Below are 109,375 nucleotides of genomic sequence, written 5' to 3'. Positions count from 1 at the left end.
CGGTCAAGGCGCTCGACCAGAACGGGGTCGGCGTGTTGCTCGGCATCCCGGAGCCGTGGGAGTTCGAAGTCGATGGCGGCTCGCTACACAACGAGATCGTCTTGCACAACAAATGTCTCATCGGCACGGTCAACTCACACGTCTCGCACTTCGAGGACGCCGTCGAGACCTTACAGGAACTTCCGGCGTGGCTGCTCGATGATTTAGTCACGACGGTTACCGACCCGGAACACGTCGAGGCTGCCTTCGAGGATGGGGACGATCAAATAAAAGCAGTCGTCGAGTTCGATTCGCTGTAAGTCCTCGGGTACAACCGCGCCCGAGCTTTTTCGCCGCAGTATGGCCTGGATATACCCCATCCAGAAGAGGATACATCGGGAATATGTAAGATAATAGATGTAAGATGGTGAGGTATTTACTCGCATACGATTAATTTGTTCCACCATTCAGACCCGAAAATTCGGGAGATATAGATGATTTATCGGGATTGATTCGAATGTCAAATGCTGACTTTCGCTATACAGAAGTATTAAGTGCGAATCTTCAATAAGGAATTATGAGGTATTGGTGCAACCATGACTGACGACAATTCAAATAAACGGTTGACGCGGCGTAACGCTCTTCGGATTGCTGGTGCAGCAGGTGCGGCCTCGCTGGCTGGCTGCGGTGGGAGTGACGGCGGCGACGGCAGCAGCGGCGACGGCAGCAGTGGCGACGGCGGTGACAGTACCAGTGGTGACGGCAGCAGCGGTGACAGCAGTACTGACAGCGGGACACAGTACAGCACACTTGAGGTCGCCCACTGGTGGGGTGAAGGCGACGGACTGGAAGCGATTCAGTCCGTCATGGACGCCTTCAAGGAGCAACACCCGGACGTTCCGTTCGACGAGAACCTCATCGCCGGCGGTGCCGGTGACAACCTGCAGGCGAACATCCGGACACGAGTGCAAAACGGCAACCACCCGAGTACGTGGCAGGCTTGGCCCGGAAACAATCTGATGCCTTTCACCGATGCGAACCTGCTGAAGGACATCGGCGACTCCGTGTGGTCGGAGAACAGCATGGAGGACGCGTACCTTCAGGGTGTCAAAGACGCGGCTCAGCCCGCCGGAAACTACGTGACGGTTCCGCTCAACATCCACCGGATCAACAACCTCTTCTACAACGTTGAGGTCGTCGAGGACGCCGGGGTCGACCCGACATCCCTCGAAACGCCGTCTGACCTCGTCGACGCAATGGCGACGGTCGACGAGGCTGGCTACACCGGAATGGCACACCAGACCGGGTCACCGTGGTCCAGCTTCCAGATGTTCGCGACGGTCCTCCTCGGCGAAACGGACGCCGAGACCTACAGCGCCATCTTCCAGAACGGCGAAGTCGACGCCAACAGCGACGCGCTGGAGTCGGCAGTCGAGACCACGCAGTCCTATCTCGACTACATCCCGAGCGACGCCGGGTCGATTTCCTGGACCGAGGCCAACAACCAGGTCATCAACGGCGAAGCGGCGTTCCTCCACCAGGGTGACTGGGCGGCCGGAACGTACATCACGAACGACCTCACGTACGGCGAGGAGTGGGACCATGTGACATTCCCGGGTACCGACGGCAACTACGCACTCAACATGGACTCGTTCCCGTATCCGGTCAACAACCCGTCCCCGGAAGCGACCACGCTGTGGTGCCAGTTCGTCGGGACGTCAGAGGCACAGGAGATCTTCAACCCGAAGAAGGGGTCGATTCCGCCGCGGACTGACGTGGACACCGACCCGTTCAACGACTTCTCCAAAGACCAGATAGAGGACTTCCAGAACAGCGATGCCCAGCCGCCGTCTGTGGCACACGGCCTGGCCGCACCGCCGGCAGTCAAGTCCTCGCTTGAATCCGCTATCTCGTCGCTGAACTCCGGTGCTGCGCCCGCGGACGTCGTCTCACAGATCTCCAACGCCTACTAATAGCGCATCGCAGCGCGCAGTTTTTTCGCTGTAGCAACTCGAACAATCGGGGTCCGCAGGTGGCCGCTGTGACGGAACAGTGAACAGTAGCGGATAGGCGCGCGACTGGGCCTGAAATTGTCTGCTGAGGAGAGTGCCGAAGTTCTTAGTACTCGACTCGCAAACGCCACACTATGTCTAGTGACGACTTGGAAGCATCGCTCGAACAGGTAATTGCGCGGTTCAATCTCGGCGAATACGAGATTTCAGCCTACCTGGCCGTGTTGCAACACGGCGAGCTGACAGCGTCGGAGATATCGGAGAACACGGACATTCCACAGCCGCGGGTGTACGATACGGTTCGAAGCCTCAGCGATGTTGGGCTGGTCGAACTCAAGGAGTCCCGACCGATGAAGGTCCTGGCTATCGATCCGCGGGAAGCGTTCGAGGGCATACAGGACTCGCTTGATGACCTCGTTGACGACCTGTCCTCGCGCTACACGGCGCCCGCCCGAGAGCCCGAAGCTGTTTCGCTCGTCAAATCCCGGCCGACGATACTCCGGTACCTCGAAGACATAATCGAAACGGCCGAGTACGAACTGACGCTGTCGCTGACCCCGGCCCTGTTAGAGCGGTTCGAAGACAGACTGGCAAGCCGGAGGCAGTCCGGCATCGCTATCGAGATCCTCATTTCACCGGGCGTCGACGCTCCCGACCCGGCGCGGTTCGATTACGAATCCATCGCGACCACGGTGAAGGCTCGTCGCGGTATCACGACACCGGTCGTCGCTGTCGCCGATGGAAACTACTCGATGTATGCCACCCGCGAGAGCGTCCGCGGTGACACGGACCGGTACGGCGTCATCTTCAATCGGTCGGAACTCGGATTTCTGGTGTCCGGGTTTCTTAACACGGTGCTGTGGACGACTGCCGAAACGATTGCCAGTGACGGCGAAGCGCTGCCGTTCCCGCGCCGCTACGGGACGATACGGCGCTGTATCTCTGATTTGATGACACTAGATGGGGAGTTCTACGCGACTATCGAGGGCCGGGACGTAGAGACGGGCGACCACCGGGTCATCGAGGGCAAAGTGGATCAGGCGTCGTTCAGTTCGAACCGCGAGGTCGCGACGCTGGTCGTTGAAACGGCCGATGGGCCGGTCGAGGTCGGTGGACAGGTCGCTGCGTTCGAGGATATCGAAGCGTACGAGATCCGAATCGGGACGGACGAACCGCCAGAGAACTGATCCTGTCCTGTCGGCTGTCGCTGTTTCTCACGATGGCTGCCCGAGTATAGACAGTCGATACGGGAACAATGGACAGCAGTCCATACTAAACGGACGCGGCTGGACGAGTCGACCGCTGAGACAATGAGCACCGTGGGTGGGCAACCCACGGCGATTGCATGACCCTTCGGGCTGGCGAAGTATGTCAGAGGCACGACATCGCCGGGCCCGAACGTGGCAATTCCACGAGACCAGCGTGCTCCATTGCGTTCAGCGGGGACGTGGTCTTGCGTGGACAGCAACAGTGTCTGCGTCGTGAGCGGTAAAAAAGATGGACACATTGGCTGCAATAATATCCAGTGCCCGGGAGAATAGTGTCCCATCTGAAGAACATTCCATTACAAATGGAAACTGATATGTACGAAAAATATGAGCTATAGTATATGGGGACAGTATGGGCGTAGAATCGCTTATTCAGTACGTCCGAACGTCGTCCGTCCGGACGGACATCATCGGTTCGCTGTGTCCCAGAGCCAAGGCCACCAACGAACTGCTGTCAGCAGTCACTGCCAGCGAGTCAGCGATCTACGATGCGCTTTCGAACCTCGAAGGCCGCGGTCTGGTCACCTCGATGGATGACGGGTGGCAACTGACCGGCACTGGCCGTCTGGTCGCCGATACGATCCACCGCCAGCACCGTCTTGAGGAACTTTTCGCTGTGGCTCCCCAGTACTGGGAGTCCCACGATACGTCAGTGCTGCCACAGCCGTTCCGGTGTCGCCTGCCTGAACTTGACGAATACACGGTCGTCCGCGGCACACAGACTGATATCAACCGTCCCGTCCGCGAAGTCGTCACCCGCGTTGAGAGTGTCTCTAGTTGCGATGTTGTCTCGCCGGTCTACCACCCTGAGTACGAGGCTGCGATGCCAGACAACGCCGATTCGAGGCTTGTGGTGAGCTGTGCTGTCATCGACGAAATCCTCGGCAAGGAGTCCGTCTCACTGGATACGAATCGGTACGAGGAGACGACCGTTCGTGTCACGCCGGTCCCGTACGCACTCGCCGTCGCCGACGACTGGATGATTCTGACGCTTCCAGAACTCGACGGAGCCTGGCCGTCAGCGAAGATAGTCTCGGAAGCGGATAGCGCGATTTTATGGGCAAGAGACCTCTTTGCGCATCTCTGGGAGGATGCAACCCCGATAGAGACGTATCTCGCCGACCGCTGATTTTGGCAAACCTAAACATTCAAGAACCGTGGGTTCTGACGGATGAGCAATGGCTATTCAGGGTTCGCGGACCGAAGGACTGGGCGGCTACACGTTCGACGACCTCGCGGTCGTCATGGGGACGTACAACGAAGAAGAAGCGATCGGCACCGTTCTTGATGATATCGCGACAGTGACCGACGGGCGCGCGGAAGTCATCTGTGTTGACGGGTCCAGCGACCGGACACCGGAGATCGCCCGCGACCACGGTGCGACAGTCCTCGAACAGGAACCACAGGGGTACGGCGTGGCGGTCCGTGAAGCCGTGTTGACACCGGATCGGCCGGTCGTCGTCACGACGGACTGTGACGACACGTATCCGATGGAACGCCTGCCCGACTTCCTCGCGGAGATAAACGACGGGGCCGACGTCGTTAGCGGCGACCGGCTGTACTACGGGGCCGAACAGATGCCTGCGATGAACAAGCTGGGGAACGAGCTGTTTGCCCTGCTCGCAAGCGTGCTCATGGGCAAGCGCGTCCACGACACGACCACCGGAATGCGCGCCTACCGCCGTGAGGTCCTCCAGAAAATCGTCTGGACCGAAAACACCGGACTCTCGGCCGAACTCCTCATGCGGCCGCTGATGCGCGGGTACGACGTGCGTGAGCGTCCTATCGAGTACGACGAGCGGAAAGGCGAGACGAAACTCGACCCGTTCTCCGGCGGGGCCGCCATCGCAAAGTCTATCGTTCGGGTCGCGCTCGAAGAACGGTTCCGCTAACGGACCGAGCAATCGCCGCCGGGACCCGGCTTACCGGTCGTTCGGTGGCTGCTGATAGCTACTCGTTCCGCCGGGGTAGCCCTGCGGATTCTCGATACCGACAAGCTCGCCGCCCGTCGGCGAACTGTACAGCGCAAACAGGAGGTCGTTGACGAGGTAGTATCGCACGCGGTGTCGCGGGTCGCCATGTGGGTCCGGGTCGGAAGCGTTGACACCCATTCCTCGCAGCGTTTCTTCCTGCGTCTCTGTGTCTAACGCAGTGAAGACGGTGTCCTCCCACTCTCTGGTGTAGGCGTCCAGATCTGCAACAGCGGTCGCCATGTCCGCCGCCCGCTCGGGGTCTGCCTCGACCCGTCCGGCGACGTAGCTGTCGACGAACTCCTGTACGCCTGCCACCTCGCTCGGATAGACAATAGCGGCGACGGCGCGGTACGTCTCGCGCTCGTGCTCGCCGAACTCCGATTCGGACGCATCAGCGTCGTCCTCGGCTGACTCGACAGTATCGTCGTCTTCGGACTCGTTCCAGGCGAGCGCCGCCGCGCCACCGGTGACGGTGACACCCGCCGCGCCGAGCGCTTTCAGTGCGTCACGTCTGGTGAGTTCGTAGTCAGTCATCGATTAGTTTCACGTATTTTCCGCCGTCGTGGTTGCGTTCATGCCGATTCCATCGCGGTGCGCGCCCGGGACGTAAGCTGCTTCGCCGTCACAGCGGCGCTGATCCTTACAGACTTCGAGCCGCGGCGTCAGCGTCCGGACGCCGCCGTCCGTCTGTGCAACTGGGAGTTCCGCCCGGTATTCGAACCCTGCGCCAGTGCCGTAGTCGACGAACATGATGAGCGTGACCGACCCGTCTTCCGGCGTCGGCACGCCGACCTGCTCGTCGATGCCGTCGCCGGTGAGCCGTGTCCGATTCTGGTCGGTCGAGAGCTGCAAATCGAGCTTGTCAACTCCAATAACCGTCGCATAGTCGTTCTCACCCTCGCTTGTGAGCCGCATCGAAACCAGCGCGGCCTGCTCCGGAACTGCCGCCGATACATCTGTCCGAACCGTCTCGCCCTCCGCCACAGACACCGGCTGGAGTCGCGGTTCGACGGGCAGCCCCAGATACGGGACCCACTCGCCGCGGAACACGTAGCGGTAGTAGGTTCGGTCCGGGTAGGCGTCGATAACTTCGAACTGTCTGTGTTGCATCGCGTAGACTGTGTCGCCGTTGAAGCCCGGGTCGTTGCGGACTGACTGGAACGGATGATTGAGCCAGTCACCGTACGGCGTTGGGAGTAAGACGAGACTGTTGTCGAGGTCCCGCTCCTCGAACGGCTCGTAGGCCTGTTCGAACTGCTGGGTCACTTCGTAGTTGTCCGAAACCGGCTCGGCCGCCGTTGTGACGGCCGCGCCGCCGCCCAGCGCCGCGCCACACAGCGCCACCGCGAGCAGGACCGGGCGGACCCGGTCCGCGCTGACCCGCTCTGTGACCAGCCGCCGCGTCCACTGGGCAACGGTCACGACGCCGACAGCACCGAACGCAGTTAGCGGAACAAGCATATCGACGTGGTAGAACGGCCCCAGGAAGGCGACCAGACCGTCGGTCGGGTCCGAGAGGTCCCCGAGCATGTTCACGGTGCCCCAGAAGTAGCCATTGCCGAGCGGAACCGTCAGGAGGACGCCGGCCAGCGCAGCCTGTCGACCGTCTATCCCGCGGCGCACGACAGCCCCGAGGCCGATAGCTGCTGCCACCGTCCCAAGCGGCCCGGCGACAACCCACTGGGTGACGAGTTTCCAGAGGAGTTCGGTGTTCGCATCCAGCGACATCGCCGGCGTGAACTCCCGAGAGTAGCCCAGAATCTCACGGTAGCCAAAGCCCGGCCCGTCCTGCGGGGCGAACACCTCGTAGGGGAACAGCATGGCGGAGCCGGTGACGACGTGGTTGTATGCAAGCGTCGCGGCGACACCGGTGAGCCCGCCGACAGCGGTCAGCGATAGGCGCGTGAACCGCGCTGGGTCCCGCGTCCGGAGCGCCCACAGCGCGTGGATAATGAACGGCGTCGCAAACAGCACGGCGGTGTATGGTCGCGCAAAGAAAGCGAGGCCAATCGAGAGGCCGGCACAGGCCGCTGTCTTTCGGCTTCCGGTCCGGTCGGCGTGGAGGTACGCCGCGGCGAAGCCGAGGTTCCAGAGCGTCGTCGGCACGTACGAGAGGAACACCGAGGCGTCGATCAGAAAGAGCGGCGACCCGAGCATGAGGACACTCGCCACCACGCCGGTTCGAGCGTCGAAAGCCTCGCGGACGGTGTGATACGTCATCGCCAGCGCGCCGGTCGAAATCAGGCCGAGCGCAACGCGGTACCCGCCTAACAGTTTCCCGACGGCGAACATCGCCGCCGGAACCGGCGCGTACTTCGGATACAGCCGCTCGCCGTCGGCCACGAAGAACCACGGTCGGAACGACTCCTCGACCGGCGGGTAAATGAACAGTTGTCCCTCCAGCAACATCGCGGCCTGCTGGAGGTAGACGCCCTCGTCGTGGTTGGTTGTGTGATGTGGAAAAACGACGTGAGCGAGCGCGAAGACGACGACCCCGCCGAGCAGTGCCACCAGCCCCGCCTGTACCCCCGGCTGGCGCAGTCGCTTCATTCCGTTGGATACCAGGCCAGGTCGTGGTCGGCGACCAAGTCAACCTCGACGGGCTGGCCCGGTTCGAACGTCTCGACGTGGTTGTGCATGCAGTGGACGACATCGCCGCTGTGGAGTTCGACCCGGTAGACGAACGAGGGGCCGTTGTACTGGCGGTGAACGACGTAGCCGTCGGCTTTGGACTCGTTTGTCGGCATCGCCTGCAGGTCGTCGGGCCGGACGAGCACGTCAACCATCGCCCCGTTGTACGCCTCGACCGGCCCGTTCAGTAACTCGACATTGAACGAGCCCAGCCCCGTCTCGATGCGGTCGTTGGTCACCCGGGCGGAGAGGAAACTCGCCTGCCCGAGGAAGCTCGCAACGAAGCGGCTTTCGGGGTTTTCAAACACTTCAGCGGGGTCGCCGATCTGGGCGATGGTCCCGTCGTTCATTATGGCGACGCGGTCGCTTATCGACAGTGCCTCCTCCTGGTCGTGGGTCACGGAGATGGCGGTGACGCCGGCTCTCTTGAGGATTTTGCGAACCTCCTCGCGCATCTCGACACGCAGGCGCACGTCCAGATTCGAGAACGGCTCGTCGAGCAGGAGGACGTCTGGCTCCGGAGCCAGCGAACGGGCGAGCGCGACACGTTGTTGCTGGCCGCCGGAAAGCTGGCTCGGCATCTTGTCGTGATGGGCCGAGAGGTCGACTAGCTCGAGCAGTTCGTCGACCCGTTCCGCGACGGCGTCTTCTTCCATCTCGGTCAGGCCGAAAGCGATGTTCTCGGCGACGGTGAGATGCGGGAACAGGGCGTAGTCCTGAAAGACGATGCCCACGTTTCGCTCCTCTGGCTTGCGGAACGAGGAGCCGTCGGCGATGACTTCGTCGGCGATCGATATCTGTCCGTCAGAGGGGCGTTCCAGTCCGGCAATCATCCGGAGCGTCGTCGTCTTCCCGCAGCCGGACGGTCCCAGCAGTGTCAGTAGTTCGCCGTCTTTCACGTCGAGCGAGAGGTTCTCGACGGCGACTTCGTGACCGTAGTCTTTGGAGACATCGTCCAGTTCCAGCACGGTCCGGTTCGGGTTTGCCACCGCTGCGTCCACGTCGTCGAAGTCCGATGTTTGCTGTGTGCGTGTTTGTCGAGACATTAGCTTGTGTCCTCCCGTCGAAGAATGACCAGCATGGAGAGTCCGGAAAGGCCAACGAGCACGAGGGCCGGAACCGCCGCCTGTCCGTAGTAGCCGGCACCCTGGACGAGCCAGATGTACGTGACGAAGGTTTCGAAGCCCGTCGGGCGTAACATCAGCGTTGCCGGCAATTCCTTCATGGTCGTCAGGAACACCAGCGCGGCCCCGGCGGCGATACCCGGGGCAACGAGGGGCAAGACGACCTTCCGAAACGCCGAAAGCGGGTGATAGCCAAGCGACCGCGCCGCCTCGATGTAACCTGGGTCGACCTGAAGAATCGAGGATTCGGTCGTCCCGACGGCCTGCGGGAGGAACCGAATCACGTAGGCAAACACCAGCAGGATGACGCTCTGGTACAGGAAGGGGACGTACCGGAGGCCAAGGTACACCAGTGCCAGCCCGAGGACGACACCGGGGACGGCGTAGCCGACATACGTAGCTCGCTCGGGAAGCGACGAGACACCCGACGTGCCGCGCGCGGAGAGATACGCTATCGGGAGCGCCGCCACGACACAAATAGCGGCTGCAGCGGCCGCGAGACCGACCGAGTTCCAGGCGTAGGCCGCCTCGAACGCAAAGCCACCGGCACTGTAGCCCGTGCCGGAGCGCAGGAGCCACTGCAGCAGGATGCCGATGGGCAACACCAGACACAGTGTCGCGATGGCACCGCAAAACAGCAGTGCCGGGACCTTCCAGTAGCCGAGCCTGATGAGCCCGGGCCGGCGCGAGCCGCTGCTGACGTAGGCACCGTCCCGCCCGGCGCTGAGGCGGGACTCGACGGCAAGGATACCGAGCGCCATCACGAGCAACAGCATCGAGAGCACGGAGGCATAGTCAAGCCGGCGAGCGCCGAACTCGTTGTAGATCATCCGGGTGAACACGTCGTACTGCATAATCGCCGGTGTCCCGAAGTCGGAAAGGGCATACAGCGCCACCAGCAGCGCGCCAGCGGCGATACCGGGTGCGATCTGTGGCAGCGTGACGCGGCGGAACGCCTCCCAGCGCGTGTGGTTCAGTGTCCGGGCGGCCTCGACGACGGTCCCGTCGAACGACAGGAGCGACGCGCGCGTGGTCAAGAACACGTACGGGTATGTAAACAGCGTCAGCACCAGTATCGCGCCGTGCAGGCCGTAGATAGTCGGAATTTGCTCAATTCCGAGCGGCGAGAGCAGGTCCGCGAGGACGCCACGGGGGCCAAACGCCGAAACGAACGCGAAGGCCCCGATATAACTCGGGACGACCAGCGGCAGTGCGGACGTAATCGTCCAGAATCGCTTGAACGGCAGGTCCGTCTGGGCGGTGAGAATCGCCAGCGGAACGCCGATAAGAATCGATGCGACAGTGACGCCAGTCACCAGCGCCAGCGTGTTCAGCGTCACCGAGACGGTCGTATCGCTCGTCAACAGTTCGACCGCACGCGCGAACTCGATTTCGCCCGCCCGGAGAAACACCCACACTAGCGGCGCCAGTAACAGCAGCGAGATCGCGAGTGAGACCACTGCGAGCAGCGTGTGCGGCGACGAGTCTCGTTCCGATGTCGTCGCCTGCTCCCGAAGCCGCTCGTACCGGTCTTTTGTGCCCATATTAGAGGACGCCAGCGTCCCGCAATAAGTCAACGGTTCCGGCCACGTCGGCCAGTTCGGTCAGGTTGATCTCTGGCGGGTTCAGTTCGTCGATGCGTGGGAGGTCGCCGACCGGTGCGACACCCGGAATCATCGGATACGCGAACGTCCGGGTGGCGAAGAACTCCTGTGCCTCCGCCGAGAGGACGTGCCGGACGAAGTTCGACGCCAGGTCCGCGTTGTCGGTTCCATTGATAATTTCGAGGCCCGAAACGTTGACGAGTGCGCCAGCGTCGCCTTCGGTGAACGCGAGGCCGATCGGCGAGTTTTCGCGGGCCGACTGGACCCGAAGCGTGTAGTAGTGGTTAGCGAAGCCGGCGGCCAGTTCCCCGTCAGCACAGGAATTGGAGACGCGGAACTCGTCGTCATAGGTGGTGATGCCGTGGTCCTGCATCGCCTGAAGCCACGACATCGTCTCGTCGTCGCCGCGAATGAGTCGCATTGCGGTGACGAACGACTGGAACGCGCCGTAGCTCGGTGCCCAGCCCATGCTGTTTTCGAGGGCAGCCGCCTCGGGGAACTCCTGAACCGTCGACGGGATATCGGATTCGGATATCTGGTTCGTGTTGTACGGGATCGCCCGAGCGCGACCAGCGATGCCCACCCAGCGCCCCTCGCTGTCCTGGTACGCGTCGGGGACCGTCGAAAGCGCCTCGTCGGGGAGGCTCGCGGTCGCGTCGGCGTTTGCAACAGCTCCGAGCGAGCCGGCGTCGATGGACATGAACACGTCAGCAGGACTTGCGCCGGCCTCGTTTTCCTCGATGATGGTGTTTGCGAGGTCGCTGGAGGCTTCGAGCCGGTGGTTCGCCGTGAAGTCCGGATAGCGCTGTTCGAGCAGATTGATGAGGTCGAGATAGAGTCCACCCTCCCCGCCACCTAGATATAGCGTCAGTTCGCCGCTGAGGTCTGGCAGGTCTTCGATCGAGGTGCCACCGGGAGCCTCCCGCTGTGCGACCAGTGGGCCGGAGCCACGGAAGTCCGACAGGGAAATTTGCTGCCCAGTTGTGGTTCCGGCCTCGCCGTCACTTCCGCCGTCGCCACCGTCACCCCCACTGAGGATGCCGGAACAACCGGCAAGCGCTGTCGCAGCAGTTGCGCTGCCGAGAGCAAGGAAGCGGCGTCGAGACTGCGTCGCGTTACGTCCAGTCATATCGTTAGAATCACTCATTGTTTGATTTAGGGTTGCCTAAACAACTTAGGCCTTTCTAGTCGTCGGCGGTTGCGGGGACCTGTTCCGTCGCGGCGGCGTCCAGCTCGTCGAGACATTCCAGCCAGTCGAGCATGAATTCGCCGCAGTAGTTAAGGAAGGCACCGTTTTCCCAGTCGCTGAAATCGCCGTCGGCCATCGCTGTGGCGATCGCGTCGAACACTTCGGCGTAGGAGTCGGCGTCTGCACCGGCTTCGTCGACGATCTCCCAGACGTGCTCGTTGAGTTCGAGCCCGTGAACCTCGTTGGTCAGGTCCGAAAAGGTCGACCGGGGCGCTTTGTTGTGCTCACACAGCGGGTCGCCGTTGTAGATCTGTTTGCCCAGCACGTCACAGGCCCGCTTGAGGAACACGCCCGACCAGATGTCGTCGAAGCGGCCGACATCCCATTCGTTGTCGTCCATCGGGAGCTGGTAGAACGCCGGGATGACTTCGCGGCGGAATGCGAGGTTCATCGAGCAGACGGTGAGGTACTGGCCCTCCGCGGCGACGAAGTCATCGCCGAAGTCCGCCCCGCTGGTACGGGTCTGCGCCTGCCCCTGCAGGTCGCCGTCCATCAGGATGCGAACCGCGTCAAGGTCGGGCACGTTCGTCCAGAGGCCCTGCGAGGCGACTACGTCGTTGACCTGCGTTGCTTCTGTTGCAACCGTCTCATCCATCGCGGCGTAAGGGTAGCCACGCGGGTAGAGGCCGTGCTCGTCCTCGTTCTGGTAGAGAACGTTGACCCACTGTTCATCGGAGCTGACCGTCTCGATTTCGCCCTCGAAGGCCAGATTCGACATGTGGGTGCCGAAGAAGTCCGCGTCCTCGTGTGGTAGCGTGTCGTCGTCGATGAATACGCCGTACTCGTAGTCGTTGGCCCACATATAGAGGAGACCAAACGATGTCTGGGCGTGGCTCGCTTCGGGGATAAGGTGTGAATACTCGCTTGTGCCGTGGTTCTCAAACCACGCCTCGCGGGCGGTCCCGTCGTAGACGGCCCCGTCGACGCCCTCCTCGTCGAGCATCTGTTCCATCGCGTCGGTGTCACAGAAGTCCTCGGTGATGAGCACGACAAACAACCGGTCAAGGTCGAATCCGTGTTCCCGGGCGTTCTCGAAGTACGAACGCATACATTCATGATTTCGAATCGTCGGCACCATCACGCAGATGTCGGCTGTCATGTGCTGCCTCCACGTCTTTAGGCCATCCTAAAAAATATGGCGTTCTCACTTTGTTTCCCTCGTGAGTCTGTTTTCCAGCTATCACTTCTCCTGTAACTGGTATATCATTATATTCCAAATCTGGCGTTTAATGTTGTATTAGGAGAACTATTATCTGGCTGTGCTTTGCCAGATTAGGTGATGAGCGTACGAAGCAACAGGGCTCCCATCAATCACAAATGAACCTGGACAATCAAACCTGTGTCGTCACTGGGTCCTCACGCGGTATCGGTCGCGGAATCGCCAAAGACCTCGGTGCTCACGGGGCCAACGTCGTCGTTAACTACCGGTCCTCGGAGGCGGAAGCCCGTGCCGTCGTTGAGGATATCCGCGAACGCGGTGGCACCGCTATCGCGGCGCAGGCCGACGTGGCGAAACTCGATGAGGTCCGGGCGATGCGTGAGAAGGTGGCCGACGAGTTCGGTCCCGCGGACGTGCTCGTCAACAATGCCGGCATCACCATCGACAAAAAGTTCGAGAACATGACCCGCGACGACTGGGAGACGGTGATCGATGTCAACCTCGGCGGCGTGTTCAACGGGACGAAGGCTTTCTATGATGATATTCGTGACGCCGACCACGGCCGACTCATAAGTATCTCTAGCGTCGTCGGCCAGCAGGGCAACATCGGGCAGGCCAACTATGCGACGACGAAATCCGGGTTGTTCGGATTTACACGGACGCTTGCGCTCGAACTGGCACACACGGGCTCGACCGCGAACTGCGTCGCGCCGGGCTTTGTCAAGACCGATATGCTAAAGGAGGTGCCCGAACGCGTGCAGGAGAAGATTCTGCGGGAGATTCCGCTCGACCGGTTCGCACGCGTCGAAGACATCGCCGGCATCGTGAGGTTCGTCGCCAGCGAGGAATCGAGCTACATGACAGGACAGGTACTTGGTGTTAACGGCGGGATGGAGTGGTAGGATGAGTCAACAGGAAGAACCAGACGACGAGACTGGGGCGCCTGACGACGCGGTCGAAGAGTTGCGACAGAAACGGGCCGAAGCCGAACTCGGGGGCGGTGAAGCCCGTATCGAATCCCAGCACGAGAAGGGCAAGATGACCGCCCGCGAGCGTATCGACTTCCTCGTCGACGACGGCACGTTCAACGAGGTCGATCCGTTCGTCGAGCACCGGTCGACGAACTTCGGCATGGAGGAGAAGCGCTTCGCCGGCGACGCAGTTGTCACGGGCTACGGCGAGGTCGACGGCCGGAAGGTGTTCCTGTTCGCCCACGACTTCACCGTACTCGGTGGCTCGGTCGGCGAAGTCGTCGCCGACAAGATCTGCAAGGTGATGGACCGCGCGATCGAAAACGGCGTCCCGGTCATCGGCCTCAACGACTCCGGCGGCGCACGCATTCAGGAAGGCGTTGACTCGCTGGTCGGCTTTGCCAAGATATTCGAACGCAACACCAAAGCCAGCGGGCTCATCCCCCAGATATCCGCGATTATGGGGCCATGTGCGGGCGGGGCCACCTACAGTCCAGCGCTGACTGACTTCACCTTCATGGTGCAAGACACCAGCCACATGTTCATTACCGGGCCGGACGTCATCGAGACGGTGACCGGCGAACAGGTGTCGAAAGAGGAACTCGGCGGCGCGGGTTCGCACTCTACCAAATCCGGTGTTGCCCACTTCTCGTACCCGTCGGAGGAGGAGGCGCTCGAAAATATCCGGCGGCTCCTGTCGTATCTCCCGGCGAACAACATGGAGGACCCGCCGCGAGTCAAGCCCTGGGACGACCCCGACCGGGAAATTCCCGGCGTGACCGATATTGTCCCGTCAGCACCGCGCAAGCCCTACGACATGACGAAGGTCATCGACGCTATCGTGGACGAGGACTCCTTCTTCGAGGTTCACGGCAACTGGGCGCGCAACGTCGTCGTGGGCTTCTCGCGGATGGACGGCCAGTCGGTCGGCGTCGTCGCCAATCAGCCACGCGTGAGCGCGGGGACACTCGACATCGACGCGGCGGAGAAAGCGGCCCGGTTCGTCCGCTTCTGTGACTCGTTTAATATCCCCATCCTCACGCTCGTCGACGTGCCCGGATTCATGCCCGGCACGGACCAGGAGCACAACGGCATCATCCGGCGGGGCGCGAAGCTCATTTACGCCTACGCCGAGGCGACGGTCCCGCTGCTGTCGGTCGTCGTACGGAAGGCCTACGGCGGTGCGTACATCGTCATGTCCTCGAAGTTCCTGGGCAGCGACGTGAACTACGCCTGGCCCGGTTCGGAGATGGCAGTGCTCGGTCCGCGGGGAGCCGTCAACATTCTCTACCGGAACGAAATCGCGGACGCCGACGACCCGGATGCCAAGCGTCAGGAACTGATGGACGAGTTCCGCGACGAGTTTGCCAATCCGTACGGGCCGGCGAAACGGGGCTACCTTGACGACGTTATCGAACCGAAAGAGACGCGCAAGCGCCTCATTCAGGACCTCGACCTCCTGCAGCGCAAGCGCGAGGACACGCCGCCGAAAGACCACGGCAACATCCCACTGTAACATGGCGACTCACGATACACCACAGCCGGACACGGAGGCGGCGCTGCCCACTGCCAGCGCGGACCCGGACGACCTGTCGCTGTCGATACCGGCGGACGCATCACAGGCAGAAGCAGCGGCTATCACCGCTGCGATCAGCGCTCACCTGACCGACCGCCAGCGGGCTGCTGTGGCCACAGCACAGCGGCAGACGGTCGAATACGTGGACGAGTGGAGGCTCGCCGGACGGCTGGCGAGCGTGGGCAAACGCCGCCCTCCCAGCAACGTCAAGCGAGGCGATGAGTGGAAGGCAGCGGCGCGAGCGCGGTACTAAGAGTCGGTAAACTCCTGCAGTACTTCCAGATCGCGAGTGGTCCGCATGAACTCCGACAGCGACCGCTCGGCCCCACAGTCGTCACAGGCAAACTGTGTCTCCGGGGCCGGGAGGTCGGACACTTGCTCTTCCCAGGCGACTGAACACGCCGGACATTGGAGTTGAAGCCAAGCCTCCTGCATATTTCGTGTGTGGTTAGCACACACGGATATACTTTGTGTGGATTCTCACTGTCGAGGGCTGTGGTGCTATTTTGCGATTCGGGGCGCTTTTGGCCTGCCTAAATATGAGAAGATTTAAATTGATTAGGCAAGCCTAAAAAGACATGAACCGACGAGAGTATATCGTTGCGGCCGGTGTTGGGCTGGCAGGTACCGTCGCTGGCTGTTCGGGTCAGTCCGAGGCCGGGAGCGGTAGTGACGGTGGGGCCGATGAGTCGACGGCGTCCGGGACGACGGCTGCGGAGTCAACTCCGACGGCGACCACCGAAGCGACGGATTCGAGCTACGCAGTCTCGATGGAGCCGGTCGGCGAGGTCACCTTCGAGTCAGTCCCGGAGGTCTGGGTCGCGAACAACGGGAGCTGGGCAGATATGGGGATTGCGCTTGGCCTTGATGCCCCGGAGGGGGTCTGGCTGCCGTCGCGGTATCACACTCAGTACTACGACGAAATCCCGGGCGTCAGCGTCGACGGGAACTCGATTCAGAAGCTGTGGGGCGACAGCGGTGTCGGCAAGGAGCAGTTCTACGAAATAGATGCCGACATCCACGTCATGGACCCGAACTTCCTGCAGAGCCGCGGGTCCTGGGAGCAGTCTGACATCGACGAAATCGAGTCCCAGATAGCCCCCTTCTTCGGGAACAGTATCTTCTCGACGGGGTACGAGTGGCACGATTACACCTACTACACGCTGTACGAGGCATTCGAGAAACTCTCCCAAGCGTTCCAGCGGACCGACCGGTTCGAGGCGTTCCAGTCCCTCCACGAAGAGTTCCGGACGAGTCTGGACGACATTGTCCCGGACTCGGAGTCCGACCGGCCGGAGGTAGCTATCGTATGGGCCGGCAGCGACGAGCCCACCAGCTTCTCACCGTACCTCATCGAAGACGGGACCAGCTTCAAACAGTGGCGAGACCTCGGGGTACGCGATGCCTTCGCGAAGACCGATGTCAGGGACTTCCACGCAGACCGCAGCAAGGTCGACTTCGAGACCCTGCTCGACATCGATCCGGAGTACCTGCTCCTGCGGGGGCAGGAGAATAAGACACGCTCGGAGTTCGAAGACACGGTCGTCAGTTTCCTCGAAGCGGACCAGACTGGGAGCGAACTGACGGCGGTACAGAACGGGAATGTGTACCGCGGTGGGCCGCTGTACCAGGGACCGATAACGAATCTGGTCCTCACAGAACGGGCCGCGTCGCAGGTGTATGAGGTTGACCGGGAGCTGTTCGACCGCCAGCGCGTCGCCGATATCGTCGCCGGAGACCTGTAAGGACCCATGGCCGGAGCAACCCGACTCACTACCGAGGCTGCGGGGGGGCTGGGAGGATGGAGAGACACGGCTCCGGTCGGGCGGCTCTGTGGCTGTGTCGCCATGGCTGGCATTGAGCACGCAGTAAGCGGAGCCGTCGACGCGTATCGGCGCGCGACTAAACACACCGTCACCGATGTACCGGGTTTCGGACCGACGCCGAGACAGACACTGTAGCAATGGTTGGACGCACACTCGCAGACATCCGTGACAGGCTCTCGGAGCTTAGTGTGGCTATCGGGCCGTATCGCGTTGTCAGCGCCAAAACGGGCACGCCGCCGTTCCCGGTGTCGGGTATGCAGTTCCCGGACCGCGAGACGGCTGCCGAAGCGGCCAGCGTAGCGACTGCCTACCGAAGTGCCCTGCGTCGATACGACCCACGTGTCACCGTTCACGGCCTCATCGTCTGTGAAGCGCCGTGGGGGACCGATGCCGTCAGGACCGCCCCGTCGTCGCTTCCGGAGTACTGTCACACGGTCGCCGGGTCGCTGTTCGAAGTGCTGTCGGGTCGCCATCGCTCCGTCGAGCAGGCAGTTATCGACAGCTATCTCGAAGCGGCCGAGGAAACCGAGAACCGCGAGCGACTCTGTCTGGCGATGCTCGAAAGCATGGCCACGGCGCTCGCAGAACACCTCGACCCGGAAGTACAGGCGGACACCCTCCGAGAAGCCGCCGGGCAATTGCCGCGAAAGCCAAGCGGACCCGAGCCGGTTCGGGACGCCATCGCCGACCTCGAAACAGCGGGGTTAGTTGACGAGGCAGCAATCGAATCCGCAGCCGTCGGCCCTGGCCGCTGTGCCAGATATATCACATTACAGAACTATCGCCCGACGCTGTCGGACCTCCGCTGCCCAGTGTTGCCGATTGCCGTCGAACTACTGCGCCGGACGAGTATCACGCCACAAATGGCACAAGCGGAGCGAACTGCGGATGGCTGGCGACTGCTCGTCTCACTGGCCGGTGACCAACCCGCCGAGGGGCTATCTGTCGTCACGACGACTGCTTGAACATTCCACTCGTTCTATAGGTCAGACCGTAATACATACACGAGACCCCTGTGACGGCACAGGTATGGGAGTCGCAGTAATCGGCGCGTCAATGACGAAATTCGGGCAACGCGACGTCTGGATCCGTGAGTTGCTCTCGCAGGCGGGCGAGGAGTGTCTCACGGACGCCGGCGTCGCGCCCGACGACGTAGAGCACCTGTACGTCTCGAACATGGCCAGCGGTGAGTTCGAAGGCCAGACGGGAATTATGAATCTGCTGGCCCACGACCTGGGGGTGCTTCCGGCCTACAGCGAACGGGTTGACCAGACCTCTTCCTCGGGTGGGGCCGGCATCTACGAGGCCTGGCAGTCAGTCGCCAGCGGGGCCAGTGAGATGACGCTGCTGGTCGGCGGCGAAAAGATGACCCACAAGACGACGGGCCAGGCGACAGACATCATCGCCTCGATCACCCACCCCGACGAGTACAAACACGGCGTGACGCTCCCGTCCTTTGCCGGGATGACCGCCCGGCACTATCTGGAGCGCTTCGACGCCCCCCGGGAGTCACTCGCCCGGGTCGCGGTCAAGAACCACAGAAACGGCGTGGACAACCCCAAGGCGCAGTTCCAGAAGGAAATCACGATGGAGAAAGCGCTTGAGTCGCCCATCATCGCAGACCCATTGCGGCTGTATGACTTCTGTCCGATTACGGACGGCAGCGCCGCGCTCATGTTCACGACGGAGGAGCGGGCCAAGGAGATAACCGACGAGTACGCGCTGGTTTCCGGTATCGGCGGGGCAACCGACACCCACGTCGTCCACGAGCGCGACGACCCGACAATCATGGGCGGGGTCGTCGAGTCGAGCAAACAGGCCTACGAGATGGCCGGCCTCGGCCCCAACGACCTCGACGTGGCTGAACTGCATGACATGTTCACCATTCTGGAGTTCCTCCAGTTGGAGGGTATCGGTGTCGCCGACCAGGGAACGGCCTGGGAGATGGCGATGGACGGTGCGACGGCCAAGGACGGCGAGTTGCCGATCAACACCTCCGGCGGGCTCAAATCGAAGGGGCATCCGCTGGGGGCAAGCGGCGTCGCGCAAGGCGTCGAAATCTACGAACAACTGGTCGGCGAGGCCGGGCCGCGACAGGTCGAGGCCGACACCGCACTGGCGTGTAACGTCGGCGGGTTCGGAAACTGTGTCATCACCACCATCATGGAGGCCGCAGAATGACGCTGGAAGCAGGTATGTGTTCGAACGGTCACGTCTCGTACCCCACGCATCCGCTGTGTCCTGAGTGTGGCGAGCCACAGGAAGAGAGCTTCGACCTCTCGGACCGGACCGGCGAAGTCGTCACCTGGACCCACTCGACAGCGACGCCGCCGGGTGTCCGCGAGCCCAACACACTCGCTATCGTGGAGTTCGATGTAACGGACATCGACGACGCGAGCGACGAGTTTGTTCGCGCACTCGGGCAGGTGACCACCGATGAGGTCGAAACCGGTGACACGGTCGAACCCGTCTACATCGAGGAACTCCGCGACCCCGACGCGGGTATTAAAGTGCCCGAGAGTCAGGACTGGGACGGCTACCGCTGGGACCCAGTCTGATCAGCTCTCCTCGCTCTGCCTGGTGATGCGGCCCTCCGTCGTCGGCGAAATCGTCCCCTGTTCTTCGATGGTGTTGATAATGAGGTCCGAGAGGAGCGCCCCCTCGTTCGAGGAGACGAGGACGGTCGCATCACTGAGCATATCGTAGCCGTCGCCGCCGCCGGAGACGAAATCGTTCGTCGCAAGCGTGTACGTCGCGTCCGGGTCGATTGGGTCGCCACCGGCAGTCGCGTCGACGATTCGGTCGCCGCTCTCCGCGGTGGGGTCGTACGTGTACGTGATACCGCTCACCTGCGGGAACCGGCCAGCCCCCGCCTCGACGCGGCTCACCCCGTTTTCCAGCGCCGCAAGCAGCGTCTCGCCGGTGACTTCCAGCTCGGCTACGTTGTTCGGGAACGGCAGGATGTCGACGACGACACGCCGCGTGATCGCTACCGGATCATCCTCACTTGCGTCTTCGAAATAGAGCCTGTCTGTCCGAATCCCGCCGCCGTTCATTAGCGCTGTGTCCGCTTCGACGTCAGTGCGGATGGTGTCGGCGACGAAGTTCCCCATGTTCGACTCGCGCGCTCGGACGACAGACTGCCGGGTGTCAAGCGGCTGGGTGGTCTCGCCGATGACCACGTCCAGTTGCCGTTCCAGTTGCGTCTCGTAGTGGTCCTGAACGAGACTGACAAACGGGTCCGTTCCGGCCGAAGATTCGCCGACGTTGTGGAGGACGAACTCGTGGTCTGTGACGCCGGATCCGTCGATACCGAGCGCCAACTCCCCGAGGTACTCGTACTCGTCGCCGACGAACGAGAGGACGGTGTCGTTGATGACTTCCGGTTCTTCGAGTAGCGACGCGGCATGGTCCCCGATGATAGCGTCGACGCCATCGACCTCCTCGGCGACAGTTCGAGCGGTTTCACTCGCGAGATGGGAGAGCACGATAACTGCGTCAGCGCCGTCGGCCCGCATCCGTTCTGTTACGTTCTGCAGCGCCGATGCCGGCGCAAGTACGTCGGTGTTCTCTCCGATAGAGGTGACTTCGGGGGCCTCCGGCGTAATGAGGCCAGTAACTCCGAGTGTCACGTCCCCAACATCCGTGAGGACGTACTGCTGGGCGCCTTGCTCGGCGGCGAAAACCGACCCATCTTCGCGGATATTCGCGCTGACCCTGGTGAAGAGACTGTCAGACACGCGCTCGCGGAGGACCTCTGGCCCCATGTCGAAATCGTGGTTGCCGAACGTATCGAAGTCCAGCCCGCCGGCGTTGAACGTCGAGACGACGTGGCGTCCGTCGAACACTGCCGACAGGACTGACGATGCAAGGTCGTCACCGTTGCCGACCCTGAGTGTGGTGTCGGCGTCTTCGGTGATTTCGTTCATCAGCCCGAAGTAGCGGGCGACGCTCAATTCCCCTGCAGAGGCGTTGGCAAACCGTCCGTGGACGTGGGTGTCATGCAGGAACGTGACAGTGGTTCCGTCCGTCTGGAGCGCGCCGCTGGCGGTCGTCGAGCCGATTGCGAGGCTGCCGAGGACAGACGCACCCGTCCCGAGTACATCACGACGTGTCACCTGTTCTGTCATATAAATGTGTAGTACTACGAACAGAACTTTATAATTCGTGTCGCGGCAATGGTGGTAGCCGGCCAGAACAGCAACGGAACGGACGAGAGCTACACGGTCGAGACAGTCGTCGAACCGGTGTCCGGGAGGGTTCCCGTCTCACCGAGTTCCGCGATACATTCCTCGACTGATTCCGTCCGGCCCGCGTCGGCAAAGGGGGCCACCTGCACGAGAGTGTCGTCCTCGTAGACCGCGAGACAGACGGCCGGCATGACGAGCTCTCGGCGTTTCTCGCCTGTCGTCGAACTGTAACAGAGCCGGGTGTCGAAAAACGGCGCGAGACAGACACCGGACTCGCGGGCCCAGTCCGCGAACTCGTTGTACAGGTCCCGTTCGATCCCGTTACCGGGGCCCTGCAGCGGAACGCGTTTCTCCCATTCCACCGTTTCGATGTCGTCGAGGACGCCGCGGCACACCAGCTCTTGTAGCTCACATTTGATAGCGGTACAACGTTTCTGTGATGGCGCAGGGAGGTCAGACCGGACGAACAGGGTCGCCCGACGACCGCCCGGAGCGGTAGAGCTGGACATCGGTACTCATACCTGTAACTGTGCAATAATAAATCATTATGTTTGTAGAAGTATATTTTCACACCACACTAGAACTCGTTACTCCTCGCCGTTTCCGTCTCCGTTTTCGGTACCAGTGTCGTCCCTGTCTGGGCCCTCGATATCGTCCTTTATCGACCGCAGCTCGGCATCTACGTCCACAGGAACGTCAGTAACTTCATCAGGGTCGACCGCCTCACTCACTTCAGATTCAGCGGCTAACCTTTCCCGGATCTGACCGCGTAATTGTTGGGCATCCTGAATGAGTTCGCGGGCTTCCTCATCTTCCGGCGTCCCCTCCACAGCCTGCTGAAGGTCTGTCAACGCACCGTCGAGGCGGGAGAGCGTGGCCCGGCTCAGGTCACTCGCACGCTGTCGCACCTCACCCGAGGCGGAGCCCGTCGATGTCGGCCGCCCCTCGGCCATCCGGAGGGCTCGCCGGAGTAGCTTCAGTGCCTCGATGTTGCTCTTCAACACGAGGATGACCGCGGGGATAGTTACATCGCTGGTGAACCGGAGGAGTTCGCCCGGTGTCGGCGGCCGCGGAAGACCACTGTCGGTCGTGGGCTCGACCTCCGTCTCCAGGTCCTGTAGCGTCGTAACGAGATCCGTAATCAGGGCGGTAAGGTCGTCGTCCGAGCTCATACCTCTCTCTTGTCGCCTCAGGTACTAAAGGCCGCGCTGTGTCGGCGATCGGTTCCGGGCCATTTCTGCCCTCGATGCAGGGGCTGGCGTCCGCAGATGATTAGGCCAACCAAAATCCTTTTAGCTTTAGGGGTACCTAACTCTGATAATGCCATCACAGACGGACGATGTCGAGACCTCCGAGGACCGCCCGGACGTTGCAGCACTGGACAGCGGTGCTGACAGAACCGTGTTTACTGAAGACGGGAACCGAGACGGCTGGATTTCGACTGACGTAACCGTTGACCTCAGACGGTAGTTCGTCCGCCCCCGCATTGCGTTTCTCTTTCCTCCGAGTCTGCACTGTTTTCTGCTGGAACGGTTCACACCACGCTATACACCTGAGCTAGGTAGTGACTAGCCGGCGAAAGAAACTGAGAGAGAAAGCCTTGTGCCGAGTTAGTCCAGCACGAGCGTGTCGTCTTCGAGGTAGTGCTCGATGTGGTGGGCGTCTTCCTCGGTCTGGACGATGATTTCTCGGAGGATCTGGGCCGTGGCGTGGTCACCGAGGTTCTCCGCGAGGTCGATGTGGTCACGGAGCGACTCGATGATGTCGCCGTACATCTCGAGGTCGTTTTCGAGCGACGTTCGGATGTCGTACACGTCCTGTCCTTCCGGCTCTACCGACGCGTGCTCCTCCTGTGCCTTGCCGCTGGAGATGGGCGTGCCACCGAGGGCCTGTGCTCGCTCTGCGAGCTCGTCGGCTGCCTCTTCGGCGTGTCCGGCAGCGTCGCCGAGGAACAGGTGGAGGTCACGGAACTCGGCACCCTCGACGTTCCAGTGGTGCTTCTTGACCTGATGATACAGCGTGTATGTGTCCGCCAGGTCCTGATTCAGCGCGTTGATTACCTGCTCGGACTTCTCCTTGTCGAGGCGGAGTTCGTTCTCTTCGACTTCCCCGAACTCGCGTCGGACGTGCTCTTGTGTTGCCATAGTCATCTTATCGTACAGGTGGAAGCCACTTAAAGATTGTTTTGTGAAAATATGTTTTCGGGAACCCAAAAATTATATTCTCAGATGGAAGGGCTGGTTACCTGAACTGAAATATTATCCGCTGATCACAACTGTCGCTTTAGCCCGGGCGCTGCACTTGAGATAACCGGGAATATATCTACTATGACGACGGCCGGGAAACAACGAGCGCAACGGCGTTTTCGTCGATAGTGCTGCTGTCAACCGCTGTTTCGCGGAGGACTTGCTCCTGATGGACTGCGACGACCGCGGCAAGCAGGTAGTCATCGAGTCCGAGATGCGCGCCGTACTCCTCCCAGACGGTCTCCCTGACAGCCATAAAGAACGTCTCGGGCGTGCGGTGTAGCACCGCATCGTCGAATCGCTTTCGCCACTCGTAAACGAGGTCCTCGACGCCCGGATTCTCACGCATCGTTCGCTGGTGGTCGGCGAGCGCGTCCCGCAACCGCTCTTCGTCGACGCTGTTCGTCCCCGCAACGCCACGGACCACGTCGTCGTCAAACGGTGCTGGGAGTGTTGGGTCATTCATTGGACGCCGCTACAGGGGTGGTGAACAAAAGTACCGTCACACCGAAATCGCGGTAATGAATCGTCTAGATTCCCGCTCGCCGGGAGTTCCCCACACATATATTCGGGCCCACCGTAACCATCGAGTAGAGGCATGGGACGATTATCGACGTTGTTTGCGCCGGAACGTGTCGCAGTGGTCGGGGCGACCGATTCGGAGGGATCCGTCGGTCACGCGGTCACCACGAACCTGCTCGATTCGTTTACAGGGGAGGTCGTGGCCGTGAACCCGAACAAAGAGACAGTACTTGGATTGCCGTGTTACGACAACCTCGCCGGCCTGGACGACCCCGGGTCGGTCGACGTTGCCGTCGTCGTCGTGCCGCCGACGGTGGCGGTCGAGGTCATCGAGAACGCCGGGGAAGCGGGTATCGAAAACGTCGTCGTCATCACCGCTGGCTTCGGTGAGACTGGCAGTGATGGGGCCGAACGTGAAAAGCGGCTCCGGGAGGCGGCCAGTGAATACGACCTGAATCTGGTCGGCCCGAACAGCCTCGGCGTGATGTCGACCCCCGTCGGGCTCAACGCCACTTTCGGCAATGAGATGGCCAGCGACGGCGACATCTCCTTTATGAGCCAGTCGGGCGCGTTCATCACCGCCGTGCTGGACTGGGCCGCCGAGCGCGATGTCGGCTTCAAGGACATCGTCTCGCTCGGGAACAAAGCAGTACTCGACGAGAGTGATTTCGTCGCTGAGTGGGGTGACGACCCTGATACTGATGTCATTCTGGGCTATCTTGAGGACATCAATGATGGGTCCTCGTTCGTACAGACGGCTCGTGAGGTGACACAGGAGACGCCGATTGTGCTTGTCAAGTCCGGCCGCACGGACGCGGGTGCGAGCGCGGCCGCCTCCCACACCGGTGCGATGGCCGGGTCGGAGCGGGCCTATGAGGCAGGCCTCGATAAGGCCGGAACGCTCCGCGTTGAATCTGTGCAGGAACTGTTCGACTACGCGCAGATTCTCGCCGGCCAACCGCTCCCGGATGGAGACGAAATCGCCATCGTCACAAACGCCGGCGGTCCCGGCGTGATGACGACCGACGCCGTCGGCGACTCGGACCTGCAACTCGCGCAGTTCGGTGACAAGACGTTCTCCCGACTCCGCGAAGAGATGCCTGATGAGGCCAACATCTACAATCCGGTCGACATTATCGGCGATGCTCCCGCCGAGCGCTTCGAGACAGCCCTCGAAACAGTCCTTGCGGACGACAACGTTTCGATGGCCGTCGTCGTCGCCTGTCCGACCGCAGTGCTTTCCTTCGAGGAACTCTCGGAACGCATCGTCGAACAGCAAGAGCAGTTCGGGAAACCGGTCGCGGCGACGCTGATGGGCGGGAAGTCGGTTGACGCTGGTGCGAACGTCCTGAGCGAAGCGGGCGTGCCGAACTACTTCGACCCGGCCCGCGCGGTCGGCAGTCTGGGCGCGCTCAAGCGCTACCGAGAAATCAAAGCGACGGAGTACGAGGAACCGACGACGTTCGACGTGGACCGCGAGCGGGCCCGCGAGATACTCGAATCCGGCGCCCGGCGCGGGTCGAACCGGCTCGGCGTGGAAGCGATGGAACTGCTTGACGCGTACGGGATTCCGACACCACAGGGTGATGTCGTCTCCTCGCCCGTCGAAGCGGAGGCTGTCGCCGAGGAAATCGGCGACGACGTGGTGATGAAAATCGTCAGTCCGGACATCCTGCATAAGTCCGACATCGGCGGCGTCGAGGTCGCTGTCCCCGTCGAGGAAGTTCGCGACACCTACGAGGACCTCGTCGTCAGGGCGCGTAACTATCAGGAAGACGCGACGATTCTCGGCGTTCAGGTACAGGAGATGGTCGACCTCGACAACGGCGTCGAGACGATTCTCGGGATGAACCGCGACCCGCAGTTCGGACCGTTGCTGTTGTTCGGTCTCGGCGGAATTTTCGTCGAGGTGCTTGAAGACAACACTGTCAGTGTCGCTCCTGTCAGCGAGACCGAGGCGAAAGGGATGCTCGATGACATCGACTCTGCGCCGCTGTTACGCGGTGCTCGGGGCCGCGACCCCGTCGACGAGGCCACGCTCGTCGAGACAATCCAGCGGCTCTCGCAACTCGTCACTGACTTCCCCGCAATCGTGGAACTGGACATCAATCCCCTCGTCGCGACGCCCGACGGGGTGCAGGCGGTCGACCTGCGACTCACCCTCGACCAGGAGAAACTATGACCGACACGAACACGCTACTCGTCACATCACTGGAGGAAGGTATCGGCAAGACGGCAATCACGCTCGCGCTAGCGACACGAGCCCACGACGCGGGCTACGATGTCGGCTACATGAAGCCCAAGGGGACGCGTCTGCGGAGTGCGGTCGGCAAGACACGGGACGAGGACCCGATGCTCGCCCGCGAGCTACTCGATCTGGAGACCGACCTCCACGACATGGAGCCCATCGTCTACTCGCCGACGTTCATTCAGGAAGCCATCCGCGGGCGTGAGGACCCGGATGACCTCCGTGAGCGACTGCAAGAGGGCATCGAGACGTGTTCGGACGGAACCGATATGCTCCTCGTCGAGGGGAGCAGTGACCTGGCGACTGGCAGTATCGTCGACCTCACAGACATCGATATCGCGGAGTTGCTCGACGCCCGTGTACTGTTAGTCACCGGCTACGACACGCCCAGTGACACGGACGAAATTCTGTCGGCGGCCGAAGCGATCGGTGATCGACTGGACGGCGTCCTGTTCAACGGCGTCACCGACGCGACGGTCGACGAACTCGCCGACGACGTGGTCCCGTTCCTCGAAGGCGAGGGGATTCCAGTCCACGGCATTCTGCCGCGTGACCGCTCGCTCGCCGGTGTCACGGTTGCTGACCTCGCCCGGAACCTCGGCGCGGACATCCTCACTGGTGATGCCAACACCGACGTCCACGTCGAGCGGTTCAGCGTCGGCGCAATGAGCGGGAGCAGCGCGCTCGAACGCTTCCGGCGGACACGCGATGCCGTCGTCGTCACCGGCGGCGACCGCTCGGAGGTCCAGACGGCGGCCCTCGAAGCGTCTGGTATCAACGCATTACTACTCACTGGTGGGTTCCAGCCCGCCAGTGCGGTCATCGGACAGGCGGCTGAGAAAAACGTCCCAGTGCTGTCAGTCCAGTCAGACACGCGGACGACGATAGACAGAGTCGAGGAAGTGCTCCGAACCGGGCAGACTCGGAACGAGGCAACAGTCGACCGTATGCGGACGCTACTGGACGACGGCGTCGACGTCGAGTCGCTGCTGTCAGTTGACCTCTAGCACCGTCGTTTCGGCTGGGCGTTAGCCCGTTCCTAACGGAACATGGCCCGGTACTGAGGGGAAATCTCCAGATGAAACGTGCCTTACTATTTTAGTGATCGGTAGTCAATCATCAGATGGAGCCTTACTGGCTCCGTAGTGTCACACGACGGGGGTTTGCCCCCGTTCTATCCCCTTTGTGCTGACACACCGACAGCTACTGCTCGATAGCTGGCCGCAGAACCGATTGTTGGAGATGCGCTCTGAGTCCGTCAATTACGCTCTCAGGTGACTCGATGTCAAGGGGTGGCACCGGCCAGACAGTGCAGTCGGTCATCCGTTCGATACCGTCCGGATTCGTACGCTCAGCGGTTGTTTCGCCTTCGTACTCGTTGAGAACGACACCGACGACTGGCACGCCTCGTTGCCGGAGCGCCTGAACCGTCAGCGCCGAGTGATTGAGCGTTCCGAGGCCCGAACGGGCGACGACCAGCGCAGGAAGCCCGATATCCGCAACGAGGTCGATGACCTCTCGGTCGTCCGCGAGCGGGACGCGCAGGCCGCCGATACCCTCGACAATAGCTGTCTCGCTTCCCGCCACGACATCGGCGACCCCGTCGCGGATCGACTCGTAGGAAAGCGTGACATCGTCGTCTGCTTCCCGTGCGGCCACTTCTGGAGCCAGCGGTGGCGATAACCGCTGCAGACAGACTGCGGCGTCCGCCGTGCCACAGACGGACTCGACAAACGCCGCGTCGTCGTCCGGCGGGTATCCGGTCTGGCAGGGCTTAACCGCGACAGCCTCGGTTCCTGTCTCCCGCAGCCAGCCCGTCAGCCCGGCGGTCACGACCGTCTTGCCGACGCCGGTGTCGGTCCCGACAACGAAGACGCCGTCCTCGGCGATGCGGCCGGTCCCACGCACGGGTCTCGAATCATTGCTCGTCTCGCTCACAGCACGCCCACCTCTGTGCCGGCAGTCCGGAAGGCGTCGAGACACTGCGCGATGTCGTCGGCGGTGTGTGTCGCCATCGGTGCAACCCGGATGCGGGACGTTCCTTCTGGCACTGTTGGCGGTCGAATCGCAGGCGCGACGATACCGTGGTCGCGCAGGCGGTCGGCCAGTTCGAGGGCGTCACCACGGTCACCGACGATGACCGGGAGGATATGTGTCTCGCCAAGCACCTCGTAGCCCATTGTCTCCAGCCCGTCCCGAAGCGTTGCCACGGTATCCCAGAGTTCCGCCGCACGATCGGTCTCGCGGGCGATTCGTAGCGCCTCGCGGGCCGCCGCAGCGTTCGGTGGGGATAGCCCAGTCGAGAACACGAATGACCGCGCGGCGTTCAGCAGATACTCGATGAGCACCTCGTCACCGGCGATGTAGCCGCCCTGGCTCGCCAGCGCTTTCGAGAGCGTCCCCAGTTGGATGTCGACACGGTGACTCAGCCCCTCACGTTGCACGACGCCACCGCCGCTGTCACCGAACAGCCCCGTCGCGTGCGCCTCGTCGACCATCAGCCACGCGCCGTACTCGTCGACGGCGTCACAGATGGCCGATAGCGGCGCGATGTCTCCGTCCATCGAGAACACGGAGTCGGTGACCACGAGCCACTGTTCGTCCTCATCGACATCGGCTGCTCGCGTGGCCAGTTTCGCTCGCAAGTCGTCCGGGTCACAGTGGTCGTAGACGACTGTCTCGCTGGCCCCGACGCGGCAGCCGTCGATAATTGAGGCGTGGTTCAGCTCGTCCGAAAAGACGACATCCGGGGCCAGCGCGTCGATAGTCCCGATGTTGGCCGCGTAGCCCGACGAGAACACCAGAGCCCGCTCGGTCCCTTTCGAGGCCGCGAGGTCGCGCTCCAGCGCTCGGTGAACCTTCGTGTCACCTGTGACCAGCCGCGAGGCCCCCGCGCCGCTCCCAACGGTTCGTGCGCCCAGTTCGGCCGCTCGCTGGACTCGGCTGTCATCGGCGAGTCCGAGGTAGTTGTTCGCGGCGAAAACGACTTCCTCGTCGCCGAACTCCGGTGGGTCTCCTTTAGGGTCATCGGCAAAGCGGGTCCGCGCCGAAACGGATTCAGCGACTTCCAGATGGCGCCGGAGGTTCTGTGCGTCGCGCTGTTTGAGTCGCTCGTTCAAATCGAAGCCGTGAGTCATGAAGCGTAGAGTCAGGCAGTCTCAGAAACCAGGCATCAGGTCGGCGGGGCCGAACACGCCGTAGTGCCCGGCGCGGTTGTTCCGGACACCGGCTTTCAGATAGCCCAGTGCTGGCCCGTTGACGTTGGCCTCCATACTCGTCGCGTCATCGAGTTCGAAGGTGTTCGTTCCCGTCTCGCCGTCGAATGTCGTGCCCGTCACGCTGACCGTCGTCGTGGTCGGTTTCTCGTCCGAGCGCACGTCGAGGACGCCGCCGACGTGGACGTCCTCGGCATCGCAGATGCCCGCACGCTCCAGCAACACGTCGTCGGCGTGTTCCATGTCGTGGAACTCCAGCACGCCGTCGTGCTCGTCGATGAGCGCCTCGATTTCGGCTTCGCTCATCTCGCGGGCTGTCTCGATGTCGTAGCCGTCGAGGTGCGCGATGTCTTCCCGGACCGTCCCGCGGTTGTCTTCGTAACCGGACTTGAGGCCGACGCCCCACCAGATTTCGACTTCCTCGACCTCAACGAAGGACTGGGCGGCCAGCGCCGCCGCCCCCGTCAGGAAGCCGGGGGTCGCGCCAGCCCCACAGACGAACGTGATGCCGGACGCTTTCAGCAGGTCTTCGCGGTCATCGAGCATGCCGATGACACGGGAGCGTTTGAGCACGTCAATCATGACGCCCTCGTAGTCAGCCTCGGCGAAGCGCTCGGCCACACGCGGGATGAAGTCGTGTTCCAGGTTCGGCAGCGCCAGCAGAACGGCGTTGATGGCGTCGCTCTCGGCGATAATGTCGTCGATGGGCGTTTCCGTCGGCTCGCCCTGCGAACTGGCGACGATGCCGGCCTGCTCGCCGTGCTGTTTGACGCCGTCGGCTGTTTCCGCCGTGGCTGTGCCGCCGTCGGCGGCCATATCCGGGTCGTCCTCCGGCCCGCTGTCTCGCGGTTCATCACCGCTCGACTGTTCCGGGCCGCTTTGCGGCCCGCTCGCGATGTTGCCTTCCGTCGCCTCCAGCAGTTCGTCTACGTCAAGGCCATCGTGGTCGAGAGCCACGCCGTTGCGGTCACAGGCCGCGACGGCGGTGAGGCCGTCCTTGTGCTGTGAGACTTCGAGCGTCCGCCGTCCGATTCCACCGGTTCCAAGCACTGCAAAGCGTATGTCGTCCATTGTCAGTCGTCGGATTTGAGCTCTGATTTGGTCTGTGCTGTCCCTGCCGCCGTCTCGGTTTCTGTCTCGTCAGCCGCGCGTTCTTTGACCGCCTCGGGGTCGAACTCGTTGGCCTCGGTGTTCGGCTCGAGTCCGGCCTCCTCCATGATTTCGAGGTCGTCGGCTGCCGTCTGTCCCTCTGTTGTGAGGTAATCGCCAGTGAGGATGCCGTCCGCACCGGCCTCCAGCGCGGCCACCTGTCCGTCCGTGTCGAGATTGACCTCGCGCCCGCCGGTCAGGCGCACGCGGGACTCTGGATGGAGCAGGCGGTACACCGCGATGGTCTTGACGACTTCCTCGGTCGTGATGTCGGGCAGCCCCTGTTCGGCCATGGGGGTGCCAGCGACCGGATTCAGGATGTTCACCGGAAGCGAGGAGATGCCGATGTCCTGCAGGGCCATTGCCGCGTCGACCCTGTCGGTCGGTGATTCGCCCATCCCGAGGATGACGCCGGCACAGAGGTCCATGCCGGCGTCCTTGGCGACCCGGAGCGTCTCGACCCGCTTCTCGAAGGTATGGGTCTGGACGACCTCCGGGAAGTACCGGGGAGAGGTCTCGATGTTGTGATTGTAGTGGTTGAGTCCCTCGTCGGCCAGAATCGCGGCCTCCTCCTCCGTGAGGATGCCGAGACTGGCGTCGACCTCCACGTCCGTCTCGTCGCGGACGAGACGGATGGCTTCGAGGACCTCCGCCCACTCCTCAGGTCGATTCTCCTTCGAGACGCCTTTCTCGGCGACGACGATACCGAACCGCTGTGCGCCGTCGCGTTCGGCGCGCTTTGCGGCTTCGAGTATCTTCTCCGGGCCGAGAAAACCGTAGTTGTCGATGCCGGTGTCGAAATGGACCGACTGGGCACAGAAGCCACAGTCTTCCGCACAGTTCCCGGCTTTGGCGTTTACGATCGAACACGCGTCGACGGTGTCATCACCCAGTTGCGTGCGCACGTAGTCGGCCCCGGCCGCGAGGTCGTCGACCGGCTGTGCGATGAGAGCCAGTCCGTCCCGTCGGTTGAGGCGCTCGCCGTCCAGCACGCGTACGACGGCATCATCTACCGTTTGGTTGCCCGTCTCGTAAACCACATTCTCGGTGTCGGTTGACGGTTTGATAAAGATTCGGGTGGGTCTCGCAGCCGACGCGCTAATCGCGGGGGTACCGTTTTACCGAACCCACTGCTACGCGTTCACATGGCTGGTTCGACGGAGGCGGGAACCGAACACGTCGCCGAAGACGGCCACGAACACCGAAGCCGGTGGCCGCTGCTAGCTGCAGTCGGCGCTGCGTCGCTGTACCTGAGTATCGGGCTGGTCTTTGTCGGGCTCGATCTGGTCCCGTCTGTGGTCCCGATTGTCCTCGGTGGTGCTGGTGCGATTGGCTTGCTGACCGGACTCGCTGGGTGGGCTAACGAGGCCTTCATCGCCGATTACCTACGGAACCGCAGCGATGGCGATTCCGACCTGTACGCCACAACGATGATTCTGTTTCTCGTCTCCGACGTGGCGACCTTCTCCGCCGGTTTCGTCTACTATGCCTTCATTCGGGCCGGGTCGTGGCCGCCAGCCCACCTCCCGCCGCTGCTCGGCTCGCTCGTGGTCATCAACACGGCGCTGCTCCTTGCTAGCAGCGTGACGCTCCATTACGGGCACGAGGCGCTCGAAGACGGGAACCGGGACCGGTTCCTCGGCCTGCTCGGGGTGACGCTCGCGCTCGGCGTTGTCTTCCTCGCCGGACAGGTGTACGAGTACTACGAGTTCGTTGCCGTGGAGGGGTTCGGCATCGGTTCGGGCGCGTTCGGGAGCGCGTTCTACGGCCTGACCGGTCTCCACGGTCTGCACGTCGCGCTCGGCGTCCTGCTGCTCGCTATCGCCTTCGGGCGCGCGCTCCGTGGCCATTACGCGCCCGAACGGGACACGGCTATCCGGACCACGTCGCTGTACTGGCACTTCGTCGACCTCGTGTGGGTGTTCCTCGTCGTCGTGCTGTACGTCGGCGCTGCGCTCTGACCATGCTCTGAGTGCGAGACCGCTACTCTGACCGGCCGGCCCGCTGTTCCAGTCGCACCAGCCGCCGGTACAGTGGCGGGGCCAGAACGCCGAGGAATCCGAGTGCAATGGCGAACACTCCAAGCGGGAACTGTAGTGGTGCGGCCGCGAAGCAGGTGTTCTCCGCGACGAGGGTCACGTAGTACTGTTCACCCTCGTAGGTAACGATGGCCCCGCGCCGGAAGGCGTCGGCGTTGGGCACGCTACCGACGACCTGCTGCTCACCAACTGGGTCGTCCACAGCCGTCAGAAACGCCGTCTGTTCGGCCGAGGAGAGGTCCTCGAAGGCTACCTGTGGGAGCCGCGGTCCCGGTTCGGCTCCGCTGAACCGCTCGGCCGTCCGCTCCGGCCCTTCGACGCCGATAGTCGGGTTTCCGCAGTTCTCCAGGTCCGGCTCAATGAGCGCGTAGCCGCCGGGCACGGCTCCGGCGATACCGACCGCGACGAGCAGGACGCCAACGAAGGGCGCGAGATACTGGAAGACGAACGAGTCAGCACCATCGCTCATCCGTTAGCTTCCTCCTCCGCCGCGGCTGCGGAGCGTCTCGTCCGATTTGAGGTACTGGAAGGTCACGGTTAGCCCAATGCCGTACGCCCAGTGAGAGACAAGCACGAACGTGAGGTACCCGATGAACGTAAGCCCGCTCTGGCCGGTGTAAAACGCGATGGCGAACCCGCTAGATATCAATGTCGCAAACACCAGCCCGGTCTCGAACAGGAGGCGACCGGGGAGATAGTCCGAAAAGGCAAGGAACAGGAGCGGCCAGGTGACGGTCCCGCCAACGAGGAACAGGACCGCGCCGATTGCCGGATTCGCGGGCAGCCCGACCAGTTCGGCGATTTCACCGAACGAAACCGGGTCGAGGACGCCAATGAGTATCGCCGTGATGAGTCCGCCGCTCATCAGGACCGTGCCGACGAACCCGCCGACTGCGGCCATCCAGGCGTTCCGAGAGACCGTCTGGGCGACGGTGCCGACGCCGCCGGCCAGCCCGGTCGGTTCGGCTTCGGGGGCGTAGGAGCGCCGTGTCGTCTCGGGCTCCGTCGGCTCCATGTCGTATTTGTCCATCATGTGCTGTTCGAACCACTGCCACTCGCGGGTGAACTGGCTCGTCGCCTTCAGGCCCCACGGGTCTGTCGTCGTCACGGGCGTCCCCCGCCAGTACGAGACAAGCATGTTATACAGCCATAACAAGGCGCTCAGGCCGATGATGTAGCCGCCCACAGTCGCAATCTGTTGGGCAAGCTGATACTCCGGCGGGTAGATCGCCTGCCGTCGCGGGAGCCCCAGCCCACCGATGACCAGCAACGTCATGAACGTCACGAACGAGCCAAAGACGATCAACAGCGCCTGAAACCGTGCCATCCGCGTGTCGTACCACCGGCCAGTGATGAGCGGATACCAGTAGTAGCTCGCGGCGATCATCAGGAACGGGATGATGCCGACGACGATGAGATGGAAGTGGCCGACGACGTAGTACGTCCCGTGATAGAGGATATCAACCGGGATGACGGCGAGGAACACGCCGGTGACGCCACCGATTATGAACGTCCCGATGCCGCCGGCACAGAGCATAAATGGCGCAGTCAGGCGGATATTCCCCTCCCACATCGTCGTGATCCAGTTGAACACCTTGATCGCGCTCGGAACGGCGATGGCGATGGAAACCGCCATGAACGACAGTTTGACCCGCGGGTCCGCACTCGTCGTGAACATATGATGCGCCCAGACGCCAAAGGAGAGCACGCCAAGCCCCAGTGTCGAGTAGACGATGAACTGGTAGCCAAAGAGCTTTCGCCCGACGAACTTCGGTAAAATAAGACTCATCAGCCCCGTCGCCGGAAGGAAGAGGATGTACACTTCCGGGTGGCCCCAGAACCAGAACAGGTGTTGCCAGAGGATGGCACCGCCACCCTCCGTGGCGAAAAAGGCCGTTCCGAGGTTCCGGTCTAGCAGGAGCATCACGAGCGCGCTCCCCAGCAGCGGAAAGGCGAACAGTGCAATCCCGCTCGTGACGAGCATATTCCACGAGAAGATGTCGAGGTTCGCCCAACTGACACCCTCACCGCGCTCGTAGACGATTGTGGTGATGAAGTTGATGGCCCCGACTGTCGTAGCGATGCCGCTCAGGTGTAACCCGAGCAACAGCAGGTCTATCTGTGGATTGGGCTGTTGCACAGACAGTGGCGCATACAGCGTCCAGCCGACGCTCACCTCGCGCATCGTGAGAAAAAACCGGATAGCGTCCGCCGGGAGCACCAGATTCAGCACCTGTCCAAGCACCTGCATCATCAGTCCCATTCGGACCAGAATCAGCGCCGGCGGCAGGAGCCAGAAGCCAATAGCGTTGACGCGGGGGAACGCCATGTCGTCGGCCCCGATGAGCAACGGCAAGACGTAGTTCCCGATGCCGAAAAACACGGGCAGGACAAAGAATATCAGCATCGTCAGCCCGTGCGTGGTAAACAGCGCGTTGTACGTCTCCGGCGTCCAGATGTCCGCCGGCGGCGTCAGCAGTTCCGTCCGGAGCATCATCGCGTCGACACCGCCCCATAGGCCGGCGGCGGTGCCGAAAAAGATATACAGCAAGCCGATGTCCCGGTGATCCGTCGTCGTCAGCCAGCGGGACAGTTCAGACTGGATTCGACCGATTTCGAATTCGACCTCCTCCCGCGTCGTGTAGCCGCCATCGCTCTCCGGTCGCGCCTTCCGTTGCTCCCGGACCCACAGGAAAAGCACTGCCAGGGCCAGCACAGCGAGAGCGGTTCCCTCAACGATAGCCCTGTTTAGCATCTGTGTGTGACGTGCCGTGCCGGAACGGTTGCTCGTGTCGCCATGCTATACGTTACCAATTTCTGACACGCCCACGCTCATAAAACCACACGGAGACCCGGATCTTGCGGCGATCGCCTCTCAGTTAAGAGCGTGTCATAGAAAGGGTCACATACGAAGCAGCAGGGTGCGGAAAGTGTGTCCAGCACAACCGCAACCCTGCAAGATTTGGATTCGGTAGACGCCTTCTTGAATGTCGCGGCTACCGAGACAGTACCGCTGTTTGAGCATCTTGAGTTCGAGTTTCTGCTAGAGTACGACGTGTTCGCCCCCGCTTCGAGGGGGCGAACACGGGTGCATCAGCCACCAGACCTCTTTCGCGGCTTTCTGCACTGCTACTACGAGGATGTCTACGGTACACGCCCGGTTGCACGAGAACTTCAGCACGGCCTCGTCTGGTACTATTGCGGGCTCGACAAACCGCCATCCAGAGACACAATCGACCGGTTTCTCACCGACCTAGAACACGTCATCGATGATGTTTTCCAGAGGCTCGTCGAGCAGGCCGCCGCCCGCGGCCTGCTCAACTCAACGTACTCTATCGATTCGACGCACGTTGAAGCGATCCAGTACAACGACGATGCGTCGTGGAACTACGATTCAACGGCCGAAGAGCACTACTACGGGTTCGGCTGTACGATCGTTTCGACCGGTTCAAAGATCCCGATTGCAGCAGAATTCACCCAACGCAAGCAGGCAGACGCTGAGACGGCGATGCGCGTCACAAAAGACGCGCTCGCCGTCGGGACACCGATCTGGATGCTTGGAGACAGTGCCTACGACATTCTTGAGTGGCACGACTTCCTGCTGGAAGTAGGGATTGTACCAGTCGCCCCGTACAACCCACGAAACACTGATGACCCGCTCGATATCGAATACAGGGTCGAAGACCGTATCAAGGAACACAGTGAGGAGGTTCAGCTCAAGCAATCAGTCTTGGATGAGACGTACAACCGCCGTACAGGAGTCGAACGCACCAACGATGCGGTGAAGGACTGCGGCCTCGGGCACGTTCGCGCCCGAGGCCGCGTCCACGCACGAACAGAGGTGTTCATTGCGCTGTGTCTCCGCATCGTTGTCGCAATCACAAATTTCGAGCGAGGAGACGACCCGGGTCGTGAGAAGCTCACACTATGAGGAGGATTCTATGACACGCTCAGTTAACGCAACGTTGGGCAAGTTATTTGACATGGCGATTGGTACAGTGTGACAATGCGTCTCCGAAGGCGCGTGCTTCAGGCGGGCCTTGTCGTGGTCGGGCTCTCGCTACTTGCTGCTCCGGTCACAGCGCAGTCGGTCAACAGGGCTGCTATCGACGACCTCAACGAACAACTCCTGTACGTCGCCCTGCCACTGACGCTATTCGTGGAACTCACGCTTGTGTACGTGATCTACCGGTTCCGAAACAACGACGACCCGAAGCCGACTGTTGACGACCCGGCGCTAGAGGTGACCTGGACGGCCGCGACGGGCGCGATACTCGTCTTCGTCGGTGTTTCGGCGTTCGTGGTGATGGCCAACCCCTACATCACGCCCGCAGCAGCCGAGGCATCCGCCGACGGGGACGACGCGTTCACGAACGATACGGAGATAGACGTCCTCGCCTACCAGTGGGGGTGGGAGTTCGCCTACGGCGAGGCCAACGTTACGACAGAGGAACGGCTCGTTCTTCCGGCCGACAAGAACGTCACGTTCAGGCTGCGGACAACAGATGTGATTCACGCCATCTACATTCCGCAACTGGGCGTCAAACAGGACATCTTCCCCGGCCGGACGATGACAGCCCGGACCCACGCCACCGAACCCGGCGAGTACCGACTGTACTGCGCCGAGATGTGCGGGGCCGGACACAGTAAGATGGACGCCACCGTCGTCGTCAAGAACCAGTCCGGGTACGACGCCTGGATGGAAAATCAGACGACCGCAGCCGGGTAGGTCGACATACCGACGTGACCGCTCAGTACAGGTCGTCGAGTTCGTCTTCGGTGTGGCTGTGTGACTCGCGCGGGAACTCGCCGGACTCAACGGCGTTGATGTACTCGTCGACAGCGTCGGCCACCTCACCGCGAACGTCGCCGAACTGCTCGGCGAACGGCGGGCTGGACTCCGAGAGGCCGACCACGTCGGTGAAAACGAGCACCTGACCGTCGCAGTCACCGCCGGCCCCAATACCGATTGTCGGGATATCAACGGCCTCGGTGACCTTGGCCGCGAGGTTGGCCGGGATGTGTTCGAGCACCAGCGCGAACGCGCCGGCGGCCTCGTGCTCTCGCGCGAGGTCGAGGATTTCCTCGGCCTCCTCACGGCCCGTCGCCTGTCTCGTGTAGCCGGTCTGGTTCACGCTCTGTGGCGTGAGCCCGAGGTGGGCCATTGTTGGGATTCCGAGCTCGGTCAGCCGCTCGGTCAGTTCGACTGTATGTGGTCCAGATTCGAGCTTGATCGCGTTTGCGCCCTCTTCTTTCAGCATTCGCCCACAGTTCTGGATGCTCTCGCTTTCGTCCGCGCCGAAGGAGAGAAACGGCATATCGGCGACGACCAGCGCGTTGTCCGCGCCACGTGCGACCGCGCCGACCCGGGAGGCCATCTCATCGAGCGTGACCGGGAGCGTGTCGTCGTGGCCGAGCACGGCGTTCCCCATGCTGTCGCCGACAAGAATGACGTCCACGCCGGTGTCGTCAACGATGCTCGCGGTAACGGCGTCGTACGCTGTCAGCATCGTGATCGGCTCCTCACCAGCCATCGCCTGCAGGTCCCGGACAGTTGGCATATCCGAGCGGGGGCGCGCCTGGGCCTTACCTGTTCGGGTTGCGCACTTCGCCCGGGAAACCGCAAGGCGCTTGCCGCACCTGGCTGTACCATCAGACGTGCCAACAGTCGAGAAAACGGACCCCGACGGCGTGGACTTCGGGTGGGTGATGCAGGTCACGTTCGTGACGACGATTCTGGTCGGCTCGCCGCTCGTCGTGCTCGCGTCGACCGCGGTCACGCTCCAGACTTGGACCGCGCGAGCGCTGTTCGCGGTCCGCGTCGGCGCACTCATCTGGTTCCTGACGGCCGTCTGCGTCTATCTTTACGCGCGGTACCGGGCCTGATCGAACTCGCTCGCCCACTCGAACGTCATCCCGGCCCGCTGTGCAGCCGTCGCATCGCTCTCCGAATCGCCGACGAACACCGTCGCTTCGGGATCAACGCCGATTTCATCGGTAATCGCTAGTAGTCCCTCCGGGTCTGGTTTCGGTGACTCGACGGTGTCACGGCCGACAACCGGACCGACGTAGCTGTCGAGGTCATGCACATCCAGCGCCGCCCGACACGCCTCCTCTGCGTTGAGCGAGCACACGCCGACGGGGACGCTGTGTGGGAGCCCCTCGGCGAGGGCCAGTCGGTCTGACTCATGCGCACCGGTCCGCTCGTGGTCGGTGATCGCCGCTTCGACGGCGTCACGGTGGCCAGTCTCCGAAGACAGCGTCAGCATCTCCCAGAGGTCACGGCTCTCGGGCTCGACGTTTCGTTCGCGCAGGACCGTCGCCACGTCGCTGGTCACTGTGTCCCAGTCGACAGCCAGCCTGACGAGCGTCCCGTCAAGGTCGTAAATCACAGCGTCGTGTGTCACACCAAGCGGTAGGGCCGACACCCGCAAAACCGCTTCGCCCCGGCCCACTCACTCCAGCAAGTCCTGTGCGATAATGTTCTGCTGGATTTCGCTGGTCCCCTCATAGATGGTCGTCACCTTCGCATCGCGGTAGAAGCGCTCGACGGGGTAGTCCGTCGTGTAGCCGTAGCCGCCGTGGATCTGAATCGCCTCGTTGGCTACGTCCACCGCCGTCTCGCTCGCGAAGTACTTCGCCATGCTCGCTGCCGCTCTCGCATCCTCGCCGCGTTCCAGTTGCTGTGCGGCGTTCCACGTCAGCAGCCGCGCCGCCTGTACGTTCGTCGCCATGTCCGCGAGTTTGTGCTGAATCGTCTGGAACTCGCTTATCGGCTGGTCGAACTGCTCGCGTTCCTTGGCGTAGTCGAGGGCCTCGTCGAGGGCTGACTGTGCGAGTCCGACAGCCTGTGCAGCGATAGCGACCCGACCGGTGGTCAGAATCGACAGGGCTGCGGCCAGCCCTTTACCTTCCTCTGTCAGCTGGTACCGCTCGGGAACGCGGACGCCGTCGAACTGGAGCGGTGTCGTGTCGCTCGCACGGAGCCCGAGTTTGTCCTCTTTCTCACCGACGGTGAGTCCCTCTGTGTCTTTCGGCACCAGGAACTGCGTTATCGAATCCGGGTCGTCGGGGTCGGCCTTCGCGAAGACGATGACGACGCCAGACCGTTTGCCGTTGGTGATCCACTGCTTCTCGCCGTTGATGACGTACTCATCGCCATCGCGCCGGGCAGTGGTCGACATCTCCCGCGGGTTCGACCCGGCCTGTGGCTCCGAGAGCGCGAACGCGCCGACCGGGCGGCCGTCGACCATCTCCGGGAGCCAGTCGTCCTGCACTGCCTCGGAACCGAACTGTGCGATACACGAGGTTGCGAGGCAGTGGACCGACAGCGCCGTCGCGACCGCGAGCGACCCGTACGCGAGTTCCTCGTTGACCAGCGCGTACGTCGGTTTGTCGGCGTCGAAGCCGCCGTATTCCGCCGGTGTTGTCAGTCCGGTGATGTCGATATCCGCGAGCCCGTCCCAGCATTCCTCGGGAAACGATTGCTCTCGGTCGGCATCAGCGGCTTTCGGGCGGATGTCCTCGACGGCAAACTCTCGAACGGTGTCACGGATGGCTCGCTGCGCAGCGGAGAGATCCATACCGGCCGTTACACCGGAGTCGGCAAAATATCCGGGGTCAGTTGGACTCGACGAGGTCGATGTCGAGGTACTGCTCAAGCGCCTTGATTGTCGAGCCGCCGACGTTCGCTTGCGTCGCGCGCCCCTGCTCGACAGCGAGGATGTCTGCGTCGTCAAGATCGAGTTCCTCGGCCAGCTCACTCGTCTGGAGTCCCTCGTCCTGTCGCGCCTCCGTTACGCGCTCGCCGTACTTACTGACCAGATACGGGAGCTGGTCATCGTCGTAGTCAGCGCCGTCCTCCCAGTGCGACGTATCGGCTCGTTGCGCGTCCTGCAGCTTCGCCGCGTTCTGTGCGGCTTTGCGTTTCCGGTTCTGTTCGTCGCGCGAGCTGTCATTGCCTGTCGTTCGGTCGTTTTCCCCGTGGTCACGCGCACAGCTGTCACACACTTGGAGGGTCGCACCAGCGACGTTTGCGGTCTGGAGGTCGCCGCCGTCGCTACCGCAGAGCTCACAGCTCCCGCCGGCGCTATCGCCACCACTGCCGGTCGAGTATTTGGCCATGCCCCCCGTAGCGGTTTCGTGATATTTCAAACGTCCGGTTCGACCGAGTGTCACACCCTCCCGGGGCGGCTCTAAACGAAAGCGCTTTTATTTACCCACCGGGAACAGTTGAATGCACTCAGACAGAGCGCGCGTGGGTAGCCAAGCCAGGCCAACGGCGCAGCGTTGAGGGCGCTGTCCCGTAGGGGTCCGCCGGTTCGAATCCGGTCCCACGCACTCTCAGAGTGCAGGTGCATTCCCTTGGGACTGCACCCACGCAAACTTACTTCGGACACAACGCTTCCAGAGCGTTCGCTGTCCATTCTGTCGTCAAGAAATCGACAGACGCGACCTGAGCGAGCCCACCCCTCGCTCACCGCATCTCATCGAGCGCGACGGCGTGTTCGATGTCGACCGAAATCCAGTGGGTTGGGAGCTCATCGTCCTGTTCGCTGAAGACGGTGAGCTCGGTCGGATTGTCCGCGTCGTCAACCGCATAGTCGAACCGAGTCGATCCTGCGGGGCGAGCAGACGAGTCACGGAGTGGGTCGTACACTGACATCGTCAGTCCCTCATTTTGAGACAACGCCAACACTCATTATAAGCGGCAGCTGTGATTCCTGCGGTGTGAGAATCTGGCCGGCGTCTCTCGCCCGCGTTTGTAACAAGACCGTGTGGGACCGCATTCGAACCAGAGCAAGAAATGCTCGCTCACAGCAGTTCGCTGTGCGTTCCTTACAGGGCTCGAATTCGCTCCAGCCGCTATTCGTCCTCACTATTATTCGGACAGAATATGCGCGGGACCGGATTCGAACCGCCTGAACATCGCTCACTTCGTTCGTTCCGTGCTTCGAATCCTCGTTCTGCACTCACGGCTCTAATGAGTTATTCGAGCCGAGAAGTGCGCGGGACCGGATTCGAACCGGCGGACCCCTACGGGATAGCGTCCTAAGCGCTACGCCTTTGGCCTGGCTCGGCAACCCGCGCGCATCAGTCGCTATCCGTGTTGGAATAAAGAACCCTTCGCTTGCGGGCGACGAAGGTTTAGATAGGATGGGGACCAACGACTTGGTATGTACCGCGCCAGCGACCGAATCGAGCACGATGAGTGGCTCTCCGACATCGAAGCGGCGTCGGACAGGCTTGACCTCGGGACGGCGGCGCGGTCCCACGCAGTTGACCTGTTCCTCTCGACAGTACCGGAGGAGGACCGGTCCAAACAGGCGACAATGGCGGCCAGTGTGTACGTTGGTGCGCTGGTCGCCGGTGAAGAGCGGTCACAGTCGGCCGTCGCGGAGGCGACAGACGTCTCTCGGTTAACGATTCAACAGCGCTGGAAGGACCTGCTGGAGACAGCTGGGCTGGAAGCGCCGGGCTGGTAACTACGAAATGTTCTGGCGGCCGGTGCGGTTCGGCGTGAGATTACCGTGTTCGTCGATTTCGCCCTCAACGATCCGGGTCGAAGAGATGATGTCGCCGTCCGCGGCGCGGACGTGCGGAACGACTTCGATTTCGAGCGGGTCGTGGCCTCGCTCCTCGCGGATTTCGTTGATGCGGCGGCCGCCGGTCTCCGTCTCTGGCGAGACGACGAGCGTGTCGAACTGCGGCTCCGTGGCGATACCGGTCGGCTCGGTGAGCTCCCGGACCTCCCATTCGCGCTCCAGATCGGTGGCGAGCGCCGCGAGTTCGTCGGCGAGTGCGGATTGCCGTTCGCTGAACGGGCGAACGTGGCGCTGGTCGTGGCGTGTCTTCGGCGCGAGGCCGTCGCTGGTGAGGCCAACTGTCACGTCCCCGAGTTCGAATGCGCGTTCGAACAGCGCGCGGTGTCCGTCGTGAATCGGGTCGAACGTTCCCCCCAGCGCGACATTCATATCCCGGGCAACGGCACGGGTAGGTTTAGTAATATCGACTTGTGAAACAGCCTGTTGGAGCCGAGTTTGATTACACGTCGGCGTCGTCGTTTCCGTCTTCGGACTCGTCTCCGTCGTCACCAGTGGCCTCGCTCGCGTCGGCGTCGGTCGCGTCATCGTTCGCATCTTCGACGGAAATCGTCACTGGCTCGTTGTCGGGTTCCAGTGTCGTCTCGCCGCCGATGTGGTCGTCAAGGTTGAACACCGTGTTCAGTTCCGACTGGATGTCACCGACGATAGTGTTGACGAGGTCGCTCGGCGAAATGGCGCTGTACTCGTAGGGATTGTTGCCTGCGCCGTCGCTCTCACGCTTCTGGCGGGTCACGATCTCCTCCTCGGTGAGCGCGGCCAAGGCCTCGCGGACAGTGCTCGGATACAGGCCGGTCCCTTCGGCTATCTCCTCGCTGGTGCTTTCGGGCTGCTGTCGCAGGTGGACGTAGATCCGCGCCCGCGTCTCCGTGTCGAGGACCCACGCCAGCAGGTCGACAATTCCTTCGTCGAACTGCTCGACCGCGCGGTCTGCCTCCTGCTCGATTCGGTCCCGGACATCGTCTGTGTCCTCAAGCTCGTCGTGGTCGTTGTCGTCTGCAGACATGCGTTGTCTCTGTGAGGACAAAAGCTACAGCTGGATAAAAACCCTTGCCCCGGCTCTCCAGTCCCTGTCTAGAAACGACCAATCCGTTCCGGCCCCAGGCGACACCCTTCGTCAGGACAGTCGCAGTGAGTCTGCAAGCGCCATGACCCCCTCTTCCGACCGAAGCCGGCGCTGTCGCTCGGCGCCGCTTTCGCGGTCGTACAGCTCCCACAGCCCATCGACCCCCAGACGGTCGCTCTCGATTTCGACCAGTTCCTCCACCGAGCGCGTCGTTGAGAGGTCACGCGACAGCAGCTCCGCGGACTGGCCGTGGCGAATCGCGCGCCACTTGTTCTCGTCGAGGAACTCCCGGCGGAGCCGTCGACCGGACTCACCATCCTCGTAGCGCTCAGCGAGGTCGACAACGAGTTCGTGGACGTACTCAACGAAGGCCAGTACCCGGTCTGGGTCGGCCTGCCCGTCCGGGGCCCGTACCTCGACAGTGCCGTGGCCGGAGTGGGGCCGCACGTCGAACCAGAGCTCGCCGCGGTCGTCGATGCTCCCCGTTTCAAGCATCCGCTGTTCGTAGGTCTCGAAGGCGTCGTAATCGTCGAAGGTTGTCGGCATTCCGGTGTTGGGCAGGGCCTCGAATATCTTCCCGCGGGCGGACTGCAGCCCGGTGTCGAAGCCGTTCCAGTACGGGGAGTTGGCCGACAACGCGAGCATCAGTGGGAGATGCCAGCGAAGCTCGTTTGCCACCCAGACGGCCTTGTCGGCGTCGTCAACGCCGACGTGGACGTGCAGCCCCGCGGTCGTGTTGCGGTGCTGTGGGTACTGAATACGGTCCAGCTGTGACTTGTAGCGCGGTTTCTCGGCGTGTTCGAGTTCGCGCCACTTCGCCAGCGGGTGCAGGCCCGCTGCGGCGATACCGAACCCGTTCGCTTCGGCGTGGTCGACCAGCGCGTCCCGGACTGACCGGAGGTGGTCACCGGCGTCCGCCGGGTCGTCGATACGCGGCGTCTGCGTCTCGATAACGCACTTGAACAGTTCGTGGTCGAGCCGCCCGTCAAGAACCGCTGGTGGCTCCGTCTCGTAGACGAGTTCGTCCGTGCCAGACGTTGGGCGACCGAACTCGTCGACGACGTAGAACTCTTCTTCGATGCCGAGCGTCCCCATCCGGGTAAAATGCTCGGCAGAACCCGTCGCGTCCATTAATCAGCACATCGGAATCGACCCGCTAAAGCCTTCCGTCCCCGCCCGCTCAGCCCGCACAACTGGATTCCATCCTGACGTGACTCACGTGAACAAGAGGTCCCGCGTCAGTCCTTGCGGGGCCGAGCGACGATACCGAGATGGTCCTCGTGATACGGGTCCAGTCGCGCCGTCTCCAGCAGTTCGTACTCGGCGCTGAGTTCCGCACGCACGCTGTCGAACACGGCGTCGGGGTCGGCAGTCACGTCCTCGCTCCGGGCTTTGATAGCCGCGAGCAGCCGACCGTCGTCGGTCAGGAACTGTTTGTTGAGTGTCGCCACCCGGGCCTGCCCTCTGGTCGCCACGTCCTGCACGACGACGTCAACCGGTTCGACGATGTGGGCGTAGCTCTCGGGTTTGCGCGCGTCCTTCAGCAGCGGGAAGAGATTCCGCCGGCTCTCCGCGGCGTCCAGCAGTTCCCGCACGGGCCGGGGCGCGAACTCGACAGCGTAGGTCGGGCCGCCAAAATCGGCGATGTGACTCACGGTTGTCCCGGCCGCCGCGCCGAGGTACAGGACGGTCTCGCCGCCGCCGAGGCCGGTGTCCATCCCGTGTTCGAGCATCGCGCCGAGCTTCGAGCGGTGGGGGTCCCACCGCCGCCAGTCGCCGTCGGTCCGCTCGCCGTACACCGGCTGGCCTCGTGTGGCGAGGCTCGTCTCACCGTCGAAGTCGTGACGCTCGACGCCAGTTGGGTGCGTCATTCCTGTTCCTCCGTCCCCGCTTCAGCGCGCGCCTGAATCCGCTCGATGCGCTCGTCGAGGTCCGCCTGCAGGTCCGGCCGGCGGTCCCCGCTGTAGTGGTCGACGCGAGCGGCAATCGAGAGTTTCCCGGCGAGCGCCCGCGCGGCCGACCCGCGGTCCTCCCGGCGGGTTCCGCGCACGTACTCGTGGGTGAAAATGACGCCGTGTTTCGGCGACGGGGCGTTCCCCTTGAGGTGGGCGAACAGCGCGTCTTCGGCACCCAGCACTTGCACCGTCCCGCTCGGTTTCTTCGCCAGCGCTTCGAGCCCGCCGGCCAGTGAGATAAGTCGGGCCGCAAGTACTGGCCCGGCCAGCATCGAGAGGTTCGGTGCGACGGCGGGCGCGGTCCGCTCGATGTACGCCCGGAGCGAGTCCGCCTCGTCGGCCAGCGCGGCCGTCTGCTCGGCGAGTGACCGGAGCGCGCGGTCCCCCTCGTCCTCGTCGTCCCGGTCGGCCAGTGAGCGAGCGTACTCGACGCCGCTGCCGCTGTCACCATGTCGGCTCCCGCCCCATTCGGCGACCCGCTCGGCGAGTTCGTTGGCCGTCCGCTCGCAGTCGGCCATCGCCCGGACTGCGTGGACGAGCTGCTGGTCGTCAGCGCCCTCTCGTTCGGCGACCGCCGCGCTGGTGGCCGCCATCGTCACCTCGTGCAGGCGGTCGTAGTAGGCCGCCTCGTCGTCGGCGAACCCCGCCTCGACGGCCTGCTGTGGCCAGTTCTCCGGCGTCTCGGCTCGCCCGGCCTCTATCTGTTCGACAGCGGCCGCGTCGTCGTCCGGGTCCAGCCCGGCGAACCACCCGTTGCTCATAGCCGTGTGTGCACGCCCGATGCGAAAAAGTGACCCGGTTAGCGTCTGCGAAAGGCGTCCAATTGCGCTTTCGGTCCGACCTCAGCGCATCCCCGGCGGTGGCCCGCGGTCCCGCGGGTCGTCGTCACCGTCGTCCTCTTCGAGGTCGATGCCCGCTTCCTGGCGTCGGCGAATCACCGCCTGTAGCTGTCGGTAGTAGTACAGCGTCCCCACAACGCCGATAGCGATGGCGATGGCCGACAGGCCGCCGAACAGCCACAGGTCGCGGTCAAGATAGTACCGGACGACAATCTGGTCGGAGGTCACCTCGTCCCAGCGGATGACCTGCTGGCCGTCGACGGTCTCAGACTCGTAGCCTCCCGGGCTGATTCGCGAGAGGAACGGAATCCCGGCTCCGGTATTGGGCGGGAGTACGACCGTGTACGAGCCGTCTTCGACGAGTGTCGGGGAGGCGAAGCGCTTGCCGGTTCGCGCGACCGAGTAGCCCACCTTTCCGGAGACGTTCCCGGAGAGATTGACAGTCGTTCGCTGGCGGCTCTCTGAAGCGCTCAGCGAGGAGTTGGCAGCGCTAACGACAGTCCCGTTCTCGTACCGGAACCGAAGCGCACTGATAGGGACACTCCGCTCGCGCCCGAGGCCGTCGACGGTGTACACATCGAACGTCGTCTCGTTTTCGACGGCGTAGACGGCGGTGTATTTGGACTCCTCAATGACGATGGTCCCGTCAGCTGAGGTGTTCCAGTCGTAGCTCGCGTTCTCGTTCAGCCGCTCCGGGTCGACCTCTTCGGAGCCGAAGAAGCCGGTACAGCCCGAAAGGGCGACCAGTGCGAGAACGGCAACCAACAGGAGGTGGCGGCGTTTCATAGCTCGAAATCAGGGCACGATTGCCAGCAGCTCCGACGGCATATACTGCCCGATGTCGGCGAGCAGCCCCGGCGGGTCGGTGTCCGGGTTGCAGATGATGCTCTGTTCTAACAGGCCGATACGTTCGACAGTGACGATATCCTGTGCGTGGCCGGCGCGGTTGACCGTCGCACGCGCTTCCGAGCGTGTCACGCTGTTCGCGTTGATGCGACCGTTGTTGCCACGGCTCCACTCGTACAGGCGGTCCTGCTCAACCTCTGCAAGGCTTGCAGGGTCGCCGGCGACGAACCGGAGCGGAAGGTGCTGGACCAGTCCGAACCGTTTCCGGATCTGTGACGGCGTCCCCTGCCCGAGACCGAGTTCATCGGCCGGAATCCGGACCGTCTGGCCGAAGCCGACATCGAGGACGAAGCCGTCCTCGTCCCAGCTATCGAGTGTCCCGACGTACGTCTCGCCGTCTTCGTGGTCGGCGACCAGCTCGCCGAACTCCTCGCGGAGGAGGTTCTTCGCGACAGTCTCGTCCGGGCCGTCGAGGGTCACCGTCGGGAAGTCGTCGTCACGGAGGCCGATGTCGTACGCCACGTCGAGGTCGCCGAGTTCGTTGCCGACCATCGAGCGCAGGCCGTCGAGCGTACGGTCCCGGGCGTCGCCGGCGACGTACACTTTTGTACCGAGAACGACCATCAGGCTTCCACGTCCACGTCAGCGTTCAGTTCGTCTCTAAGCTCCTCGAGGCGATTCTCCATCGCGGTGACGAGACGGGTGTTCTCCATCGTCTCGACTTGATTGCCACATTCGGGGCACTCGAAGCCGAACTCCATTGCCTCGCCGAACTCGAAGCGGATACCGCAGTGCTCACAGAGGTAGAACTCGTTTTCCCGCTCGTACTCGCGGCGCTCTTCGAGGCCGTCGAGCAGGCGGTGCATCTCCTCTTGCAGTTGTTCGGGGATCTTCTCGTACTGGAACGTCCAGAGGTACGTGAGCCACCCAGAGTCCTCGTCGCGGAGCCGACGATAGGTCGCGAGGTCGTTCTCGTAGAGAATAAACAGCGCTCGGCGAACGTCGTTCAGTTCGAGTCCGAGCTCCTCGGCCAGTTCTTCGTCGGTCACTTCGCCGTCCGGCGGCGCGGCGGCGACCGGCATCCCTTTCGGTCCGACCAGCTCGTGGAGGTATTTCTGTATGACGGGGTCCTCCAAGAGTTCCTCAAAAGCCATTACCCGCACATCCGGGAGTCATGTGGTTAAAACCATCGGGTCGTCCTCTCTTGAACGCTGACACAGAGGCCAGGACCATGCTGCTGGTGGGAAGCACTCGTTGTGCCCGCAGGCAGCCAGCAACAGCGACGGACAGCAGTCCTTTTTCGGGCACCACCGTCACCGTAATCCGTCGCCACGGCCCCCGCTATTCGATTTGCTCGACTGGAGTCCGACAGGAGGAGCAGGTCTCTTTGTCGATAGCGACGAAGACGGAGTCACAGGACGGACACTCGTAGAGATTCGACTCAGGTTCGTCGGCCGCGCCGTCACCGCCGGTGGAGCTAGCCTGAACACGGTTGTTCGTCACTGCACTGGCCTCTGGTCCGTTGTCTGACTGCCCCTTCCCACCCGAGAGTACATCCGAGACGGATTTTTTGATTTTGTCTAGCATCACGAGTTGCTGCAGGATAGTAGTCATTTGAATTACTTTAACAGCTGTGGTTTTCAGGCCACCGACAGTTTCAGGCGACTTTGTTGACTGGCGAACAGTCAGATGTCGTCGAGCGGTCGCGGCGATGCCTGTTCGTATTCGATGACATCGAACCCGTCGTGGGGCTCCCGGGACAGTTCTGTCCACTCCGCGCCCAGATCTGGAAAATACCGGTCGCCCTCGTTGTGTTCGTGGATACGGCTGAGGAAAACCCGGCCGGCGAACGGGAGGAACAGGTCGTACACCGCCTCGCCGCCGATGACGTAGGTGACTGGTGGTGAGCTGTCTGCGCCAGCGCTGTCGCCAGCGAACGCCCCGCTCGCGCCGGCGCGAGCGGCTGCTTCGACAGCGATCTGCGGCGTTGTGGCGTACTCAACTGTCTCCGAATCGGCGCTCCGGCTGTCGTCGCTCGTCAGGACGACGGTGTAGCAGTCCGGGATGGGCTTCATCGATTCGAACGTTCGCCGCCCGAGGATGATTGGGTGGCCGGCGATGCGGTTCTTGTACTGGCGCACGTCCTCTGGGTAGTGCCAGGGAACGCCGCCATCTAGGCCGATGACGTTGTTTTCGTCGGCTGCGACCACGAGTACCAGTTCGGTGTCGGGTATCATCGTCATTTGTATCCAAGCGCCTCCAGTCGGTCGTCAAGGTCTCCGGCAAACTGCGTGTCAGACGCATCCTCGAACTCGGTGTAGCCGTCGAGCGGCGTCGCGATAGCCACGTCGGCGTACCGGTCGCTGTCGAAGTGGTTCCGGACGACAGTGGCGTCGATATCGCGGTCCTCGACCGTGCCGCCACAGCCTTTGATAACGGATTCGTGGGCACTGTCGCCCCACGCCGCCCGTTTTCGGACCTCGTCGCCGGGCCGGTCGTGGTAGACCAGGCGAGCGTGTTTTGCGAACGGGGCAGCGTCGCCACAGACCCGTTCGGCCTCCTCGCGCATTGCCGGGCCGATGGGGGCCTGTGACGCGACGACGGTCCCGTTCGGCGAGGCAAACGCCGGGCCGTCCGCGTTGCCGTCGCCGAGCGCCATCGCGCGGACGGCCTCGGGGAACCGGCTGAGTGTCGCCAGGTCGGTGATGCGGTGTCCCTCCCGCTGGCCGGGAGCACGGACGACGAGCGGGACGTGATACATACTGTCGTGGGTTCCGATACGGTGGCTGACGGCTGGTGGTTCCTCGGAAATCGCTGTCGGTTCGCCGAAGCCCTCGCCGTGGTCGCCGACGAAGACGACCAGCGTGTCCTCAAGCACGCCCTGCTCGTCCAGCCCCCGGATCAGCGTCTCGAAGATGGCGTCGGCCTGCCGGACTGCACCATCGTATATCTGTTCGAGAATGCTGGCAAAGCCAAGCGAGAGGTTCCCCGAGAGGAACTCCCAGTGCCACTTGAACCCCATCGACTCCTGGAGTTCGCGGGAGCGCTCATCGCTCCACTCGTCGTACTCGGCGAGCGGTTCGTACGGGCGGTGGGTGTCCATCAGGTTGATGCAGGCAGCCCACTCGCTCTCCCGGTCGTCGACCCACTCCAGCGTTCGGTCGGCGTACCAGAAGCCGTTGGGCCAGTCGCCCAGCGAGCCGTTCGTCTCGTAGGCCGAGTCATACTGCTCGGGCGAGCCGACCGCCGTCTGGAACACGTCGTCGAGCCCCGATTCGTGGTCGGTCAGGAACGGATTGTCGGAGAACAGCCCCGTGTCATAGCCCGCATCGGCAAGTTCTTCGAAGATTGTGTGGCCAGCGTCGAGTCGAGCGGTGTGGTCGACGCCGTGTTCGTGGGTCTCGTGGCCCGTGAACATGCTGACGTGGCTGGGGACGGTCCAGTTGCTCGGGCTGCGAGCCTGCGTGTACACCGTCGCCTCCTCGGCAAAGGCGTCAAGAAAGGGCGTCGTCTCCCGGCGATAGCCCAGTACGGAGGTGCTCCGGGCGCGGAGACTGTCAGCGACGACGAGCAACACGTTGTGACGCGACATCTGAGCGTGAGTTAGCGTCGAGCGATAAAAGGCCCGCGGCACAACTGCGTGGGTATCACTCCTCGTCGGGGTCGACGACTCGCTTGCCGGTTTCCTGCGGGACGACCACCCGGTCGGGGTTCTCCCACTCGCGGTCCAGTTCCCGGCCCTCGAACAGGCGGTCGAGGAAGACGGCCAGTGAAGCGACCTCGGAGTGTGGCTGGTTGGTGACGCCGACGTTCCAGTCGGCGTGTTCGTACACCTCGAAGGGGACTTTCTCCGCGCCGACGACGACCAGCAGCGGTTCCGCTGTGTGGGCCTCTCGAACATCGGCCTCGACCTCCTGGACTGGCTCGCCGTACATCGTCAGGTGGACGACGCGCCCCTCGAAATCGCGGATGAGCCGCTTTGGCTCCTCCGTCGAAGCCACGTCGAAGGGGCCACCGAACCGGTCGGTGATATCGATGACGGTGTCGGCCTGGTTGCGCGCGGCGTTGGCCAGCACGACCTTGTCGGCCCCGAGCGCGCGTGCGGTCAGCCCAACGTGGGTCGTCATCCGCTCGTCCCGGCCGGGCCGGTGGCCCAGTCGGAGCACCGTCACCTGTGGGGAATCCTTCATCCGTCGCTCCGTGCGGCTTCAATGGCGGCCCGGACCGGTTCGTAGGAGACCTCGCTCCATTCGACCCGCTCGTCGTTGACGTACACGGCTGGCGTTCCCTGAACGCCACGGTCAATGCCGGCTTCGCGGTCACCGGAAACTGTCGGGCGGTACAGTTCTCCCGTCGCGGCCGCTCGAACAGTCTCGCCGTCGATGTCTATACCCTCCGTCAGGTCGGCGTAGGTGTCCGGCCCCAACTGATTCTGGTTCGCGAACAGGCGCTCGGAGTAGGTGAAAAAGGCCTCGTCGCCGGCGTTGTCCTGTACGGCGCGCGCAGCGCTTGCGGCCTGCCACGAGGCGTCCTCATCGACCGGAATCGGGAAGTCGTGGAACTCATAGCGGATGGTTCCATCAGCGAGGTAGTCCTCCCGAACCTGCGGGTAGACGGATTCCGAGTAGGTTGCACAGTGTGGACAGGCGTAGTCTTCGTACACCGCAACCGTAACGTCGGCCTCTGGGTCGCCCGCGACGGGCGTCGAGAGCGGCTGGCCCGGTGCGGGCGTCGGCGTCGCCGTCTCCGTTTCGGCCGACTCAGAACCGCCGCCGGCACATCCGGCTAGCGCGCCGAGGGTAACGGTCGTCGCCGAGAGAACGCTCCGGCGAGTGAATCGGGTCATAACCGACCCTCACAGGGGAAGGTATAAAACGACGTTGTCATCTGTTACGTGCCTACCGACTCCACCGGAATCGGCCGCGACCACAACGTTTTTTCTCGCCTAGGAAGCATCGCACCTATGGACGTATCAGAGAAGCGAATAGTCGTTACCGGCGGGGCAGGCTTTATCGGGTCGCATCTGGTCGAGCGCCTCGTTCCGGACAACGACGTCGTCGTCGTCGACAACGAAGCGAACGGGCAATCCGAGTGGGTCCATGAGGGCGCAACCTATCTGGATGGTGATCTCACCGACCCCGATGTCGTCGCTGAGGCTATCACGAGCGATGTCGACCTCGTCGTCCACCTCGCGGCGTCGAAGCTGGTCGACACGGACACCCCTCGCCGCCAGTTCGAGGACAACAGCGACATCACGTACAACATTCTCGAACAGATGCAGGAAGCCGGCGTCGAAAACCTCGTGTTTACGTCGTCATCTACAGTATACGGCGAAGCGCCGCGACCGACTCCAGAGGATTACGCGCCGCTTGAGCCAATCAGTGTCTACGGCGCGACGAAACTCGCCGAAGAGTCGCTCGTCTCGACGTACGCCCACAGCCACGACATCCAGTCGTGGGTGTTCCGGTTTGCGAACATCGTCGGCCCGCGTCTGCGCGGTGCGGTCATCCCCGACTTCATCGAAAAACTCACCGATGACCCGTCGACGCTGACGATTCTCGGCGACGGTCGGCAAGAGAAGTCCTACATGCACATCTCCGAGTGTATCGACGCGATGCTGTTCGCCGTCGAACACGCCGACAAGGACCACAACGTGTTCAATCTCGGGACACGGACGACCACGTCAGTCGACCGCATCGCCAGCATCGTCGCTGACGAGATGGGCATCGACCCCGAGTACGAGTACACCGGCGGTGACCGCGGCTGGACGGGTGACGTGCCGCGAATGCGCCTCTCCGTCGACAAGCTCTCGGCACTGGGCTGGGAGCCCGAACAGTCGAGCGACGACGCGGTGCGACAGTCGACCCGCGAACTGCTCGAAGAACTCTGAGCGCGGATTCAGGCCGGGTACGTACCGTTCAGTTGTGCTTTTTCCACGACGTGGCCGCTGGCCGCGTCGTACACGTCGTCTTTATCGGCTGCCGGGGAGCGGTCAAGCGTCGTATCTAGCGCGTACAGGAGGAACCGATACGTGTGCTCCCGGTCCGGCGGATTCGGACCGCCCCAGCCAACCTCACCGAAGTCGTTCTGTCCTTCTGTGGCCTCATCGGGCTCCCACCCCGCCGGTATCCGACCAATATCCGGCGGGATGTTCCAGACGAGCCAGTGGTCCCACACCTTTCCGGCCGGCTCCTCGGCGTCCGGGTCGTCGACGATGAGGAGGAGCGACGACGTGTCCGACGGAACGTTTTCGATTTCTAGCGGTGGGTTCGTGTTTGCCGCCGAGTAGCCGTGTTCCTCGGGGATACGGTCCCCGTCGTCGAAGGCCGGACTTCGGAGCTGTAGGTCTGCCATGTCGGGAGATATGACAGACAAACACAAAAACGTCGTCCCGGTAGCCATTTGCGGCTCCGCGCCGAACCGCCGGACGTGCAGGTCGTGGGCTACCGCGCGCGGGTCGACGAACACGCCGCGCTCCTGTTGGCCGAGGACGGGAGCGTGACTACTGAGCGACTGGACCCGAACACGGACCTTTCCTACACGCTCGGTGAGCGCCACTGCGCCGGCGCGGTCGACGGCGACCGACATTTTCACTGCGACAATGACTCTGCGCCGTACTGCCCGGAACACACCGACATCTGGCCGTGTGCCCGCTGTACCGGTGACTGCAACAAGCCCCTCGACACCTGCGACGAGGAACACGCGGTGTATCTGGCGGCGTTCGCGCCGGATGTCATCAAGGTCGGCGTCACCCGCTCCTGGCGGCTGGAAACACGGCTCCGTGAGCAGGGGGCTGACAGGGCCGCCCACCTCCGGACCGTCGCCGACGGCCGTATCGCCCGACAGGTCGAGGCCGACATCGCCGTTGAGTTGGGCGACCGGGTCAGAGTTCCCACGAAGATATCGGGATTCGACCAGTCCGTCGACACGGACTGGTGGGCGTCGCTCTGTGAGCGCTATGACCCGCTGGCGACCTACGACTTCGAGTACGACCTGCCCCTCTCGGACCGTCCGATGGCCGAAACCCTGGCGACGGGGACCGTCCGGGGGACGAAGGGACGAGTCGCCGTGCTTGAGAACAACGGCAGTGTCTATGCTGTCGACCTCCGACAGCTCGTCGGCTACGAACTTACCGACGGCGGGACCGACCGCGACCTCCAGTCGAGCCTCGGTGCGTTCGGGTAACACTGGAGACTGGCGTCGCTGTAATCCACACTTGACAGTGCAGAAGACATTTAAACGCGGCTGTTGCCCTTCCTCGTGTGCGACGTGAAACCCTCCTGACCGGTGGCGTGGTCGTGGTCGTCCTGACCATGCTCATCGGTGCAACAGCGGTCCCCGGCGCGCTCTCCGAACCCGAGGACAACGTTCGTGAGAGCTATCTCGACCTCCGCGAGACGACCATCGAACCGGCCGCCGTCGACGGCCAGACAGTGACGCTCGCCATCGACGCCCGACTCTCTCACCGCGGTGGTCCCGCCGAGAACGTCACCGTCGAGACGCGAGCTATCGACGCGGACACCGGCCTCGTCGCAACGACGACGCGACAGTCGGTCGGCACAGTCGAAGGGGAACGAGAGGTATCGGTGCGGTCAAACATCACAGTCGAGCGGGCGGGCGGCTATCGGATAGACACGATCGTCTACGAGGACGGGAACCGGGTCGAAACCGGCCAGCAGTCGGTCCAGAACGTCGACGCGCTCACACCGGCGTACGCCCGCAGTACCGTGACGTTCCAGCGCTTCGAGAACGCTGGCGTGCCGCTCGATTCCATCACCTACCGGATCGACGGCGTCTCGGACAATCAGACGACGCTGAACGTGTCGGTGTACGTCACAAATGCTGGCAACACCCCGTCCGATGACCTCTCGCTTCGCCTCCGGGCGCGGCAGGCTGACTCGAACGTCATCGCCGACGAGTCGACCGTGCGGGTCGGCCAGATTCGCCCCGGCCGAACAGAGATCGTCAGAACCCAGCTGAGGGTGCCTGACGACTACAACTACTGGCTCGACGGTATGCTGCTCTCCGACGGCGTCATCGTCGGGACCGAAAGTTCCCCGGCGAACCTCCATCCGACGGAGCGCCTGCAGGAGAACGAAACCCGGCAGGAAGTCGGCTTCCAGTCCAGTGACTTCGAGCAGGAACGGCCAGCGGAGCAGGGAATGGACGAACCACAGCAGACTGCGGCCGGAGAAGGTCCCGGCTTCACGGCGCTGGTCGGCCTGATTGCCGTCCTCGCAAGCGCGCTCCTCATCGCACGGAGACAGACCAATGAGTGATACCTCCAACACCGACACAGTGGCACAGGATATTGACGCGGATACCGGCGGCGGAGTCGATGAGCCAGACGACGACAACGCGGGTCCGACAATAGCTATCTACGCGCAATGGGCCGTATTCGCTATTCTTACGCTCGTGGCGCTCATCGCGACGCTGCAGTTCTACTTCTCCGCGTCGTCGGCGATTGATACGTTCGTCACTGACCGGTATCGGCCACTGTTCAACGCGGCGTTCAACCTCGCCGTGGTGCTCGGCTGCGGACTGGGGCTCTCGGTGCTGGTCCGACGACTCGCCTGAGCCGGTCCCCAGCCATATCAGGTACCCACAGTCGGCGTTTCAGTAATCCGAGGTTTCAGGCACCTGTCAGCCATACGTCGAGAGGGATATCATGACCCAACGACGCGCGACGCGGCGACGATTCCTGATGGGCTGCAGCGCCATCGCCAGTGTGGGGCTGGCCGGCTGTACCGGCGGCGATGAGTCGACTGCCACTGACTCGACGCCGTCACCCACTGACGATGGTGATGCCGAACCCACGACGACAACCGACGAGCCGCCGGCAACCGACACCGCGACAGCGACGCCGGACCAAGCGGCCGTCGAGACGCTCGTCTCGGTCGGCGGCGACCGCGTACCGGAGAACATGGCCCTCGGTCCTGACGGCGGCCTGTACTTCGGTATCACGGCCGGCGAAGTTCGGCGCGTCCCTGCGGCAGAGACCGGCGCGACCGGCCTTTCCCTCGAAGATACCGAGCAGATTGCGACGCTGCCCGGCGCGATTGGCGTCGAAGCAGCGCCCGATGGAACGGTATACGTCGCCGTCGCCACACAGGACGATCAGGCTGGCGTCTGGGAAATCCCGCTCGACGGCGACGCGGCGCAACTCGTGGAGATGGGCGGGTTCCCGAACGACATCCACTATGATGCTGACCGGGAGCGCCTGCTGGTGACCGAATCGCAAAACGGCGTGGTCTACGCGGTCACGACCGACGGTGAGCGGTCGACCTGGCTGGATGACGACCGGCTGGAAACGGAGAGTTTCGGCGCGAACGGAATCACCCGCGACGCCGACGGCGACATCTTCGTCGCAGTGACGCGAGCCCCCGAAGAAACTGGCCGCTTGCTCCGCGTTCCGGTTGAGTCGGACGGCGCTGCCGGCGAGCCCTCGATGTTCTTCGAGGGCGGGACGATATTTGGAGCCGACGGGATTACCAGCCGGGACGGCGACATCTACGTCGCGGCCAACAGCCAGAACCGCGTCGTCAGAGTGACTGCGGACGGGACCACGGACGTCGTCGCAACGGCGGACGACGGGCTGGTGTTCCCTTCCGATGTGCTCTTCCGGACCGGCGACCAGCAGGAGTCGCTGTTCATCTGTAACTTTGCGAACCAGTCACCCGAAGACGGCGCAATTCTCCGGACCAGCGTCCCTCGCTGACCGACCGTTTATCGAGTCTGTCTTCGGACGGCAACCCTTTTCAGCGGCCCAACCAAATCCGAGCGTATGGCAGACGATGAACCTGAAGACGCTGGCGAATCGGCGGATGCGACCGAGGAAGGCGGCGAGGAGAAGTCCTTCCGCGAGCGAGTCGAGGAGATCCGACAGCAGCGCGCCGAGGAGCGCGAAGAAGGCGAGGGCGACGGCGAAGAGATGAGCCGCGAAGAGCGCATGGAAGAGATGATGGGCGGTGGCGGCGGCCCCGGCGGCATGGGCGGCGGCAACCCCTTCGCACAGATGATGGGCGGCATGATGGGCGGCGGCCCCGGCGGTCCCGGTCCGGGCGGCCCCGGCGGCATGGGCGGCGGCCCGCCAGGGCAGCGCGAGGAATCGGGCGGGAGCGACAACGAGGAACTTACGCGAGAGATGCGAAAGCTCCGGGACGAAGTCCACGATATGCGACGCTCGCTCGACCGCATCGCTGACGCGCTCGAAGAGTAACGGAACTCGGTTCGCCGACGTTTTTGCAGACAAACGAGGCAGCGACATCTCACTCCGACAGATAGCGTCTGCTCGTTATCGAACAGCGGTCGGGCAACGACCATTTTTTAACGGAACAGCGGTGGAGTGACGAGGGTCACTGAACGAGTGCCAGCAAGCCCCCAGACGGACGCCGTGCCAGTCGCTACGAATCACAAAACGAGACGCCGGTAATCTCGAAGCGTGTGCCACCATCAGCACTATCCCGAACGCTGATCTCCCAATCGTGTGCCGCTGCAACTTTCCGGGCGATACTGAGCCCGAACCCGGTCCCCTCCGTACTCGTTGAGTAGCCGGCTTCGAACACTGTCTCTCGCTCGTCTTCGGGGATGCCGGGGCCGTCGTCCGCGACGTAGAACCCGTCGTCTAACGCTCCGACCGTTACGGTCACGTCTGCCCCGGCGTGCTCGACCGCGTTCCGGACGAGGTTTTCGAATAACTGCTTCAGGCGGCTCTCGTTTGCCAGGACAGTCCGGTCGATATCGGTGACGAGTGTCGCATCGGCCGTCTCGACGGTCGTCCAGCAATTTTCGGCGAGCGACGCGAGCGCGACCGATTCGCGGTCGGTGACGGTCTCACCGTCCTGTGCCAGCGTGAGCAGGTCGGTTATCAGCGTGTCCATTCGCTCGTGTGCCTGTTCGACAGCGGCCAGATGCTCACTCTCGTACTGTTCGCGTGCCAGTTGCAGTCGTCCCTGTGCAACGTTCAGCGGATTCCGTAGATCGTGTGAGACGACGCTCGTGAACGCTTCGAGCCGGTCGTTGTGGTGTTCGAGGTCCCGTTCGCGGTCGCGTAACTGTTCGGTCCCTTCGACCTGCTTGAGCGCGCTGATGATGTGTCCGGCCAGAATCTCTCCGAGAATGACGTCTCGCTGGTCGAACGCCGCGTTTGTCCCCGAGCCGGCCAGCAGGATTCCATGCCTGCCGAGCGGGAGATATAGTTCGCTTTTGATTGGCGTGTCCGGGTTGTAGATGTCCGGGTCAGCGTGGACATCATCGACTGCGAGTGCGTCGCCGGACTCGTAGACGCGCCACGCGATGCTATCTCCGGGCGTGAAGGTCGGCAAATCCTCTAGCAGGTCATATATCCCGTCAGAGGCGGCAACCGGTTCGAGCGTCCGTTCGGCCTCGTTGTAGAGGTGGATCGTGTTGGCTTCGAGTCCCAGTACCGTGCGGGCCGTCTCGACGCCGATTTCGGCCACTTCCTCGCGCGTGTCTGCCTGGAGCAGGTCCTGCGCCGACTCGCTGAGAGCTTTGAGGCGGCGTTCGTGTTCTTTCCGTTCGGTAATGTCCCGTTGGAACCCAACGTAGTTGACGACCGTTCCGTCTTCGTCGCGGACTGGGGCGATAGACACCTGATTCCAGAACATCGTCCCGTCTTTCCGGTAGTTCCGGAGTTCGACCGATACGGGTTCGTCCGCGTCGATGGCCGCCCGCATCGCGTCGACCGGCTCTGCCTCGGTCTCCTCGCCCTGGAGGAACCGGCAGTTCCGGCCGCGGACCTCAGACTCCGTGTAGCCGGTCAGTTCCAGAAACTGCCTGTTCGCGTAGCTGATCGGAGTGTCCTCCTGTTTGGGGCCGGTGATCGTGATTCCGACCGGGGCCTCGTCCATGGCACGTTTGATCCGGGAGAGCTCCTGTTCGCCGTCTCGCTGGTCGGAGATATCCCGGACAGTGCAGACCAACTCACCGCGGTCGGTCCGTGCGAGCACGTGGTCCTCGATGAACGTGCTCCCGTCCGCACGGAGTCCGGTTGTTGTGCCTGTCCAGTATCCGTTTTCCTGAACAGCCGGAATGATATCGTCGTAGATTCGAGGGATATCCGCCTCTCGATACAGCAGTTCCCAGTGTTTCCCGCGCATCTCCGCCGGATCGTAACCGTAGAGGTCTGCGTACGCTTCGTTGACGAAGATGAACTCCCCATCTTCGTCAAGGATACTGATGCCCTCCTGTGCGGTCTCGATGGCATCGAGTTGGCGGTTCCGCTCTCGCTTGACACGCTGAGACTCCACTGCGTTGGTGATTCGGTTCGCGAGCACCGCGTACTGGTCGGTGCCGCTCTCTTTCTGCAGATAATCGGTGACTCCGGCCGAGATAGCGTCGCTTGCGATCTCCTCGGAGCCTTTGCCAGTGTACAGAATAAATGGAAGCGACCCGTATTCCTCGCGGACGGCTTCGAGGAACTGGATGCCGTTCCGCTCGGGCATATCGTAGTCGGAGACGACACAGTCGATGTCGTTGTCAGCTAGGATTTCTAGCCCCGCTGTGGCGGACGTCGCAGTCTGCACGTCTACCCGGTCGTCCTCGCGTTCCAGAAACGTCGCTGCCATGTCGGCAAATCCCGGCTCATCATCGACGTGGAGAATGCAAATTGTCTCAGCGATAGCAGTCATATCTTTGGGTAGTAGTCATACATTATAGGACGCTGAATTAAAAGACCATCTCTGAAACCGGAAGCTAACATATGCCCGTCATTGGCGGGCTACGTGTTCCATCTTTCGGCCCCGCTTAATTATAAATAATTTACACTTCTGTGAGGTTCTTGCGGGTCGCTATCCCTGGCCGACCATCTCGTCTTCGTCTTCCCACTCCTGTTCGCGGAGCTCGTACTTCTGGACCTTCCCAGTTGCTGTCGTGGGCAGTTCCTCGACGAACTCCACGCGGCGAACGACTTTGTAGGTCGCCAGCTGTTCGCGGGTGAACGTCCGGAGGTCCTCGGCTGTCACGCCCGGGTTGTCGGGATCGCCCGAATTCGGGACGACGAAGGCCTTCGGCGTCTCGCCCCACTCGTCGCTCGGGGCGGGGATAACTGCGACATCGCTGACGGCGTCGTGTTCGTAGAGCGTGTCCTCTAGTTCGATGCTGGAGATGTTCTCGCCGCCGGAGATGATGATGTCCTTCTTGCGGTCGCGGATGGCAACCATGCCGTCCTCGTCGACCGTCGCCAAGTCGCCCATGTGGTAGTAGCCCTCGACGCGGTCGGAGAAGGCCTCTTCCGTCTGTTCGGGTTTGTTCCAGTAGCGGTCCATCACCTGATTGCCGCGGACGACGACCTCCCCAAGCGTCTCGTCGTCGTGTGGCACGTCGTTGCCGTCCTCGTCGACGACCCGGACATCGGTCCCGAGGTAGCCGATACCTTGGCGCTTCTTGACGCTGAAGCGGGCATCGCTCCCGTCCTCAAAGAAGCGCCGGGCGTCCGAGGTCGTGACGAGCGGGCCGGTTTCGGTCGCGCCGTAAACGTGTTTCAGGTACCAGCCGAAGTCGTCCTCGACGGTTCGGATGACGGCCTCCGGCGGTGCGCTGCCGGCCGTCGCGATGCGCACGTCGTTCGCACCGGTCGTCTCGATTTCCCCGTCGTGGGCCGCATAGCGATCCGCAAGGATGTTCAACACCGTCGGCGCGCCACAGAGATAGGACACGTCCTCAGTCCTGACAGCGTCGAAGATGCCTTCGGCATCAACACCGCGGGTGCAGACGTGTTTCGCGCCCATTCCGGTGACCGAGAAGATGTGCCCCCAGCCGTTGACGTGGAACATCGGCAGCGTCCAGAGGTACACGTCGTCGTCCGAAATCTCCTGATGCAGCGCGACAATGTACGCGTGCAGCGTCTCCGTCCGGTGGGTCCGGCAGACGCCCTTCGGGTCGCCGGTCGTCCCCGACGTGTAGTTGATGGTGATGAGGTCGTCCTCGTCCATCTCGGGGCGCTCGTAGTCGGTCCCCGCCTCCTCGATGATGTCGTCGAAGGACTCCCAGTCGCCGTCGACGGCGTCCGTGTCGTTAGTCACGAAGATATCAGTGGGCACCTCGTCCCGAATCGGCTCGATTTTATCCGCGTACTCGTAGTCCGCGTAGACGGCGTCGACCTCGGCGTCCGAGAGGATATATTCGAAATCGTCCGGCACGAGCCGGTAGTTCAGCGGCGTGTGGACCGCGCCCAGCTGCATGGTTCCGTAGGCCGCTTCGAGCTGGTAGTGCGTGTTCGGGTCCAAGACGGCCACCCGGTCCCCCTTCTCGATGCCACGGGCAGCCATCGCCGCCGAGAACCCGTCGGCTCGCTCCCCGAACTCGTCGTACGTGAAGCGCTCACCGGTCGTGGCGACGATAGCCTCTTTGTCCCCGTAGTACTCCCGCGCACGGTCGAGAAAATCCGTGGTAAGCAGTGGCTTATGCATCTCAGGCTATCGTATGGTTAATCATGATAAAGTGGTTGTGATACTCCCCTGATTTTGCTGTCTCGGAACCGGTCATATTTAGGGTGCCTGTCGAACCACAGTCGCTTTGAGGATAGCGTCCCCAGTTTTCAGCAATGAGTACAGCGACGGCGGACGTTTCGAAGCGGCAGGCGTGGGTGATGGCCGCGCGGCCACAGACACTGCCTGCCGGGGCCGCGCCGGTCATCGTTGGGATGGGCCTGGCAGTCCACGCCGGTGTCTTCGCTCTGTTGCCGGCAGTCGCGGCGCTGGTAGGTGCGCTGCTTATCCAGATTGGAACGAACTTTGCGAACGACTACTACGACGCAGTAAAGGGGGCCGACACCGACGAGCGTGAGGGATTCACCCGTGTGACCGCTGGCGGCCTCATCGACGCCGAGGAGGTCAAACGGGCGATGATAGCGACCTACGGCCTCGCTGTCGTCATCGGCGTCTATCTCGTCGCCGTCGGCGGTCTCCCCATCGTCGTGGTTGGCCTCTCGGGCATCGCCGCCGGGGTTCTCTACACCGGCGGTCCGTTCCCCTACGGCTACCGCGGTCTCGGCGACCTGTTCGTGTTCGTTTACTTCGGTCTCGTCGCTGTGACCGGCACATATTACGTGCAGGCCGTGGCGAGCGCAAGCGGCGTCGGCACGTTTCCGATGACGCTCCCGCCGGGGTCGGTCACTGCTGCTGCCATCACGGCAAGCCTCCCAGCGGCCGGGCTGTCGACGGCGATTCTCGTCGTCAACAACATCCGAGACCGCGAGACGGACCGCGCCGCTGGCAAGAAGACGCTGGCCGTCTATCTGGGCTACGGCTGGAGCCGCGTCGAATTTCTCCTGATGGTCGGGATGGCCTACGTCGTCCCGGTCGTGTTCGCCCTCGATAGCCAGTACGGACTGGCGGCACTGGCCCCGCTGCTGACGCTGCCACTGGCGGCGACTATCTCGAAAACAGTCCTCACACAGACCGACGGCGACGCACTGAACCCGACGCTCGAACGGGTCGGTCAGACGCTGTTCGCCCACTCCGTCCTGTTCGCGGCAGGTCTCGCCGCCACACAGCTATTATGAAGGTCGATTCGTTCTCCCTCTCGCTGTCGAGTCCGCTCGCGACCGCCCGCGAGACAATTAGCCAGCGTTCGGGGTTCGTCGTCCGCTATGACCACCGCGGCGAAACCGGCGTCGGCGAAGCCACGCCGCTCCCGGGCTGGACGGAGTCGCTCGACGACTGCCAGCGCGGGCTCAACGACGCTGCCACGGTCGCAGCCGACGGTGGGCACACAGATGTCTTGCTGTCGCTGGACGCCGCATCGGTTCCTGCCGCCCGACACGGCTTTGCGACCGCGCTACTGGACGCCGACGCCAGAGCCGACGGCGTGCCGCTGTACCAGTGGTTCGACTCCGAGAGGCACTGCAATCGCGTCCCGGTCAACGCGACAGTCGGCGACGGGTCTCCAGCCGAGACCGCCGACGCCGTCAAGCGAGCGGTTGAGGCCGGCTACGATTGCTGTAAGCTCAAGGTCGGGAAGCGAACCGTCGACGAAGACGTGGCGCGTGTTCGGACCGTCCGCGAGCGGGTGGGCGACGACGTGACATTGCGAGCCGACGCCAACGGCGCGTGGTCCCGTGACCAAGCGCAAGACGCCGTCGACCGCCTCGCGCCGCTGGACGTGGCCTACGTCGAACAGCCGCTCCCGGCCGACGACCTCACCGGGCACGCCGAATTGCGGGGCTCCGGGGTCGGCGTCGCGCTCGATGAATCCCTCGTCGACCGCCGGGTCGACAGCGTCCTCGATGCCGACGCAGCCGACGTGCTGATACTGAAGCCGATGGTGCTGGGCGGCCCCGGCAACGCCCACACGCTGGCACTCCGGGCACGCGAACAGGGTGTCGAGCCGGTCGTCACGACGACCATCGACGCCGTCGTTGCCCGCCTTGCGGCGCTGCACGTCGCCGCCGCGATTCCCGACGTGGCCGCGTGCGGTCTGGCGACCGGCGACCGACTGGCGGCCGACCTCGCGCCGGACCCGACGACAGTAACGGATGGTGCGATGTCGGTCCCCCAGTCGACCGGTCTGGGAATCGATCCGACAGAGGTGGGGACCGATGCGTGACCCCCTCAATTGGCCGACACAGGACCTCGTAACGCACCGCGCCGACACGACACCCGACCGAACGGCGATGATCGCGGCGGCCTCCGGGAACGCGGTCACCTACCGGAAACTCGATGCTGCCGTCGATGCGGTGGCTGCCGAACTCGACCGGCGGGTCGACGCCCCGGACGCCACCGTCGCGACGCTCCTGCCGACACGGCCGGCGGTCGGGACGCTCCTGTTTGCGGCGATGCGACTGGGGGCGACACTCGCGCCGCTGAACGTCGAACTCGACGCGGCGACGCTCCAAAGCCAGCTCTCGACAGTTGACGCGGACCTGCTGGTCTGTGGAGACAGCACCGCGTCGCTGGCGGCCGACATCGACGGCTGTCCCACCGTTTCGGTCGACAGGGAACTGTCAGCGGCTGCTGTCGCCGACGAGACAGCAGCGGCGGGTTCGGCTGGTGAAACAGCCACCGACGTGACCCCGGCACCCCTCTCCCGCACGGACACCCAGCTGGTCATCTTCACCTCGGGGACGACCAGCGAGCCGAAAGGCGTCCGACTGACCGTCGGCAACCTCGTCGCTAGCGCCGTCGCGTCGTCGTACCGCCTCGGCGTGCTTCCGGATGACCGCTGGCTGGTCTGCTTACCGACCTACCACATGGGCGGACTGGCCCCGTTCATCCGGAGCGCGCTATACGGCACTGCGGCCGTCGTCCAGCGGTCGTTCGACGCCGACGCGACACAGCAGGTGCTCGCGGAACACGGGGTGACGGGCGTCTCGCTGGTGCCGACGATGCTCTCGCGGCTGCTGGACGCTGGCTGGGAACCACCGTCCTCGCTCCGCTTCGTCCTGCTCGGTGGCGGGCCGGCCAGCGAGACGCTCATCGAACGGTGTCGGGAGCGGGACGTACCGGTCTATCCCACCTACGGGATGACCGAGACGGCGTCACAGATAGCGACGGCGCGGCCCGAGACAGCCTTTGAACACGCCGGCACCGTCGGCCAGCCGCTCGTGTTCACCGACGTGACGGTCGTCGCTGACGGGGCCGCCTGTGACCCCGGCGAACGTGGCGAGATAGTCGTCGACGGCCCCACGGTGACGCCGGGCTATCTGAACGGCGACGATGACGCGTTCAGCGACCACGGCTTTCGGACCAGCGACATCGGCTACCGGGACGCGGACGGCCACCTCTGGGTCGAAGGCCGTGTCGACGACCAGATCGTGACCGGCGGAGAGAACGTCGACGCGTCGACGGTTGCTGACACCATTCGCGAACACCCGGCAGTCGAGGACGCGGCCGTCGTGGGACTCGCCGACGAAGAGTGGGGTCAGCGCGTCGCTGCACTGGTCGTCGGGAATGTATCGCCCGAGGCGGTTCGCGACCACTGCGCCGAGCGACTCGCGCCGTACGAGGTTCCGAAGACAGTTCGAATCGCCGACGCACTCCCGCGGACGGCGTCAGGGACCGTAGACCGGGCCGCCGTCCGGTCGCATTTCGGGACTGCCAGCGAGTCGAACGAATCGGCATAGCGGATCGGGGCTCGCGGCCAAGCGGTTTTCTACGTCGATAGCATATGCAGTTCCGTGTGTACAATCGTCCTCGCGTGGCAGGTCTTCGACGGCACGCCGATCGCGGTCGCGGCGAACCGCGACGAGCGGCTCGATAGGCCGTCACAGCCGCCACAACAGCGCCACTGGGGCAGTCGCGTCGTCGCACCGGCTGACGAGGAAGCCGACGGGACGTGGATCGGCTACAACGAGCACGGCCTGCTAGCGGCGGTGACGAACCGCTGGGTCGACGCCGACCTTGCCGGCGACCGCTCGCGCGGCCTGCTCGTCCGGGACGCGCTGAGTCACGAGAGCGCGGAGTCAGCCGCCCGCGCCGTCGAGCAAGCGACCAGAGACGCCGAATATTCGGGATTCAACCTTTTGCTGGCAGACGAGAACGCCGCCGTCCTGCTGGAATGGGACGGCCAGCTCGCGGTCCAGAACTTCCAGCCCGGCGTTCACGTCGTCGTCAACGTTGGCGCGGACGGCGACTACCGGATTCCAGCCCATCGGCCCGATGCCGGCGAGGAGCAAGCGAACAACGCGACGCGGTTGCGCGAGGCGCTGGTTCCGGAGCCCGGCGAAGCCGCCGACGAATGGATTGATCGGGCAGGCGAAACCATCAGCGACCACGAGTACGGCGTCTGCGTCCACGGTGACGGATTCGGGACGCGGTCGTCGTCGCTCATCACACTGGGTGCTGCCCACGAGTATCGGCACGCGGCCGGGCCGCCATGCCGGACGCCGTACCGCCCGGTCGAAGGTCAGATTTAAGCGGCCGACTCACGGTATGAGTAATACATGAGTTCAGCAGCGTCGGAGGCGGACCTTTCTGATGGCGAGCGGGCCGGGCTCGAACTGATTCGTGAGTCCGGTGGCATCCACCAGAGCGACTTCTGGAAGGAACTCGACGTCTCCTCGCGAAAGGGGAGTCGCATCGTCGAGTCCCTGTTCGAGAAGGACCTCATCCAGCGTGAGGAGACGGTGTATGAGGGGCACAACACGTACTACCTGACGCCCGCGGCCCGCGACCTCGACTTCTCGCTTCTGATGGCCGGTGACCAGCTCTCGCCGTTTATCGGCGACGAAGAGGTCGACCCCCACGACGACACCTTCTCGCAGTGGGTCATGACCCTCGCGTACGAGGACTGACCGACGGTTACGCGGCGTGCGTTAGTAGTGCCACGGCACGTCGTCGAAGTCCGGGTCGCGGCCCTCGTTGAACGCGTCCCGCCCCTCCTGGGCCTCGTCGGTCATGTAGGCCAGCCGCGTCGCCTCCCCGGCGAACACCTGCTGACCGACCATCCCATCGGAGTCGAGATTGAATGCGTACTTGAGCATCCGCATCGCCGTTGGTGACTTCTCGTTCATGCGCTCGGCCCACTCTATAGCAGTGTCCTCAAGGTCCTCGTGAGGAACCACGTCGTTGACCATCCCCATGTCGGCGGCTTCGGCGGCGTCGTAGGTCTTGCCGAGGAAGAACACCTCGCGGGCCTTCTTCTGGCCGACCTGTCGCGCGAGATACGCCGAGCCGAAGCCGCCATCGAAGCTCCCCACGTCGGGGTCCGTCTGAAGGAACTTGGCGTGCTCCTCGCTGGCGAGCGTGAGGTCACAGACGACGTGCAGCGAGTGGCCGCCGCCGACGGCCCACCCTGGGACGACGGCGACGACGGGCTTTGGGATGTGGCGGATCTGGCGCTGGACTTCGAGAATGTGGAGGCGGCCGACGTTCTCCGGCGCGTCATCTTCTACGCCGTCGCTCGTCTCTCGTGAGTCGCTTTGCTCCCCGCTCGCTGTGTCCGAGTCGCGTGGCGACTCGCTGTACTCGTAGCCGCTTTCACCGCGAATGCTCTGGTCCCCACCGGCACAGAAGGCCCAGCCGCCGTCCTTCTCGGAGGGGCCGTTCCCGGTCAGGAGAACGCAGCCCACGTCGGTCTGGCGCTTGGCGTGGTCCAGCGCCGTCGCAAGTTCGTCAACCGTCTCCGGGCGGAAGGCGTTGCGCTTCTCCGGCCGGTCGAAGGCGATGCGGACCGCGCCCGTGTCGGTCGAGCGGTGATAGGTGATGTCGGCGAAGTCGAACCGGTCGATGGCTGTCCACCGCTCCGGGTCGAATAGCTCAGAGACCATACCGTGGCTCGGGACGGCCTTCGCAAAAAGATTCCTCGTACGTGTTCCCACAGCAGAGCAAACCCTTTCGTGTCGCGCACGTGAACCGACTAGCGATGCCCTCCACATCGAGGAAAGCGGTGATAGGGATACTCGCTGGCCTCTCTATCGTTGTTGTCGTGTACAGCCTCATCATCGTCCAACAGATTCTACTCGGACTGATTGTGGCCGTGGTCCCTTGGTTCCTCTACCTTCTCGTGCGGTTCATCCTCACGCTCGAACGGATCGCGACGGCACTGGAACGGCTTGCGACAGCGCGTGCCCGCGAGTCGGAACCAGATAGGGATGGACCCGCTGGAAACTACCAGCGGCCGTCGGAGTCATACGGACACAGCACGGAAACCAAAGGAGGCGTAGAGAACGAGTGACCGACGGCGGTCGCGTGCAGCTCCCCTCGCTCACTCGCTTGCAGGTGCTACCCCCGGCATGACAGAGACGTTCTACGAGGTACTGGGCGTTCCAACTGACGCCTCGACGGCGGCTATCGAAGCGGCCTATCGGGAGCGACTGAAGGAAACCCATCCTGACGTGAGCGATGCGGCCGACGCCGGCGAGGCGACACAGCGGCTCATTGAAGCCCGCGACGTGCTCACCGACGAGGGCGAGCGGGCGCGATACGATCGGCTGGGTCACGACGCCTATGTTGCGGGCAAACATAATATACCGGACGACGGTGGCAGTAACGTCTCCGAAGCGGCACGGCGCGCGGGCTATGACGAGTCTGGATCGGCTGGCGACCGAACCGAAGCGAGCACTGACCGAAGTACAGCCCGGACAAACGCCCGGGATCGGGCGCGACGTGAACGGGCTGCCAGAGACCGCGTCGCCGATGACAGAGACGAGCGATCAACCACCGACACTGATGCGTCGTCGAGCAACGAGCAATCGACTGATACGACCAGCGGGACGGCGACCGCGTCGAACTCAGCGTCGACCCGGCGCTCCGGGGCCACCGCGACCAGCGGCTTCAGCGACAACGCCGGCAACGGTGCCACCTGGAGTTCTTCGTCCGCGTACTCCGTCCGCCAGACTGACACCCCGTCCCGCGGGTCGCTTCTGGAGATGCCGACCGGCCGGGGGCTGACGTTGTTTGCCATCACGTTCGCGCTTTATCCGGTACTGCTGTTCAGCGCGTTACTCCCGGCGTTCCCGCTGTGGGTGAACCTGACAATTGGGGTCTGCACCCTCTTCATGATCGGCTACCTCCAGTCCGAACCTACTATCGCAATTATGGTGTTCGGGAGCTGGAGTCTGATGACGGCGGTGCTGCTGGTCACGTTGAATATCAGCGCGTTCTCGCTTGTGGGGGCTCTCGCGCTGTCGGGGACGTGGCTCCCGTTCGGACTGTCGCTGTTGACAGCGTCGGTGTTGCGGCTCTGAAAATCAGTCGCCAGCGAGGGTTTCGGCGACCTGTTCGGTAAGCTGGTCTCTGACTGCGTGGCTGTCACCCGCGTCGAACCGGACCTCGATGACCTCTGTCCCATCTGTCTGGACTGACTCGGCGAACCGCTCGCGGAACTGCCGGCGGTCGGCCACCCGCTCGAACTGCAGGGAATAGAGCGCCTCCGTCGGCTCGAAATCGAGCCCGTGTGGCGTTCGGAACTGGTCCTCGAAGGTGGGATGGTCCTCGATGGGCAGCATGTGGAAGATGCCGCCGCCGTCGTTGTTGAGCAGGACGACCGTCGCGTCTACCGCACAGCGGCCGAGCGCGAGCAGGCCGTTCATGTCGTGGTAGTACGCCAAGTCGCCGGTGACGAGCACGAGCGGGTCGGATGTCGCGCTGCCGGCCCCGAGCGCCGTCGAAGTGATGCCGTCGATACCGCTGGCCCCGCGGTTACCCAGTACGGTCAGGTCGGCGTCACGGGGGCCGCCAAAGCGGTCCATATCTCGTATCGGCATACTGTTCGAAATGAACAGTGTAGCCGGGTCCGGGGCCAACGCAGTCACATCTGAGAGGACGCCCCCTTCCCAGTAGGTCTCCGAAGCGGTTTCAGTAACGGCGTCCCAGTGGGTTTGCTCCGCCCTAATGAACTGTTCTCGCCACGACGCTGCAACGCCACCCAGCGTCTCGCCCGCGAGCGCATCTGCGGTGGCGTCGGGGTTGGCAACGAGTAGGTCCGTGGCGGTGAACTCGGCCTCCGACCAGCCGCCGGCCGGGTCAACGAGGAACTGCTGACAGTCGGCGTCCCAGAGGTAGTGACGCAGTGGCTTCGAGGTCGGCGACGCACCGAACCGGACGACGACATCGGGGTCGTCCCACTGGTCGACGCTGTCGCTTCCGAGATAGCCGTCGTAGCCGCCACAGACCGGCACATCGAGCCGGTCGACGTGGGGGCCGAACCGCAGGTCCGACAGCGGGTCCGCCAGAACGGGGAAGCCCGTGGCTGCCGCCAGCCGTTCAAGCGAATCTGCACTGAGTCCCTGGTCGGCCGGCCCAGCGACGATGAGGCCTCGTTCGGCGGCCTCAAGTGCGTCCTGCACGCGGCGCACTGTCCGCTCGTCCGGCGTAGCGACGCCCTCGCTTGTCGTGACGAACGGCCCGTCGCGTCCGGTTTCGGCCGCGTCGTCGCCGCCCGCCCAGCCAGCGGGAACGCTCGCCGGGTCGTCCTCAGGCATCGGCGTCGGTTCCAGCGGCTTCCGGAACCGACAGTTCAGGTGGACCGGTCCCGGGTCGGCTCCGGTACTCTCCGCGAGTGCGCGGGCCGCCGTGGTCCGCAACATCCGGACCTTCCGTGGCTCGGCCTCCGGCTCTGGCATATCGCGATACCAGCGGACAGCGTCGCCGTACAGTTTCTCCTGATCGACAGTCTGGTTCGCTCCGCTGTCGATGAGTTCCGGCGGGCGGTCCGCCGTCAGCAGGAGCAGCGGGACGCCCGACTGGTTGGCTTCGATGACCGCCGGGTGGTAGTTCGCCGCGGCGGTCCCCGATGTGCAGACCAGCGGCGTCGGCTCGCCGGTCCGGCGGGCGCGTCCAAGCGCAAAAAAGGCCGCCGACCGCTCGTCGAGGTGAGAGAACACCTCAATATCAGGATGCTCGGCGAATGCGACCGTCAGCGGCGTTGAGCGGCTACCGGGCGAGAGACACACCGCGTCGACGCCGCCCGCGGCCAGTTCGGAAACGAGCGTCTCTGCCCACAGCGTGTTGACGTTCGGGGCGGTCATTCCAGCTCGTCCAGTATCGGCCGGTATTTGAGCTGGACCTCGTCCCACTCGCGGTCGGGGTCGCTGTCCGCGACGATGCCCGCGCCTGCAAAGAGCGTCGCCTCGCGCTCCGTGGCGACGGCCGAGCGGATGCCGACGGCGAAGGTCCCGTTGCCGGCGGCGTCGACCCAACCGACCGGGGCAGCGTACCAGCCCCGATCGAATGCCTCTGTCTCGCGGATAGTCCGCAGCGCCGCGTCCGGGGGCAGTCCGCCCACAGCTGGCGTCGGGTGGAGCGCCTCGACGAGCGAGAGGACGTGCTCGTCGTCGTCCAGTTCAGCTGTTATCGATGTTCGAAGGTGCTGAACCGTGGCGAGTCGGCGAACGGTCCGGTCGCCGATGCGGACCGTCGAAGCGAACGGTTCCAGTTGGTCCCGTATCGCGTCGGCGACGAGCTTCTGCTCGTGGCGGTCCTTCTCGCTGTCGAGGAGTTCGGCGGCGAGCCACTCGTCCTCGGCGGGTGTGTCGCCCCGTCCCGTTGAACCGGCCAGCGCCTCCGTCCGGACGGTTCGCCCGCGAACTGAGACCAGCCGCTCCGGCGTGGCTCCGAAGAAGGTGCCGCCGGAGTCGGGCGACAACATGAACCGGTAGCAGTCCGGGTACGTCTCCGACAACCGGGCCATCACGTCCGGGACCGATAGCTCCGCGTCCAGTGTGGCGCTGAGACTCTGGGCGAGCACGACCTTCTGGAGCTCGCCCCGGTCGATACTCTCTGTGGCGGCCGCCACCTGCTCGCGCCAGCCGTCCTGTGTTGGCGTGCGCTTCCGGTGTGAGATTCCCGGCGGCGTACCCGGATTGCGCTCGGAGTCTGCGACCAGTCGGTCGCGCCATTCCTCCAGTAGCGCCTCCGCTTCGGTCGCGGCCTCAGGTCCTGTCGCGACCGTTGTGAGCCAGGCATCGTCGTCCCTTCTGGTTACCTGTATTTCGGGGAGGAAAAACGCCGCACTGGGGAACCCATCCCAGGGAGAGTCCTCTCCTTCATGCGTTCCGTTGTGGAAAGCGAACCCGCCGAACGCTCGCGGTCGAGCGATGCTCGGGAGGCTGTCGGGCACTGAGCAGTCATCGAACAGTGCTTCGACTGCTGTCCGCACGTCGTCGAACCGCGACTGCCCGTCGGCAGTCACAGTCGCCGCGCTCCCGCGGGCCGCGATTGACTCTGTACCGGCCGCCCAGAAGAACCGGGGGCGAGCGTCCGTCTCCAGTACCGCCCGCACCGGTGCATCGTCGAGGCGACACCCGCGTGCGACGACCGTTGTCTCACCAACCGTCGTCTCGTCACCACGCAGTGGTTCCATCAGCCATGCCTTAGGATTGCGCACCTTTGAGCCTAACTATACGCTCGATTCCACACAGTGAACTTCGATCGGACCGCTGTCGTGGCGCGGCCGATTTCACGCCGCTCCGGGCCGCCGCACGACATGGCGGCTCTCGGATTCCGATTCGTAGAAATTAATATCTGGGTTCACAAAGTTCCTCTCTCAGTTCTACAATTGTAATTCTGCAATCTACGAACATACCCCCGTCAAGTTTAAATAGGGCATAGTCGAAGCCCCCTATGTTGCGATGCCTAAGGTAGAGATCAATATCCCGGAACACCTGGAGATGCAAATCGCGCAGCTCGTCGAGAAAGGCGAGTTCCTCAACCGCGAGGAAGCCATTGAGGACCTCCTGTCGACCGGGCTCAAGGCGTACAAAACCTCCGGACCACAGGACGAAGACGAGGAGCCAGGGTTCGAAGAAGACGGCATGATGGGCCACGACGACGAGTACGTCTTCTGAAAATACAGGCGTGAGCGTCTGGTATCCCTTCTCAAGCAATTCTTATAGACGTGCCACCGTATACTGTAGCCATGCACAAAGACGAGCTTCTCGAACTACACGAGCAGATGGTGACGATTATGGAGTACTTCCGCGACGACATGGACTCAGTCGACCCGGACCTGTTCGACGCGTACCAAGAACTTGACGTGCGGCCATCGGATGTCCACAAATCGAAAAGCGAGCACAAACACGCCGTGTTCGTACTTGGGAACTCGCTGGCGACGGCGATGAGCGAAGACGAGTTCTCGGATGCGGGTCGGGTCAGCAAGCGGATGAAGGAACTGGCCGAGGACGCCGAGCGGAAACTGTAACCAGGCCGGTCCTGAGTCGCGCCCTCTCGTCTTTATTTCGATCTGTCTCCTCTTGGCTACGATTTCTCGCCGTCAAGTTCGGTGAACAGCTCTGGGTCCGTCTTGAACTTCAGGACGTTGTGAACGACCGAGTTCCGGATGTTCTGGATCACGTCGCCGTGTTCCTTGTAGAAGTCGTGTATCCAGCGGGATTCGGCCGTCCGGCTCGGGAACATCATCACTGATTTCCACTGATATTCGCCGTCGGAGAGGAAGTAAAACAGCGTGTGCCGGTCGTCCCGGATGGACACCATCGCGTCGTGCCAGGAGTCGGCAAAATTCTCAGGGTTGAACTTAAACTCAAACAGCGCGAAATTGAACAGCTCCTCGTTCGGGACGATAGTTTCCCTGAAGACGCCTTCGTTGCGCATCTCCCGAATCGATTCACTGATAGTCACATGGGACACGTCGATACCGTACTTCGATTCGAGAAGATCTGCAAGCTCACGGGACGACCGCTTGGGGTCCGCCGAGAGTTCGCGCAGAATGCACATATCACGCTCGCTGAACTCCCAGTCCGGGGGGTCGTCGGTCATGCTGTGACTGCCCTCCTATCGGGAGCACAGGCGCGCTCGGTGTCAGTGTCGGTGGTCGGTCGAGTCAGTGTTGGAACGTTCGTAGGTACCATCTGTCTGTCTGGTCTCTGGTTGCTGAATCAGTGGTGGTGTCGGCCACGCTAATCAGCTTACTGGCCCGTGAACTCTGGGTCACGCTTCTCGACGAACGCGGTCGTCCCTTCCTCGTGGTCGTCAGTCGTGAACGCGAGCCCCTGCGCGGTGGCTTCGTTTTCGAGTGCCTGTTCCAGCGAACTGTCCAAGCTCCGGTTGACCAGCCGCTTGGCGTGGCTGAGCGCGACTGTCGGTCCAGCGGCGATGTCTGTAACGAGCTCCGAAAAGGCTGATTCGAACGTCTCTGTGTCGAACACACGGGTGAACAGCCCCAGTTCCTCGGCTGCCGAAGCATCCAGCAGTTCGCCGGTAAACAGGAGTTCCTTGGCCTTGTTCGGGCCGACGATTCGTGGCAGGAAATAGGAGACGCCGGAGTCACTTGCCAGGCCGACCTGCCGGAAGCCAAAGCCGATCTGGGCGTCAGTGCTTGCGACCTGTGTATCACAGGCCAGCGCGAGTCCTGCACCGGCACCGAAGGCGGGGCCGTCGATTTTCGCGACGACCGGGAGCGGACAGCTGTGGACGGTCCGGATCGCTTCATGGAGTGACGAAACCACCAGTTCGACCTGTGTGGCCGGCGGTCGGTCGTGTTTCACGCCCTGTAACATCGCATTGATGTCCCCGCCAGCGCAAAAGGCTGGGCCTGCGCCTTCCAGTACGACACACCGGGCGTCGCTGTCGGTCACCGATTCGAACGTGGCAGTGAGCGCGTCGGCCAACTCCGCTGACAGGGCGTTTCGCGACTCCGACTGGTTCAGCGTTATTGTAGCGATCTCGTCGTCAACAGACTGCGTCACGGTCGCGTCTTCCATGTGTGGGCACTTGACCGGCGGAAAGATAACAGTGGTGTCCGTCAGCGCCTGACAGACCAACATCGTTGGGCAGTACCTTTTGCCCGGGCTAGTCCGTGTACTAGGTATGCGCCTGCACTGGCATCGCCGTGATCTCCGGGCAACGGACAACGCTGGCCTCGCCGCGGCGACCCCATCTGACCCGGTCGTCCCGGTATTCATTTTCGACACGGCCGTTCTCGACCACGCCGGCCCGCCCCGGGTCGCGTTCATGCTTGACGCGCTCGACAGTTTGCGCGAGTGGTACCGCGACAAGGGTAGTGACCTCGTCGTTGCCGAGGGCGACCCCACATCCGTCTTGCCAGAACTGGCAGCCCAGCACGGCGCAGAGAAGGTCACTTGGGGCAAGGACTACTCAGGGCTCGCACGGGAACGCGACGCGGCTGTCCGGCAAGCGCTTGACGACGCCGACGTGGCCCGCGAGGCCGTCCAGAACGCTGTGTTGCACGAACCGGGCGAGATTACGACGAACGACGGCGACCCCTACAGCGTCTTCACCTACTTCGGCCGGAAGTGGCACGACCGCGAGAAGGCGGGCCCCTACGACCCCCCGTCGGCCGACACACTGGCCGATGTCGACGGCGACGCGCTCCCAACACTGGCTGACCTCGGCTTCGAGGAGCCAGAAGCGGACGTGCCCGCAGCGGGAACCGAAGAAGCGCGCGCCCTGCTTGATGACTTCCTCGACGAGAACGTCTACGAGTACGAGGAGCGACGGGATTTCCCGGCCGACGAATGCACCTCGCGGCTCTCGGCCCATCTGAAGTTCGGAACTATCGGTATTCGGGAGGTGTACGACCGGACACAGGCTGCCAAGGAGGGGACCGGCGGCGACCGCCGCGACTCCGTCCGGGAGTTCCAGTCCCAGCTGGCCTGGCGGGAGTTCTACACACAGGTACTGTTTGCCCATCCACACGTCGTGAGCTCGAACTACAAATCATACGAGAACCCCATCGAGTGGGAGAACGACGAGGAACTGTTGCAGGCATGGAAGGACGGTGAGACGGGCTATCCCATCGTGGACGCCGGAATGCGACAGCTCCGTGACGAGGCGTACATGCACAACCGCGTCCGGATGATCGTCGCCTCCTTCCTCACGAAGGACCTGCTCATCGACTGGCGACACGGCTACGAGTGGTTCCGGGAGAAACTGGTCGATCACGACACGGCAAACGACAACGGTGGCTGGCAATGGGCGGCCTCCACGGGGACCGACGCGCAGCCCTATTTCCGCATCTTCAATCCGATGACACAGGGCGAAGACTACGACCCGAACGCCGAGTATATCAAGGAATACGTCCCGGAGCTACGGGACGCTGCACCCGAGATCATCCACGACTGGAACGACTGTTCCCTCACACAACGGCGCAGCGCCGCACCGGAGTACCCGGACCCAGTTGTCGACCACAGCGAGCGCCGGGAAGAGGCGCTGGCGATGTTCGAGCGGGCCAGAGGAGACGACTAGAGCGGTTCGTTCAGATCCATTGAACTCTCCTGAGTGCTTACACGCGGGACGAGGCCACGTGTTGGCGTCAGTGCCGCGGGCAGATACGGCTCCGTCTCGCTGTCCTTGTTGAGTGCTACCAAATGGCTCCTAAACGTTTAACAGGCAGCCGCGCGACAATACTGATGGAGGCGTTTTCATATGTCCGAACATTCAAATCCCGAACTGCCACCGCTCCCGTACGACTACGACGCACTGGAGCCACACATCTCCGAGCAGGTGCTCACCTGGCACCACGACACCCACCATCAAGGGTACGTAAACGGCCTCGAATCGGCCGAGGAGACGCTTGCAGAGAACCGCGACGCCGGTGACTTCGGTTCAAGCGCTGCTGCGATGGGTAACGTCACCCACAACGGCTGTGGTCACTATCTCCACACGCTGTTCTGGGAGAACATGGACCCCAACGGCGGCGGTGAGCCGGAAGGCGAACTCCTCGACCGCATCGAGGAGGACTTCGGCTCCTACGAGGGCTGGAAGGGCGAGTTCGAAGCCGCTGCATCAGCTGCTGGCGGCTGGGCGCTGCTCGTGTACGACCCCGTTGCCAAGCAACTGCGCAACGTGCCGGTCGACAAGCACGACCAGGGCGCGCTCTGGGGCTCCCATCCCATCCTCGCACTCGACGTCTGGGAGCACTCCTACTACTACGACTACGGTCCCGCCCGTGGTGACTTCATCGACGCCTTCTTCGAGGTTGTCGACTGGGACAAGGCTGCTGAAGAGTACGAGAAGTCGGTCAGTCACTTCGAGTAACGGGCGACACCCGACGTTTTTTTGCGGCTGTGCCGAGAGTCCGAGCGGTATCTGGGCCGGTTGCGTTCAGTCCGCCGTTAATATCTAACGATACCAACAAAAAATATCGGCGAGACTGTAGCAGACTACGGAACGGCAGTGGCACGGGAGGATATAGTTTTATAAGATGTGAATCAGTGGTAAGTGGTATGAGTAGCGATACCAATCGGCGAGCGTTCCTGAAGCGCACTGGAGCGGTAACCACTGTTGGTCTGCTTGGCGGATTGGCAGGCTGTTCAACCGAACAGACCGGCGGTGACGGTGGAGATGGCGGCGACGGCGGCGACGGTGGGATGACCGGAACCGGGACCGAGTCCGGTGGCGACAGCGGTCCGGAGTCGCCGGATGTGCTGATGGTCGTCGGTTATCCCCAGAGCGGTGTGCAACTGTTCAAGGACTTCTACGCCGACTACGGCGACGACGCCGCCGACATCCTCGTCACCGACGGACTGCAGGACGGCGAACTGCCGAGCAACGTCGGCGACGATATGTCAAATGTCCGTGGCACGGCCCCATCGGCGGCCGGGCCCGGCGTCGATACGTTCACAGAGCAGTTCACTTCCGAGTTCGATTACGAAGAGGCCGGTGTGTTTACGTCACAGGCCTACGACGCGACGGCGGTCCAGATACTCGCAAACGTATTGGCCGGCGAAAACGACGGGCAAGCCGTCCGGGACCACATGCGCGTCGTCGCCAACCCGGGCGGCGAGTCGTACGGCCCCTCCGAGTTGCCAGCGGCCGTCGAAGCGGCCGCGGCGGGCGAGAACATCCAGTACGAAGGGGCTTCGAGTGCGGTCAACTTCGACGAAAACGGGGACATGGCTTCGGCGCAGTACCAGGTCTTCGGGTTTCAGGACGGAGGGGGCGTCGATACGCTCAGCACCGTCGACTTCGGCGCTGGCAGCGACATCCCGCAGCCGGAACCGAACGGCTCCGGGAGCGACTCCGGACGGACGATCAAGTTCGGCGTGTTGATGCCCGAAACCGGCGACCTCGGGCCGCTCGGCAGGCCAATCCGCGACGGGGCGCTACTCCCGGCCCTGCAACTCGAAGGCGAAGTCGACTTCGAGTTCGATTACCAGGTCGGTGACACCCAGACGCAGGCGCAGGCGGGCATCGACGCGGCCAACTCTCTCGTCAGCGCAGGCTATCCGTCGATAACCGGGGCGGCCAGCTCCGAAACGTCGATTCAGGTCGCCAGAAACGTGCTCATCGATAGCGGCGTCGTCGGCTGTTCGCCAGCGTCCACGTCACCGACGATTACTGACCTCGAAGACAACGATTACATGTTCCGCACCCCGCCCAGCGACGCGCTGCAGGGACAGGTCCTAGCGCAAGTCGGCGTGGGCGAACTCGGTGCGGAGACCGCATCGACGCTGTACGTGAACAACAGCTACGGCCAAGCGCTACAGGAGGCGTTCGCCGGCGCGTTCGAAGCGGAAGGCGGGACCATCGTCAATCAGGTCGGCTTCGAACAACAGCAGTCCTCCTACACGTCTGAAATCAACAGCGCGATGAACCAGTAACGGGGCTGCCGGCGTCGATTCTTTCTTCGAGCTATCCGCCGAGGAAGTCCTGACGAACCTGCTCGTCGTTGAGGAGGACCGTCCCTTCGTCCTCGTAGCGGTTCTGACCCTGCACGAGCACGTAGCCACGGTCACACCGCCGGAGGGCCTCCTTTGCGTTTTGTTCGACCATCAGAATAGCCGTGCCGTCGTCGTTGATGCGGTCGATGCGGTCGAACATATCCTCGACGAGGTCGGGGGCAAGCCCGGCGGAAGGCTCGTCAAGCAACAGAAGATCGGGGTCGAGCATCAGCGCCCGACCCATGGCGAGCATCTGCTGTTGGCCGCCCGACAGCGTCCCTGCTGACTGTTCGGACCGCTCCCGGAGAATCGGGAACCGGTCGTACACGTCCTCGATCCGGTCTTCCGGTACTTCATCGAGGATGTACGCGCCCATTTCGAGGTTCTCGCGCACGCTCAGTGAGCCGAACACGTTGCCGGTCTGTGGGACGTAGCTGATTCCCTCGTAAATGATTTCGTCGGGATTGCGCTGGCTGATGTCGGTCTCGTCGAAAATGACGTCTCCGCCCATGTACGTTGTCAGACCGAAGACAGATTTCATCACCGTCGACTTGCCGGCCCCGTTCGGGCCGACGATGACGACGTACTCGCCGTCCGCAACGTCCATGTGGACGTCACTGAGGACCTGCAGATCGCCGTAGCCCGCATCGAGGTCCCGGATGGCGAGGAGCCGCTCGGCTGGGTCAGGGAGCGTGACAGCCTCGGACTCTGTCGCGCGCTGGCTCATACGTCACCTCCCAGATACGCCTCAAGTACGCGCTCGTCCGACGTGATAGTCTCGGCGTCCCCTTCGGCGAGGACGCTCCCCTGATGCATGACGATGATGTGTTCGCAGTTGTTCATGATAACGTCCATGTCGTGTTCGACCAGCAGGAAGGTCAGGCCCTGCTCTCGGCGGAGTTCGTGAATCCGCTCCAGCAGCTTTTCTTCAAGCGTCGGGTTGACACCGGCAAGTGGCTCGTCCAGAAGGATCATTTCGGGCTCGGTCATCAGAACCCGCGCCATCTCCAGCAGTTTCCGCTGGCCACCGGAGAGATTGCCGGCATTCTCGTGGGCGAGATGGTCGATCTCGAAGAACTCCAGCGTCTCCCACGCGCGGTCGCGAACTGCCGTTTCGGCCTTGACCACATCGCCGCGAAGCCCCGGTGTCACCGACCGGATGACCGACTCGCCGACCTGTCCACCCGGCGCGAGCATCACGTTCTCCAGGACCGTCATCTCGGACAGTTCACGGGCGATCTGGAACGTCCGGACCAGTCCCTGGTTTGCGAGTGTGTACGGCGGGAGCCCGGTAATGTTCTGGCCGTCGAAGGTGACCCGGCCACCAGTTGGCTCGTGAATGCCGGTGATACAGTTGAACGTCGTCGACTTGCCGGCCCCGTTCGGGCCGATGAGGCCGGTGAGCGACCCCTCCGCCACGGAGAACGTCGCCCCGTCCACCGCGACAACGCCACCGAACTCCTTGCGGAGGCCGGTGACTTCCAGCAGCGGCGACTCGATCGCGTCGCTCGTGACGGCGGTCTCCTGTCGCGGTGCCGCGTCGGGTTCACTCATTCGCCTCACCTCCGGACCCGGACTGCGGTCTGTCAAGGCTCACGCTCGTTGCGGGTTCGTTTCGGTGGCCGAGCAGTCCGTCTGGCTGGTTCTGGATGATGTATATCAGCACGACGCCGATGAGGACGAACCGGAGCGTGCTGACGTTGCTAATGGTGTATGCGAGCAGCGGCAGCGGGTCCAGTGACCCGAGCCCGGCGATCGCGTCAACGATGTTGCTAGGTGCGCGAGTGCCGCCCAGCGAGACGTTCTCGCCCAGTCGGGCCGGCAGATAGAACAGCAGTCCGGAGAACGTCGCCGCCCCGATGATGCTGCCGGTGTTGGACCCCGAGCCGCCGATGATAAGCGCCGCGAACACGTAGAACGTGATCGTCGGTCTGAACTGCTGTGGGCTGACGTAGCCCGCCTGCCCGCGGAACAGAACGCCAGCCAGCCCCATCAGCGCACAGCCGATCATGAACGTCTTGATCTTGAACCGCCGGGTGTCTTTGCCGAGTGACTGAGTCACGGTTTCGTCCTCGCGGATCGCCTTCAGCACGCGACCGAACGGCGAGTTCGTGATACGGGCGAGCACCCAGTAGCTCGCCGCCACGACCAGCAGGAGGAGTATCCCGTACGTGAGGTTCGCCAGATTTGGCCCGGAGACGCCGACGCCCTCCGCAGCAGTAACGAGTGGCTGTCCGACGCCGTTGATGAGCGTCGACGCGACCTCGTTTGCGGACTTGAACGAGATACCGGTCGCGCCGCCGGTCCCGACCGGCACGCCGAACAGCGAGACCTCGGCGAGACCGTTCCAGTTGACGATAAGCCGGATAATTTCGGAGAACGCGACCGTCACGATGGCGAGGTAGTCAGCCTTCAGTCGGAGTGCCGGTAGCGCCGCGAGACCGCCGATAACAGCAGCCATCACCATGCCACCGATGAGGCCGACCCACAGCGGGAGGCCGAGCCCCGGGACCGCCCCGGCGGCCGGGTCCGTCGGCGCGGTGAGAACCGCCGTCGTGTACGCGCCGACGGCCATGAACCCTGCAATACCAATGTTGAACAGGCCGGTGTACCCCCACTGGAGATTCAGTGCCAGCGCGAGGATGGCGTAGCCGCCGATGAGGACGGTCACGCTGCCGATGAAGCCGGCGGCGAGGTTCGCCCAGTTCGCCCCGCCGACAGCGATCGCCAGCACGAGCATGACGGCCCAGATACTGGCGATGAAGGCGACGACCAGCCCTACGTCAGGGAGCGCATCCAGACGGTTTCGAACAGTGTCAACAGCACTCATGCTGTCGACACCCCCCCGAAGATACCGGACGGGCGCAACAGCAAGACGACGATGAGCACGAGGAACGCGGAGGCCCGGGTCAGTCCCGATGGTAGCCATATCAGGGCCAGACTGTCGACCAGCCCGATGAGGATGCCACCGGCCATCGCCCCGTATATCGAGCCGATGCCGCCGACGATGACTGCGGCGAAGATGAGCAGGAGCAGAATCCAGCCGAAATTGAATGATATCGTGCCGCTTTCCAACACGAGCAGGTAGCCACCGATGCCTGCCAGGCCGCCACCGAGAATCCAGGTAAGTCGAATCACGCGTTCGGTCGGAATCCCGGTCACGCGTGCGAGGTCCTCGTTGTCGGCCATCGCCCGCATTGCTTTGCCGAGCTTCGTCCGCTGTAGCAGCAGATGGACGCCGAGCATCAACAGGACCGACACCACCAGCAGGGTGATTTCGTTGTCTGTGACTGAGATCATCGAGAACAGCGTCACCCGGAGCCCGCCGCTTGCGACCCCACTGGTCTGTGTGCCGAAGACGAACGCGATGAGGTAGCGCAACGCGAGTGCGACACCGATTGACGCAATCAGCAAGGAGATGTTGTCCGTATCGCGCATGGGGCGATAGGTGAGTCGGTCGATGAGTAACACGATACCGATCGACCCGACGCCGGCGACGACAAGCCCGAGAAGCACCGGAAGGAACGTCGAAACGGTGCTCAATTGCCGCCCCGAATTGAGCATGAACAGTTCCGAGATCGGGGCTCCAGTCCCGAGGCCGGCGGTGATGTACGCGGCGACCCACCCCAGGAACGCCCCGACGGTCACAGTGTCCCCGTGTGCGAAGTTGGCGAAGTCGAGGATGCTGTATGTCATCGACAGGCCGATGCCGGCGAGTCCGACCGCCAGTCCGACGAGCAGTCCGTCCACCACCATTGAGAGCAACGAACTCACGGTGAGAGACCCACCCAGTAACTTGGCTCCGAGGAAGAACACGGTTGTCCCAGCGAGCTTTGCAACTAAATCCAGCAGGAGGAAGCCACTTACAGCGGCCACCACTGCTGCCCCCGGCCGGTCACCCATCACAACACGGCCGTCTCTTGCGAACTCAGCAATTCCCATAGGTTACCCTTCGTTGGACCCTCCTGTCTAAATAACCCACCGGAAATTCGTGCGAAATACCGGTGTAGAAGCCAAGACACCGGTGTCAAAACAGGAATCGTCCCCTCCCATGGTCACGTATCAAGCGAGAGACGATTGATACCACGGGACAGATTGCCGATGGGAGCCACTTCGAACCCAGTGACGGCCGGGTGATCGAGCGCCCGCACAGCGCACGACACCGACTTGGGTCACCAATGCTTTGAGCCGAAACCGTATCGAGAAACCACCGGACATCGGCCCGACATCGACGGAGAACGGTGCTATTCACAGCGCTTTTATGCGGTCCATCGATGATATACGACAGATGGTACGCCTGGTCGTCGCCAGTCTCGTGCTGGCTCTCCTGCTGGGAAGCGGTGCCGCGCCACTGGCGATGTCACAGCCGGCCGACGAGAGCATTGGCGTCCAGACGCCCGAAAGGTTCGACCGGACGACGTTTCAGGTCACGCTGTATCAGAACGGGTCGGCGAAGTGGGCCATCCTCTACCGGACGCCGCTTGCAAACGACACTGAACAACAGCAGTTCGAGGAGTTTGCCCGGGAGTTCGAGCAGTCGGAGCAGCCACTGTACCAGAATTTCGTCGAGCAGTCGACGCTGCTGACACAGTACGGGACGAACGTGACTGGCCGGAACATGAGTGCGACCAACTACGACCGGTCGGCGACGGTCGACCCGCTCCAGAACACTGGAACCGTGCGGATGTCGTTCCGCTGGCGTAACTTCGCGGTCGTCGAGGGCGACGCAGTCGTGGTCAGCGACGTGTTCGACGGCGGGTTCTACATCGGGCCGAGCCAGTCGTTCGTCTTCGAGCGCGGCCCCGAGCTAGCATTCGCCGATGTCCAGCCGGCCCCCGCCTCACAGAGCGCCCCGGACTCGCTCGAAAACAGCGAGAGCGTCACGTGGAACGGCGAGCAGTCGTTCAACGACCGTCGGCCCTACGTGGAACTGCAGCCGCGCGAAACCGGGCAGAGCGCTAGTGCTGAGCAGCGCACCACGGCGGACGATGACACACCTGCCGAGGCCGCCGGCGGGCCATCGTGGATGCTCCCGGCCGCCATCGTCGGTCTCATTGTCGTCGCCGGTGGCGTGGCCGCGTGGCGGTCCGGCGCGCTGGGAGGGGTGTTGGGAACCGACGATGACGAACCACCCGCTCCGACGGCGTCGGCCACAGGCGGCACTGAGCAGCCATCGACGGCTTCCTCGGGCGATGCAATGGCGGACACCGACACCCCTGACGAACCGGCAGTCCCCGACGAGGAACTGCTCACCGACAGCGACCGCGTCCGCAAACTGCTGGAGGAAAACGGTGGCCGGATGAAGCAGGTCGACATCGTCGACAGCACCGACTGGTCGAAGTCGAAGGTGAGTATGCTTCTCTCGGACATGGAAGACGACGGCGACATCTCGAAGCTCAGAGTCGGCCGCGAGAACATCATCAGTCTCGCTGGTCAGGAACCCGACGCCGCAGGGTCACCGTTCGACGACGAGTGATACTGGCGGCTGTACGCCTGTGTCGCGTTTCGCTACCGCAGATATCTGGGAATAGTTACAGCTGACAGCATGATAAACCAGCACAGGGCGGGGCTGAAACGCAATGATTATACGTATCTCCTTGCTACGAACTTGTGTACGCTCCGTTGGTGTAGTCCGGCCAATCATATCACCCTCTCACGGTGACGACTAGGGTTCAAATCCCTGACGGAGCATTTCTCTCCGATTCAACGGATACACAGTTACTACGTTCTATGACCGACAGTATTTGTGTCTGCCAGTCCAATCAGGCGGTATGCGCGTCGCGGTAGTCACCGTCGGAGACGAACTGCTCAGTGGCGAGACGGTCAACACAAACGCTGCGTGGCTTGGACAACAACTCGCGGAGCGCGGCGTCACCGTCGGTCGGACGACGGTCGTCCCCGACGAGATCTCGGACATTGCCCGCGTGGTCAACGAGTATCACGCGGAGTTCGACGCCGTCATCGTCACCGGCGGCCTTGGACCGACGCACGACGACAAAACAATCGAAGCCGTCGCCGCGGCGTTCGGACGGGATGTCGTCGAGAGCGAGGACGCCATTGCGTGGCTGGAGGAACACGGCGGGTACACGCGCGACGACCTGACCGACGGAACGGGCGAGGTACCGGAGGGGTCCCGTGTCTTGCCCAACCACGAGGGGGTCGCGCCCGGTTGTGTCGTCGAGAGCTGCTATGTCTTGCCGGGCGTGCCGGGCGAAATGAAGCGGATGTTCGAGGAGGTCGCAGAAGAGTTCGCCGGCGAGCAGCGGTACGTTCGCACCGTCGACGCCGCTGAGCCCGAGAGCGCACTCCTTGACCGACTGGCAGAGGTACAGGAGCAGTTCCCGGTTAAGGTCGGGAGCTATCCGGGCGAGCACGTGACCGTCCGGTTCGAAGGGACAGAGGAGGAGCTAGTCGAGGAGGCGGCTGCGTGGTTCAGCGAACGCGTTGAGTCACCGACGGCAGAGTGACTACCGGTAGAGGTGGTTCAGCCAGAGAAACGTAAGCAGCAGGCCACCGAGCGTGATGGCCGCGCCGGACGCGTTGATAATCCCTGTCTGAACGCCGCTCTGGAGTACGACTGACATAGCTGTGCGTTCTGCGTGGGGTGGCTTGAAAGGCACGCTCCCGGGCCTCTTTTGCCGCGGGGTCGCGTAGTGACGCTGAATGCGACGAATCGGTGTCGTGGTCAACCCCATTGCCGGCATGGGCGGCCGCGTCGGCCTCAAAGGCACTGACGGGAAAGTCGCGGAAGCGCGCCGCCGCGGCGCGGAGCAACGCGCACCGGACCGCGCACGGACAGCGCTTGCCTCACTCGCCGAGGTCGGGACGGACGTGGAACTGCTCACGTACGGCGACCCGATGGGAGAGCGTCTCGCTCGTGAGGCGGGCTTCGATCCGACGGTCGTTGGCACTCCGGCGAGCGCTGATGAGACAGGCAGCGAGGACACCCGAGATGCGGTCCGAGCGTTCGTCGAGGCGGATGCGGACGTGATTCTGTTCGTCGGTGGCGACGGCACGGCTGTCGACGTGGCGGCGACCCTCGACGACTTGGACGCGGCTATCCCGATTCTGGGCGTCCCGGCCGGTGTTAAGGTGTACTCCTCCGTGTTCGGCGTGTCGCCACGTGCGGCCGGGCGCATCGTGGCCCGCTTCTCCGAGACGGAGCGCGCGGAGGTCAACGATATCGACGAGGACGCCTTCAGAGGCGGGGAAGTGGTCACCGAACTCCGGGCCGTCGCGGAGGTCCCAGTCGCAGACCAGCGCCAGTCAGCCAAGCAGCTGGGCGGCGGCAGTGTCGAATCCCTCGCCGAGAGCGTCGCCAATGCCGCTGACCCGGATGTGACCTACGTCCTTGGACCGGGGAGTACTGTTGGCGCTATCAAAGAGGAACTGGGGTTCGATGGAACGACGCTTGGTGTAGACGTATGGCGCGACGGAGAGGTGCTCGCCCGCGACGCCGCCGAGTCGGACATCCTCGACGCCCTTGGTGACCGAAATGTCATCGTCGTTTCGCCTATCGGCGGGCAGGGGTTCGTGTTCGGTCGGGGGAACCAGCAGCTATCGCCGGCGGTCATCAGGCAGTGTGACCTCGAAGTGGTCGCCTCGCGGCGGAAACTAGACGGTATCGGCACCCTCCGTGTCGACACCGGCGACCCGGAATTAGACGCGGAACTGCGCGGCTGGCTGCGGGTCCGCGTCGGGCGGCACGAACGCAGACTCGTCGAAGTCGTCTGAAACTCCTACAGCCGATGACAGCAAGCCATGATATATCGCTCCCGGCATTTTATCATGTATAGTCAAGATTAAGGTATCTCACGCCCCACAAAGGACATATGGAAACCCGGAAAGTCCAGCGATTGGGACCGTCGACACTCGCGATGACGTTGCCGGCGGAGTGGGCCAGTGCGCACGATGTCGAGAAAGGCGACGAAGTGTCACTGCGGATGGGCGGCAAAGGCACGCTGACAGTCATGCCCGAGTCCGTCCAGACCGAGGAATCAGAGGCTATCATCCACGCGGAGAATCTCGATGCCGCGTCCGTCGAGCGGGCTATCGTCGCCCAGTACGTGCTCGGCCGGCGCGTCATCCACGTCGAAGCCCCAGAAGGCGAGACGCTAGAATCGTCCCACATCAACGCCGTCTACAACGCCGAAACCCAGCTGATGGGCCTCGGCGTCATCGAGGAGACGCCCGACCGGATTGCGATTCGTTGCTCTGTCGACCCGGAGGACTTCACACTCAACAACCTCCTCGAACGGCTGGAATCCACCGGCTCGACGATGCGCAATGAAGCGGTGAAGTCCCTCGCCCACGGCAACCCCGACCTCGCGCAGCGGGCGCTCAACCGTGAGCGACAGGCCAACAAGATATTCGTCCTCCTGCTACGGCTCATCTTCACGGCCTACCAGAACCCCAACCTTGCGCGGGCCATCGGCCTCAACGACGGCTTCCCGCTCATCGGCTATCGGTCGATTGCGAAGAACCTCGAACTGACGGCGGACAACGCCGAGGACATCGCCGAGATCGCCCTGGAGACCGAGGACCACTCGCTCAACGTCGACAGCTCCACGATGCGCCGCATCCGCGAGTTTACCGACCAGGTCAACGACATCACCGAGCTGGCGGTGCAGGCGGCTGTCGACCGTAACTACGACACCGCGATTCAGGTCCGAGAACTGTACAAGGATATCGGCGACAAGGAACACGAAATCCTCGACGACCTGCCGGAGATGGACAACGAGGCGCTACTGGAAGTGCGTGAAGTGCTTGTCAGCCTCCAGCAGACCGCCGAGTTCGCGGTCCGGAGCGCAGAGATCGCGACGAACCTCGCGCTCAACGAGGAGTCCGAGCACACGACAATCGAGTGAGGCGGCTCCCGCTGCCCGCAGTTGCGGTTCGCAGCGACAGTCCTGTTTTCCGACTCTACCACGTAATTTGGCAGTTTCACTACCACGATCGGTTGCTGTGAAAAACACCTGCACCTTTCATCGGACGTCGTGAACGGTCCAGTATGAAGCGGCCTGTCGATCCATCGACACCCGTTCATATCGCCGTCAAAGAGACCATCGCGGCACTTGAGGACTGCCACCCTACACAACTTGGGAGCCTTGAGATGGTCGTTGACGGTGAACGACTGGACGCGGTGCTGGATGCCCCGTCAGAGGAGTTACCGATGCTGTTCCAGTACTGTGGCTATACGGTATCAGTCGATGACACGGGGACACTCTGTGTCGAGAACTGAGGGAGCAGACTACTATCGGCTACCCGAGGAGGCCGCCATCGTCTGTCTCGGTTTCAGTCGGCGTGGCCGTCTCCGTCGGGGTCGCTGTGGGTGTCTCGGTCGTCGTCGTGGTTTCCGTTTCCGTCTCTCCGTCGTCGAGCAGGCCGTCATCCGTCTCTGTGTCCCCACCGTCCAGTAATCCGCCGTCTGTTTCGGTTTCCGCGGGTGTTGGGGTTGCAGTCGCGCTGTCGGCTGTCGAACGGTCGGACCCATTGCTGGAGTCGTCAGCAGTCCCATCACCGGTCGGGTGCTGCGCCTTGGTGCCGAAGATATCTGTCTCTATCTCCTGCTGGTAGTCAATAGAGTCTAGGTCAACTCTGAACTGCTCGTTGTCGCCCTCGAGCACGAGGTGAACCGCCTCGGGGTCAAGCCCCGAGGCTTCCCGTGGTTTAGTCGGACACTCCCATCCGACCATCGGCCTGATAGCCTCGAACGGTCGGTTGGGTCACGGTCGGGGCGTCCACGGCCCCCGATGCCCGCCGTCGCACCTTCCGAACAACGGGAAGGCTGTTGAGAGCAGGCACATTCCAATCGAGTTTCTTCACGCCTTTCACGGCAATGTTGACGCTTGCACCACGGTCGCTGTGGTCTTGATGCCCACAGTCCCAACAATTGAACCGTTTCTTGTTACGGTTCGCACGTTCCGTGTGTCCGCACATCGGACACCGTTGGCTCGTGTACTCGGGGTTAATCCACGCAGTCGGGATACCCTCGAACGACGCCTTGTACGACGTATAGAACTGGAGGGCGCGGAACGGAAGGTGGTGCAAGCGTCGGTTCATCCGCGTGCCGTAGTCGATACTGTCGCGCATCTCTTTGAGGTCTTCAAAGACGATGCACGGCTTCTCGAACTGACGACTCCACTCCACGATGTGTCGAGACACCTTGTGGAGTCGGTCACGGACGAACCGTTCCTCACGCCCTTCCAGCGTGTCGTGGATGCTGTCTTTCCCCGCGTTCTGGACGCGCTTCCGCATCGTGAAGTAGCGGTGGCGCTCGAACTTGATTTCGGGGAAGTCAATAACCAACGAGTCCTCAATGCCATCCTCGGAGAGAGCGGTGAGAGCCACGTTGTCTTCGTTCACGTCCACACCGACGACCGTCCGCGAGTCCTGCTTGTCTCGAACGGTCTGTTCGGTGTTGGTGACGTTGACGTGCAACTCAGCGTCGTCGTTGTGGAACAGGGCTTCCGCCGTCCCAATCTTCCACTCATCGCTTTCGAGAGCGGTCTTGAGAACGTTGAGGTGGGCGTCGTCACCTTCGAGGACGCCCGTGACGTGCTTGTACGGCTTCGCGCTGATGCGAAACGCCACGTCACCGTCGTCGGTGATCGACAGGTTGTACCCTTCCTCGTAGTTTCCTCGAAGCGGGTACGCACCGTCTTTAGTGTGGCTCGGTTGGCCGAAGTCGTCGTACTCGTAGTAGTTCTCCATCGCGCCGAGTGCTTTGGCGACGACGCGCTGTGTCGTGTTTTTCACGAGGTTGGCGTCGTCGGCTACACGGTCGGGAATCGCGTCCCAGTCGACGCCTTGCTTGGCGAGACGGATGGTTTCGTTGTACACCGACCGCGCTTCGCGGGTGGCGTCGTACAGCAGGCTCTCGTTGTCACTCTGGATGTCGAGTTGGAAGTCCAGCGTCTTGACGAGAGCCTGTGAGTCGGTCATTCTTGCTCGTTGGGTTGGACGTGACGGTAGTGGAGGAGGAGCGTGCGGAGTACGCTGTCGAAACTCGTGTGGTCCTCCTCGTCCTTGAGTTCGTCAAGGTCGTCGTACACGGTGTCGGATACCTTGAGTTGTTTCGTCACGTCTACCACTTGTTCTTCCACAATTAAAAGTTTACTTGTGGTAGTCTGTGAGTCACTTCAAAGAATACTTTCGATTGGTCGTTGTATTGGTATGTATGGGCGAGAAGCGGTCGAACCACACGGTGTACAACATTAACTACCACTTCGTGTGGTGTCCGAAGTACCGCCACACCATTCTCGAACCAATCAAGGATTCGCTGGAAGCGAGTTTCCGTGCCATGTGCGACGAGTACGGCTACGAGATACTGTCGCTCCACATCTCACCCGACCACGTACACCTGTTCCTGTCAGCCCACCCGAAGCATGCGCCGAGCGAGATTGTGCGAACGGTCAAGAGCATCACGGCGCGGGAGATGTGGGAACAGTACGAGTCGTACTTGGAGGAGTATCTGTGGGGAGGTGGGTTCTGGGAGGAATCGTACTACGTGGGGACGGCGGGTGATGTTTCGACCGACACGATTGAGCAGTATATCGAGCGAACGGAACACGTTTAACGGGGCTTACGGCCTTCACCCTCGGGGTCAAGCCCCGAGGCACTCGGCCTGCTCCGCCTGTAGAGGTCTGTCTATTGATTTCGCTGGAGATGGGTCACCCACCAGCGGTCTAGATTCTCGTTCTGGATAGCGGTGTTCGCTTCGAGCGTCGTCTCCTCACCGGGGCTGAGGACGTAGCCACGATCCGTCTCGCCCTCGCCAACGGTCACGTCGTTCATCTGGATAGTGTAGCCGACTTTGGTGATTGTGTAAGGGTACGGCTTTGGGTTGTACACGTCGAAGGCAAGGTTCAGTGGTGTCTCGGACTGTGTGAGATTCCTCTGGTCCCACGCGCCGCGGGTCTCGTTGATGTAGAGGACGGGGTCCGACACGAGCGGCTGGTCTGCCTCAACGGGCCGCGTCTCGGTGGAGTTGAACTGGCTGAGGAGGTCCGTCTCGATAGTTCGTTCCTGACTGAAGGACACTGACTGTCCGCCGAGCATCGAGGACGTGACGGTGGCGTCGATACCTACTGTCGTCGTCTCGCCGTTGTCGATGTGAGTGACCCACCACGGCGGGATACGGTCGTTTTGCATGTCGGTGGTGAACTGTAGCGTCGAGTTGCCGGTGCCGAGACCGATGCCCTGCCTGTCGCCCTGTGCCATCTCTACGCCGTTCATTGAGACCGTGTAATTGAGTCCGACGCCGCCCAGCTGGACGCCGACCGGGTTGGGATTGGTCACGGTCAGGTCCGTCGCCACGGTAGTCGTCTGGTTCGAGACACCTGCGAAGTGATTGTCCACCGACGCGACACTGGGCGTGCCCAGGACGCCGAGTGCGACGCTGCCCCCCGCGACAGCAGCGACTGCGACAACCAGCACGCCAACTATTTTCAACCGACCCATAGTTGCACATCCATCTCCAATGGGGAGGTATATGTCCTGTGGCTCCAGCCCGAATGAACTAAGTGGGCAACACCGAAAGCGTCATACATGAGTTCCAAGGCGTCCAAAAGCGACATGGGGACGGGCCTGGCCCTGCTGTTCGGGCTCGTCTCTGTCGGCGCGGCCGTGGTCACAGCAACAAACAGCTATAACTACGCGATTCTGCACGCACAGGAACTTGAGACGGGGAACCTGCTCGTGACATCTGGCGGCGCGTTCGGGCTTGCGATGCTGGCCGCGGCCGTGGCAATCGTGGCGATCCACGCCTACGACGCCTGATACTGGTATCAGCCGCAAGACTGTGAAGGGAACCGTTAAAAACGCAGAGACCGTATCTCTTGTATGGCCGATTACAGCGAGGAAGACCGACGCATTCTCGAATATCTCCGGGACAGCGTCTCGCGTGGAGAGAGCTACTTCCGCGCGAAGAACATCGCTGAGCAACTCGGCCTCTCTTCGAAGCAAGTGGGAGCGCGGCTGCCACGCTTAGCTGAAGAGGCCGACGAAGTCGAAATCGAGAAGTGGGGCCGAGCGCGGTCGACGACGTGGCGCGTCACGCCGACCGGATAGCCCGTCGGGTTTTACGCACTGTGACAATCGGTGGATTCATCGGCCAGTAGTCCTCAGTACCTTCCATGACTGTCCGGGTCGAACGAACGATGACTGTGCCGGCCACACCGGAACGTGTCTGGGAATTCATCACCGACCCGGATAAACGGGCCCGGCCGATTAGTGTGGTCACTGACTGGGAAATCATCGACGACACACACGCAAACTGGTCGATTGAGCTCCCAATTCCGGTGGTCAGTCAGACAATGACGGTAAAAACTGAGGACGTCGAACAGCGCCGCCCGGAGTACGCCCGCTTTATCGGTCGCTCGAAGGTGATGACCGTCCAGGGCGAGCACGAACTCGAAGAGACGGCCGACGGCGGGACGAAACTGACGAACCGGTTCATCGTCGACGGCAAACTCCCCGGCGTCGAGCGGTTTTTCAAGCGGAACCTCGACGATGAGATGCAAAACCTCGAACAGGCGCTGCGGGACGACCTCGAAGTCGAAGTATGAGGCTCACGCTTGCCCAGACAGACGTATCGTCGGATTCGGTGACCGAGAACGTCAGTCGCGCGACGACCGCCATCAGGGACGCGGCCGCGGAGGGCGCGGATCTCGTCGTGCTCCCGGAACTGTTCAACATCGGGTACTTCGCCTTCGACCGCTACGCTCGCGAGGCGGAGGGACTGAACGGCGAGACGCTCAGCCAGATTCGCAGCGTCGCCGCGGACCACGACGTGGCGGTGCTGGCCGGCAGCGTCGTCGAGGACCTCGCGGCCAGCGCTGACAGCGGGTTCGACGTGCCCGCGGATGAGGGGCTGGCCAATACTGCTGTATTCTTCGACCGCGACGGGGAACGTCGGGCGGTGTACCGGAAACACCATTTGTTCGGCTACGACTCTGCGGAATCCCAGTTACTGGAGCCGGGTGAGACGGTTCCGACTGTCGACTTCGAGGAATTCACCATCGGAGTCACCACCTGCTATGACCTCCGGTTCCCCGAGCTGTATCGCCACCTCGTCGACGAAGGTGTGACGCTGACGCTCGTGCCCAGTGCGTGGCCGTATCCGCGCGTCGAACACTGGAAACTGTTCGGTCGCGCCCGTGCCGTCGAGAACCAACTGTACGTCGCCGCGGCGAACGGCGTCGGACAGTTCGAGGAGGCGGAACTGCTGGGGCGGTCGACGGTGTACGACCCGTGGGGGACGACACTGGCCAGCGCTGACGACCACCCGGCGCTGGTGACTGCCACCCTCGACCCGGCGCGCGTCGACCAGGTCCGCGAGGAGTTCCCGGCGCTTGCTGACCGCCGGACGGACTGGCCGTAACTGCAGTCGCTGTTTAACAAAAAGCGGTTTTTGAGCGTTCGCCGTCATTATACTGCTCTCAGAACGAGTCCGTCCCGTATGGCTTCCCGAATCAGGGTCCTTGCTGTCGTCGGTCTCCTCTTGCTGGCCGGCTGTACCGGCATGGGCGGAAGTGGCGATGCGGGCGAGGCACAGGGCGGCGGCGATGGCGCACAGATGTCCAGCGGCGGCGACGGGTCGAGTCAGCCCGTCGAAGCGGATTCCAAGGCGAGCGCTGGCGATAGCGAAAACATTCAGGCCGGCGACGCGGCGGCCGACCGGGCAATCATTCGCAACGGACGGATGGTGGTCGAAGTGGAGAACTACTCCGCGACAGCCAATGCAATCGCCGCTCGCGCTCGCACGTCCGGCGGATACGTGAGCGACTCGAACCGCGAACTCCACCGTGACGACGGCGAGACGTGGTACACCGGCTACATCGTCGTCAGAGTGCCAAGCGAGGAGTACGAGCCGACGCAGTCGATGGTGAGCAAGCAGGGAACGGTCCGCTCCGAGGAAACAACGACGAAAGACGTGACCGACAAACTGGTCGACCTCGAAGCGCGATTGACCAACCTCCGGGAGCGCCGCGACCGACTGCGGACCTTCTACGAACAGGCCAACAGCACGGCGGAACTGCTCCGCATCGAGGAAGAACTGTCGTCGGTCCAGAGCGACATCGAACGCCTCGAAGCACAGAAGCGCTCGCTCGAACAGCGGGTCGCCTATTCGACGCTGCGCGTCGAGATCCATGAGCCAGCGCCCGAGCCGTCGGCCCAGCAAGTGCCGTACCACGAGCAGTCGCTTGTCGCTGCGTTCCTCTCGTCAGTGACCGACGTGTACGTGTTCACTCGTGGGCTGCTGGTGACCGCCGCGAGTCTCGCGCCGTGGCTCGTCGTCCTCGCCGTCCCAGTCGTCGGCGGCCGCCGACTCCTCCGCGGTCGGTCGCTCCCGGTGCTGGGCCGACGTGGCACGTCTGAATCGGCCATAGAAGACGGCGACGACGGCAGTAGCGACCCACAGCAGGAACCAACTCCCGAACCGACTGATGAGTCGCCCGACGACGACGCGTAGCCGGAACCCGACACCGGGCCTTTTTTGCGTGTGCACTCGCTACGAGTACCTGCCGGCAAGGCGCTTTTCACGTCGATGCCGGCGCTAACGCCCGTCTCGCTGCTCGGCCACTCGGCGTCGCTCGTCCGCCAAGGCTGTCCGGACAGCCTTTTCACTCCTCTCCCGGAGTCGACCCTTTCGCCTCTCCTCGCCTTTCGGATACTACCGACGAAGCGCTCCCGCTCAGCGGATAGTCCGACCAAGATTCCCAGCGAGCCACGCGAGCTACCGCGTGCGTTCCCGTTCAAGCGCTTCGCTGAAGTGTGCTGGTGTGATCTCCACTTCCTCAGCGTTCTCGGTGGCTTCTTCTGGTCCGTAGGCGGACGCGACCTCCCGGATAGCCAGCATTGACGCTTCGCGGACGACGGCCTCCAGCTCTGCGCCAGAGAAGCCGTCGGTCTTTTCGGCAAGGTCCTCGATATCGGTGTCAGCGGCGAGTGGCTTCCCGGCGGTGTGGACGGCGAGAATCTCCTCGCGGGCGTCACGGTCGGGGTTCGGGACCTCGACGTGCTGTTCGAGGCGACCCGGTCGCAGGAGCGCATCGTCGATCATGTCCCGGCGGTTAGTCGCAGCCAGCACGACCAGATTGGGGTTCTCGGTGATGCCGTCGAGTTCAGCGAGTAGCTGGGAGACGACGCGCTCGGTGACTTCGTTGCCCTGACCGCGGTGGCTGGCGATGGCGTCTATCTCGTCGAGGAAGATGATGCTCGGCGCGGTCTGGCGGGCGCGTTCGAACAGTTCCCGGACCGCTTCCTCGCTCTCGCCGACGTAGCGGTCCATGATTTCGGGGCCGGCGACGTGGATGAAGTTCACGTCGCTCTCGCCGGCGACGGCCCGAGCGAGCAGGGTTTTGCCGGTCCCCGGCGGGCCATACAGTAGAATGCCGCTTGGCGGGTCGGTGTTGGTCGCGGTGAACAGTTCACCGTACGACAGCGGCCACTCGATGGTCTCGGTCAGCGTCTGCTTGACCTCGGCCAGCCCGCCCACATCGTCGAAGGTCGCCGTCGGCGACTCGGCGACGTACTCCCGCATCGCACTGGGGTCGACCGTTGCAAGCGCGGTCTCGAAGTCGTCCTGATGGACATCGCCATCATCGCGGTCGGTCCGGAGCGCGGCCATCGCGGCCTCAGTAGTCAGTGATGCGAGGTCAGCCCCGACGAAGCCGTGGGTCTGTGCGGCGATCCGGTCCAGATCCACGTCGTCGTGCAGCGGCATGTCCCGCGTGTGGACGTCCATAATCTCGCGGCGACCGTGCTCGCCGGGGACGCCGATTTCAATCTCGCGGTCGAAGCGGCCACCGCGGCGCAGCGCCGGGTCGATGGCGTCGACGCGGTTCGTCGCGCCAATGACGACGACGCGGCCCCGGTCTTCGAGGCCGTCCATCAGCGTAAGCAACTGGGCGACGACCCGGTTCTCCATGTCGGCGTCCTCGTCCCGGGAGCCGGCGATTGAGTCGATCTCGTCGACGAAGAGGATGGCCGGCGCGTTCGCTTCGGCTTTCTCGAAGGCCTCGCGGAGCCGTTCCTCGCTTTCGCCCTTGTATTTCGAGACGATTTCGGGACCCGAGATGGTGTCGAAGTAGGCGTCGACCTCGTTGGCAACGGCGCGGGCGATGAGGGTCTTCCCCGTCCCGGGCGGGCCGTGCAGCAGGACCCCGCTTGGCGGGTCGATACCCAGACGGCGGAACTCCTCGGGCTCCGAGAGCGGCATCTCTATCATCTCGCGGATGCGGTCCAGTTCCTCGTCGAGGCCGCCGATGTCCTCGTAGCTCACCCCGGACTCTGTTTCGGCGGTCGGCGTGTTCGTTGTTGTTGCCTCGTCGGATGACGACTGGCCCGCGCTGCTGCCGCCGTCGAGTCCCGGCAGCACGGTCACCGCTGTCGCGTCGGTAACCCGGACCGGCCCCGACGGAGACGTTTTGCGGACGAGGAAGGTCCCCAATCCATCGATGTGCGTCCGTTCGTCGGCCTGAATAATCTGGTCGACGAGACGCTTCCTGACCAGACTCTCATAGTCCTCGCTCCCCGGCATCGGTTCAACCGGCTGGACGGCGATTTCGGTGGCCTCTGAGACCGACCCGCTTGTTACTGTGACAGTGTCGCCGATGTTGACGCCGGCGTTCGCCCGAGTGTCCGAATCGATACGGACAAACGAGCCGTCATCGTCAGCCGGCCAGACTTTCACGACAGTCATGTCATCCCCGTCGATGATGACGGGCGACCCGCTCAGCACGCCCAATTCAGTCCGTGCGGACTCCGGCAGTCGTGCGATACCGCGCCCGGCGTCGCGCTTGTTCGCACCCTCGACGGTGAGTTCGACACCGGCCTCAGTGGACCCGCTCATGCCGCCTTCTTGCAATCCGACTCCCTTGAGGGTTCCCGTTGTGTTGCGGGAAAATAATATACGGACGGCAATTCGAGGTTCTGATATGGTTGTCCAAACTGAGCGAGACGAGGTCATGTGGTACAAGTGCGAGACCTGTGGCCTGATGTTCGACGACCAGAACGACGCGCGCCAGCACGAGGAGAACTGTGACGACGAAGACCCGTCCTACATCCAGTAACGGTCCTCGCCCCGCAGTCGCGCCTGTCCCACCGTAGTCTCACCCCTCGACGATTTCGTAGCTCCGCTCGCCGAGTTCGTCCTCCTCGAAGACGAACACCCGGCCGTTCGTCACGTCGTAGTCCACCTCGACCGCCGTCCGCATCTGATTATCCCGGACCGTAACCCCCGGGAACAGTTCGTCCTCCTCACCGTCGTCGAGAATGACCCGTCCGACGCCCGTTTCTTCGAGAATGTCGTCGTGCGTCCGGAGGTCGTTGACGTACACGAGGATACCTGACGTCTCTGTCTTGTCGGTAATCAGGACGTGTGTGTCTTTTCCCGGCGCAGTTTGGATACTCCCCTCGACCGTCGTTGGGACGCCGTGATAGAACGCCTGGCGGCCGTCGAGGTACTCCACGACGACGCCGTCCTCGGTTAACTCGACCGAGACGGTGTCCGGTGCGATGTCCGACCGGTTGCTCATACCAGCCCTTCCGGCGGCGCGCTCAAAAGTGACGCGTTGTCGGTTTGGTCGGGTGGTCGTGTTGCACTCCCATAGACAGGGTGCGAAAGGGACTAGTGACTCCCCTGTCTCCGTCTCACCATGACGAAGACCCTCGTCGTCGGACTTGACGGAGCGAGCTGGGAACTGCTCGACCCGTGGATCGAGGCCGGCGAGCTCCCGAACCTGGCCGCGCTGCGGGACACCGGCACCTGGGCGGGGACGCGGAGCTGTCTGCCGCCAGTCACGTTCCCGAACTGGAAGTGTTACTCCTCGGGTAAGGACCCCGGCGGGTTCGGCGTCTTCTGGTTCGAGAACGTCGACCTCGCCGCGGGCGAGATCAACGTGATGAACGGCGGCGACTACGACACCGCCGAGCTGTGGGACTACCTCAACGACGAGGGGCAGTCGGCTGGCGTCGTCAATATGCCGACGATGTACCCCCCGCGGGACATCGACGACCTCGTGGTTGCCGGCGGCCCGGACGCCGTTGAAGGGGAGTACCGCTCGATCAGTTCCGGCTACACCTCGCCGCCGGAGCTGGCCGAGGAACTCGAATCGCGGTTCGACTACAGCGTCCACCCGGACCCGCTGCTGTCCTCGAACGACGAGCGCGGCGCGGAGGTCGAGGCCATTCTGGACCTGCTAGAGAAGCGCTTTGAGGTCGCGACGACGCTACTGGACGAGCGGGACCTCGATTTCGTCCATGTGACGCTGTTCTATCTGAACGTCCTGCATCACTTCTTCTGGGACGACGAGCCGAGCCTGCGCGCGTGGCAGCTCGTCGACGAGTGGGTCGGCCGACTCGACGACCGCGAGGACCTGAACCTCGTCCTGATGTCCGACCACGGCTGTGACGCCACCCAGACGGAGTTCTACATCAACGAGTGGCTGGCCGAGAACGGCTACCAGGTCCGGGACACGAGCGTCGACGCCGTGCTCACCCGAATCGGGCTCGACCGAGAGAACCTGCTCGCGGTCGCAAAGCGGGCTGGACTGGTCGACACACTTGCCCGCGTCGTCCCCGAGTCTATCCAGCAACTCGTCCCGCAACGCGACGGCGTCAAACGGGACCGAAAGCTCGAAGCTATCGACCTGGAACAGACGAAGGTCGTCGCCAGCGGGCAGGGGCCGGTGTACATCAATCCCCGATTCGACGTGGAATCGGTCCGTGAGTCGCTGATTGCCGACCTCAGCGAGGTCGAAGACGAGCACGGGCCGCTGTTCACTGACGTGTACAGAGGCGAGGACGTGTACAACGGCCCCTATGTCGACGCCGGTCCAGAGGTCGTTGTCGACCAGCGCCCAGGTGTCCACGTCAACGACGGCATCGGCGGCGGGACCATCCAGAGCGGCCCCGACCGCTGGGCGGCCGAGAACACACCCTACGGCATTTTCGCCGCCAGCGGGCCGGACTTCGAGCCACAGGGCGAACTCGACAGAATCAGCATTCTCGATATCGCGCCAACGGTGCTGGCCGCCCACGGCTGTGCTATCCCGACTGATATGCGCGGCGAAGTGCTCCCGGTGTTCCCTGAGGACCCCGCCATCGGCGAACGTGACCCGCTCAGTATCGAGGACGCCCTTGGAAGCGATGACGGCGACGCAGTCGAGGACCGCCTGAAGCAACTGGGATACATGGAGTAGCCACCTCCGTGAGAGCGACTGGCGGTGAATGAGTGAACCCAATGGGATAAGTAGCCGCTCCCGATACACTCCGGTATGGTTAGCATCGATCTGAACAACAGCCAGCGAACGATGCTTACGACGCTGGTAAACAGGTATCAACAGACCGGTGAGGCGGTTACCGGCGAGACAATCGCGGAGGAGATCGACCGGAACCCCGGAACGGTACGGAACCAGATGCAGAGTCTGACCTCGCTGGGACTTGTCGAAGGTATTCCCGGCCCGACGGGTGGCTACAAGCCGACGTCCGAGGCATTCGACGCAATCGACCGCCAGCAGATAGACGAGGCAGAGAGCGTCGTCGTCGCCCACGACTACGACCGGGTCGACGTCACCGTCGAGGAAATTAATTTCACGAACGTTCACGACCCGGAGAAGTGCCGCGCCCGGTTCCACCTCCAGAGTTCGGTGCAGGATTTCAGTGAGGGACAGGCCGTCATTCTCGGCCCGACGCCAATATCGAAGCTCGTCGTCGCCGGGACAGTTGTCGCTGTCGACGAATCGAACAGCGAAATCCTCCTCGAGGTCGCGAAAATAGAAGGGCCTGTAGAAGAACCGGAAAAATAACCGTTCCGTGCGACCACGCAGCGTGCTGTAGCGCTTTCAGGGATCGACGCGGTCGATCCACAGCGTCGGCGTCTCTATCTCGTCTTCGGTGGGGAGGGTGTCCGGCGAATCCCAGACGCGTCCGGCCGCAGCGACGCCGCGGGCGTCGGCGACCGTGTCGAAGAACGCCTTCCCGCGTTCGTACTGCTGGCGTTTCATTCCGAGGCCGAGCAGTCGGCGCATGAGCGACGCGATGGGGCCACGTCCCTGTCGGCGCTCGTCGACTTTCCGCCGCAGGTCGTCGTACTCGTCGTCGAAGGCACGGTCCATCAGCAGTTCCGCGTACCCTTCGACGGCAGTCATCGTCGTATCGAGTTCGCCAAGCGTTGTGCGGTCGATGTTGCCGTCGGTGAGGTTGTCGATGGCGTCCTCCATCGCTGTTTCGAGGTGGTCAGACAGCCACGGGGCTGCACCGAACTCCGCCGCGTGCGTGACTTCGTGGAAGGCGATCCAGCGGCGGAAGCGGTCCCGTTCGACGTTCAACTGGTCGGCGACCCGGTTGATGTTGGGGCGCACGAAGTACAGCGCGTGGGCGTCGTTGTCCGCGAGCAAGACGGGGTCGTACTGGCCCAGAACGTTGTTTCCAAGAAACGACAGCGCAACGGCCATCGATCCGGTGTTGACGACGCGGGCGATGCCGGGCATATACTCGGCCTGCTGTTCTATCGGCTCCATCACGCGGCTGAACGTGGCGACGTTGGCGTCGATCCAGTGATGCCGGTTCTGGATTTCGACGGTTTCGGGAAGATCAAAGGCAAGTTCGCCGACCTCCCGGACGCGATCCCGCGCGTCCCGAACGTCGGTCGCGTAGCCGTCGCGTTCGGGCGTCTCGACGGTGAGGTCACCCGTGTCCGTGGCACCCTTCGCGGCGTCGGCGACAGCACTCCAGTCGATGGGGCCGTCGCCGGTCGCGCTGGCGACAGCCTGAACGCTGTGGTATAATCCCATACGTCTGAAATGTGGCGGGACAAAATAGGCCTTCTCCCTGTGAAAACGACCACTAGCGTTCGGTTCGTTGCTCGCTGTGGCACGAGACGTGGCCCTACAGCGCTTCGTCGCTGTCGTCATCAGCGGCAGACCCGCCGAAATACAGGCGCAGAACGAGCGCGACAACTGCGACGACACCGAGCACCGCGAGCGCGATGCGACCGATGCTGGGGCCACTGCCGCCTTCTGCGTCCGTTTCGTCGCTCGCTTTTTCCGTCTGGGACCGCGACCACCGCGATTTGCGCTCCGATTCGTCGTCATCGTCAGCAGCGCTGAATGGGGCGTTCGCAGTGAACTCCGCGCCGTCGAGATGCAGTTCGAGGAAGGTGAATTCTGCCATACTGACAGTTCGATACCGCGACTCTTAGCCGTGGCGGTACCGGGACCACGCTGGGATGGTCGTAGACCATCTGCCGTCCGTTGATTTCATCACCACGGGGCGATTATGCCCCATATGGACACACGACGACGAGAGTTCCTTGAATCGCTGCTGACAACGCCCGGCCCGTCTGGATACGAGGCCGACAGCCAGCGGGTGTGGCTCGACTACGTCAGTGAGTTCGCCGACGAGGTCCGAACGGACGACTACGGGAACGCTGTCGCGAAGGTCGAGGGCGGCGACACGACCGTTGCGCTTGCGGGCCACGGCGACGAAATCGGGTTCATCGTTCGGGACTTCACGGACGACGGCTTCGTCAAACTGGGCCGCATCGGCGGCTCTGACAAGACCGTCTCACGCGGGCAACACGTCACTATTCACACGGCTGACGGTCCCGTTTCGGGTGTCGTGGGACAGACTGCGATTCACCTCCGGGATTCGGACGACGATTCAGTCCCCGAAATCTCCGAACAGCACGTCGACGTTGGGGCAGTGGACGGTGACGAGGTAGAATCGCTCGTCGACCGCGGCGACCCGGTGACATTCGTCCAGACGCTGAGTGAACTGGAGAACGGCCGCCTCGCTGCACGGGGGATGGACAACCGTATCGGCATCTGGGCGGCCGCTGAGGGACTCCGCCGCGCAGCAGAGTCAGATGCGGACGCAACGGTGTACGCTGTTTCGACGGTGCAGGAGGAAGTCGGCGTACAGGGTGCGAAGATGGTCGGATTCGACCTCGCGCCCGATGTCGCCATCGCAGCGGACGTGACGCACGCAACGGACGCACCGGGCTCGCCGGGCAAAGCCGCGACGGGTGTGGAACTCGGCGAGGGACCGGTCGTTGCCCGCGGGAGCGCGAACCATCCGGTCGCCGTCGATGCGCTTCGAGAAACGAGCGACGCCGAGGACATTGACATCCAGTTACAGGCGACCGGTATCCGGACCGGGACCGACGCGGACGCTTTCTACACCTCCCGCGGTGGGATTCCGTCAGTCAACGTCGGCCTGCCGAACCGCTATATGCACACGCCGGTCGAGGTTATCGACCCCGACGACCTCGACGCGCTCGCAGACCTGCTGGCTGGCTTCGCCGTCCGAGCGGCCGAGCAAGCGCCCTTTAGCGTTGACGTGTAGGATATCTGAACGCTCTCGCGCGCCATCAGACAAACGGTACGTTTAAGCGGCCATCACTATCCAAACCGTACATGAGTGGACGACCGCTAGATGTACTCGAAGCGTCCCTCGGTGAGACAGTCACCGTACAGCTGAAGGGTGGCGAACTGTTCGAGGGGGAACTCACTGGCTACGACCAACACATGAACCTCGTCGTCGAGGATGAAGACACAACGATTATACGCGGCGATAACGTCGTCTCAATTACTCCATGACTGGCGCAGGAACTCCGAGTCAGGGCAAGAAAAACACCACGACGCACACGAAGTGTCGACGGTGTGGTGAAAAGTCGTATCACACGAAAAAGAAGGTCTGCTCGTCGTGCGGTTTCGGCAAGTCGGCCAAGCGGCGTGACTACGAGTGGCAGTCGAAAGCAGGCGAATAACACACTCAACACAAATGCACGAGAAGTGCGGCGTTGTTGGCATCTCTTTGGAGGACCGTGACGCCGCCCGACCGCTTTACTACTCCTTGTACGCGCTCCAGCACCGCGGCCAGGAATCGGCCGGCATCGTCACCCACGACGGGTTCCAGCAGTACAGCCACGTCGAAATGGGACTCGTCGGTGACGCATTCGACCCCGGCGACCTGGAGGCGCTCAACGGCTCGAACGGGATCGGCCACGTCCGATACCCGACTGCCGGGAGCGTCAACGCCTGCTGTGCCCAGCCGTTCTCCGTCTCGTTCAAGTCGGGGTCGCTGGGACTGTCCCACAACGGGAACCTCGTCAACGCTGACGAGATCGGCGACGAACTGGCTGACCTCGGCCACGCCTTTACGTCCGATGGCGACACCGAGGTCATCGCCCACGACCTCGCGCGTAATCTCCTCGAGGAGGATCTGGTTCGGGCTGTCAAGCGGACGATGAACCGCATCCACGGGTCGTACTCTTTGACCATCATGCACGACGAGACGGTCCTCGGCGTGCGCGACCCGCAGGGGAACCGGCCGCTGTGTATCGGCGAACTCGAGGACGGCTACGTCCTCGCCTCCGAATCAGCCGCCATCGATACGCTCGACGGCGAACTGATCCGGGACGTCAAGCCCGGCGAACTCGTCGTCCTGCACGCCGACGGCACCGGCTACGACACCTATCAGCTCGTCGAACCGGAGAACACGGCCAATTGCTTCTTCGAACACGTCTACTTCGCGCGACCGGACTCGACCATCGACGAGAACCTCGTCTACGAGGTCCGGCGCGAACTCGGTCGGAAACTCTGGGAGGAGTCCGGCGTCGAGTCGGACGTGGTGTTGCCGGTGCCCGACTCCGGGCGTGCGTTCGCCTCCGGATACGCTGAGGCCGCACAGGACGACGGCTCGGACATCGAGTTCGCCGAAGGGCTGATGAAAAACCGGTACGTTGGCCGTACGTTCATCATGCCGACGCAAGACGAACGCGAGCGGGCTGTCCGACTGAAGCTCAACCCCATCAAGTCCACAATCGAGGGCAAAAGCGTCACCATCATCGACGACTCTATCGTCCGCGGGACCACCTCGACGCAACTGATTCAGTTGCTGAAAGACGCCGGGGCCGAGGAGGTCCACGTCCGCATCGGCGCGCCGCCCATCGTCGCCCCGTGCTACATGGGCATCGACATGGCCTCCCGTGATGAACTCATCGCCGGGAACCAGTCCGTCGAGGAAATCCGTGAGGAAATCGAGGCGGACTCGCTGTCGTATCTCTCTATCGATGCCATCGCGGAAACGCTGGACAAGAGCCGGACTGACCTCTGTCTCGGCTGTGTCACCGGCGAATACCCCTACGACATTGATGGCGAGGCGACGGACCGCGACGTGGCCCGCCCGGACATTGGCACGCAGTCGCGCCCAGCTGACGACTAAGGCGGCTGTGAGCGGCCACAAGGGCATCACGTTTTTACTGCCTCCGGGTGAGCGTCCAGCCATGCCTGGTCCCGCGTTTCTCGAAACCGAGCGGACAGCCCTCCGGTCACCAGACCGCGACGACCTCGACTGGATACGGCAGGTGTTCCACCACGAACAGGTCTGGGGGCTGGGGACGTACGCGAAACCCTCAACGGCCGACCAACTGGAGACGTTCTATGAGGAGACACTTTCCAATGAGGACTCGGTTCATCTGCTGGTCTGTGTCGACCCGGCCGGGAGTCTCGGACGGGTCGAGGACCGAACCGAACCGGTCGGGCTCGTCGCCATGACTGACCACGACCCGGAGCGGGGCACAGCCGAACTGGGCTACTGGCTCGACCCGGACGCCTGGGGCGAGGGGTACGCCACTGAGGCGGCGGGTAGACTGGTCCGGTACGGCTTCGACCAGCGGGCGCTCCGGAAGTGGTCGGCAAAGATTGTGGGCGGGAACGACCGCTCCGTCGCGGTGGTCGAACGGCTTGGATTCACGAAGGAAGGGACACACCGCGAGGAGTGGTATCTCGACGGCGCGTGGCGTGACATGTTGTGGTTTGGGTTGCTCCGAACGGAGCGCGAGTAATCCTTACCAGACCAGATACAGCATCGCGTACACAACGATACCCATCGAGAAGGAGATGAGCCACAGGCTTGCGGCCAGCTTTCCGGCTCGCGGATGGTTTGTCGATGGCAGTTCCGAGACGGGGTATGTGTAAGCCAGCAGCAGGACGTAGTACACCGCCGGGATGGCGATGATGGCGAGCAAGATGTGGACCGCGAGAAACGGCAGGTAGAAGTAGGTCTCGACGACCGACGGGCCGGTGAAGTCCGTCGGCCCGACAAGCGTTATCCGGTAGAGGTACAGCACGAGAAACAGGGCGAACAGGCCAAACGAGGAGAGCATCAGTTTCCGGTGTCGAGCGATGTTTCCGCGGCGGATGGCCCGGACACCGCCGATGATTGTTCCGATAGCGAGAGCGCTGACTACGGCGTTGGCGTGGGGGATGGCCCCGAGAACGCTCGCGGGCGCAGCGGGGAGAGCCGACTGGGGAATGGCCCCGAGAACGGCCCCGAACACGAGCGCAAGCGACACGACCGTCAACAGGCCAGTGAGTGCTGGCACGCGATACCGAGCCTGAAGATCCATACCACAACTCCGGACTGAATCCAGAATACGGTTTCGAGTCGCGTACGGCGAGGCGGGGTCCTACGTGGTTTTCGCTGACGGCCGCTGGACACCGGTTACGTCCAGACGGACCCGTCCCGTCGATTCGTTGGAGAGGGTGATTTCCCATCCGTGACCGTGTGCGATTTCCCGGATAACAGCGAGATGGAGCCCGACTCCTTCATCAGTGGAGGCGTAGTAGAGTTCAAACGGCCCCTCGTTTCCCGCCTCCAACGGAGGGCCGTCGTGTTCGAGGGCGAACCCATCGGCCGTGTCCGTGATCGTTACCTTCCCGGTGTCGGCCTGGTCCGTGGCGAGCCGAAAGAAGTTCTCTGCGAGCTGACACAGCCGGGTGCTATCGGCCAATATCGTCTCAGTACAGTCGATTTCGATGGTCGACCCATCGGTGTCGACCGTCGTCCAGGCGTCCCCCATCACGTCGGAGAGCGCGACCGGCTCGACAGTGTACTGTCTGCCGCCCTGTCGCGCGATTTCCATGAGATCGTCGATGAGGAACGAAATACGGGTGTGGCTGCGCTGGATGGCGTCAAACTCTTCGGCGGCGTGTTCAGCGGCGAGGAGTTCGACCCGTCCCATCGCTGCCTGAAGCGGGTTCCGGAGTTCGTGTGAGATGATCTGTGCGAGCTCTCGGAGCCGCTCTTTCTGTCGTTCCAGTTCTGTCGTCCGCTGCTGGAGCGCGTCTTTCGTCTGGCTCGCGTCGATAGCCAGCGCGATATTGTGGCCGACCTCCCGGAACGTGTCCTGTTCTTCCATATCGAAGATATCGACACGGTCGGCGTACACTCCGAGGACACCGTACGACGTCCCATCGTACACCAGTGGCACAGCGAGCACGCGGACGCAGTCCGTCTCCAGTGCGTCTGTGTCGTCCGCGAGCGTTGCTGGGTCGATGTCTGCAACGACAAGTCTGTCCTCCGAGTCGGCGCGACGCAACGGCTCCGGCACGGCGATGGAAACGCGGTCTCGCTGTGAGCCCAGCGCTCGAACGACCGGCCTGTCGTGCTGACAGGTCACCGTACAGGCTTCGCTGTACCTGGCCGTGCCCGCCAGAACTGCTGTGACATCGCGTTCGATATCCATCCGTGACTGTGAGCGGACGAGCGCTTGATTAACCAGCCGGACGGCCTCGTTGAGCTGTTTTCGCTTGTTTGCCCGTTGACGGGCCGGGCTGGACGCGACGGCGGCGTCGACCTGTGCCAGAAGCCGCTGGTGGGCGTCTGCCACGGTGTTCGGAACGTACCCGAACACGTCGCGGCCATATGCCTCACGAGCGATGTCTCCGTTCGTCACCTCAGCAAAAAGGACGACTGGAAGTTCGGGATGGCTTTCCCGCAGTCGTTCGATAACCGTTAGCCCACCGAGGTACTGTGTTCCGTCCAAGTTCTCCACTTCGCAGTTCGTGACGACACAATCCGTGTCGTACTCGCCGAGCGCACACTCCAGTTCACGAACACCGTCGAACTCATGGACGGTGAGACCGCTGTCTCGAAGCATCGAAATCGCGGCCCTGTCCTGGCTCGGACTACGGACGAACAGGACGGTGGGCTGTGACTTCATCACCCGTCCGAAGAGACACACACATAAAGAAGTTACACCACGACCATCCCTACTGGTGACACTTCCACCGTCTCAGCGACGGTATCGCCCAATTCAGGGGACGATTTATACTCGTGGCAGTGTACCCTCTGATGATGGCACAACCGGGGATGGAGATTCATCGGACTCAGTCGGCAGTCCTCGATGCGATACGATCACTTATCGACAGTGCCGAGGAGAGTCTCACGGTTGCTGTGCCGATATCCGCCCTCTCGGAGCTTGTGCCGCAACTCAGTGCCGCTATCGAGCGAGATGTGTTGGTGTTGTTACTGGTCCATGGCGATGAGACAGTACCGACGCCCGCGTACGAGGATATCGCAACAGCGGTCAGGACAATCGAGAGCAACATCACCCCGTTGCTCGTGACCGCCGACACTCAGCGTGGACTCACTGGGCATTCTGGAATGCTGACTGACTCGATAGCAGAATATCAGGCAACCAAGTTCGATAACAAGAACCTCGCGCACGACCAGTTCACGATGTTTCTCGGTAGCCACTGGCTGATGGGGACGGAACGCTACGTCGCCGACGTGTGTGAGTTCCCGCGGACGTTCTCTGCCTTTCAGTTCGCGGTGCTCATGTCGGCGCTGGCGCTTCGCGCGGGGACGCCGATCACTGCTCGCGCCCGGGTACTCTCGACTGCGGACCGAACTGAAACAACGATATCGGGGCCGGTCATAAACGCCCGGCAGAGTCTCGTCTATCCCGCATCGAGCACGAACCCGGCCGAACGGTCACTCACCATCGAGACCGAGGACGGACCAGTCACTGTCGGCGGGTCCGGTGCCACGAAGGAAGCCTATGAGTGTCGGGAAATCACGATAGACAGGGTTGCAGACGAATAACGCAGCCAGCAAACCGCTCTATTACGCAAAAATCGGCGTCAGTGCCGACCGTCGCTACTGGAAGGTGCGACTGGCCGTGCTTTCGTCGGTCACGCCGGGTTCAGCCCGGTCGAAGCGCTGTTCGATCTCGTCGTAGCGCTCGCGGGTCTCCTCGGTGACGCTGGGGCCGACTTCGGAGAGCGCGTGCTCGAAGTGGTCCATCGTCACGCGGACGTTGCTGACACTGTCGCCGATATCCTCGGGGTCCACACTGTTGATGAACTCCCGGGTCGCGGCCATCGACGCCTCGCGGGCGACCGCTTCGATGTCCGCGCCGACGTAGCCGTCCGTTCGGCTGGCCAGGTCGTCGAGGTCGACGCCGTCGGCCAGCGGCTTGTCGCGGGTGTGGACCTGGAAGATAGCGTGCCGGGCCTCCTCGTCCGGGACGGGCACGTGAACGTGCCTGTCGAGTCGGCCGGGGCGCAGGAGCGCGTCGTCGATGAGGTCCGGACGGTTCGTGGTCGCGACGACCACGACGTTCTCCATGTCCTCGATGCCGTCCAGTTCCGTCAGGAGCTGGGAGACGACGCGTTCGCCGACGCCGGAATCGGTCGTCCCGCCGCCACGTTCGCCGGCGATGGAGTCGATTTCGTCGAAGAACACCACAGTCGGGGCGTTCTCGCGGGCCTTGCTGAACACTTCGCGGACGCCCTTCTCGGACTCACCCACGAACTTGTTCAGGAGTTCCGGCCCTTTCACGGAGATGAAGTTGGACTGGGCCTCGTTGGCGACGGCCTTCGCCAGCAGCGTCTTCCCCGTGCCGGGCGGGCCGTACATCAGCACGCCCTTTGCGGCTTCGAGGTCCATCGACTCGAACACGTCTTCGTACTCCAGCGGCCACTGGATGGTCTCCCGGAGCCGCTCCTTGGTGTCTTCGAGCCCACCGACGGAGTCCCAGGTGACGTCCGGGACTTCGACGAAGACCTCCCGGAGCGCGGAGGGCTCGATGCCCTTCATCGCCTCGCGGAAGTCTTTATCGCTGATTTCCAGGCGTTCGAGCACCTCGGCGTCGATTTCGTCGGATTCGAGGTCGAGTTCGGGACGGATGCGCCGCAGGGCGTTCATCGCGCTCTCTTTCGTGAGGGTCGCGAGGTCAGCGCCGACGAAGCCGTGGGTGTTCTCGGCGTAGTTCTCGATGTTGATCTCCTCGGAGAGTGGCATCCCGCGGGTGTGGACCTGCAGGATCTCCTTGCGGCCCTTCTTGTCCGGGACGCCGATTTCGATCTCGCGGTCGAAGCGGCCGCCACGGCGCAGCGCCGGGTCGATGTCATCGACGCGGTTCGTCGCGCCGATGACGATGACCTGTCCGCGCTCTTCGAGCCCGTCCATCAGGCTGAGCAACTGGGCGACGACGCGGCGCTCCACGTCGCCCTGGGTCTCGCCACGTTTCGGGGCGATGGAGTCGATCTCGTCGATGAAGACGATAGCGGGGGCGTTCTCCTCGGCCTCTTCGAAGACCTCACGGAGTTGCTCCTCGCTCTCGCCGTAGTACTTCGACATGATCTCCGGCCCGGAGATGGTGGTGAAGTACGCGTCGATTTCGTTGGCGACGGCCTTGGCCATCAGCGTCTTCCCCGTGCCGGGCGGGCCGTGCAGGAGAACGCCTTTCGGCGGTTCGATACCGAGCTGCTGGAACAGTTCGGGGTGACGCATCGGCAACTCGATCATCTCGCGGACCTGTTCGAGTTCGCGGTCGAGCCCGCCGATGTCCTCGTAGGTCACGTCGGGAGTGTCGCTCGCTTCAGGTGCGCCCTCGCCGCTGTGGACCTGCTCGGCGGGCATCTCGCTGACCTGGATGTCCGTGGAGTCGGTCACGACGACCGTGCCGGAGGGCTCGGTCTCTGCGATCTTCAGCGGGATCTTCTGGCCGGACATCGAGGAAAGCGGTCCGAGGCCGAAGCTAACGGGAACCGTCTGGCCCTGTGTGACGGCCTGGCCGCTGAGGTTGTTGCGGATCATCGGACCGACGTTGCCCCGGACCCGAAGGTTCTGGGGCAGCGCGACAGTGACCGAGGTCGCGGGGTTGACGTCGGCCTTCTCGATGTTGACGGGGTCGTCGATACCGACGTTAGCTTCCTGGCGGAGCTGCCCGTCGATACGGACGATGCC

The 109,375-nt window shown here is 63.0% G+C and carries 117 protein-coding genes and 3 tRNA genes (2 of these 120 cut by a window edge); 60 read left to right on the top strand and 60 right to left on the bottom strand.

What is annotated here, in order from left to right:
• The 5 genes from BDK61_RS09470 to BDK61_RS09450 form a co-directional block, all read left to right on the top strand.
• Positions 1-299 carry the 3' portion of a glucose 1-dehydrogenase gene (locus BDK61_RS09470; RefSeq protein WP_004961295.1) on the top strand. The gene continues 766 nt to the left of window position 1, outside the view, so the window shows 299 of its 1,065 coding nt (coding positions 767-1,065); the start codon falls outside the window, past its left edge; it ends in the stop codon at positions 297-299.
• A 276-nt stretch (positions 300-575) separates the two neighbouring features.
• Positions 576-1,952, top strand: a complete 1,377-nt coding sequence (locus BDK61_RS09465; RefSeq protein WP_011223313.1) for an ABC transporter substrate-binding protein — start codon at positions 576-578, stop codon at positions 1,950-1,952.
• Between the two features lie 173 nt (positions 1,953-2,125).
• Positions 2,126-3,178 carry an HTH-type sugar sensing transcriptional regulator TrmB gene (gene trmB, locus BDK61_RS09460; RefSeq protein ID WP_004961299.1) on the top strand — a complete coding sequence of 351 codons (1,053 nt, stop codon included), beginning with the start codon at positions 2,126-2,128 and terminating at the stop codon, positions 3,176-3,178.
• Positions 3,179-3,611: 433 nt separating this feature from the next.
• On the top strand, positions 3,612-4,388 hold the full coding sequence (locus tag BDK61_RS09455; RefSeq protein ID WP_011223312.1) for a helix-turn-helix transcriptional regulator: 777 nt from the start codon (positions 3,612-3,614) through the stop codon (positions 4,386-4,388).
• Positions 4,389-4,437: 49 nt separating this feature from the next.
• A complete protein-coding gene (locus tag BDK61_RS09450; RefSeq protein WP_121303089.1) occupies positions 4,438-5,151 on the top strand; it encodes a dolichyl-phosphate hexose transferase in 714 nt (237 codons plus the stop codon).
• Between the two features lie 30 nt (positions 5,152-5,181).
• Here the strand turns inward: BDK61_RS09450 and BDK61_RS09445 are convergent, their stop codons facing one another.
• The 6 genes from BDK61_RS09445 to BDK61_RS09420 are packed head-to-tail and all read right to left on the bottom strand — an operon-like array spanning position 5,182 to position 12,939.
• The gene (locus tag BDK61_RS09445; protein WP_121303088.1) at positions 5,182-5,766 is read right to left on the bottom strand and encodes a gluconate 2-dehydrogenase subunit 3 family protein; all 585 of its coding nucleotides are present in this window, start codon (positions 5,764-5,766) and stop codon (positions 5,182-5,184) included.
• 9 nt (positions 5,767-5,775) lie between these two features.
• Positions 5,776-7,782, bottom strand: coding sequence for an ArnT family glycosyltransferase (locus tag BDK61_RS09440; protein WP_121303087.1), 2,007 nt, complete (start codon positions 7,780-7,782; stop codon positions 5,776-5,778).
• Positions 7,779-8,909 carry an ABC transporter ATP-binding protein gene (locus BDK61_RS09435; RefSeq protein WP_121303086.1) on the bottom strand — a complete coding sequence of 377 codons (1,131 nt, stop codon included), beginning with the start codon at positions 8,907-8,909 and terminating at the stop codon, positions 7,779-7,781. The genes BDK61_RS09440 and BDK61_RS09435 overlap by 4 nt, the downstream gene beginning before the upstream one ends.
• Positions 8,909-10,531, bottom strand: a complete 1,623-nt coding sequence (locus tag BDK61_RS09430) for an ABC transporter permease (RefSeq protein WP_004961311.1) — start codon at positions 10,529-10,531, stop codon at positions 8,909-8,911. Before BDK61_RS09430 ends, BDK61_RS09435 begins: the two co-directional genes overlap by 1 nt.
• Position 10,532: 1 nt before the next feature.
• Entirely contained in the window at positions 10,533-11,720 is a 1,188-nt protein-coding gene (locus BDK61_RS09425; RefSeq protein WP_004961313.1) for an extracellular solute-binding protein, read from the bottom strand.
• A 55-nt stretch (positions 11,721-11,775) separates the two neighbouring features.
• Positions 11,776-12,939: an alpha-1 4-glucan-protein synthase gene (locus tag BDK61_RS09420; RefSeq protein ID WP_121303085.1), complete on the bottom strand. Its 1,164-nt coding sequence runs from the start codon at positions 12,937-12,939 to the stop codon at positions 11,776-11,778.
• Between the two features lie 218 nt (positions 12,940-13,157).
• Here BDK61_RS09420 and BDK61_RS09415 point away from each other — a divergent pair, with 218 nt between their 5' ends.
• The 3 genes from BDK61_RS09415 to BDK61_RS09405 are packed head-to-tail and all read left to right on the top strand — an operon-like array spanning position 13,158 to position 15,799.
• On the top strand, positions 13,158-13,901 hold the full coding sequence (locus BDK61_RS09415) for a beta-ketoacyl-ACP reductase (RefSeq protein WP_121303084.1): 744 nt from the start codon (positions 13,158-13,160) through the stop codon (positions 13,899-13,901).
• A 1-nt stretch (position 13,902) separates the two neighbouring features.
• Positions 13,903-15,486, top strand: coding sequence for an acyl-CoA carboxylase subunit beta (locus tag BDK61_RS09410; RefSeq protein WP_004961318.1), 1,584 nt, complete (start codon positions 13,903-13,905; stop codon positions 15,484-15,486).
• 1 nt (position 15,487) lies between these two features.
• On the top strand, positions 15,488-15,799 hold the full coding sequence (locus tag BDK61_RS09405) for a hypothetical protein (RefSeq protein WP_004961320.1): 312 nt from the start codon (positions 15,488-15,490) through the stop codon (positions 15,797-15,799).
• Here BDK61_RS09405 and BDK61_RS09400 read toward each other — a convergent pair.
• Positions 15,796-15,981 carry a DUF7836 family putative zinc-binding protein gene (locus BDK61_RS09400; protein WP_004961322.1) on the bottom strand — a complete coding sequence of 62 codons (186 nt, stop codon included), beginning with the start codon at positions 15,979-15,981 and terminating at the stop codon, positions 15,796-15,798. The genes BDK61_RS09405 and BDK61_RS09400 overlap by 4 nt on opposite strands.
• 143 nt (positions 15,982-16,124) lie before the next feature.
• Between BDK61_RS09400 and BDK61_RS09395 the strand changes: the two genes are divergently transcribed.
• The 4 genes from BDK61_RS09395 to BDK61_RS09380 all read left to right on the top strand — a co-directional run bounded on the left by BDK61_RS09395 (position 16,125) and on the right by BDK61_RS09380 (position 19,930).
• Complete coding sequence (locus BDK61_RS09395) at positions 16,125-17,291, top strand: ABC transporter substrate-binding protein (protein WP_121303083.1); 1,167 nt, start codon at positions 16,125-16,127, stop codon at positions 17,289-17,291.
• A 218-nt stretch (positions 17,292-17,509) separates the two neighbouring features.
• Positions 17,510-18,337, top strand: a complete 828-nt coding sequence (locus BDK61_RS09390; protein ID WP_004961326.1) for a DUF7551 domain-containing protein — start codon at positions 17,510-17,512, stop codon at positions 18,335-18,337.
• Between the two features lie 64 nt (positions 18,338-18,401).
• Positions 18,402-19,553: a thiolase family protein gene (locus BDK61_RS09385; protein WP_004961328.1), complete on the top strand. Its 1,152-nt coding sequence runs from the start codon at positions 18,402-18,404 to the stop codon at positions 19,551-19,553.
• Positions 19,550-19,930, top strand: coding sequence for a Zn-ribbon domain-containing OB-fold protein (locus BDK61_RS09380; protein ID WP_004961331.1), 381 nt, complete (start codon positions 19,550-19,552; stop codon positions 19,928-19,930). The genes BDK61_RS09385 and BDK61_RS09380 overlap by 4 nt, the downstream gene beginning before the upstream one ends.
• Here BDK61_RS09380 and BDK61_RS09375 read toward each other — a convergent pair whose 3' ends face one another.
• From BDK61_RS09375 to BDK61_RS09365, 3 genes are all read right to left on the bottom strand, one after another.
• Positions 19,931-21,502 carry a bifunctional metallophosphatase/5'-nucleotidase gene (locus BDK61_RS09375; RefSeq protein ID WP_121303082.1) on the bottom strand — a complete coding sequence of 524 codons (1,572 nt, stop codon included), beginning with the start codon at positions 21,500-21,502 and terminating at the stop codon, positions 19,931-19,933.
• A gap of 89 nt (positions 21,503-21,591) precedes the next feature.
• Positions 21,592-22,071 carry an HTH domain-containing protein gene (locus tag BDK61_RS09370; RefSeq protein WP_004961336.1) on the bottom strand — a complete coding sequence of 160 codons (480 nt, stop codon included), beginning with the start codon at positions 22,069-22,071 and terminating at the stop codon, positions 21,592-21,594.
• 78 nt (positions 22,072-22,149) lie between these two features.
• Positions 22,150-22,734 (bottom strand): DUF7547 family protein, encoded by a 585-nt coding sequence (locus BDK61_RS09365; protein ID WP_121303081.1) that lies wholly within the window; start codon positions 22,732-22,734, stop codon positions 22,150-22,152.
• A 148-nt stretch (positions 22,735-22,882) separates the two neighbouring features.
• Here BDK61_RS09365 and BDK61_RS23360 point away from each other — a divergent pair, with 148 nt between their 5' ends.
• A complete protein-coding gene (locus BDK61_RS23360) occupies positions 22,883-23,032 on the top strand; it encodes a hypothetical protein (RefSeq protein WP_004961340.1) in 150 nt (49 codons plus the stop codon).
• 140 nt (positions 23,033-23,172) lie between these two features.
• On the opposite strand, the gene dpsA is transcribed toward BDK61_RS23360, so the two are convergent.
• Both dpsA and BDK61_RS09355 read right to left on the bottom strand, forming a co-directional pair.
• Positions 23,173-23,706 carry a DNA starvation/stationary phase protection protein DpsA gene (dpsA, locus tag BDK61_RS09360; RefSeq protein WP_121303922.1) on the bottom strand — a complete coding sequence of 178 codons (534 nt, stop codon included), beginning with the start codon at positions 23,704-23,706 and terminating at the stop codon, positions 23,173-23,175.
• 181 nt (positions 23,707-23,887) lie between these two features.
• Positions 23,888-24,274, bottom strand: a complete 387-nt coding sequence (locus BDK61_RS09355) for a hypothetical protein (protein ID WP_121303080.1) — start codon at positions 24,272-24,274, stop codon at positions 23,888-23,890.
• A 132-nt stretch (positions 24,275-24,406) separates the two neighbouring features.
• Here BDK61_RS09355 and acs point away from each other — a divergent pair, with 132 nt between their 5' ends.
• Together acs and BDK61_RS09345 are read left to right on the top strand one after the other, a co-directional pair.
• Entirely contained in the window at positions 24,407-26,512 is a 2,106-nt protein-coding gene (acs, locus tag BDK61_RS09350; protein ID WP_004961345.1) for an acetate--CoA ligase alpha subunit, read from the top strand.
• On the top strand, positions 26,509-27,585 hold the full coding sequence (locus tag BDK61_RS09345) for a phosphotransacetylase family protein (protein WP_004961348.1): 1,077 nt from the start codon (positions 26,509-26,511) through the stop codon (positions 27,583-27,585). The genes acs and BDK61_RS09345 overlap by 4 nt, the downstream gene beginning before the upstream one ends.
• A 196-nt stretch (positions 27,586-27,781) precedes the next feature.
• On the opposite strand, the gene bioD is transcribed toward BDK61_RS09345, so the two are convergent.
• From bioD to bioB, 4 genes are read right to left on the bottom strand one after another with little or no spacing between them, the layout of a single operon-like run.
• Positions 27,782-28,516, bottom strand: coding sequence for a dethiobiotin synthase (gene bioD, locus BDK61_RS09340; protein WP_121303079.1), 735 nt, complete (start codon positions 28,514-28,516; stop codon positions 27,782-27,784).
• Positions 28,513-29,715 carry an aminotransferase class I/II-fold pyridoxal phosphate-dependent enzyme gene (locus tag BDK61_RS09335; RefSeq protein WP_121303078.1) on the bottom strand — a complete coding sequence of 401 codons (1,203 nt, stop codon included), beginning with the start codon at positions 29,713-29,715 and terminating at the stop codon, positions 28,513-28,515. The genes bioD and BDK61_RS09335 overlap by 4 nt, the downstream gene beginning before the upstream one ends.
• A 21-nt stretch (positions 29,716-29,736) precedes the next feature.
• The gene (locus BDK61_RS09330; protein WP_121303077.1) at positions 29,737-30,864 is read right to left on the bottom strand and encodes a transcriptional regulator; all 1,128 of its coding nucleotides are present in this window, start codon (positions 30,862-30,864) and stop codon (positions 29,737-29,739) included.
• A gap of 2 nt (positions 30,865-30,866) precedes the next feature.
• Positions 30,867-31,982, bottom strand: coding sequence for a biotin synthase BioB (gene bioB, locus BDK61_RS09325; RefSeq protein ID WP_121303076.1), 1,116 nt, complete (start codon positions 31,980-31,982; stop codon positions 30,867-30,869).
• 105 nt (positions 31,983-32,087) lie between these two features.
• Between bioB and BDK61_RS09320 the strand changes: the two genes are divergently transcribed.
• Positions 32,088-32,903 carry a cytochrome c oxidase subunit 3 gene (locus tag BDK61_RS09320; RefSeq protein WP_004961359.1) on the top strand — a complete coding sequence of 272 codons (816 nt, stop codon included), beginning with the start codon at positions 32,088-32,090 and terminating at the stop codon, positions 32,901-32,903.
• Positions 32,904-32,925: 22 nt separating this feature from the next.
• Here the strand turns inward: BDK61_RS09320 and BDK61_RS09315 are convergent, their stop codons facing one another.
• Entirely contained in the window at positions 32,926-33,450 is a 525-nt protein-coding gene (locus BDK61_RS09315) for a hypothetical protein (protein WP_004961361.1), read from the bottom strand.
• Positions 33,451-33,453: 3 nt separating this feature from the next.
• Positions 33,454-35,736: a DUF6789 family protein gene (locus BDK61_RS09310; RefSeq protein WP_007190378.1), complete on the bottom strand. Its 2,283-nt coding sequence runs from the start codon at positions 35,734-35,736 to the stop codon at positions 33,454-33,456.
• A gap of 177 nt (positions 35,737-35,913) precedes the next feature.
• Between BDK61_RS09310 and BDK61_RS09305 the strand changes: the two genes are divergently transcribed.
• Positions 35,914-36,912, top strand: coding sequence for a transposase (locus BDK61_RS09305; RefSeq protein WP_121302241.1), 999 nt, complete (start codon positions 35,914-35,916; stop codon positions 36,910-36,912).
• A 75-nt stretch (positions 36,913-36,987) separates the two neighbouring features.
• Positions 36,988-37,710, top strand: coding sequence for a cytochrome c oxidase subunit II (coxB, locus tag BDK61_RS09300; RefSeq protein ID WP_121303075.1), 723 nt, complete (start codon positions 36,988-36,990; stop codon positions 37,708-37,710).
• Positions 37,711-37,732: 22 nt separating this feature from the next.
• On the opposite strand, the gene panB is transcribed toward coxB, so the two are convergent.
• Positions 37,733-38,542 carry a 3-methyl-2-oxobutanoate hydroxymethyltransferase gene (gene panB, locus BDK61_RS09295; protein WP_121303074.1) on the bottom strand — a complete coding sequence of 270 codons (810 nt, stop codon included), beginning with the start codon at positions 38,540-38,542 and terminating at the stop codon, positions 37,733-37,735.
• Positions 38,543-38,639: 97 nt separating this feature from the next.
• On the opposite strand from panB, the gene BDK61_RS09290 reads away from it, so the two are divergent.
• Positions 38,640-38,867, top strand: coding sequence for a DUF5822 domain-containing protein (locus BDK61_RS09290; RefSeq protein WP_004961369.1), 228 nt, complete (start codon positions 38,640-38,642; stop codon positions 38,865-38,867).
• Here the strand turns inward: BDK61_RS09290 and BDK61_RS09285 are convergent.
• Genes BDK61_RS09285 through BDK61_RS09275 form a run of 3 tightly spaced genes read right to left on the bottom strand, consistent with a single transcriptional unit; the run spans position 38,846 to position 41,105 of the window.
• Positions 38,846-39,388, bottom strand: coding sequence for an HAD family hydrolase (locus BDK61_RS09285; protein ID WP_004961371.1), 543 nt, complete (start codon positions 39,386-39,388; stop codon positions 38,846-38,848). The genes BDK61_RS09290 and BDK61_RS09285 overlap by 22 nt on opposite strands.
• A gap of 48 nt (positions 39,389-39,436) precedes the next feature.
• Positions 39,437-40,564 (bottom strand): acyl-CoA dehydrogenase family protein, encoded by a 1,128-nt coding sequence (locus BDK61_RS09280; RefSeq protein ID WP_121303073.1) that lies wholly within the window; start codon positions 40,562-40,564, stop codon positions 39,437-39,439.
• Between the two features lie 37 nt (positions 40,565-40,601).
• Entirely contained in the window at positions 40,602-41,105 is a 504-nt protein-coding gene (locus BDK61_RS09275) for a helix-turn-helix domain-containing protein (protein WP_121303072.1), read from the bottom strand.
• Between the two features lie 131 nt (positions 41,106-41,236).
• On the opposite strand from BDK61_RS09275, the gene BDK61_RS09270 reads away from it, so the two are divergent.
• Positions 41,237-41,321: transfer RNA gene (locus BDK61_RS09270), tRNA-Leu, on the top strand.
• Positions 41,322-41,457: 136 nt separating this feature from the next.
• On the opposite strand, the gene BDK61_RS09265 is transcribed toward BDK61_RS09270, so the two are convergent.
• Together BDK61_RS09265 and BDK61_RS09260 are read right to left on the bottom strand one after the other, a co-directional pair.
• Positions 41,458-41,646: a DUF7511 domain-containing protein gene (locus tag BDK61_RS09265; protein ID WP_007190383.1), complete on the bottom strand. Its 189-nt coding sequence runs from the start codon at positions 41,644-41,646 to the stop codon at positions 41,458-41,460.
• A gap of 340 nt (positions 41,647-41,986) precedes the next feature.
• Positions 41,987-42,071 (bottom strand) — tRNA-Leu (locus BDK61_RS09260).
• 86 nt (positions 42,072-42,157) lie between these two features.
• Between BDK61_RS09260 and BDK61_RS09255 the strand changes: the two genes are divergently transcribed.
• Positions 42,158-42,466: a cyclin family protein gene (locus tag BDK61_RS09255; RefSeq protein WP_004961393.1), complete on the top strand. Its 309-nt coding sequence runs from the start codon at positions 42,158-42,160 to the stop codon at positions 42,464-42,466.
• Here the strand turns inward: BDK61_RS09255 and BDK61_RS09250 are convergent, their stop codons facing one another.
• The 13 genes from BDK61_RS09250 to BDK61_RS09190 all read right to left on the bottom strand — a co-directional run bounded on the left by BDK61_RS09250 (position 42,467) and on the right by BDK61_RS09190 (position 52,135).
• Positions 42,467-42,955 carry a phosphopantetheine adenylyltransferase gene (locus tag BDK61_RS09250; RefSeq protein ID WP_121303071.1) on the bottom strand — a complete coding sequence of 163 codons (489 nt, stop codon included), beginning with the start codon at positions 42,953-42,955 and terminating at the stop codon, positions 42,467-42,469.
• 70 nt (positions 42,956-43,025) lie between these two features.
• Positions 43,026-43,589 carry a winged helix-turn-helix domain-containing protein gene (locus tag BDK61_RS09245; protein WP_004961397.1) on the bottom strand — a complete coding sequence of 188 codons (564 nt, stop codon included), beginning with the start codon at positions 43,587-43,589 and terminating at the stop codon, positions 43,026-43,028.
• A 111-nt stretch (positions 43,590-43,700) separates the two neighbouring features.
• Complete coding sequence (locus BDK61_RS09240; RefSeq protein WP_007190384.1) at positions 43,701-44,780, bottom strand: glutamate--cysteine ligase; 1,080 nt, start codon at positions 44,778-44,780, stop codon at positions 43,701-43,703.
• Positions 44,781-44,887: 107 nt separating this feature from the next.
• Positions 44,888-45,520: a fibrillarin-like rRNA/tRNA 2'-O-methyltransferase gene (locus BDK61_RS09235; protein ID WP_121303070.1), complete on the bottom strand. Its 633-nt coding sequence runs from the start codon at positions 45,518-45,520 to the stop codon at positions 44,888-44,890.
• Positions 45,517-46,365 (bottom strand): NOP5/NOP56 family protein, encoded by an 849-nt coding sequence (locus BDK61_RS09230; protein ID WP_121303069.1) that lies wholly within the window; start codon positions 46,363-46,365, stop codon positions 45,517-45,519. Before BDK61_RS09230 ends, BDK61_RS09235 begins: the two co-directional genes overlap by 4 nt.
• Before the next feature lie 81 nt (positions 46,366-46,446).
• Positions 46,447-47,229, bottom strand: a complete 783-nt coding sequence (locus BDK61_RS09225) for a DUF5803 family protein (RefSeq protein ID WP_007190386.1) — start codon at positions 47,227-47,229, stop codon at positions 46,447-46,449.
• A 9-nt stretch (positions 47,230-47,238) separates the two neighbouring features.
• Positions 47,239-47,913, bottom strand: a complete 675-nt coding sequence (locus BDK61_RS09220) for a DUF2110 family protein (RefSeq protein ID WP_004961415.1) — start codon at positions 47,911-47,913, stop codon at positions 47,239-47,241.
• The gene (gene tfe, locus BDK61_RS09215) at positions 47,913-48,443 is read right to left on the bottom strand and encodes a transcription factor E (RefSeq protein ID WP_004961418.1); all 531 of its coding nucleotides are present in this window, start codon (positions 48,441-48,443) and stop codon (positions 47,913-47,915) included. The genes BDK61_RS09220 and tfe overlap by 1 nt, the downstream gene beginning before the upstream one ends.
• Before the next feature lie 187 nt (positions 48,444-48,630).
• Positions 48,631-48,903 carry a hypothetical protein gene (locus BDK61_RS09210; RefSeq protein ID WP_004961422.1) on the bottom strand — a complete coding sequence of 91 codons (273 nt, stop codon included), beginning with the start codon at positions 48,901-48,903 and terminating at the stop codon, positions 48,631-48,633.
• A 71-nt stretch (positions 48,904-48,974) separates the two neighbouring features.
• Complete coding sequence (locus BDK61_RS09205; RefSeq protein ID WP_121303068.1) at positions 48,975-49,532, bottom strand: dihydrofolate reductase; 558 nt, start codon at positions 49,530-49,532, stop codon at positions 48,975-48,977.
• On the bottom strand, positions 49,529-50,881 hold the full coding sequence (locus BDK61_RS09200) for a sulfatase (protein WP_121303067.1): 1,353 nt from the start codon (positions 50,879-50,881) through the stop codon (positions 49,529-49,531). Before BDK61_RS09200 ends, BDK61_RS09205 begins: the two co-directional genes overlap by 4 nt.
• Before the next feature lie 55 nt (positions 50,882-50,936).
• Positions 50,937-51,479 carry a tRNA (cytidine(56)-2'-O)-methyltransferase gene (locus BDK61_RS09195; RefSeq protein ID WP_004961431.1) on the bottom strand — a complete coding sequence of 181 codons (543 nt, stop codon included), beginning with the start codon at positions 51,477-51,479 and terminating at the stop codon, positions 50,937-50,939.
• Entirely contained in the window at positions 51,476-52,135 is a 660-nt protein-coding gene (locus tag BDK61_RS09190; RefSeq protein ID WP_004961434.1) for a DsbA family protein, read from the bottom strand. Before BDK61_RS09190 ends, BDK61_RS09195 begins: the two co-directional genes overlap by 4 nt.
• Positions 52,136-52,252: 117 nt before the next feature.
• Here BDK61_RS09190 and BDK61_RS09185 point away from each other — a divergent pair, with 117 nt between their 5' ends.
• Complete coding sequence (locus tag BDK61_RS09185) at positions 52,253-53,179, top strand: NAD-dependent epimerase/dehydratase family protein (RefSeq protein ID WP_121303066.1); 927 nt, start codon at positions 52,253-52,255, stop codon at positions 53,177-53,179.
• 8 nt (positions 53,180-53,187) lie between these two features.
• Here the strand turns inward: BDK61_RS09185 and BDK61_RS09180 are convergent, their stop codons facing one another.
• Positions 53,188-53,643 (bottom strand): YbhB/YbcL family Raf kinase inhibitor-like protein, encoded by a 456-nt coding sequence (locus BDK61_RS09180; RefSeq protein WP_121303065.1) that lies wholly within the window; start codon positions 53,641-53,643, stop codon positions 53,188-53,190.
• A 48-nt stretch (positions 53,644-53,691) separates the two neighbouring features.
• On the opposite strand from BDK61_RS09180, the gene BDK61_RS09175 reads away from it, so the two are divergent.
• The 5 genes from BDK61_RS09175 (at position 53,692) to BDK61_RS09155 (ending at position 57,508) form a co-directional block, all read left to right on the top strand.
• Entirely contained in the window at positions 53,692-54,474 is a 783-nt protein-coding gene (locus tag BDK61_RS09175) for a DUF2797 domain-containing protein (protein WP_121303064.1), read from the top strand.
• Between the two features lie 77 nt (positions 54,475-54,551).
• Positions 54,552-55,568, top strand: a complete 1,017-nt coding sequence (locus BDK61_RS09170) for a DUF7490 domain-containing protein (RefSeq protein ID WP_121303063.1) — start codon at positions 54,552-54,554, stop codon at positions 55,566-55,568.
• Positions 55,561-55,866, top strand: coding sequence for a hypothetical protein (locus BDK61_RS09165; protein ID WP_007190395.1), 306 nt, complete (start codon positions 55,561-55,563; stop codon positions 55,864-55,866). Before BDK61_RS09170 ends, BDK61_RS09165 begins: the two co-directional genes overlap by 8 nt.
• Positions 55,867-55,957: 91 nt before the next feature.
• Positions 55,958-57,007, top strand: coding sequence for an SMP-30/gluconolactonase/LRE family protein (locus BDK61_RS09160; protein WP_244209747.1), 1,050 nt, complete (start codon positions 55,958-55,960; stop codon positions 57,005-57,007).
• Positions 57,008-57,073: 66 nt separating this feature from the next.
• Positions 57,074-57,508 (top strand): hypothetical protein, encoded by a 435-nt coding sequence (locus tag BDK61_RS09155; RefSeq protein ID WP_121303062.1) that lies wholly within the window; start codon positions 57,074-57,076, stop codon positions 57,506-57,508.
• A gap of 184 nt (positions 57,509-57,692) precedes the next feature.
• Here the strand turns inward: BDK61_RS09155 and BDK61_RS09150 are convergent, their stop codons facing one another.
• Positions 57,693-59,939: a PAS domain S-box protein gene (locus BDK61_RS09150; RefSeq protein WP_121303061.1), complete on the bottom strand. Its 2,247-nt coding sequence runs from the start codon at positions 59,937-59,939 to the stop codon at positions 57,693-57,695.
• A gap of 159 nt (positions 59,940-60,098) precedes the next feature.
• The gene (locus BDK61_RS09145) at positions 60,099-61,718 is read right to left on the bottom strand and encodes a long-chain-fatty-acid--CoA ligase (protein ID WP_121303060.1); all 1,620 of its coding nucleotides are present in this window, start codon (positions 61,716-61,718) and stop codon (positions 60,099-60,101) included.
• 134 nt (positions 61,719-61,852) lie between these two features.
• Here BDK61_RS09145 and BDK61_RS09140 point away from each other — a divergent pair, with 134 nt between their 5' ends.
• Genes BDK61_RS09140 through BDK61_RS09120 form a run of 5 tightly spaced genes read left to right on the top strand, consistent with a single transcriptional unit; the run spans position 61,853 to position 66,541 of the window.
• Positions 61,853-62,812 carry a 1,4-dihydroxy-2-naphthoate polyprenyltransferase gene (locus tag BDK61_RS09140; protein WP_004961464.1) on the top strand — a complete coding sequence of 320 codons (960 nt, stop codon included), beginning with the start codon at positions 61,853-61,855 and terminating at the stop codon, positions 62,810-62,812.
• On the top strand, positions 62,809-63,855 hold the full coding sequence (locus tag BDK61_RS09135) for a mandelate racemase/muconate lactonizing enzyme family protein (RefSeq protein ID WP_121303059.1): 1,047 nt from the start codon (positions 62,809-62,811) through the stop codon (positions 63,853-63,855). The genes BDK61_RS09140 and BDK61_RS09135 overlap by 4 nt, the downstream gene beginning before the upstream one ends.
• Positions 63,848-65,371 (top strand): AMP-binding protein, encoded by a 1,524-nt coding sequence (locus tag BDK61_RS09130; protein ID WP_121303058.1) that lies wholly within the window; start codon positions 63,848-63,850, stop codon positions 65,369-65,371. Before BDK61_RS09135 ends, BDK61_RS09130 begins: the two co-directional genes overlap by 8 nt.
• A gap of 54 nt (positions 65,372-65,425) precedes the next feature.
• Complete coding sequence (locus BDK61_RS09125; protein WP_121303057.1) at positions 65,426-66,163, top strand: NRDE family protein; 738 nt, start codon at positions 65,426-65,428, stop codon at positions 66,161-66,163.
• Between the two features lie 27 nt (positions 66,164-66,190).
• Positions 66,191-66,541: a helix-turn-helix transcriptional regulator gene (locus BDK61_RS09120; protein WP_004517952.1), complete on the top strand. Its 351-nt coding sequence runs from the start codon at positions 66,191-66,193 to the stop codon at positions 66,539-66,541.
• A gap of 21 nt (positions 66,542-66,562) precedes the next feature.
• Here the strand turns inward: BDK61_RS09120 and BDK61_RS09115 are convergent, their stop codons facing one another.
• Complete coding sequence (locus tag BDK61_RS09115; RefSeq protein WP_004961476.1) at positions 66,563-67,516, bottom strand: 1,4-dihydroxy-2-naphthoyl-CoA synthase; 954 nt, start codon at positions 67,514-67,516, stop codon at positions 66,563-66,565.
• 95 nt (positions 67,517-67,611) lie between these two features.
• Between BDK61_RS09115 and BDK61_RS09110 the strand changes: the two genes are divergently transcribed.
• Both BDK61_RS09110 and BDK61_RS09105 read left to right on the top strand, forming a co-directional pair.
• Positions 67,612-67,923 carry a hypothetical protein gene (locus BDK61_RS09110; RefSeq protein WP_121303056.1) on the top strand — a complete coding sequence of 104 codons (312 nt, stop codon included), beginning with the start codon at positions 67,612-67,614 and terminating at the stop codon, positions 67,921-67,923.
• Between the two features lie 58 nt (positions 67,924-67,981).
• Positions 67,982-68,935, top strand: a complete 954-nt coding sequence (locus BDK61_RS09105; RefSeq protein WP_121303055.1) for a J domain-containing protein — start codon at positions 67,982-67,984, stop codon at positions 68,933-68,935.
• A gap of 3 nt (positions 68,936-68,938) precedes the next feature.
• On the opposite strand, the gene menD is transcribed toward BDK61_RS09105, so the two are convergent.
• Both menD and BDK61_RS09095 read right to left on the bottom strand, forming a co-directional pair.
• Positions 68,939-70,717: a 2-succinyl-5-enolpyruvyl-6-hydroxy-3-cyclohexene-1-carboxylic-acid synthase gene (gene menD / locus BDK61_RS09100; protein ID WP_121303054.1), complete on the bottom strand. Its 1,779-nt coding sequence runs from the start codon at positions 70,715-70,717 to the stop codon at positions 68,939-68,941.
• Entirely contained in the window at positions 70,714-72,051 is a 1,338-nt protein-coding gene (locus tag BDK61_RS09095; protein WP_004961490.1) for an isochorismate synthase, read from the bottom strand. Before BDK61_RS09095 ends, menD begins: the two co-directional genes overlap by 4 nt.
• Positions 72,052-72,319: 268 nt before the next feature.
• On the opposite strand from BDK61_RS09095, the gene BDK61_RS09090 reads away from it, so the two are divergent.
• Both BDK61_RS09090 and BDK61_RS09085 read left to right on the top strand, forming a co-directional pair.
• A complete protein-coding gene (locus BDK61_RS09090; RefSeq protein ID WP_004517946.1) occupies positions 72,320-72,535 on the top strand; it encodes a ribbon-helix-helix domain-containing protein in 216 nt (71 codons plus the stop codon).
• A gap of 71 nt (positions 72,536-72,606) precedes the next feature.
• Positions 72,607-72,888 carry a UPF0058 family protein gene (locus tag BDK61_RS09085; protein ID WP_004517945.1) on the top strand — a complete coding sequence of 94 codons (282 nt, stop codon included), beginning with the start codon at positions 72,607-72,609 and terminating at the stop codon, positions 72,886-72,888.
• Between the two features lie 56 nt (positions 72,889-72,944).
• On the opposite strand, the gene BDK61_RS09080 is transcribed toward BDK61_RS09085, so the two are convergent.
• Entirely contained in the window at positions 72,945-73,463 is a 519-nt protein-coding gene (locus tag BDK61_RS09080) for an Lrp/AsnC family transcriptional regulator (protein WP_121303053.1), read from the bottom strand.
• 149 nt (positions 73,464-73,612) lie between these two features.
• On the bottom strand, positions 73,613-74,470 hold the full coding sequence (locus tag BDK61_RS09075) for an enoyl-CoA hydratase/isomerase family protein (protein ID WP_121303052.1): 858 nt from the start codon (positions 74,468-74,470) through the stop codon (positions 73,613-73,615).
• Between the two features lie 43 nt (positions 74,471-74,513).
• Between BDK61_RS09075 and BDK61_RS09070 the strand changes: the two genes are divergently transcribed.
• The 3 genes from BDK61_RS09070 (at position 74,514) to BDK61_RS09060 (ending at position 78,268) form a co-directional block, all read left to right on the top strand.
• A complete protein-coding gene (locus BDK61_RS09070; RefSeq protein ID WP_121303051.1) occupies positions 74,514-75,911 on the top strand; it encodes a cryptochrome/photolyase family protein in 1,398 nt (465 codons plus the stop codon).
• Positions 75,912-76,091: 180 nt separating this feature from the next.
• On the top strand, positions 76,092-76,703 hold the full coding sequence (gene sod, locus BDK61_RS09065) for a superoxide dismutase (protein ID WP_004961502.1): 612 nt from the start codon (positions 76,092-76,094) through the stop codon (positions 76,701-76,703).
• Positions 76,704-76,891: 188 nt separating this feature from the next.
• Entirely contained in the window at positions 76,892-78,268 is a 1,377-nt protein-coding gene (locus BDK61_RS09060; protein WP_049919182.1) for an ABC transporter substrate-binding protein, read from the top strand.
• 31 nt (positions 78,269-78,299) lie between these two features.
• Here the strand turns inward: BDK61_RS09060 and BDK61_RS09055 are convergent, their stop codons facing one another.
• From BDK61_RS09055 to BDK61_RS09040, 4 genes are read right to left on the bottom strand one after another with little or no spacing between them, the layout of a single operon-like run.
• A complete protein-coding gene (locus BDK61_RS09055) occupies positions 78,300-79,055 on the bottom strand; it encodes an ABC transporter ATP-binding protein (RefSeq protein WP_004961509.1) in 756 nt (251 codons plus the stop codon).
• Positions 79,052-79,882 carry an ABC transporter ATP-binding protein gene (locus tag BDK61_RS09050; protein WP_011223258.1) on the bottom strand — a complete coding sequence of 277 codons (831 nt, stop codon included), beginning with the start codon at positions 79,880-79,882 and terminating at the stop codon, positions 79,052-79,054. The genes BDK61_RS09055 and BDK61_RS09050 overlap by 4 nt, the downstream gene beginning before the upstream one ends.
• Positions 79,875-81,158, bottom strand: coding sequence for a branched-chain amino acid ABC transporter permease (locus BDK61_RS09045; RefSeq protein ID WP_121303050.1), 1,284 nt, complete (start codon positions 81,156-81,158; stop codon positions 79,875-79,877). Before BDK61_RS09045 ends, BDK61_RS09050 begins: the two co-directional genes overlap by 8 nt.
• Positions 81,155-82,270, bottom strand: a complete 1,116-nt coding sequence (locus tag BDK61_RS09040) for a branched-chain amino acid ABC transporter permease (protein WP_007190409.1) — start codon at positions 82,268-82,270, stop codon at positions 81,155-81,157. The genes BDK61_RS09045 and BDK61_RS09040 overlap by 4 nt, the downstream gene beginning before the upstream one ends.
• 319 nt (positions 82,271-82,589) lie before the next feature.
• Here BDK61_RS09040 and BDK61_RS09035 point away from each other — a divergent pair, with 319 nt between their 5' ends.
• The 6 genes from BDK61_RS09035 to BDK61_RS09010 all read left to right on the top strand — a co-directional run bounded on the left by BDK61_RS09035 (position 82,590) and on the right by BDK61_RS09010 (position 87,569).
• Positions 82,590-83,804, top strand: coding sequence for a helix-turn-helix transcriptional regulator (locus BDK61_RS09035; RefSeq protein WP_121303049.1), 1,215 nt, complete (start codon positions 82,590-82,592; stop codon positions 83,802-83,804).
• 140 nt (positions 83,805-83,944) lie between these two features.
• Positions 83,945-84,019 (top strand) — tRNA-Glu (locus BDK61_RS09030).
• An 80-nt stretch (positions 84,020-84,099) separates the two neighbouring features.
• A complete protein-coding gene (locus BDK61_RS09025; protein ID WP_121303048.1) occupies positions 84,100-84,795 on the top strand; it encodes a competence/damage-inducible protein A in 696 nt (231 codons plus the stop codon).
• 196 nt (positions 84,796-84,991) lie between these two features.
• A complete protein-coding gene (locus BDK61_RS09020; protein WP_121303047.1) occupies positions 84,992-86,062 on the top strand; it encodes an ATP-NAD kinase family protein in 1,071 nt (356 codons plus the stop codon).
• Between the two features lie 98 nt (positions 86,063-86,160).
• Complete coding sequence (locus BDK61_RS09015) at positions 86,161-87,195, top strand: phosphate signaling complex PhoU family protein (protein WP_004961528.1); 1,035 nt, start codon at positions 86,161-86,163, stop codon at positions 87,193-87,195.
• Between the two features lie 143 nt (positions 87,196-87,338).
• Complete coding sequence (locus BDK61_RS09010; RefSeq protein WP_011223253.1) at positions 87,339-87,569, top strand: HalOD1 output domain-containing protein; 231 nt, start codon at positions 87,339-87,341, stop codon at positions 87,567-87,569.
• Positions 87,570-87,588: 19 nt separating this feature from the next.
• Here the strand turns inward: BDK61_RS09010 and BDK61_RS09005 are convergent, their stop codons facing one another.
• Genes BDK61_RS09005 through BDK61_RS23355 form a run of 3 tightly spaced genes read right to left on the bottom strand, consistent with a single transcriptional unit; the run spans position 87,589 to position 89,412 of the window.
• Positions 87,589-88,023, bottom strand: a complete 435-nt coding sequence (locus BDK61_RS09005) for a hypothetical protein (protein ID WP_121303046.1) — start codon at positions 88,021-88,023, stop codon at positions 87,589-87,591.
• Positions 87,998-89,272, bottom strand: coding sequence for an RNA-guided endonuclease TnpB family protein (locus BDK61_RS09000; protein WP_121303045.1), 1,275 nt, complete (start codon positions 89,270-89,272; stop codon positions 87,998-88,000). Before BDK61_RS09000 ends, BDK61_RS09005 begins: the two co-directional genes overlap by 26 nt.
• Positions 89,269-89,412, bottom strand: a complete 144-nt coding sequence (locus BDK61_RS23355) for a hypothetical protein (protein ID WP_167467369.1) — start codon at positions 89,410-89,412, stop codon at positions 89,269-89,271. The genes BDK61_RS09000 and BDK61_RS23355 overlap by 4 nt, the downstream gene beginning before the upstream one ends.
• A 95-nt stretch (positions 89,413-89,507) precedes the next feature.
• Here BDK61_RS23355 and tnpA point away from each other — a divergent pair, with 95 nt between their 5' ends.
• A complete protein-coding gene (tnpA, locus tag BDK61_RS08995; RefSeq protein ID WP_121303044.1) occupies positions 89,508-89,906 on the top strand; it encodes an IS200/IS605-like element ISHma7 family transposase in 399 nt (132 codons plus the stop codon).
• Between the two features lie 71 nt (positions 89,907-89,977).
• Here tnpA and BDK61_RS08990 read toward each other — a convergent pair whose 3' ends face one another.
• The gene (locus tag BDK61_RS08990; protein WP_244209746.1) at positions 89,978-90,790 is read right to left on the bottom strand and encodes an LEA type 2 family protein; all 813 of its coding nucleotides are present in this window, start codon (positions 90,788-90,790) and stop codon (positions 89,978-89,980) included.
• A gap of 87 nt (positions 90,791-90,877) precedes the next feature.
• Here BDK61_RS08990 and BDK61_RS08985 point away from each other — a divergent pair, with 87 nt between their 5' ends.
• From BDK61_RS08985 to BDK61_RS08965, 5 genes are all read left to right on the top strand, one after another.
• Positions 90,878-91,108, top strand: coding sequence for a DUF7525 family protein (locus BDK61_RS08985; protein ID WP_011223248.1), 231 nt, complete (start codon positions 90,878-90,880; stop codon positions 91,106-91,108).
• A gap of 63 nt (positions 91,109-91,171) precedes the next feature.
• Entirely contained in the window at positions 91,172-91,399 is a 228-nt protein-coding gene (locus tag BDK61_RS08980) for a DUF7123 family protein (RefSeq protein WP_004592831.1), read from the top strand.
• A gap of 65 nt (positions 91,400-91,464) precedes the next feature.
• Positions 91,465-91,896 (top strand): SRPBCC family protein, encoded by a 432-nt coding sequence (locus BDK61_RS08975; RefSeq protein ID WP_004961545.1) that lies wholly within the window; start codon positions 91,465-91,467, stop codon positions 91,894-91,896.
• A complete protein-coding gene (locus BDK61_RS08970; protein WP_121303043.1) occupies positions 91,893-92,711 on the top strand; it encodes a carbon-nitrogen family hydrolase in 819 nt (272 codons plus the stop codon). The genes BDK61_RS08975 and BDK61_RS08970 overlap by 4 nt, the downstream gene beginning before the upstream one ends.
• 78 nt (positions 92,712-92,789) lie before the next feature.
• Positions 92,790-93,803, top strand: a complete 1,014-nt coding sequence (locus tag BDK61_RS08965) for a DUF4349 domain-containing protein (protein WP_121303042.1) — start codon at positions 92,790-92,792, stop codon at positions 93,801-93,803.
• Positions 93,804-94,067: 264 nt separating this feature from the next.
• Here BDK61_RS08965 and BDK61_RS08960 read toward each other — a convergent pair whose 3' ends face one another.
• On the bottom strand, positions 94,068-96,185 hold the full coding sequence (locus tag BDK61_RS08960; RefSeq protein WP_121303041.1) for a CDC48 family AAA ATPase: 2,118 nt from the start codon (positions 96,183-96,185) through the stop codon (positions 94,068-94,070).
• 85 nt (positions 96,186-96,270) lie between these two features.
• On the opposite strand from BDK61_RS08960, the gene BDK61_RS24170 reads away from it, so the two are divergent.
• A complete protein-coding gene (locus BDK61_RS24170) occupies positions 96,271-96,405 on the top strand; it encodes a DUF7128 family protein (protein WP_004961558.1) in 135 nt (44 codons plus the stop codon).
• Positions 96,406-96,444: 39 nt separating this feature from the next.
• Here the strand turns inward: BDK61_RS24170 and BDK61_RS08955 are convergent, their stop codons facing one another.
• Positions 96,445-96,870 carry a DUF5796 family protein gene (locus BDK61_RS08955; protein ID WP_011223244.1) on the bottom strand — a complete coding sequence of 142 codons (426 nt, stop codon included), beginning with the start codon at positions 96,868-96,870 and terminating at the stop codon, positions 96,445-96,447.
• A gap of 120 nt (positions 96,871-96,990) precedes the next feature.
• Between BDK61_RS08955 and BDK61_RS08950 the strand changes: the two genes are divergently transcribed.
• Both BDK61_RS08950 and BDK61_RS08945 read left to right on the top strand, forming a co-directional pair.
• Positions 96,991-98,535: an alkaline phosphatase family protein gene (locus tag BDK61_RS08950; protein WP_121303040.1), complete on the top strand. Its 1,545-nt coding sequence runs from the start codon at positions 96,991-96,993 to the stop codon at positions 98,533-98,535.
• Positions 98,536-98,610: 75 nt separating this feature from the next.
• Positions 98,611-99,141, top strand: a complete 531-nt coding sequence (locus BDK61_RS08945) for an Rrf2 family transcriptional regulator (RefSeq protein ID WP_121303039.1) — start codon at positions 98,611-98,613, stop codon at positions 99,139-99,141.
• A gap of 36 nt (positions 99,142-99,177) precedes the next feature.
• On the opposite strand, the gene BDK61_RS08940 is transcribed toward BDK61_RS08945, so the two are convergent.
• Entirely contained in the window at positions 99,178-100,128 is a 951-nt protein-coding gene (locus tag BDK61_RS08940; protein WP_004961571.1) for a zinc-dependent metalloprotease, read from the bottom strand.
• Positions 100,129-100,222: 94 nt separating this feature from the next.
• The gene (locus BDK61_RS08935; RefSeq protein ID WP_004961574.1) at positions 100,223-100,507 is read right to left on the bottom strand and encodes a hypothetical protein; all 285 of its coding nucleotides are present in this window, start codon (positions 100,505-100,507) and stop codon (positions 100,223-100,225) included.
• Between the two features lie 114 nt (positions 100,508-100,621).
• Between BDK61_RS08935 and BDK61_RS08930 the strand changes: the two genes are divergently transcribed.
• The 5 genes from BDK61_RS08930 to BDK61_RS08910 all read left to right on the top strand — a co-directional run bounded on the left by BDK61_RS08930 (position 100,622) and on the right by BDK61_RS08910 (position 104,183).
• Positions 100,622-101,680 (top strand): M20/M25/M40 family metallo-hydrolase, encoded by a 1,059-nt coding sequence (locus BDK61_RS08930; RefSeq protein WP_007190422.1) that lies wholly within the window; start codon positions 100,622-100,624, stop codon positions 101,678-101,680.
• 71 nt (positions 101,681-101,751) lie between these two features.
• Positions 101,752-101,934 carry an LSM domain-containing protein gene (locus BDK61_RS08925; protein ID WP_004517917.1) on the top strand — a complete coding sequence of 61 codons (183 nt, stop codon included), beginning with the start codon at positions 101,752-101,754 and terminating at the stop codon, positions 101,932-101,934.
• On the top strand, positions 101,931-102,104 hold the full coding sequence (locus BDK61_RS08920; protein WP_004517916.1) for a 50S ribosomal protein L37e: 174 nt from the start codon (positions 101,931-101,933) through the stop codon (positions 102,102-102,104). Before BDK61_RS08925 ends, BDK61_RS08920 begins: the two co-directional genes overlap by 4 nt.
• Before the next feature lie 14 nt (positions 102,105-102,118).
• Complete coding sequence (gene purF / locus BDK61_RS08915; RefSeq protein ID WP_121303038.1) at positions 102,119-103,561, top strand: amidophosphoribosyltransferase; 1,443 nt, start codon at positions 102,119-102,121, stop codon at positions 103,559-103,561.
• Positions 103,562-103,622: 61 nt separating this feature from the next.
• On the top strand, positions 103,623-104,183 hold the full coding sequence (locus tag BDK61_RS08910; protein WP_121303037.1) for a GNAT family N-acetyltransferase: 561 nt from the start codon (positions 103,623-103,625) through the stop codon (positions 104,181-104,183).
• 3 nt (positions 104,184-104,186) lie between these two features.
• Here the strand turns inward: BDK61_RS08910 and BDK61_RS08905 are convergent, their stop codons facing one another.
• Positions 104,187-104,747, bottom strand: coding sequence for a DUF420 domain-containing protein (locus tag BDK61_RS08905; protein ID WP_004961586.1), 561 nt, complete (start codon positions 104,745-104,747; stop codon positions 104,187-104,189).
• Between the two features lie 60 nt (positions 104,748-104,807).
• On the bottom strand, positions 104,808-106,343 hold the full coding sequence (locus BDK61_RS08900) for an ATP-binding response regulator (protein ID WP_121303036.1): 1,536 nt from the start codon (positions 106,341-106,343) through the stop codon (positions 104,808-104,810).
• Between the two features lie 131 nt (positions 106,344-106,474).
• Here BDK61_RS08900 and BDK61_RS08895 point away from each other — a divergent pair, with 131 nt between their 5' ends.
• Positions 106,475-107,227, top strand: coding sequence for a TrmB family transcriptional regulator sugar-binding domain-containing protein (locus tag BDK61_RS08895; RefSeq protein WP_121303035.1), 753 nt, complete (start codon positions 106,475-106,477; stop codon positions 107,225-107,227).
• 54 nt (positions 107,228-107,281) lie between these two features.
• On the opposite strand, the gene BDK61_RS08890 is transcribed toward BDK61_RS08895, so the two are convergent.
• Positions 107,282-109,375: the 3' portion of a CDC48 family AAA ATPase gene (locus BDK61_RS08890; protein ID WP_121303034.1), read on the bottom strand. It continues 180 nt past the right edge of the window; only the last 2,094 of its 2,274 coding nucleotides appear in the window; its start codon lies off the right edge, out of view; it ends in the stop codon at positions 107,282-107,284.

Origin of the sequence: Haloarcula quadrata (assembly GCF_003634715.1) — an archaeon.
GTDB lineage: Archaea > Halobacteriota > Halobacteria > Halobacteriales > Haloarculaceae > Haloarcula > Haloarcula marismortui.
Note: the sequence above shows the minus strand (reverse complement) of the source record. Positions and strands in the feature narration are given on the sequence as shown.

Excerpts from the sequence above, each read along its gene's own strand:
- BDK61_RS09245 (WP_004961397.1), bottom strand. The coding sequence starts at position 43,589 with ATGTCTGCAGACGACAACGACCACGACGAGCTTGAGGACACAGACGAT.
- BDK61_RS09375 (WP_121303082.1), bottom strand. The coding sequence starts at position 21,502 with ATGACAGAACAGGTGACACGTCGTGATGTACTCGGGACGGGTGCGTCT.
- BDK61_RS23360 (WP_004961340.1), top strand. The coding sequence starts at position 22,883 with ATGCCATCACAGACGGACGATGTCGAGACCTCCGAGGACCGCCCGGAC.
- BDK61_RS08960 (WP_121303041.1), bottom strand. The coding sequence starts at position 96,185 with ATGAGCGGGTCCACTGAGGCCGGTGTCGAACTCACCGTCGAGGGTGCG.
- BDK61_RS09095 (WP_004961490.1), bottom strand. The coding sequence starts at position 72,051 with ATGGAACCACTGCGTGGTGACGAGACGACGGTTGGTGAGACAACGGTC.
- BDK61_RS09255 (WP_004961393.1), top strand. The coding sequence starts at position 42,158 with ATGTACCGCGCCAGCGACCGAATCGAGCACGATGAGTGGCTCTCCGAC.
- BDK61_RS09135 (WP_121303059.1), top strand. The coding sequence starts at position 62,809 with ATGAAGGTCGATTCGTTCTCCCTCTCGCTGTCGAGTCCGCTCGCGACC.
- panB (WP_121303074.1), bottom strand. The coding sequence starts at position 38,542 with ATGCCAACTGTCCGGGACCTGCAGGCGATGGCTGGTGAGGAGCCGATC.
- BDK61_RS09240 (WP_007190384.1), bottom strand. The coding sequence starts at position 44,780 with ATGGACGCGACGGGTTCTGCCGAGCATTTTACCCGGATGGGGACGCTC.
- BDK61_RS08935 (WP_004961574.1), bottom strand. The coding sequence starts at position 100,507 with ATGGCAGAATTCACCTTCCTCGAACTGCATCTCGACGGCGCGGAGTTC.
- BDK61_RS09035 (WP_121303049.1), top strand. The coding sequence starts at position 82,590 with ATGCGGTCCATCGATGATATACGACAGATGGTACGCCTGGTCGTCGCC.
- BDK61_RS09365 (WP_121303081.1), bottom strand. The coding sequence starts at position 22,734 with ATGAGCTCGGACGACGACCTTACCGCCCTGATTACGGATCTCGTTACG.
- BDK61_RS09195 (WP_004961431.1), bottom strand. The coding sequence starts at position 51,479 with ATGAAGGATTCCCCACAGGTGACGGTGCTCCGACTGGGCCACCGGCCC.
- BDK61_RS09345 (WP_004961348.1), top strand. The coding sequence starts at position 26,509 with ATGACCGACACGAACACGCTACTCGTCACATCACTGGAGGAAGGTATC.
- BDK61_RS09085 (WP_004517945.1), top strand. The coding sequence starts at position 72,607 with ATGCACAAAGACGAGCTTCTCGAACTACACGAGCAGATGGTGACGATT.
- tfe (WP_004961418.1), bottom strand. The coding sequence starts at position 48,443 with ATGGCTTTTGAGGAACTCTTGGAGGACCCCGTCATACAGAAATACCTC.
- BDK61_RS09025 (WP_121303048.1), top strand. The coding sequence starts at position 84,100 with ATGCGCGTCGCGGTAGTCACCGTCGGAGACGAACTGCTCAGTGGCGAG.
- BDK61_RS08920 (WP_004517916.1), top strand. The coding sequence starts at position 101,931 with ATGACTGGCGCAGGAACTCCGAGTCAGGGCAAGAAAAACACCACGACG.
- BDK61_RS09005 (WP_121303046.1), bottom strand. The coding sequence starts at position 88,023 with ATGGTCGGATGGGAGTGTCCGACTAAACCACGGGAAGCCTCGGGGCTT.
- BDK61_RS24170 (WP_004961558.1), top strand. The coding sequence starts at position 96,271 with ATGGTTGTCCAAACTGAGCGAGACGAGGTCATGTGGTACAAGTGCGAG.
- BDK61_RS09465 (WP_011223313.1), top strand. The coding sequence starts at position 576 with ATGACTGACGACAATTCAAATAAACGGTTGACGCGGCGTAACGCTCTT.
- BDK61_RS09450 (WP_121303089.1), top strand. The coding sequence starts at position 4,438 with ATGGCTATTCAGGGTTCGCGGACCGAAGGACTGGGCGGCTACACGTTC.
- BDK61_RS08945 (WP_121303039.1), top strand. The coding sequence starts at position 98,611 with ATGGTTAGCATCGATCTGAACAACAGCCAGCGAACGATGCTTACGACG.
- BDK61_RS09080 (WP_121303053.1), bottom strand. The coding sequence starts at position 73,463 with ATGACCGACGACCCCCCGGACTGGGAGTTCAGCGAGCGTGATATGTGC.
- BDK61_RS09415 (WP_121303084.1), top strand. The coding sequence starts at position 13,158 with ATGAACCTGGACAATCAAACCTGTGTCGTCACTGGGTCCTCACGCGGT.
- BDK61_RS09380 (WP_004961331.1), top strand. The coding sequence starts at position 19,550 with ATGACGCTGGAAGCAGGTATGTGTTCGAACGGTCACGTCTCGTACCCC.
- BDK61_RS09455 (WP_011223312.1), top strand. The coding sequence starts at position 3,612 with ATGGGCGTAGAATCGCTTATTCAGTACGTCCGAACGTCGTCCGTCCGG.
- BDK61_RS09355 (WP_121303080.1), bottom strand. The coding sequence starts at position 24,274 with ATGAATGACCCAACACTCCCAGCACCGTTTGACGACGACGTGGTCCGT.
- BDK61_RS09160 (WP_244209747.1), top strand. The coding sequence starts at position 55,958 with ATGACCCAACGACGCGCGACGCGGCGACGATTCCTGATGGGCTGCAGC.
- BDK61_RS09000 (WP_121303045.1), bottom strand. The coding sequence starts at position 89,272 with ATGACCGACTCACAGGCTCTCGTCAAGACGCTGGACTTCCAACTCGAC.
- BDK61_RS09390 (WP_004961326.1), top strand. The coding sequence starts at position 17,510 with ATGGTTGGACGCACACTCGCAGACATCCGTGACAGGCTCTCGGAGCTT.
- BDK61_RS09210 (WP_004961422.1), bottom strand. The coding sequence starts at position 48,903 with ATGACTACTATCCTGCAGCAACTCGTGATGCTAGACAAAATCAAAAAA.
- BDK61_RS09405 (WP_004961320.1), top strand. The coding sequence starts at position 15,488 with ATGGCGACTCACGATACACCACAGCCGGACACGGAGGCGGCGCTGCCC.
- BDK61_RS08895 (WP_121303035.1), top strand. The coding sequence starts at position 106,475 with ATGATGGCACAACCGGGGATGGAGATTCATCGGACTCAGTCGGCAGTC.
- trmB (WP_004961299.1), top strand. The coding sequence starts at position 2,126 with ATGTCTAGTGACGACTTGGAAGCATCGCTCGAACAGGTAATTGCGCGG.
- BDK61_RS09410 (WP_004961318.1), top strand. The coding sequence starts at position 13,903 with ATGAGTCAACAGGAAGAACCAGACGACGAGACTGGGGCGCCTGACGAC.
- BDK61_RS09385 (WP_004961328.1), top strand. The coding sequence starts at position 18,402 with ATGGGAGTCGCAGTAATCGGCGCGTCAATGACGAAATTCGGGCAACGC.
- BDK61_RS09265 (WP_007190383.1), bottom strand. The coding sequence starts at position 41,646 with ATGTCAGTGTACGACCCACTCCGTGACTCGTCTGCTCGCCCCGCAGGA.
- BDK61_RS09430 (WP_004961311.1), bottom strand. The coding sequence starts at position 10,531 with ATGGGCACAAAAGACCGGTACGAGCGGCTTCGGGAGCAGGCGACGACA.
- BDK61_RS08950 (WP_121303040.1), top strand. The coding sequence starts at position 96,991 with ATGACGAAGACCCTCGTCGTCGGACTTGACGGAGCGAGCTGGGAACTG.
- BDK61_RS09230 (WP_121303069.1), bottom strand. The coding sequence starts at position 46,365 with ATGAGCAACGGGTGGTTCGCCGGGCTGGACCCGGACGACGACGCGGCC.
- BDK61_RS08925 (WP_004517917.1), top strand. The coding sequence starts at position 101,752 with ATGAGTGGACGACCGCTAGATGTACTCGAAGCGTCCCTCGGTGAGACA.
- BDK61_RS08955 (WP_011223244.1), bottom strand. The coding sequence starts at position 96,870 with ATGAGCAACCGGTCGGACATCGCACCGGACACCGTCTCGGTCGAGTTA.
- BDK61_RS09010 (WP_011223253.1), top strand. The coding sequence starts at position 87,339 with ATGAAGCGGCCTGTCGATCCATCGACACCCGTTCATATCGCCGTCAAA.
- BDK61_RS09165 (WP_007190395.1), top strand. The coding sequence starts at position 55,561 with ATGAGTGATACCTCCAACACCGACACAGTGGCACAGGATATTGACGCG.
- BDK61_RS09310 (WP_007190378.1), bottom strand. The coding sequence starts at position 35,736 with ATGCTAAACAGGGCTATCGTTGAGGGAACCGCTCTCGCTGTGCTGGCC.
- BDK61_RS09075 (WP_121303052.1), bottom strand. The coding sequence starts at position 74,470 with ATGTTGGTCTGTCAGGCGCTGACGGACACCACTGTTATCTTTCCGCCG.
- BDK61_RS09205 (WP_121303068.1), bottom strand. The coding sequence starts at position 49,532 with ATGACGATGATACCCGACACCGAACTGGTACTCGTGGTCGCAGCCGAC.
- BDK61_RS08990 (WP_244209746.1), bottom strand. The coding sequence starts at position 90,790 with ATGGGTCGGTTGAAAATAGTTGGCGTGCTGGTTGTCGCAGTCGCTGCT.
- acs (WP_004961345.1), top strand. The coding sequence starts at position 24,407 with ATGGGACGATTATCGACGTTGTTTGCGCCGGAACGTGTCGCAGTGGTC.
- BDK61_RS09220 (WP_004961415.1), bottom strand. The coding sequence starts at position 47,913 with ATGGTCGTTCTCGGTACAAAAGTGTACGTCGCCGGCGACGCCCGGGAC.
- BDK61_RS09140 (WP_004961464.1), top strand. The coding sequence starts at position 61,853 with ATGAGTACAGCGACGGCGGACGTTTCGAAGCGGCAGGCGTGGGTGATG.
- BDK61_RS09235 (WP_121303070.1), bottom strand. The coding sequence starts at position 45,520 with ATGACGCACCCAACTGGCGTCGAGCGTCACGACTTCGACGGTGAGACG.
- BDK61_RS09370 (WP_004961336.1), bottom strand. The coding sequence starts at position 22,071 with ATGTCCAGCTCTACCGCTCCGGGCGGTCGTCGGGCGACCCTGTTCGTC.
- BDK61_RS09320 (WP_004961359.1), top strand. The coding sequence starts at position 32,088 with ATGGCTGGTTCGACGGAGGCGGGAACCGAACACGTCGCCGAAGACGGC.
- BDK61_RS09150 (WP_121303061.1), bottom strand. The coding sequence starts at position 59,939 with ATGACTGCTATCGCTGAGACAATTTGCATTCTCCACGTCGATGATGAG.
- BDK61_RS09090 (WP_004517946.1), top strand. The coding sequence starts at position 72,320 with ATGCCTAAGGTAGAGATCAATATCCCGGAACACCTGGAGATGCAAATC.
- BDK61_RS09180 (WP_121303065.1), bottom strand. The coding sequence starts at position 53,643 with ATGGCAGACCTACAGCTCCGAAGTCCGGCCTTCGACGACGGGGACCGT.
- BDK61_RS09185 (WP_121303066.1), top strand. The coding sequence starts at position 52,253 with ATGGACGTATCAGAGAAGCGAATAGTCGTTACCGGCGGGGCAGGCTTT.
- BDK61_RS09250 (WP_121303071.1), bottom strand. The coding sequence starts at position 42,955 with ATGAATGTCGCGCTGGGGGGAACGTTCGACCCGATTCACGACGGACAC.
- BDK61_RS08940 (WP_004961571.1), bottom strand. The coding sequence starts at position 100,128 with ATGGGATTATACCACAGCGTTCAGGCTGTCGCCAGCGCGACCGGCGAC.
- BDK61_RS09155 (WP_121303062.1), top strand. The coding sequence starts at position 57,074 with ATGGCAGACGATGAACCTGAAGACGCTGGCGAATCGGCGGATGCGACC.
- BDK61_RS08910 (WP_121303037.1), top strand. The coding sequence starts at position 103,623 with ATGCCTGGTCCCGCGTTTCTCGAAACCGAGCGGACAGCCCTCCGGTCA.
- tnpA (WP_121303044.1), top strand. The coding sequence starts at position 89,508 with ATGGGCGAGAAGCGGTCGAACCACACGGTGTACAACATTAACTACCAC.
- BDK61_RS09015 (WP_004961528.1), top strand. The coding sequence starts at position 86,161 with ATGGAAACCCGGAAAGTCCAGCGATTGGGACCGTCGACACTCGCGATG.
- BDK61_RS08970 (WP_121303043.1), top strand. The coding sequence starts at position 91,893 with ATGAGGCTCACGCTTGCCCAGACAGACGTATCGTCGGATTCGGTGACC.
- BDK61_RS09395 (WP_121303083.1), top strand. The coding sequence starts at position 16,125 with ATGAACCGACGAGAGTATATCGTTGCGGCCGGTGTTGGGCTGGCAGGT.
- BDK61_RS09145 (WP_121303060.1), bottom strand. The coding sequence starts at position 61,718 with ATGCATAAGCCACTGCTTACCACGGATTTTCTCGACCGTGCGCGGGAG.
- BDK61_RS09040 (WP_007190409.1), bottom strand. The coding sequence starts at position 82,270 with ATGGGAATTGCTGAGTTCGCAAGAGACGGCCGTGTTGTGATGGGTGAC.
- BDK61_RS08985 (WP_011223248.1), top strand. The coding sequence starts at position 90,878 with ATGAGTTCCAAGGCGTCCAAAAGCGACATGGGGACGGGCCTGGCCCTG.
- BDK61_RS09110 (WP_121303056.1), top strand. The coding sequence starts at position 67,612 with ATGCCCTCCACATCGAGGAAAGCGGTGATAGGGATACTCGCTGGCCTC.
- BDK61_RS09435 (WP_121303086.1), bottom strand. The coding sequence starts at position 8,909 with ATGTCTCGACAAACACGCACACAGCAAACATCGGACTTCGACGACGTG.
- BDK61_RS09020 (WP_121303047.1), top strand. The coding sequence starts at position 84,992 with ATGCGACGAATCGGTGTCGTGGTCAACCCCATTGCCGGCATGGGCGGC.
- menD (WP_121303054.1), bottom strand. The coding sequence starts at position 70,717 with ATGACCGCCCCGAACGTCAACACGCTGTGGGCAGAGACGCTCGTTTCC.
- BDK61_RS09060 (WP_049919182.1), top strand. The coding sequence starts at position 76,892 with ATGAGTAGCGATACCAATCGGCGAGCGTTCCTGAAGCGCACTGGAGCG.
- BDK61_RS09070 (WP_121303051.1), top strand. The coding sequence starts at position 74,514 with ATGCGCCTGCACTGGCATCGCCGTGATCTCCGGGCAACGGACAACGCT.
- purF (WP_121303038.1), top strand. The coding sequence starts at position 102,119 with ATGCACGAGAAGTGCGGCGTTGTTGGCATCTCTTTGGAGGACCGTGAC.
- BDK61_RS08980 (WP_004592831.1), top strand. The coding sequence starts at position 91,172 with ATGGCCGATTACAGCGAGGAAGACCGACGCATTCTCGAATATCTCCGG.
- sod (WP_004961502.1), top strand. The coding sequence starts at position 76,092 with ATGTCCGAACATTCAAATCCCGAACTGCCACCGCTCCCGTACGACTAC.
- BDK61_RS09225 (WP_007190386.1), bottom strand. The coding sequence starts at position 47,229 with ATGAAACGCCGCCACCTCCTGTTGGTTGCCGTTCTCGCACTGGTCGCC.
- BDK61_RS09045 (WP_121303050.1), bottom strand. The coding sequence starts at position 81,158 with ATGAGTGCTGTTGACACTGTTCGAAACCGTCTGGATGCGCTCCCTGAC.
- BDK61_RS09420 (WP_121303085.1), bottom strand. The coding sequence starts at position 12,939 with ATGACAGCCGACATCTGCGTGATGGTGCCGACGATTCGAAATCATGAA.
- coxB (WP_121303075.1), top strand. The coding sequence starts at position 36,988 with ATGCGTCTCCGAAGGCGCGTGCTTCAGGCGGGCCTTGTCGTGGTCGGG.
- BDK61_RS09275 (WP_121303072.1), bottom strand. The coding sequence starts at position 41,105 with ATGGCCAAATACTCGACCGGCAGTGGTGGCGATAGCGCCGGCGGGAGC.
- BDK61_RS09130 (WP_121303058.1), top strand. The coding sequence starts at position 63,848 with ATGCGTGACCCCCTCAATTGGCCGACACAGGACCTCGTAACGCACCGC.
- BDK61_RS09445 (WP_121303088.1), bottom strand. The coding sequence starts at position 5,766 with ATGACTGACTACGAACTCACCAGACGTGACGCACTGAAAGCGCTCGGC.
- BDK61_RS09425 (WP_004961313.1), bottom strand. The coding sequence starts at position 11,720 with ATGACTGGACGTAACGCGACGCAGTCTCGACGCCGCTTCCTTGCTCTC.
- BDK61_RS09200 (WP_121303067.1), bottom strand. The coding sequence starts at position 50,881 with ATGTCGCGTCACAACGTGTTGCTCGTCGTCGCTGACAGTCTCCGCGCC.
- BDK61_RS08900 (WP_121303036.1), bottom strand. The coding sequence starts at position 106,343 with ATGAAGTCACAGCCCACCGTCCTGTTCGTCCGTAGTCCGAGCCAGGAC.
- BDK61_RS08930 (WP_007190422.1), top strand. The coding sequence starts at position 100,622 with ATGGACACACGACGACGAGAGTTCCTTGAATCGCTGCTGACAACGCCC.
- BDK61_RS09120 (WP_004517952.1), top strand. The coding sequence starts at position 66,191 with ATGAGTTCAGCAGCGTCGGAGGCGGACCTTTCTGATGGCGAGCGGGCC.
- BDK61_RS09055 (WP_004961509.1), bottom strand. The coding sequence starts at position 79,055 with ATGAGCCAGCGCGCGACAGAGTCCGAGGCTGTCACGCTCCCTGACCCA.
- BDK61_RS09440 (WP_121303087.1), bottom strand. The coding sequence starts at position 7,782 with ATGAAGCGACTGCGCCAGCCGGGGGTACAGGCGGGGCTGGTGGCACTG.
- BDK61_RS09050 (WP_011223258.1), bottom strand. The coding sequence starts at position 79,882 with ATGAGTGAACCCGACGCGGCACCGCGACAGGAGACCGCCGTCACGAGC.
- BDK61_RS09400 (WP_004961322.1), bottom strand. The coding sequence starts at position 15,981 with ATGCAGGAGGCTTGGCTTCAACTCCAATGTCCGGCGTGTTCAGTCGCC.
- BDK61_RS08975 (WP_004961545.1), top strand. The coding sequence starts at position 91,465 with ATGACTGTCCGGGTCGAACGAACGATGACTGTGCCGGCCACACCGGAA.
- BDK61_RS09190 (WP_004961434.1), bottom strand. The coding sequence starts at position 52,135 with ATGACCCGATTCACTCGCCGGAGCGTTCTCTCGGCGACGACCGTTACC.
- BDK61_RS09115 (WP_004961476.1), bottom strand. The coding sequence starts at position 67,516 with ATGGTCTCTGAGCTATTCGACCCGGAGCGGTGGACAGCCATCGACCGG.
- dpsA (WP_121303922.1), bottom strand. The coding sequence starts at position 23,706 with ATGGCAACACAAGAGCACGTCCGACGCGAGTTCGGGGAAGTCGAAGAG.
- BDK61_RS09335 (WP_121303078.1), bottom strand. The coding sequence starts at position 29,715 with ATGACTCACGGCTTCGATTTGAACGAGCGACTCAAACAGCGCGACGCA.
- BDK61_RS08905 (WP_004961586.1), bottom strand. The coding sequence starts at position 104,747 with ATGGATCTTCAGGCTCGGTATCGCGTGCCAGCACTCACTGGCCTGTTG.
- BDK61_RS09330 (WP_121303077.1), bottom strand. The coding sequence starts at position 30,864 with ATGGACGACATACGCTTTGCAGTGCTTGGAACCGGTGGAATCGGACGG.
- BDK61_RS08965 (WP_121303042.1), top strand. The coding sequence starts at position 92,790 with ATGGCTTCCCGAATCAGGGTCCTTGCTGTCGTCGGTCTCCTCTTGCTG.
- BDK61_RS09315 (WP_004961361.1), bottom strand. The coding sequence starts at position 33,450 with ATGAGCGATGGTGCTGACTCGTTCGTCTTCCAGTATCTCGCGCCCTTC.
- BDK61_RS09105 (WP_121303055.1), top strand. The coding sequence starts at position 67,982 with ATGACAGAGACGTTCTACGAGGTACTGGGCGTTCCAACTGACGCCTCG.
- BDK61_RS09280 (WP_121303073.1), bottom strand. The coding sequence starts at position 40,564 with ATGGATCTCTCCGCTGCGCAGCGAGCCATCCGTGACACCGTTCGAGAG.